113 protein-coding genes and 2 pseudogenes (1 of these 115 running past the window's edge) are annotated in these 114024 nt (G+C 61.0%); 79 read left to right on the top strand and 36 right to left on the bottom strand.

Going from position 1 to position 114024, the window contains the following annotated elements:
• The 10 genes from ACST81_RS08220 to ACST81_RS08265 form a co-directional block, all read left to right on the top strand.
• Positions 1-225: the 3' portion of an ArsR/SmtB family transcription factor gene (locus ACST81_RS08220; protein WP_438752437.1), read on the top strand. It extends 702 nt beyond the left edge of the window; the window shows 225 of its 927 coding nt (coding positions 703-927); its start codon lies off the left edge, out of view; its stop codon occupies positions 223-225.
• A gap of 114 nt (positions 226-339) precedes the next feature.
• Positions 340-1851, top strand: a complete 1512-nt coding sequence (arfA, locus tag ACST81_RS08225) for an arabinosylfuranosidase ArfA (RefSeq protein ID WP_438752438.1) — start codon at positions 340-342, stop codon at positions 1849-1851.
• A gap of 208 nt (positions 1852-2059) precedes the next feature.
• Entirely contained in the window at positions 2060-3151 is a 1092-nt protein-coding gene (locus ACST81_RS08230; protein WP_438752439.1) for an ABC transporter ATP-binding protein, read from the top strand.
• A gap of 1 nt (position 3152) precedes the next feature.
• Entirely contained in the window at positions 3153-4085 is a 933-nt protein-coding gene (locus ACST81_RS08235; RefSeq protein WP_438752440.1) for a carbohydrate ABC transporter permease, read from the top strand.
• Complete coding sequence (locus ACST81_RS08240; protein WP_438752441.1) at positions 4085-4930, top strand: carbohydrate ABC transporter permease; 846 nt, start codon at positions 4085-4087, stop codon at positions 4928-4930. The genes ACST81_RS08235 and ACST81_RS08240 overlap by 1 nt, the downstream gene beginning before the upstream one ends.
• A 95-nt stretch (positions 4931-5025) precedes the next feature.
• A complete protein-coding gene (locus ACST81_RS08245; protein ID WP_438752442.1) occupies positions 5026-6345 on the top strand; it encodes an ABC transporter substrate-binding protein in 1320 nt (439 codons plus the stop codon).
• Between the two features lie 409 nt (positions 6346-6754).
• Positions 6755-7672, top strand: a complete 918-nt coding sequence (locus tag ACST81_RS08250) for a transglutaminase-like domain-containing protein (RefSeq protein ID WP_438752443.1) — start codon at positions 6755-6757, stop codon at positions 7670-7672.
• Between the two features lie 196 nt (positions 7673-7868).
• Positions 7869-7994 carry a hypothetical protein gene (locus ACST81_RS08255; protein ID WP_438752444.1) on the top strand — a complete coding sequence of 42 codons (126 nt, stop codon included), beginning with the start codon at positions 7869-7871 and terminating at the stop codon, positions 7992-7994.
• A 504-nt stretch (positions 7995-8498) separates the two neighbouring features.
• On the top strand, positions 8499-9932 hold the full coding sequence (locus ACST81_RS08260; RefSeq protein ID WP_438752445.1) for an aldehyde dehydrogenase family protein: 1434 nt from the start codon (positions 8499-8501) through the stop codon (positions 9930-9932).
• A 175-nt stretch (positions 9933-10107) separates the two neighbouring features.
• Entirely contained in the window at positions 10108-11001 is an 894-nt protein-coding gene (locus tag ACST81_RS08265; RefSeq protein WP_438752446.1) for a DMT family transporter, read from the top strand.
• A 12-nt stretch (positions 11002-11013) separates the two neighbouring features.
• Here the strand turns inward: ACST81_RS08265 and ACST81_RS08270 are convergent, their stop codons facing one another.
• Together ACST81_RS08270 and ACST81_RS08275 are read right to left on the bottom strand one after the other, a co-directional pair.
• Positions 11014-12192: an aminotransferase gene (locus ACST81_RS08270; protein ID WP_438752447.1), complete on the bottom strand. Its 1179-nt coding sequence runs from the start codon at positions 12190-12192 to the stop codon at positions 11014-11016.
• 36 nt (positions 12193-12228) lie between these two features.
• Complete coding sequence (locus ACST81_RS08275; protein WP_438752448.1) at positions 12229-13278, bottom strand: LysR substrate-binding domain-containing protein; 1050 nt, start codon at positions 13276-13278, stop codon at positions 12229-12231.
• A gap of 254 nt (positions 13279-13532) precedes the next feature.
• On the opposite strand from ACST81_RS08275, the gene speB reads away from it, so the two are divergent.
• The 12 genes from speB to ACST81_RS08335 all read left to right on the top strand — a co-directional run bounded on the left by speB (position 13533) and on the right by ACST81_RS08335 (position 24070).
• Positions 13533-14594 carry an agmatinase gene (speB, locus tag ACST81_RS08280; RefSeq protein WP_438752449.1) on the top strand — a complete coding sequence of 354 codons (1062 nt, stop codon included), beginning with the start codon at positions 13533-13535 and terminating at the stop codon, positions 14592-14594.
• A 225-nt stretch (positions 14595-14819) separates the two neighbouring features.
• Positions 14820-15626: a transporter substrate-binding domain-containing protein gene (locus tag ACST81_RS08285; protein WP_438752450.1), complete on the top strand. Its 807-nt coding sequence runs from the start codon at positions 14820-14822 to the stop codon at positions 15624-15626.
• Positions 15627-15630: 4 nt separating this feature from the next.
• On the top strand, positions 15631-16299 hold the full coding sequence (locus ACST81_RS08290; RefSeq protein ID WP_438752451.1) for an amino acid ABC transporter permease: 669 nt from the start codon (positions 15631-15633) through the stop codon (positions 16297-16299).
• Positions 16296-16943 carry an amino acid ABC transporter permease gene (locus ACST81_RS08295; protein WP_438752452.1) on the top strand — a complete coding sequence of 216 codons (648 nt, stop codon included), beginning with the start codon at positions 16296-16298 and terminating at the stop codon, positions 16941-16943. Before ACST81_RS08290 ends, ACST81_RS08295 begins: the two co-directional genes overlap by 4 nt.
• Before the next feature lie 88 nt (positions 16944-17031).
• On the top strand, positions 17032-18120 hold the full coding sequence (locus ACST81_RS08300) for an ABC transporter substrate-binding protein (RefSeq protein WP_438752453.1): 1089 nt from the start codon (positions 17032-17034) through the stop codon (positions 18118-18120).
• Between the two features lie 173 nt (positions 18121-18293).
• Entirely contained in the window at positions 18294-19331 is a 1038-nt protein-coding gene (locus ACST81_RS08305; RefSeq protein ID WP_438752454.1) for an ABC transporter ATP-binding protein, read from the top strand.
• Positions 19328-20182 (top strand): ABC transporter permease, encoded by an 855-nt coding sequence (locus tag ACST81_RS08310; protein ID WP_438752455.1) that lies wholly within the window; start codon positions 19328-19330, stop codon positions 20180-20182. The genes ACST81_RS08305 and ACST81_RS08310 overlap by 4 nt, the downstream gene beginning before the upstream one ends.
• Positions 20179-20979, top strand: coding sequence for an ABC transporter permease (locus ACST81_RS08315; protein ID WP_438752456.1), 801 nt, complete (start codon positions 20179-20181; stop codon positions 20977-20979). The genes ACST81_RS08310 and ACST81_RS08315 overlap by 4 nt, the downstream gene beginning before the upstream one ends.
• On the top strand, positions 20976-21758 hold the full coding sequence (locus tag ACST81_RS08320; protein WP_438752457.1) for a carbon-nitrogen hydrolase family protein: 783 nt from the start codon (positions 20976-20978) through the stop codon (positions 21756-21758). The genes ACST81_RS08315 and ACST81_RS08320 overlap by 4 nt, the downstream gene beginning before the upstream one ends.
• 99 nt (positions 21759-21857) lie before the next feature.
• On the top strand, positions 21858-22358 hold the full coding sequence (locus tag ACST81_RS08325) for a DUF3833 family protein (RefSeq protein ID WP_438752458.1): 501 nt from the start codon (positions 21858-21860) through the stop codon (positions 22356-22358).
• Positions 22359-22461: 103 nt separating this feature from the next.
• Positions 22462-23415: a ring-cleaving dioxygenase gene (locus ACST81_RS08330; RefSeq protein ID WP_438752459.1), complete on the top strand. Its 954-nt coding sequence runs from the start codon at positions 22462-22464 to the stop codon at positions 23413-23415.
• A gap of 94 nt (positions 23416-23509) precedes the next feature.
• Positions 23510-24070 (top strand): NADPH-dependent FMN reductase, encoded by a 561-nt coding sequence (locus tag ACST81_RS08335; RefSeq protein WP_438752460.1) that lies wholly within the window; start codon positions 23510-23512, stop codon positions 24068-24070.
• A gap of 6 nt (positions 24071-24076) precedes the next feature.
• Here ACST81_RS08335 and ACST81_RS08340 read toward each other — a convergent pair whose 3' ends face one another.
• Positions 24077-25633: a VOC family protein gene (locus ACST81_RS08340; RefSeq protein WP_438752461.1), complete on the bottom strand. Its 1557-nt coding sequence runs from the start codon at positions 25631-25633 to the stop codon at positions 24077-24079.
• Between the two features lie 99 nt (positions 25634-25732).
• Positions 25733-26596 carry an SDR family NAD(P)-dependent oxidoreductase gene (locus ACST81_RS08345; protein WP_438752462.1) on the bottom strand — a complete coding sequence of 288 codons (864 nt, stop codon included), beginning with the start codon at positions 26594-26596 and terminating at the stop codon, positions 25733-25735.
• A gap of 167 nt (positions 26597-26763) precedes the next feature.
• Between ACST81_RS08345 and ACST81_RS08350 the strand changes: the two genes are divergently transcribed.
• Positions 26764-27519, top strand: a complete 756-nt coding sequence (locus tag ACST81_RS08350; RefSeq protein ID WP_438752463.1) for a Crp/Fnr family transcriptional regulator — start codon at positions 26764-26766, stop codon at positions 27517-27519.
• Positions 27520-27655: 136 nt separating this feature from the next.
• The gene (locus tag ACST81_RS08355) at positions 27656-28057 is read left to right on the top strand and encodes a response regulator (protein WP_438752464.1); all 402 of its coding nucleotides are present in this window, start codon (positions 27656-27658) and stop codon (positions 28055-28057) included.
• A gap of 24 nt (positions 28058-28081) precedes the next feature.
• Here ACST81_RS08355 and ACST81_RS08360 read toward each other — a convergent pair whose 3' ends face one another.
• Together ACST81_RS08360 and cysQ are read right to left on the bottom strand one after the other, a co-directional pair.
• On the bottom strand, positions 28082-29113 hold the full coding sequence (locus ACST81_RS08360) for a DUF2793 domain-containing protein (protein WP_438752465.1): 1032 nt from the start codon (positions 29111-29113) through the stop codon (positions 28082-28084).
• A gap of 131 nt (positions 29114-29244) precedes the next feature.
• Positions 29245-30021 carry a 3'(2'),5'-bisphosphate nucleotidase CysQ gene (gene cysQ / locus ACST81_RS08365; RefSeq protein ID WP_438752466.1) on the bottom strand — a complete coding sequence of 259 codons (777 nt, stop codon included), beginning with the start codon at positions 30019-30021 and terminating at the stop codon, positions 29245-29247.
• 288 nt (positions 30022-30309) lie between these two features.
• On the opposite strand from cysQ, the gene ACST81_RS08370 reads away from it, so the two are divergent.
• From ACST81_RS08370 to ACST81_RS08425, 12 genes are all read left to right on the top strand, one after another.
• A complete protein-coding gene (locus ACST81_RS08370; protein ID WP_438752467.1) occupies positions 30310-31560 on the top strand; it encodes a sarcosine oxidase subunit beta family protein in 1251 nt (416 codons plus the stop codon).
• Between the two features lie 11 nt (positions 31561-31571).
• Positions 31572-31850: a sarcosine oxidase subunit delta gene (locus tag ACST81_RS08375; RefSeq protein ID WP_438752468.1), complete on the top strand. Its 279-nt coding sequence runs from the start codon at positions 31572-31574 to the stop codon at positions 31848-31850.
• A complete protein-coding gene (locus ACST81_RS08380; protein ID WP_438752469.1) occupies positions 31847-34804 on the top strand; it encodes a sarcosine oxidase subunit alpha family protein in 2958 nt (985 codons plus the stop codon). The genes ACST81_RS08375 and ACST81_RS08380 overlap by 4 nt, the downstream gene beginning before the upstream one ends.
• A gap of 13 nt (positions 34805-34817) precedes the next feature.
• Complete coding sequence (locus ACST81_RS08385) at positions 34818-35372, top strand: sarcosine oxidase subunit gamma (protein ID WP_438752470.1); 555 nt, start codon at positions 34818-34820, stop codon at positions 35370-35372.
• A gap of 183 nt (positions 35373-35555) precedes the next feature.
• Positions 35556-37982, top strand: coding sequence for a GcvT family protein (locus ACST81_RS08390; protein ID WP_438752472.1), 2427 nt, complete (start codon positions 35556-35558; stop codon positions 37980-37982).
• A 303-nt stretch (positions 37983-38285) separates the two neighbouring features.
• Positions 38286-39188 carry a branched-chain amino acid ABC transporter permease gene (locus tag ACST81_RS08395; protein WP_438752473.1) on the top strand — a complete coding sequence of 301 codons (903 nt, stop codon included), beginning with the start codon at positions 38286-38288 and terminating at the stop codon, positions 39186-39188.
• 4 nt (positions 39189-39192) lie between these two features.
• The gene (gene livM / locus ACST81_RS08400; RefSeq protein WP_438752474.1) at positions 39193-40578 is read left to right on the top strand and encodes a high-affinity branched-chain amino acid ABC transporter permease LivM; all 1386 of its coding nucleotides are present in this window, start codon (positions 39193-39195) and stop codon (positions 40576-40578) included.
• Complete coding sequence (locus ACST81_RS08405; protein WP_438753439.1) at positions 40578-41456, top strand: ABC transporter ATP-binding protein; 879 nt, start codon at positions 40578-40580, stop codon at positions 41454-41456. Before livM ends, ACST81_RS08405 begins: the two co-directional genes overlap by 1 nt.
• The gene (locus tag ACST81_RS08410) at positions 41456-42181 is read left to right on the top strand and encodes an ABC transporter ATP-binding protein (RefSeq protein WP_438752476.1); all 726 of its coding nucleotides are present in this window, start codon (positions 41456-41458) and stop codon (positions 42179-42181) included. The genes ACST81_RS08405 and ACST81_RS08410 overlap by 1 nt, the downstream gene beginning before the upstream one ends.
• A gap of 101 nt (positions 42182-42282) precedes the next feature.
• On the top strand, positions 42283-42627 hold the full coding sequence (locus ACST81_RS08415) for a DUF6867 family protein (protein WP_438752477.1): 345 nt from the start codon (positions 42283-42285) through the stop codon (positions 42625-42627).
• Positions 42628-42742: 115 nt separating this feature from the next.
• A complete protein-coding gene (locus ACST81_RS08420; RefSeq protein ID WP_438752478.1) occupies positions 42743-43861 on the top strand; it encodes a branched-chain amino acid ABC transporter substrate-binding protein in 1119 nt (372 codons plus the stop codon).
• 238 nt (positions 43862-44099) lie between these two features.
• Positions 44100-45074 (top strand): 2-hydroxyacid dehydrogenase, encoded by a 975-nt coding sequence (locus ACST81_RS08425; RefSeq protein WP_438752479.1) that lies wholly within the window; start codon positions 44100-44102, stop codon positions 45072-45074.
• On the opposite strand, the gene ACST81_RS08430 is transcribed toward ACST81_RS08425, so the two are convergent.
• Positions 45075-45998 (bottom strand): response regulator, encoded by a 924-nt coding sequence (locus ACST81_RS08430; protein WP_438752480.1) that lies wholly within the window; start codon positions 45996-45998, stop codon positions 45075-45077.
• Positions 45991-49383, bottom strand: a complete 3393-nt coding sequence (locus ACST81_RS08435; RefSeq protein WP_438752481.1) for a hybrid sensor histidine kinase/response regulator — start codon at positions 49381-49383, stop codon at positions 45991-45993. The genes ACST81_RS08430 and ACST81_RS08435 overlap by 8 nt, the downstream gene beginning before the upstream one ends.
• 224 nt (positions 49384-49607) lie before the next feature.
• Here ACST81_RS08435 and urtA point away from each other — a divergent pair, with 224 nt between their 5' ends.
• From urtA to ACST81_RS08530, 19 genes and pseudogenes are all read left to right on the top strand, one after another.
• The gene (gene urtA, locus ACST81_RS08440) at positions 49608-50897 is read left to right on the top strand and encodes an urea ABC transporter substrate-binding protein (RefSeq protein WP_438752482.1); all 1290 of its coding nucleotides are present in this window, start codon (positions 49608-49610) and stop codon (positions 50895-50897) included.
• A gap of 316 nt (positions 50898-51213) precedes the next feature.
• Positions 51214-52818: an urea ABC transporter permease subunit UrtB gene (urtB, locus tag ACST81_RS08445; RefSeq protein WP_438752483.1), complete on the top strand. Its 1605-nt coding sequence runs from the start codon at positions 51214-51216 to the stop codon at positions 52816-52818.
• A gap of 8 nt (positions 52819-52826) precedes the next feature.
• Positions 52827-54008 carry an urea ABC transporter permease subunit UrtC gene (gene urtC, locus ACST81_RS08450; RefSeq protein ID WP_438753441.1) on the top strand — a complete coding sequence of 394 codons (1182 nt, stop codon included), beginning with the start codon at positions 52827-52829 and terminating at the stop codon, positions 54006-54008.
• 5 nt (positions 54009-54013) lie between these two features.
• Positions 54014-54766, top strand: a complete 753-nt coding sequence (urtD, locus tag ACST81_RS08455) for an urea ABC transporter ATP-binding protein UrtD (RefSeq protein WP_438752484.1) — start codon at positions 54014-54016, stop codon at positions 54764-54766.
• A 214-nt stretch (positions 54767-54980) separates the two neighbouring features.
• Positions 54981-55676, top strand: coding sequence for an urea ABC transporter ATP-binding subunit UrtE (gene urtE, locus ACST81_RS08460; protein WP_438752485.1), 696 nt, complete (start codon positions 54981-54983; stop codon positions 55674-55676).
• Between the two features lie 11 nt (positions 55677-55687).
• Entirely contained in the window at positions 55688-56518 is an 831-nt protein-coding gene (locus tag ACST81_RS08465; protein ID WP_438752486.1) for an urease accessory protein UreD, read from the top strand.
• Between the two features lie 46 nt (positions 56519-56564).
• The gene (locus ACST81_RS08470; protein ID WP_438752487.1) at positions 56565-56786 is read left to right on the top strand and encodes a hypothetical protein; all 222 of its coding nucleotides are present in this window, start codon (positions 56565-56567) and stop codon (positions 56784-56786) included.
• A 2-nt stretch (positions 56787-56788) separates the two neighbouring features.
• Positions 56789-57091 carry an urease subunit gamma gene (locus ACST81_RS08475; protein WP_438752489.1) on the top strand — a complete coding sequence of 101 codons (303 nt, stop codon included), beginning with the start codon at positions 56789-56791 and terminating at the stop codon, positions 57089-57091.
• Positions 57092-57101: 10 nt separating this feature from the next.
• Positions 57102-57356: a DUF1272 domain-containing protein gene (locus ACST81_RS08480; protein WP_438752490.1), complete on the top strand. Its 255-nt coding sequence runs from the start codon at positions 57102-57104 to the stop codon at positions 57354-57356.
• Between the two features lie 16 nt (positions 57357-57372).
• Positions 57373-57678 (top strand): urease subunit beta, encoded by a 306-nt coding sequence (locus ACST81_RS08485; RefSeq protein WP_438752491.1) that lies wholly within the window; start codon positions 57373-57375, stop codon positions 57676-57678.
• Positions 57675-58103: a lysozyme inhibitor LprI family protein gene (locus tag ACST81_RS08490; protein WP_438752492.1), complete on the top strand. Its 429-nt coding sequence runs from the start codon at positions 57675-57677 to the stop codon at positions 58101-58103. Before ACST81_RS08485 ends, ACST81_RS08490 begins: the two co-directional genes overlap by 4 nt.
• Positions 58104-58110: 7 nt before the next feature.
• Positions 58111-58776: a Urease operon accessory protein gene (locus ACST81_RS08495; protein WP_438752493.1), complete on the top strand. Its 666-nt coding sequence runs from the start codon at positions 58111-58113 to the stop codon at positions 58774-58776.
• Between the two features lie 9 nt (positions 58777-58785).
• Positions 58786-59049, top strand: a complete 264-nt coding sequence (locus tag ACST81_RS08500) for an AbrB/MazE/SpoVT family DNA-binding domain-containing protein (protein ID WP_438752494.1) — start codon at positions 58786-58788, stop codon at positions 59047-59049.
• Positions 59036-59437 (top strand): PIN domain-containing protein, encoded by a 402-nt coding sequence (locus tag ACST81_RS08505; protein ID WP_438752495.1) that lies wholly within the window; start codon positions 59036-59038, stop codon positions 59435-59437. Before ACST81_RS08500 ends, ACST81_RS08505 begins: the two co-directional genes overlap by 14 nt.
• A 9-nt stretch (positions 59438-59446) precedes the next feature.
• A complete protein-coding gene (gene ureC, locus ACST81_RS08510) occupies positions 59447-61159 on the top strand; it encodes an urease subunit alpha (protein WP_438752496.1) in 1713 nt (570 codons plus the stop codon).
• A gap of 27 nt (positions 61160-61186) precedes the next feature.
• Positions 61187-61867: a TIGR02117 family protein gene (locus tag ACST81_RS08515; protein ID WP_438752497.1), complete on the top strand. Its 681-nt coding sequence runs from the start codon at positions 61187-61189 to the stop codon at positions 61865-61867.
• 294 nt (positions 61868-62161) lie between these two features.
• A pseudogene (locus ACST81_RS08520) lies at positions 62162-62368 on the top strand (urease accessory protein UreE); the annotation flags it as partial.
• Positions 62361-63032: an urease accessory protein UreF gene (locus ACST81_RS08525; protein WP_438752498.1), complete on the top strand. Its 672-nt coding sequence runs from the start codon at positions 62361-62363 to the stop codon at positions 63030-63032. The pseudogene ACST81_RS08520 and the gene ACST81_RS08525, both read left to right, overlap by 8 nt.
• 68 nt (positions 63033-63100) lie before the next feature.
• A pseudogene (locus tag ACST81_RS08530) lies at positions 63101-63397 on the top strand (GTP-binding protein); the annotation flags it as partial.
• Positions 63398-63496: 99 nt separating this feature from the next.
• Here ACST81_RS08530 and ACST81_RS08535 read toward each other — a convergent pair.
• The 8 genes from ACST81_RS08535 to ACST81_RS08570 form a co-directional block, all read right to left on the bottom strand.
• Entirely contained in the window at positions 63497-66799 is a 3303-nt protein-coding gene (locus ACST81_RS08535) for an efflux RND transporter permease subunit (protein ID WP_438752499.1), read from the bottom strand.
• 14 nt (positions 66800-66813) lie between these two features.
• Complete coding sequence (locus ACST81_RS08540) at positions 66814-68007, bottom strand: efflux RND transporter periplasmic adaptor subunit (protein ID WP_438752501.1); 1194 nt, start codon at positions 68005-68007, stop codon at positions 66814-66816.
• Between the two features lie 354 nt (positions 68008-68361).
• Positions 68362-69354, bottom strand: coding sequence for an ABC transporter substrate-binding protein (locus ACST81_RS08545; protein ID WP_438752502.1), 993 nt, complete (start codon positions 69352-69354; stop codon positions 68362-68364).
• An 86-nt stretch (positions 69355-69440) separates the two neighbouring features.
• The gene (locus ACST81_RS08550; RefSeq protein ID WP_438752503.1) at positions 69441-70313 is read right to left on the bottom strand and encodes an ABC transporter permease; all 873 of its coding nucleotides are present in this window, start codon (positions 70311-70313) and stop codon (positions 69441-69443) included.
• Entirely contained in the window at positions 70310-71161 is an 852-nt protein-coding gene (locus ACST81_RS08555) for an ABC transporter permease (RefSeq protein WP_438753443.1), read from the bottom strand. Before ACST81_RS08555 ends, ACST81_RS08550 begins: the two co-directional genes overlap by 4 nt.
• Positions 71162-71196: 35 nt before the next feature.
• Entirely contained in the window at positions 71197-71532 is a 336-nt protein-coding gene (locus ACST81_RS08560; RefSeq protein WP_438752504.1) for a hypothetical protein, read from the bottom strand.
• Positions 71529-71912 (bottom strand): endonuclease domain-containing protein, encoded by a 384-nt coding sequence (locus ACST81_RS08565; RefSeq protein ID WP_438752505.1) that lies wholly within the window; start codon positions 71910-71912, stop codon positions 71529-71531. The genes ACST81_RS08560 and ACST81_RS08565 overlap by 4 nt, the downstream gene beginning before the upstream one ends.
• A 241-nt stretch (positions 71913-72153) precedes the next feature.
• Positions 72154-72945, bottom strand: a complete 792-nt coding sequence (locus ACST81_RS08570; RefSeq protein WP_438752506.1) for an ABC transporter ATP-binding protein — start codon at positions 72943-72945, stop codon at positions 72154-72156.
• A 118-nt stretch (positions 72946-73063) separates the two neighbouring features.
• Here ACST81_RS08570 and ACST81_RS08575 point away from each other — a divergent pair, with 118 nt between their 5' ends.
• Positions 73064-73477 carry a cupin domain-containing protein gene (locus ACST81_RS08575; protein ID WP_438752507.1) on the top strand — a complete coding sequence of 138 codons (414 nt, stop codon included), beginning with the start codon at positions 73064-73066 and terminating at the stop codon, positions 73475-73477.
• Positions 73478-73560: 83 nt separating this feature from the next.
• Here the strand turns inward: ACST81_RS08575 and ACST81_RS08580 are convergent, their stop codons facing one another.
• Genes ACST81_RS08580 through ACST81_RS08595 form a run of 4 tightly spaced genes read right to left on the bottom strand, consistent with a single transcriptional unit; the run spans position 73561 to position 77431 of the window.
• Entirely contained in the window at positions 73561-73938 is a 378-nt protein-coding gene (locus ACST81_RS08580; protein WP_438752508.1) for a hypothetical protein, read from the bottom strand.
• A gap of 2 nt (positions 73939-73940) precedes the next feature.
• Positions 73941-75395, bottom strand: a complete 1455-nt coding sequence (hydA, locus tag ACST81_RS08585; protein WP_438752509.1) for a dihydropyrimidinase — start codon at positions 75393-75395, stop codon at positions 73941-73943.
• A 4-nt stretch (positions 75396-75399) separates the two neighbouring features.
• On the bottom strand, positions 75400-76122 hold the full coding sequence (locus ACST81_RS08590; RefSeq protein WP_438753446.1) for an endonuclease domain-containing protein: 723 nt from the start codon (positions 76120-76122) through the stop codon (positions 75400-75402).
• Positions 76123-76177: 55 nt separating this feature from the next.
• Positions 76178-77431: a Zn-dependent hydrolase gene (locus ACST81_RS08595; protein ID WP_438752510.1), complete on the bottom strand. Its 1254-nt coding sequence runs from the start codon at positions 77429-77431 to the stop codon at positions 76178-76180.
• 285 nt (positions 77432-77716) lie between these two features.
• On the opposite strand from ACST81_RS08595, the gene ACST81_RS08600 reads away from it, so the two are divergent.
• Entirely contained in the window at positions 77717-78376 is a 660-nt protein-coding gene (locus ACST81_RS08600; RefSeq protein WP_438753449.1) for a TetR family transcriptional regulator C-terminal domain-containing protein, read from the top strand.
• A gap of 9 nt (positions 78377-78385) precedes the next feature.
• Here ACST81_RS08600 and ACST81_RS08605 read toward each other — a convergent pair whose 3' ends face one another.
• The 3 genes from ACST81_RS08605 to ACST81_RS08615 form a co-directional block, all read right to left on the bottom strand.
• Positions 78386-80056: an adenylate/guanylate cyclase domain-containing protein gene (locus tag ACST81_RS08605; protein WP_438752511.1), complete on the bottom strand. Its 1671-nt coding sequence runs from the start codon at positions 80054-80056 to the stop codon at positions 78386-78388.
• A gap of 816 nt (positions 80057-80872) precedes the next feature.
• The gene (gene preA, locus ACST81_RS08610; RefSeq protein WP_438752512.1) at positions 80873-82186 is read right to left on the bottom strand and encodes an NAD-dependent dihydropyrimidine dehydrogenase subunit PreA; all 1314 of its coding nucleotides are present in this window, start codon (positions 82184-82186) and stop codon (positions 80873-80875) included.
• 13 nt (positions 82187-82199) lie between these two features.
• Positions 82200-83561, bottom strand: a complete 1362-nt coding sequence (locus tag ACST81_RS08615; RefSeq protein WP_438752513.1) for an NAD(P)-dependent oxidoreductase — start codon at positions 83559-83561, stop codon at positions 82200-82202.
• A gap of 205 nt (positions 83562-83766) precedes the next feature.
• Between ACST81_RS08615 and ACST81_RS08620 the strand changes: the two genes are divergently transcribed.
• The 9 genes from ACST81_RS08620 to ACST81_RS08660 all read left to right on the top strand — a co-directional run bounded on the left by ACST81_RS08620 (position 83767) and on the right by ACST81_RS08660 (position 93784).
• The gene (locus ACST81_RS08620) at positions 83767-84720 is read left to right on the top strand and encodes a sugar-binding transcriptional regulator (protein WP_438752514.1); all 954 of its coding nucleotides are present in this window, start codon (positions 83767-83769) and stop codon (positions 84718-84720) included.
• 153 nt (positions 84721-84873) lie between these two features.
• Entirely contained in the window at positions 84874-86184 is a 1311-nt protein-coding gene (locus ACST81_RS08625; protein ID WP_438752515.1) for an ABC transporter substrate-binding protein, read from the top strand.
• 194 nt (positions 86185-86378) lie between these two features.
• A complete protein-coding gene (locus tag ACST81_RS08630) occupies positions 86379-87251 on the top strand; it encodes a carbohydrate ABC transporter permease (protein WP_438752516.1) in 873 nt (290 codons plus the stop codon).
• 22 nt (positions 87252-87273) lie between these two features.
• A complete protein-coding gene (locus ACST81_RS08635) occupies positions 87274-88098 on the top strand; it encodes a carbohydrate ABC transporter permease (RefSeq protein ID WP_438752517.1) in 825 nt (274 codons plus the stop codon).
• 54 nt (positions 88099-88152) lie between these two features.
• Complete coding sequence (locus tag ACST81_RS08640; RefSeq protein WP_438752518.1) at positions 88153-89154, top strand: ABC transporter ATP-binding protein; 1002 nt, start codon at positions 88153-88155, stop codon at positions 89152-89154.
• The gene (locus ACST81_RS08645; protein WP_438752519.1) at positions 89151-89924 is read left to right on the top strand and encodes an L-iditol 2-dehydrogenase; all 774 of its coding nucleotides are present in this window, start codon (positions 89151-89153) and stop codon (positions 89922-89924) included. The genes ACST81_RS08640 and ACST81_RS08645 overlap by 4 nt, the downstream gene beginning before the upstream one ends.
• Before the next feature lie 24 nt (positions 89925-89948).
• Entirely contained in the window at positions 89949-91433 is a 1485-nt protein-coding gene (locus ACST81_RS08650) for a mannitol dehydrogenase family protein (protein WP_438752520.1), read from the top strand.
• A gap of 81 nt (positions 91434-91514) precedes the next feature.
• Positions 91515-92207 carry an HAD family hydrolase gene (locus ACST81_RS08655; RefSeq protein ID WP_438752521.1) on the top strand — a complete coding sequence of 231 codons (693 nt, stop codon included), beginning with the start codon at positions 91515-91517 and terminating at the stop codon, positions 92205-92207.
• A complete protein-coding gene (locus ACST81_RS08660) occupies positions 92207-93784 on the top strand; it encodes an FGGY-family carbohydrate kinase (protein ID WP_438752522.1) in 1578 nt (525 codons plus the stop codon). The genes ACST81_RS08655 and ACST81_RS08660 overlap by 1 nt, the downstream gene beginning before the upstream one ends.
• A gap of 372 nt (positions 93785-94156) precedes the next feature.
• Here ACST81_RS08660 and ACST81_RS08665 read toward each other — a convergent pair whose 3' ends face one another.
• A complete protein-coding gene (locus tag ACST81_RS08665) occupies positions 94157-95167 on the bottom strand; it encodes a sensor histidine kinase (RefSeq protein ID WP_438752523.1) in 1011 nt (336 codons plus the stop codon).
• 177 nt (positions 95168-95344) lie between these two features.
• Positions 95345-96139 carry a response regulator gene (locus ACST81_RS08670; protein WP_438752524.1) on the bottom strand — a complete coding sequence of 265 codons (795 nt, stop codon included), beginning with the start codon at positions 96137-96139 and terminating at the stop codon, positions 95345-95347.
• A gap of 143 nt (positions 96140-96282) precedes the next feature.
• Between ACST81_RS08670 and ACST81_RS08675 the strand changes: the two genes are divergently transcribed.
• The 3 genes from ACST81_RS08675 to ACST81_RS08685 all read left to right on the top strand — a co-directional run bounded on the left by ACST81_RS08675 (position 96283) and on the right by ACST81_RS08685 (position 98720).
• The gene (locus ACST81_RS08675) at positions 96283-96477 is read left to right on the top strand and encodes a NepR family anti-sigma factor (protein ID WP_438752525.1); all 195 of its coding nucleotides are present in this window, start codon (positions 96283-96285) and stop codon (positions 96475-96477) included.
• Positions 96474-97040, top strand: a complete 567-nt coding sequence (locus ACST81_RS08680) for an RNA polymerase sigma factor (RefSeq protein ID WP_438752526.1) — start codon at positions 96474-96476, stop codon at positions 97038-97040. Before ACST81_RS08675 ends, ACST81_RS08680 begins: the two co-directional genes overlap by 4 nt.
• Positions 97041-97223: 183 nt before the next feature.
• On the top strand, positions 97224-98720 hold the full coding sequence (locus ACST81_RS08685; protein WP_438752527.1) for a sensor histidine kinase: 1497 nt from the start codon (positions 97224-97226) through the stop codon (positions 98718-98720).
• A gap of 13 nt (positions 98721-98733) precedes the next feature.
• Here ACST81_RS08685 and ACST81_RS08690 read toward each other — a convergent pair whose 3' ends face one another.
• The 7 genes from ACST81_RS08690 to hemP all read right to left on the bottom strand — a co-directional run bounded on the left by ACST81_RS08690 (position 98734) and on the right by hemP (position 103890).
• Complete coding sequence (locus ACST81_RS08690) at positions 98734-99165, bottom strand: phage holin family protein (protein ID WP_438752528.1); 432 nt, start codon at positions 99163-99165, stop codon at positions 98734-98736.
• A gap of 100 nt (positions 99166-99265) precedes the next feature.
• Positions 99266-99652, bottom strand: a complete 387-nt coding sequence (locus ACST81_RS08695; protein WP_438752529.1) for a hypothetical protein — start codon at positions 99650-99652, stop codon at positions 99266-99268.
• Between the two features lie 139 nt (positions 99653-99791).
• Positions 99792-100580 carry a heme ABC transporter ATP-binding protein gene (locus ACST81_RS08700; RefSeq protein WP_438752530.1) on the bottom strand — a complete coding sequence of 263 codons (789 nt, stop codon included), beginning with the start codon at positions 100578-100580 and terminating at the stop codon, positions 99792-99794.
• A gap of 3 nt (positions 100581-100583) precedes the next feature.
• Positions 100584-101708, bottom strand: coding sequence for a FecCD family ABC transporter permease (locus ACST81_RS08705; RefSeq protein ID WP_438752531.1), 1125 nt, complete (start codon positions 101706-101708; stop codon positions 100584-100586).
• The gene (locus ACST81_RS08710; protein WP_438752532.1) at positions 101695-102642 is read right to left on the bottom strand and encodes a heme/hemin ABC transporter substrate-binding protein; all 948 of its coding nucleotides are present in this window, start codon (positions 102640-102642) and stop codon (positions 101695-101697) included. Before ACST81_RS08710 ends, ACST81_RS08705 begins: the two co-directional genes overlap by 14 nt.
• A gap of 10 nt (positions 102643-102652) precedes the next feature.
• Positions 102653-103708 (bottom strand): hemin-degrading factor, encoded by a 1056-nt coding sequence (locus tag ACST81_RS08715; RefSeq protein ID WP_438752533.1) that lies wholly within the window; start codon positions 103706-103708, stop codon positions 102653-102655.
• A gap of 8 nt (positions 103709-103716) precedes the next feature.
• Positions 103717-103890, bottom strand: a complete 174-nt coding sequence (gene hemP, locus ACST81_RS08720) for a hemin uptake protein HemP (RefSeq protein ID WP_438752534.1) — start codon at positions 103888-103890, stop codon at positions 103717-103719.
• 219 nt (positions 103891-104109) lie between these two features.
• On the opposite strand from hemP, the gene ACST81_RS08725 reads away from it, so the two are divergent.
• From ACST81_RS08725 to ACST81_RS08745, 5 genes are all read left to right on the top strand, one after another.
• Positions 104110-104538, top strand: a complete 429-nt coding sequence (locus ACST81_RS08725) for a hypothetical protein (protein WP_438753451.1) — start codon at positions 104110-104112, stop codon at positions 104536-104538.
• A gap of 25 nt (positions 104539-104563) precedes the next feature.
• Positions 104564-105481, top strand: coding sequence for an energy transducer TonB (locus tag ACST81_RS08730; protein WP_438752535.1), 918 nt, complete (start codon positions 104564-104566; stop codon positions 105479-105481).
• 198 nt (positions 105482-105679) lie between these two features.
• Entirely contained in the window at positions 105680-106099 is a 420-nt protein-coding gene (locus tag ACST81_RS08735; protein WP_438752536.1) for a DUF2325 domain-containing protein, read from the top strand.
• A gap of 61 nt (positions 106100-106160) precedes the next feature.
• Positions 106161-106430: a hypothetical protein gene (locus ACST81_RS08740; protein WP_438752537.1), complete on the top strand. Its 270-nt coding sequence runs from the start codon at positions 106161-106163 to the stop codon at positions 106428-106430.
• Between the two features lie 10 nt (positions 106431-106440).
• Positions 106441-106755 carry an antibiotic biosynthesis monooxygenase family protein gene (locus ACST81_RS08745; protein WP_438752538.1) on the top strand — a complete coding sequence of 105 codons (315 nt, stop codon included), beginning with the start codon at positions 106441-106443 and terminating at the stop codon, positions 106753-106755.
• Here ACST81_RS08745 and ACST81_RS08750 read toward each other — a convergent pair.
• On the bottom strand, positions 106752-107120 hold the full coding sequence (locus ACST81_RS08750) for a DUF423 domain-containing protein (protein WP_438752539.1): 369 nt from the start codon (positions 107118-107120) through the stop codon (positions 106752-106754). The genes ACST81_RS08745 and ACST81_RS08750 overlap by 4 nt on opposite strands.
• Before the next feature lie 3 nt (positions 107121-107123).
• Positions 107124-107519, bottom strand: coding sequence for a group II truncated hemoglobin (locus ACST81_RS08755; RefSeq protein WP_438752540.1), 396 nt, complete (start codon positions 107517-107519; stop codon positions 107124-107126).
• Positions 107520-107674: 155 nt separating this feature from the next.
• Here ACST81_RS08755 and ACST81_RS08760 point away from each other — a divergent pair, with 155 nt between their 5' ends.
• The 4 genes from ACST81_RS08760 to ACST81_RS08775 all read left to right on the top strand — a co-directional run bounded on the left by ACST81_RS08760 (position 107675) and on the right by ACST81_RS08775 (position 110554).
• Complete coding sequence (locus ACST81_RS08760; protein ID WP_438752541.1) at positions 107675-108235, top strand: TetR/AcrR family transcriptional regulator; 561 nt, start codon at positions 107675-107677, stop codon at positions 108233-108235.
• A gap of 19 nt (positions 108236-108254) precedes the next feature.
• Positions 108255-108596 (top strand): DMT family transporter, encoded by a 342-nt coding sequence (locus ACST81_RS08765; protein ID WP_438752542.1) that lies wholly within the window; start codon positions 108255-108257, stop codon positions 108594-108596.
• A gap of 120 nt (positions 108597-108716) precedes the next feature.
• Positions 108717-109502 carry a ThuA domain-containing protein gene (locus ACST81_RS08770; protein WP_112407623.1) on the top strand — a complete coding sequence of 262 codons (786 nt, stop codon included), beginning with the start codon at positions 108717-108719 and terminating at the stop codon, positions 109500-109502.
• Between the two features lie 8 nt (positions 109503-109510).
• Positions 109511-110554: a Gfo/Idh/MocA family protein gene (locus tag ACST81_RS08775; RefSeq protein ID WP_438753453.1), complete on the top strand. Its 1044-nt coding sequence runs from the start codon at positions 109511-109513 to the stop codon at positions 110552-110554.
• Here the strand turns inward: ACST81_RS08775 and ACST81_RS08780 are convergent.
• Together ACST81_RS08780 and ACST81_RS08785 are read right to left on the bottom strand one after the other, a co-directional pair.
• A complete protein-coding gene (locus ACST81_RS08780; RefSeq protein ID WP_438752543.1) occupies positions 110551-111570 on the bottom strand; it encodes a substrate-binding domain-containing protein in 1020 nt (339 codons plus the stop codon). The genes ACST81_RS08775 and ACST81_RS08780 overlap by 4 nt on opposite strands.
• Before the next feature lie 40 nt (positions 111571-111610).
• Positions 111611-112654 carry an Lnb N-terminal periplasmic domain-containing protein gene (locus ACST81_RS08785; RefSeq protein ID WP_438752544.1) on the bottom strand — a complete coding sequence of 348 codons (1044 nt, stop codon included), beginning with the start codon at positions 112652-112654 and terminating at the stop codon, positions 111611-111613.
• A 293-nt stretch (positions 112655-112947) separates the two neighbouring features.
• On the opposite strand from ACST81_RS08785, the gene ACST81_RS08790 reads away from it, so the two are divergent.
• A complete protein-coding gene (locus tag ACST81_RS08790) occupies positions 112948-114003 on the top strand; it encodes a dipeptidase (RefSeq protein WP_438752545.1) in 1056 nt (351 codons plus the stop codon).
• The last annotated feature ends 21 nt before the right edge of the window (positions 114004-114024 follow it).

Below are 114024 nucleotides of genomic sequence, written 5' to 3' on the forward strand. Positions count from 1 at the left end.
TACGGAAAGCTGAAGAACTGGCGGATTGCTGCCGACGGCACCTATATCGATGGCTTGAAGATATCCGATGTCGCGCTCAGCGATCTCAAGCTGTCGGAGCACCATTCGATCCGCTTGCGCATCGCGGTGCGCGAAGATGCCAAACATCCCGGTGGAATCAATATCTTCGGTCGTGGCTTCGGCAATTACGACCAGGATATCGTCATGCGCCTTACAACGAAATAATGGATATAAACCCGAATTTCTGAATTATCATACTTGACGTTCATGCGGCGTTCCTCTTAATTATCGACAAAAGTGATTAACATCACAAAAGACGATTATTTGGGAGGGCATGCCGTGAAGGCTACCGTTATCGCGCACCGTGACTATGTGATTTCGCAGATCGATGAACGCCTTTATGGCTCCTTCATCGAGCATCTGGGCCGGGCTGTTTATACCGGCATCTATGAACCGGATCATGACACGGCCGATGAAAACGGCATGCGCAAGGATGTCATCGATCTCGTCAAGGAATTGAAGGTTCCCGTCGTTCGCTATCCCGGCGGCAATTTCGTCTCGGCCTATAACTGGGAAGACGGCATCGGCCCGAAGGAAGATCGCCCGACGCGGCTCGATCTTGCCTGGCACACATCCGACAGCAACCAGGTCGGCATTCACGAATTTTCCGATTGGTGCGACAGCGTCGGCACGGAAATGATGCTGGCCGTCAATCTCGGCTCGCGCGGTCTCGATGAAGCCCGAAACTTCCTCGAATATGTCAATCATCCCGGCGGCAGCAAATGGAGCGACATGCGCATCGCCAACGGTCGCGCCGAGCCGTTCAACACCAAGCTCTGGTGCCTCGGCAACGAGATGGATGGTCCCTGGCAGATCGGCCACAAGACGGCTGACGAATATGGTCGTCTGGCGCACGAGACCGCCAAGGCCATGCGTGCCTTCGACAACTCGCTCGAACTGATCGTCTGCGGCTCGTCGAATGCCCATATGCCGACCTATCCGGAATGGGAAGCGACCGTCCTCGAGCATACCTACAATGAGGTCGATTATATCTCGCTGCACATGTATTTCGAAAACCGGGCCGGTGACACGGCGAACTATCTCGCCCAGAATGTCGAGCTCGACAATTACATCGCCACGGTTTCCGGCGTCATCGATTACGTCAAGGCGAAGAAGCGTTCGAAGAAGCAGATCTATATCTCCTTCGACGAGTGGAACGTCTGGTACCATTCCAAGGAGCAGGACAAGGCGCTGCTCGCCGGCAATCATGGCTGGCCGCATGCCCCGGCACTTCTGGAAGACATCTACAATTTCGAGGATGTGCTGCAGGTCGGCCTGATCCTCAACACATTCATCCGTCGCTCCGACGTGGTGCGCATCGCCTGCATCGCGCAGTTGGTAAACGTCATCGCGCCGATCATGACGGCACCCAACGGTGCCGCCTGGCGCCAGACGATCTTTTATCCCTATTATTTCGCCTCGGTCTTCGGTCGTGGCACGGCGCTCAATCTGGCGGTCAACTCGCCGACCTATGATGCGCCGGTCGCGGAAAAAGTGCCTTTCATCGATGTTTCCGGTGTTCACGATGCCGAAGGCAAGACGGTCACCTTCTTCGCGGTCAATCGTCACCTGACGGACAGTATCGAGACGGAGTTCAGTCTGGCCGGTTTCGAGAAGGCCGAGATTCTCGATCACCAGGTGATGACGCACGCCGATCTGCGCGCCGTCAACACCGCCGAAAACCCCGACAATGTCGCACCGCGCAAGGGCTCGGGCGCGTCGATCAAGGGCGATGTGGTCTCGGTCACTCTACCGCCACTGTCCTATCAGGTCATCCGTGTAAAGGTCTGAAGGTTTATATATCATAATAATTGATATATATCATAAATGTTGACTTGATCTTCTTTTCGGAGATACTCGGCGCTGCGGAGATGGCGCCGAGACTGGGGAGGGATCAGGTCGAGGACTGCATAATCTGCGGAATGGCCGGGTTGGTTTGAGTGGGCGCCAGTGCCTGAACACCCATCGGGACTGTTCCATCACGGCAAGGGAGGTTGACGTGACGGCGCATATCGAGATCAAGGACGTGGTCAAGCGTTTCGGCGCGGCGACGGTCATCGACCATCTTTCACTGTCCATCGATCCCAATGAATTCATGGTCTTTCTCGGACCGTCCGGCTGTGGGAAATCGACGCTGTTGCGCATGATCGCAGGCCTGGAAAGCGTCGACGAGGGCACGATTTCCATTAACGGCCAGCGGATCGACAACCTGCCGCCGGGCCAGCGCGATATCGCCATGGTGTTCCAGTCCTATGCGCTCTATCCGCATATGTCGGTTGCCGACAACATGGCCTTCGGTCTGCGCAATATCGGCATTTCCGACGACGTCATTTCAGCCCGCGTGACGGAGGCCGGCCGCATGCTGGAGATCGGCCATCTCATGGAGCGTAAACCAGGCCAGCTTTCGGGCGGCCAGCGCCAGCGTGTCGCCATCGGCCGGGCCATCGTCAAGGAGCCGAAAGCGTTTCTGTTCGATGAGCCCCTGTCGAACCTCGATGCGGCCTTGCGCGTCCGCACCCGCGTCGAACTTGCCCAGCTTCGCCACCGCGTCAAATCCACGATGATCTTCGTCACCCATGACCAGATCGAGGCGATGACGCTCGCCGATCGCATCGTCGTCATGAACAATCGCAGGATCGAGCAGATCGGCACGCCGATGGAAATCTACTCCCGGCCGGCGACGCGCTTCGTCGCGACCTTCGTCGGTTCGCCGGCCATGAACTTTGTCGATGCCACCCTGGACACTTCAGGTGCCAACGTCACCGCCCGGTTTGCCGGTGGAGTCTCGGTCGAAACCGATATCGGCTCCAATCAACTGGATGAGGGCAAGTACACGTTCGGCATCCGCTCGGAAGATGTGCGTGTGACCCCGACGGGGCAGGGCAATGCCGAAGGCGTGGTGGATGTGATCGAGCGGCTGGGCGAGCGCACGCTGGTCTATGCGCGTCTTGGCGATGGCCAGCAGATCGTCGGCTCCGATGCCGGCAATAGCGCAGTCTCGGTCGGCGATCGCATCGGTCTTTCCTTCGATGGCCGCAAGTCGCATCTCTTCAACGAGGCCGGGCATGCCTGGCATGCGAGAGGGGTCTGAGATGGCCGAGCAACTGACGTTCCCGCAGACCGCGACGCCGGCCGCCGGCGTCAGGAGCCCCAGCGCGGATATCTACGCGCCGAAATGGCGGAATTTCATCTTCGTCGCGCCCTATCTGTTTTTCTTCACGACGTTGCTCGTCGTGCCGCTGTTCTGGGGCATCTGGCTGTCGTTCCACAAGGCCGACACCTTCTCGACCGGCAAGTTCGTGGGCTTCGGCAATTATGTCAGGCTGTTTCACGACAAGGTCTTTTTGCAATCCATCTGGAACACGTTCTATTTCGTCGCCCTGACGGTCCCGGCATTGGCGCTGATCGGCCTGTTTCTGGCGCTCTGCCTCAACCGGCGGACACGGTCGGCTGCCGTCTTGCGGACGATCTTCTTTTCGTCCTCGGTGCTGTCGGTCACCATCGTCACGCTGATCTGGCGCATCGTCTACATTCCCAATAACGGCCTGCTGTCGATCGTCTTCGGCTGGTTCGGTGCAACCGCGCCCTCGTTCATTTCCGATCCGGACCTTGCGATGATCGGCATTGCCATCGCGACGATCTGGTGGTGCATCGGCCTGCCGATGATGCTGTTCCTGTCGGCGCTGCAGCAGATCCCGCAGGATATCTACGAGGCGGCGGCGCTCGACAATGCCAACCGCTGGCAGACGCTGCGGTCGATCACCCTGCCGTCGATCAAGCGTACCTTTGTGCTGGTGATCATCATCCAGATCGTCTTGCAGTTCCAGCTCTTCGGCCAACCCTGGCTAATGACGCGTGGCGGTCCGAACAACCTCACCAAACCGATCGTGCTTTACATCTACGATACGGCGTTCCGCCGCTGGGATCTGGGACTTGGCGCCGCCGCATCGGAAATCCTCTTCATCCTGATCCTCATCGCGGCCATGGCGCAATACCTCGTGACACGCCGGAAGGGAGAACTTTGATGAGCTATAATCCCGCCATCAAGGGCCGTGCCTTCGGCGACCGCGTGCTGCTCGGACTGGTCATCCTTTTGGCGATAATCATGGTCGCGCCGGTGTTCTTCGTCGTCGCTTTGTCGCTGAAGAACAACCAGGAACTGATGGTCGATCCGAACTCGGTCTTCCGCCTGCCGTATACGCTGGTGAACTATATCAACACGGTCGGCACCTCCTCGGTGTTCCGCTGGGTTCTGAACAGCGTCATCGTGGCTGGTGGCGTGACGATCTTCACACTGATCCTGTCATCGTTGGCCGGCTATGGTTTCGCGCGGCTGAACTTTCCCGGCCGCGATGCGCTCTTCATCATCGTGCTGCTCGGCCTCGCGGTCCCGGAGCAGGCGGTGCTGGTCGCCCGCCACCAGATATTCAGCTGGATCGGGCTGCACAACAGCTATCCGGGCCTGATCCTGCCCGGCCTGTCGAGTGCCTTCGGTGTTTTCCTGATGACGCAGTATTTCCGCGCGATCCCGAAGGAACTCGACGAGGCGGCGATGCTGGACAATGCCAGCCGTTTCCGGATCTTCTGGAAGGTTCTGTTGCCGCTGACGGTACCCGCCCAGGCGACGCTTGGCATCTTCACCTTCCTCGGCGCCTGGAACGACTATTTCTGGCCGCTGATTTCGGCCACCAAGAAGGAGATGTTCACGCTGACGGTCGGCATTGCGTCCACGCAGGTCAATTTCGCCCAGTCGCAGGGCATCGGGTTCCTGATGGCGCAGGCCGTATTCGCCGGGGCGCCGATCCTGATCGTCTATCTCTTTTTCCAGAAATACATCGTCACCGCCGTCTCGGGTGCTGCGGTCCGATAACGAGAATTGCCTGATGGCGGGAGAGGCCGGGGCGATCGGAGAAGCATGAAGTCATTCCACAAGGAGTGGCGGGAAACTCAGTAGGAGGAACTGAAATGCGCTTGAAAAAACTAATGTTCGCCGCCGTGTCGGCTGGCGCCATCATGGTCGCGAACTCGTCGTTCGCGGCAACCGAACTGACGGTGCAGCGCTTTTTCGGCGCCTGCGATGCAGATTTCGGCACCAACACGGATGTGACGAAGGCCGTTGGCGAATGCGGTATCATCACGTCGCTGATCAACAAGTTCAACGCCGACAATCCGGATGTGCATGTGTCGGTGACAACGGTGGAATGGCCGGGCTATGACCAGCTGACCGCGCAGTTCGCTTCCGGTGACGCGCCCGACATCGTCACCATTCATGAATCGGTGCTGTCGGACTACCAGTCGAAGGGCCTTCTTCTGCCGCTCGACGACGTCCTGAACTCGGTCGGCATCACGCCGGACAGCTTCACGGATGCTGCCCGCGACGGCGCGACCAAGGACGGCAAGATCTATGGTCTGCCGATCGACACCTGGACCATGCTCTACCACATCAACCTGGATCTGTTTAAGCAGGCCGGCCTCGTCGGCGCAGACGGCAAGCCTGTCCTGCCGAAATCGCCGGAGGAGCTTCTCGCCCAGGCGGAACAGTTCAAGCAGAAGACCGGCAAGCCCTATTTCGTGCAGAACCTTGCGAATGAAACCGCGCTCTATACTCGCAATCTCTACACCTATCTCTTCCAGCAGGATTCCGACTTCTTCGCCGACCCGAAGCACGTGAAGCTCGACACGCCGGAAGCCAAGAAGGTCGTGGAACTGTACAAGGCGATCTTCGACAAGGACTATACGACCAAGGATCTCGACTACGGCGGCGCGATCAATGCGTTTCTCGCGGGCGAGGGCGGCGTTCAATTGAACGGCACCTGGGTCATCGGCGACTACAACGCCCAATCCGAAACGGCCGGTACCGCGCTCAACAAGGGTGGCTACGCAGTCTATCCGTATCCGCAGCTCTTCGGTGGTGCGCATGCGCAATATGCCGACGGCCACACTTGGGCCGTGTCACAGAAGGATCGCACGCCGGAAGAGGTCGCCGGCATCGGCAAGTTCCTGAAGTTCTTCGCCGACAACGATTTCGAATGGTCGCGCACCGGCCACCTGCCGGCCTACAAGGCTGTCATCACCTCGGATGCGTTCAAGGCCCTGCCGCACCGTGACACGGTTGCAGCCGTCGCCGATCTCGGCAAGCCGCTTCCCTCTGCCGTCCAGCGCCAGTTCGCGATCCAGGACATTATCGGCGAAGAGATGAGCGCCGCGATTAGTGGTCAGAAGGAAGTCGATGCGGCCCTGAAGGACGCGGAAAGCCGTGTCAACGAGCTGTTGGAGAACCTGTAAAAATCGAATGCCGGAAAAACGAGGCCTGTCGCGGAAACGCGGCAGGCCTTTTGCGTCGTCGCAACAGCAACTGTCGGAGACCGCATCCTGTCAGCGGCTGCATCGGTCACGTTGCGCGTTTCCGCAAATCGGCCTAGAATCAACCTTGTTGTCGCTGTTTCGCTGCGTTCGCCGAATGTGCGTATAGCCGTCGAACCTTCGGTCATGCGGGCTTGATCCCGTGGTGACCACGCCTCGTGTGTAAGCGTATGGCCTGCGAGAAGCGGGCCGGGATGCGGCTCCAAGCCCGTGTCCGCGTCACGGCATGCTTTCCTGTGTCAGCGACCTGTTTGCGTCTCTCAATTCCCATGCCTGAAGCCGGAACAAATATGCTGGAGACCAGTTCCGGCTTTGTCTGAGGGAGGTCGAAATGTTCATACGGTTCGGATACGAGATCGGCGTCAGTTGCGTCCAGCCAACGCCGATGATGACTTACCTTTCGGTGGATCGCGCAAGGCGCGCCGATATCCTCAGTGAGCGCGGCCCGATCGCCGATCCGGTGATCAAGATGGGCGAGATCACTGATCCCTTCGGCAATATCTGCATGCGCATGGTCGTGCCGGAAGGTGGCATGAAACTCAGCTACGACGCCGTGATACGCGACGGCGGCCGGCCCGACCCGATCAACCTCGCGGCGCGAGCGGTAGCGGTGGAAAAACTGCCGGGCGAATGCCTGCCTTATCTTTCCGCCAGCCGCTACTGCGAAACCGATCGGTTCGGCGCCTTGGCCTGGCGGACATTCGGCGATATCGAGCCGGGCTGGGCGCGTGTCCAGGCGATCTGCGATTATGTCCATGAGCGGCTGACCTTCAGCTACGGCTATACGTCGACGTTGCGCACTGCCATGGAAGCGCATGAAGAGCGGGTCGGCGTCTGCCGCGACTACGCGCATCTCGCCGTCACGTTTTGTCGCTGCATGAACATGCCGGCGCGTTACGTCAACGGCTACATGGGCGATATCGGTGTCGAGGGAAATCCGGCGCCGATGGATTTCAATGCCTGGTTCGAGGTCTATATAGGAGATCGCTGGTACACGTTCGATGCCCGCCACAACGTGCCCCGTATCGGCCGGATCGTCGTGGCGCGGGGGCGGGATGCTGCTGACATTCCGCTGATCCAGACTTTCGGCAAGCACGAATTGACGACGTTCAAGGTCTGGACCTCGAAGGAGGCCGATGGCGCTCTGACGGAGCCGCACAGCCATGGCGATGTTTCGCTGCTGACGCCGTGGTTCAGCGAGCAATGGTCGCGGCTTGTGAAGGAAAGACAGCACGAGCAGGAACATTAGGACCGAAGCCGCGTTATCAGTGCTGGCGGAATGCCGTTTGGTCGCTTTTTTCCCGGATGGCGCACAACGCAGAAAATAATATCTATAAACTTGATGGAAAATATCGGAGAACACAAAAAGAAGCTGCAGCCGAAAAGGCAGCACGACATCTGCAACAGCACTGTTGGAGGACAATATGCAAGGTTCGAAACAAGTCATGCAGAATCGCCCCGCAGCTTACGGCGCACAGCCGGGGCAGTTTTCCTGGAATATCGCGGCGCAGGCAGCCGCCTTGGCTGCGGCCTTCCTCTTCGTCTCCGCGCTCGTCTGCGGCGCGATCTGAAATCCAAGTCGGCAAGAAAAGCTGCTGGACAATCGTTTTGCCAAGCCCCTGGTTTCCCACGGATCAGGGCTTTCGTCTGTCAAAAGGCATGGCGAGCTTATAGGCATGCACCATGCGTTCGAACGGCGCGCCGTGCATTCCCCAAAGTCGGCTTCCTCGCCAATCCGACTTGCCAGAACACGTTGGCTGATCCTGGATCGATCTCGGTGACCGTGTCTTCGAGGCCATTCATATGTCAGCCCATTCATCGAGGGGTATTGCGCTTTAGGAAAAGGCGACCGAAATTCCATTCTCCGGCGAATCCTCTAGGACGGGCTGCTGATCGAGGATACCTGTCATTCCAACGCCGACGACTATTCAGCCTGGATGGAGCGCATGTTGAAAATTCCGCCCGCATCTTGCATGGCGGCCATTTTCCAAGCTTCAGCGGGCAACGCTACCGCCAATTGATCACCGATTGGCTGAATGAAAACGGAAGACGATCTGACGGGAAGGACAAGAAGCATGCTCGACAAACGTAAATTCTACATCAACGGCGAATGGGTCGCTCCGCTGGTTGCCCACGATCTCGAAGTCCTCAATCCGGCGACGGAAAAGCCGATCGCGTTGATCTCGATGGGAACGGCGACCGATATCGACCGTGCCGTCGCCGCCGCCAAGAAGGCGTTTGCGAGCTATAGCCGCACCAGCGTCGAGGAACGGCTGGCGCTACTGGAAAAATTGCTCGCCATCTACAAGCGTCGCTATGACGAGATGGCGAAGACGATCACCATGGAACTCGGGGCGCCGATCACCATGAGCACCGAGCAGCAGGCCGATGTCGGCGTCGGCCATCTCCAGGGCTTCATCGACGCGCTGAAGCGCGCGCATATGCGCGAGGTCCTGCCGAATGGCGATGTCCTGCTGCGCGAGCCGATCGGCGTCTGCGGTCTCATCACCCCTTGGAACTGGCCGATCAACCAGATCGCGCTGAAGGTCGTGCCGGCGCTCGCGACCGGCTCGACCTGCGTTCTGAAACCCTCCGAATTCACCCCTCTGAACGCACTGCTCTACGCGGAGATGGTGCATGAGGCCGGCTTCCCGGCCGGCACGTTTAATCTCGTCAACGGCGATGGCCCGAATGCGGGTGCGGCTCTTTCCAAGCACAAGGATATCGACATGATGTCCTTTACCGGCTCGACCCGCGCCGGCATCGCCGTCAGCAAGGATGCAGCCGATACGGTCAAGCGCGTGACGCTGGAACTGGGCGGCAAGTCGCCGAACATCGTGTTCGAGGATGCTGATCTCGAAGACCGCGTCACCGGCAGCGTGCTGGAATGCTTCAACAATTCCGGCCAGTCCTGCGATGCGCCGACCCGTCTTCTGGTCCAGAAAACGGTCTATGACAAGGCTGTCGAGATCGCTGAGCGTGTCGGCAGGCAAGCCAAGGTTGGCAATCCGACTGAGGAAGGCAGCCATATCGGGCCGCTGGTCAGCGATGTCCAGTTCGGCCGGGTGCAGGCGCTGATCGAAGCCGGCATAACCGAAGGCGCACGCGTGCTCGTCGGCGGCGCCGGCAAGCCGGAGGGTTTCGAGACCGGCTATTTCGTCAAGCCGACGATCTTCGCCGATGTCGACAATACGATGCGCATCGCCCGCGAGGAAGTGTTCGGCCCGGTGCTGGCCATCATGCCGTTCGAGACGGAGGAGGAGGCGATCGAGATCGCCAACGACACCAATTATGGCTTGGCTGCCTATGTCCAGACCGGTGACCCGAAGCGTGCCGAACGCGTCGCCTCACGCCTACGCGCCGGCATGGTGCATATCAACGGCGGACCGCATCGTTACGGAAGCCCGTTCGGTGGCTACAAGCAGTCCGGCAATGGTCGTGAGGGCGGCATGTTCGGGCTAGAAGATTTCCTCGAGGTCAAAACCGTGCACCGGCCCGACGCGGCCTGAGCGTTTTTGGCAAGCTGATCAACCCCGTGGTTCGATGTGACCGCGGGGTTGTTTGCTTCAGCAATTCTCATGTTCCTATCAGGATAAGTCGCTGTTTGCGGCAGCAGCTTTCTGATAGCTGCGGTGCTAACGCAGGGCATGCAGCCCGTTGCGCCAGATCGCATTGGAATTGTTCGTGTCAGAGACTGCCTCACCTTCGTCAGCAGCGTTGCCCGCAAGCCGGATACCCCTGATTGCGTTGGTCATTGGCGGAATGGCCATTAGCGGTTCGCCGATCTTCGTCCGTTTGTCGGAGGTCGGGCCGCTTGCGACCGCCTTTTGGCGCGTCGGTATCGCCTTCGTCGCGCTGTTCGTCGTGTCGCTGATCCGTAGGGATAATGGCCCGAAGCCGCAGACGCTCCGGGATGGAATGCTGCTGGCGCTTCCAGGCGTGCTGCTGGCCATCAATCTTGCCTGCTGGCACCTGTCGCTGCATATCACCTCGGTTGCCAATTCGACCCTTTTGGCAAACCTTGCTCCGGTGTTCGTGACGATTTTCGGCTGGCTGCTGTTCCGCCTGCCGATCACCCGCGCCTTTCTGGCCGGCCTCGGGCTGGCGGCGATCGGTATCGTGGTTCTGAAAGGCGGGTTTTCGGGCATCGGCGGCGGCGTGCTGCATGGGGATGGGATCGCTGTCATCGCGGCCATGCTCTATGCGGGCTATATTCTGGCGATTGGCCGGTTACGGAGCCGTTTCGATACGTTGCGCATCATGGTCTGGAGCTCAGCCTCGGGCACGCTGACAATGCTACCGCTCACGCTGATCTTTGAGCCGGTGCTCGCCCCTGCCACGACTTATGGATGGGCCATCGTCGTCGGTCTCGCGCTGATCAGCCATGCCAGCGGCCAGGTACTGATCACCTATGCGCTGGCCTATCTACCGGCGGCGTTTTCTTCGCTGACCCTGCTGCTTCAGCCGATCGGCGCCGCCGCCCTCGGCTGGATCGTGCTCGGCGAGCCTGTCAGCCTGATGCAGGCGATCGGCGGGCTGATCGTGCTTTGCGGCATCCTGGTCGCCCGCCGCGGCTGACCGGGACGCGTCTCAGATTCCCGGCAGGTTGAAGTTCGACAGGCGGTCCTCCAATTGCAGGATCGTCGGCACGTCGGCATTGGCGAAGGCGAAACGCAGATAGCCTTCCTGACCCTCTCCAAAATAATCGCCCGGCAGGCAGACGATGCCGGCGATCTTCGCCAGTTTTTCAGCGACGAATTCCGAGCGGATATCCGGATAGGGATGGCGGATATAGGCGAAATAGGCGCCGATCGCCTGCAGCTTCCAACCCTTCAGACGGCTCATGACCTGTTTCAGCGCTTCGGCGCGCCGGGTAATCTCGGCGCGGTTGCCGGCCCGCCAGTCGTCCAGCGCCGGAAGCGCCTTGGCGATCGCCGCCTGCGCGGAGCGGGGCGCGCAGATCTGCAGGTTGTCCATAATCTTGGCGACTTGCTCCACCAGCGCCGGGCCGGCGGTGATCGCGCCCAAGCGGTGGCCGGGAATGCAGAAGGACTTCGAGAAGCTGTACAGGCAGACGAGGCTGTCCTGCCATCCCTCGACGCTCAGGAGATCATGCGGTGCGCCGTTGCCCTCGGGCAGGAAATCGCGATAGGTCTCGTCGAGGATCAGCCAGGTGCCGTTGGCACGGCAGAGGTCGAAGATCCGGCGCAACAGGGCCGGTGGATAGACGGAACCGGTCGGATTGTTGGGGGTGACCAGCGCCAGCGCCCGCACGCCGGGCTTCAGCGCCGAGGCGATGGCGTCGATGTCGGGCAGGAAGCCGAGGGCGGCAGCGCAGGGCACCAGCTCGACGCTGATGCCGAGCATGGACAGCGTCGTTTCCTGGTTGAAATAGAAGGGGTTGGTCATCAGCACCGTGTCGCCCGCACCGGCGATCGCCATTACGGTCGAGATGAAGGCCTGATTGCAGCCGGAGGTGATGTGGATGTTTTCCGCTGTGACAGATGCACCGTAGACGCCGGAAACATGGGTGGCATAGGCGGCGCGCAAAACGTCCTCGCCCTCGATCGCGCCATAGCCCGTAAACGCAGGCGAGGCTGCCGCTTCGCCTAGCCACTTCAGCATGTCGGGGTGGGACGGATAACCCGGAACAGCCTGGCTGAGATCGATCCTTGGCCCTCGCGCGCCGTCATATTCCTTGCCCCAGGCGAGCACGGAAGGCACCGGCGGTGGCGACAGTCTGGCGATGAGCGGATTGAAATGCGGCATTACGGCGATCCTGTGGGTTTAAGCGAGCGTGTTTTTTCAAGACTTGGCGCGGCGCTTCGGCGTCGGTTCCGGCCGGCGGACGCGGGCAGGGGAGGAGACCGGCTGGAAACCGTCCTTGGTCGGCAGTCGCTCCGGCGCACTGATCTTGGGCGGACGGGCGCGGATGATGGTACGCGCCGAGGTCTGCAGTTCCGGCATAGGGTCGCTTTCGAGCGCTGCAAACAGCCAGTCGATGAAGACCTTGACGATCGGCGCGGCCCGGACCTCGTTGCGGCAAGAGACATAGAAGGCGTCGTTGGCGGGCACGGTCAGGTCGAAGGGGGCGATCAGTTCGCCCTTGGCGATCAGGCTGCCGGCGGTGATCGTATCGCCGAGCGCCACGCCCTGATTGTGCAGCGCCGCTTCTGTCGACAGGCGGGCATCGCTCATGAAATGCTGGCGGCCGCGCTGGATGTCGGTGCCGTCGGTTGCCGCCGCAAGCCAGGTGTTCCATTCGCGCCCGTCATCCCCATGCAGGATGACGTGATCGCGCAGGTCACGCAACGAACGCAGCGGCCGCATGTTGACGAGGGTCGGACTGACGACGGGAAACAGTTCCAGCCGGCTCCACAGCCGCGCCCAGCAATCCGGCCAGTTGCCGTCGCCATAGAGCAGGCAGATATCGACATCGTTGGAAAACAGGTTGGCCGCGTCGTTGGAGGCGATGAGCGTCAGCTGCACGTCGGGAAACTGCTCGGTGAACTGATGCAGGCGCGGGATCATCCAGAAGGACAGAAGCGCCGGCACGCAGGCGATGCGCAATTCGCCGCTGGTGGTCGGCCTTGTCATGGCGGCGGTGGCGGCCGCGATGCCCTCGAATGCATTGGTGACAGCCGGCAGCAGCAGCGCACCTTGGGAGGTCAGCTTCAGCCGCTTGCCGCCGCGCTCGAAAAGCGGTGCGTTGAAGGAAAGTTCCAGCGCCCTAATCTGGTGGCTGATCGCGCCATGGGTGACGTTCAACTCGCGGGCCGCCGCCGAGACCGAACCACGCCGAGCCGTCGCCTCGAAGGCGCGAAGCGGGTTGAGCGGCGGCAGGCGGCTGGACACGAAAGAATGCTCCGGAAGGCAAATTGAATTGTGAGTTTTTCTCACACCAAATGCTATAACAATGTCAATTGATTTTCCAGTGAATTTGTTTCCTAATATGCGCAACAAAGGCAAAAGCCTGGGGAACATGCACGGAAATTCCATCGGCACAATGACGATGCGATATCCGTTTATTGGCGATCATCTGGGCCGATTTCCGGCCTTCCGAACGTCAATTCCGCACGTCGTCCCGGGCTCGAAAGGAGGTCGTGGATATGACTTGGGATGACAAGAAGCTCAGCGAATTGAAGGCGAAATACGGCGAGGCCCATGGTGGCGAGATGTTCGACCCGACCTTCCGCAAGGTCGCCGACAAGATCTTCTCCAAGAATGGCACGCGTCTGGCGCCTTACTCGGGTGTTCCGACATTCCTGATGGCGCCGCATATGCCCGTGGATGCCAACGAGCCGGATTTCGGCAATCTGCAGGTCGCCATTGTCGGCGTGCCGATGGATCTCGGCGTCACCAACCGTCCGGGCTCGCGCTTCGGGCCGCGCGCCATGCGCACGATCGAGCGGATCGGTCCCTATAATCACGTTCTCGGTTGCGCCCCGGTGCATGACCTGCGCGTCGCCGATATCGGTGACGTACCGTTCCAGAGCCGCTACCGGCTGGAACTCAGCCATGACGACATCGAAAAGCGCATCAACCAGATCGTCGATGCCGGCGTGGTTCCTCTTTCCGTCGGCGGTGACCATTCGATCAGCCATCCGATCCTGAAGGCCGTCGGCAAGAAGCGCCCGGTCGGCATGATCCATATCGACGCCCATTGCGACACCGGCGGCGCCTACGACCTCACCAAGTTCCATCACGGCGGACCGTTCCGCAATGCCGTGCTCGACGGTGTGCTCGACCCGACCCGCACGATCCAGATCGGCATTCGCGGTTCGTCGGAATATCTCTGGGAGTTCTCCTATGAGTCCGGCATGACCGTCATCCATGCCGAGGAAGTCACCGGCCTCGGCATTCCGGCGATCATCGAGAAGGCGAAGACGATCGTCGGCGATGGCCCGACCTATCTTTCCTTCGATATCGACAGCGTCGATCCGAGCTTTGCGCCCGGCACCGGTACGCCGGAAATCGGCGGCCTCACGACCCGCGAAGTGCTGGAACTGATCCGCGGCCTGAAGGGCCTGAACCTTGTCGGCGGCGATGTCGTCGAGGTCGCCCCGCAATATGACGCGACGACCAACACGGCGCAGGTCGGTTCGCAGGTCCTGTTCGAGATCCTGAGCCTCATGGTGTTCAGCCCGTTCGTGAACGGTGAGCGGGGCTAACGTTCTTCATACTCTGGCGGCCCCTCATCCGGCCTGTCGGCCACCTTCTCCCCGCAGGCAGGGAGAAGGGATATGCCGCAAGCTCCGTTCCTTCTCTGCAATTTGGAGGAGGGGGGCGGAAAATTCGATCGTCCCCTCGCCCCGTTTACGGGGAGAGGGCTAGGGTGAGGGGCAAATCCACACTCGATTGCCGTGCCTGAACAAAAATCCACAAAGGGGAATAAAATGACCAAGCATTTGAACCTGAAATCATCTCTTGCCGCCATGCTGCTGCTCGGCGGCGCCGTTCTCGGTTTCGCCTCGGCGGCCAATGCCGATGCGCTCGACGACATCACCAAGGCGGGCGTGCTGAATGTCGGCGTCTTCGCCGACTTCCCGCCCTTCTCCTCCGCCAGCGCCGACATGAGCCTCAAGGGCTATGACATCGACGTCGCGCAGTACATTGCCGATAGCTTGAAGGTGAAGCTGGTTCCCGTGCCGATCACCGGCCAGAACCGCATTCCCTATCTCACGGAAAAGCGCGTCGATATGCTGGTCAGCGTCGGCTACAGCAAGGAGCGGGCCGAGGTCATCGATTTCGCGGCCGCCTATGCGCCCTATTATATCGCTGTGATCGGCCCGGCCGCGATGGAGGTGAAGGACAAGGAAGACCTTACCGGCAAGAGCATCGCCGTCAATCGCGGTACGCTTGAGGATACGTCGGTCACCGAAGCGGCGCCCAAGGATGCCGATATCAAGCGCTTCGACAACTATAACGCCGTCATTCAGGCTTTCATTTCCGGCCAGACCGACCTGATGGTCGTCGGCAACGATGTCGGTGCGCAGGTTCTGGCCCGCCAGGAAGCCCTGAAGCCGGAGCAGAAGTTCCAGCTGCTGACCTCGCCGTCGCATCTCGCGCTCAACAAGGGTGAGGACCGCCTGAAAGCTGCGATCAACGATGCCGTTGCCAAGATGCTGGCCGACGGCAAGCTGAATGCAAGCTCGGAAGCCTGGCTGAAGGTTCCGCTCAATCCAGAAAACCTGAAGGACTGATCCTTTGGGCTATGCGCTCGACTTCGGCTGGCTGGAGGATGCGGTCTTCCTGATCGCAAACGGCGCCGCGATGACGATGTTCCTGATCGCGGTGTCGGCTGTTGCCGGCACCGTGCTCAGCGTTCTCGGTGCGGCGGCCCGGCGCAGCCGTCATGCGGCCTTGCGCCGGCTGATCGCCGGTTACGTCGAGCTCGTGCGCAATACGCCGTTTCTGGTGCAATTGTTCTTCATCTTCTTTGGTCTGCCGAGCCTTGGCATCCGGCTCGATCCGGTCGTCGCGGCCATTTTGGCAATGACTTTGAACATGACCGCCTATACGACCGAGATCGTCGGCGCTGGTCTTGATGCCGTGCCAAAAGGACAGCGCGAGGCGGCTCTGGCGTTGGGCCTGCGACCGCGGCAGGTGTTCGTCAAGATCGTCCTGCCGCAGGCCTTGAAAGTGATCTACCCGGCGCTGACCAGCCAGATCATCATCATGATGCTGGAATCCGCCGTCGTCTCGCAGATCGCCGTGCGCGAACTGACCTATGAGGCGGACATGCTGCAGGCCCGCACCTTCCGCGCCTTCGAAACCTATTTCGTCATCACGCTGGTCTATCTCGGCATGAGCATCGGCCTGCGCCGCCTGCTGGTTGCCGGCGGCAATCGTTTTTTGCCCGGAGGCGTTTCGTGATCGAATTCACGCTTTGGGACATTATCCGCAACCTGCTTCTGGCCGCGCGCTGGACCATCCTTCTCTCCGCCGTCGCCTTTGCCGGCGGCATCGTCGTCGGACTGCTGATCCTGTTCCTGCGCATTTCCAAGCGGCGCTGGCTGAAGCGTTTCGCGGAATATTATATCGGCCTGTTTCAGGGCACGCCGCTGCTGATGCAACTGTTCCTGCTGTTCTTCGGCCTACCGCTTTTGGGCTTGCGTATCGAACCCTGGACGGCTGCCGTGCTCGGGCTTACTCTTTGCGCCAGCGCGTTTCTGGCCGAAATCTGGCGTGGCGGCGTCGAGGCGGTGCCGGTCGGGCAATGGGATGCGGGAAGCAGCCTCGGGCTCCATTACATCCGGCAGATGCGGCTGATCATCCTGCCGCAGGCCTTCGCGATGACGCGGGCGCCGACGGTGGGTTTTCTGGTGCAGCTGATCAAGAACACCGCGCTGACCTCGATTATCGGCTTTGAGGAACTGGTCAGGACGTCGAATGCGATCAACAATGCGACCTTCGAGCCCTTCAAGGTCTACGGCTTTGTTGCCCTTATCTATTTTGCCTTGTGTTTTCCGTTGACTCGATACGCCAAGATGCTGGAGCTTCGTGCCCTGAAACATTGATTGAACCACGGTTCGGACTTGCAAGCCGGACTGAAAATTGGGAACAGACCGGGAGCCAGAAGGCGTCCGGCATAAAAGGAGAACGAACATGACTGAATTTCTGAACAAGAGCGTCGGCCGCCGCGCCGTGCTGGGCGCTGGCCTTGCCGGTGTCTCGATGCTGGCCATGCCGTCGATCCTGCGCGCGCAGGACAAGTCGCTGAAGGTCGGCGTCTATGGTGGCTACTTCAAGGATTCGTTCGACAAGAACATTTTCCCCGATTTCACCAAGACAACCGGCATCGCCGTCGAAGCCGTTGCAGAGCCGACCGGCGAAGCCTGGCTGGTGCAACTCGACCAGGCCGCCAAGGCTGGCCAGGCGCCCGCCGACGTCTCGATGATGTCGCAGGTTTCGATGCTGAAGGGCCAGGCGACGGACCTCTGGGCGCCGCTCGACATGGCGAAAATCCCGAACGGCAAGAACCTGATCGAACGCTTCGTCAACAAGTATCCGGATGGCCGTGTTGCCGGCATCGGCGCCGTGTCCTGGTACATCACGCTGGTGACCAACACCGACGTCTTCAAGGAAGCACCGACCTCCTGGGAAGCGCTGTGGGATCCGGCAAATGCCGACAAGCTCGGCCTGCTCGCGCTTGTCTCCAACTCCTTCCTGCTCGAAGTGACGGCAAAAACCTATCTCGGTGGCACCAATGCGCTGGATACGGAAGAGGGCATCCAGAAGGCTTTCGACAAGCTCGCCGAAGTCAAGCCGAACGTCCGTCTCTGGTATCGCGACGAAGCCCAGTTCGAACAGGCGCTGAAGTCGGGCGAAATCCCGATGGGCCAGTATTATCACGACGTCACCGGCCTTGCCGCCGCCGACGGCAACCCTGTCCGCTCGACCTTCCCGAAGGAAGGCGGCATCCAGGATTCGGGCTGCTGGGCCCTGTCGCGTGCCTCGACCAAGATCGAGGAAGCGCATGTCTTCATCGACTATATGAGCCAGCCGTCGATCCAGGCGATCCTGTCGCGCAAGGTCGGCACCTCGCCGACGGTCAAGCGCGAACTGACCGACCTGACGGCCGAAGAATTCGCCGCCGTGTCCTCCGATATCGAGCCGATCATTCCGCGCTACGATCTCTACCAGACGAAGTCGGATTGGCTGAACCAGAAGTGGACTGAACTGATCGTCGGTTGAGGGGCAAGCCCCTCATCCGGGCCTCCCTTTTTAGAGAAGAAGGGCGGTCACCTTCTCCCCGTTTCGACGGGGAGAAGGGACAAGCGGCACGCTCCGTCATCCCCTCTCCCCGCCTGCGGGGAGAGGGTTAGGGTGAGGGGCTTTTTACCACCACGTTTGAGAAGCAAGAAACGATGTCAGGCCTCGTCCTCAACAATGTCACGAAGGAATTCGGGACTTTCACAGCGGTCAACAATGTCGAGCTGACGGTGCCGCATGGCACGTTCGTCTGCCTGCTCGGTCCTTCCGGCTGCGGCAAGACCACGCTGTTGCGAATGATCGCAGGCCTAGACCTTCCGACCGACGGCGCGATCCGGCTGGACGGAAAGGACATCACCAAGGTTCCGACGCACCAGCGGGATCTCGGCATGGTGTTCCAGTCGCTGGCGCTGTTTCCGCATTTGACGGTCGGCGAGAACATTGCCTATCCGCTACGCATTCGCGGCCGCGCGAAGGACGAGCAGAAAAAGCGTGTCGATGAGCTTCTCGCCATGATCCATCTGAGCGGCTATGCCGACCGGCCGGTCTCCAAGCTGTCGGGCGGCCAGCGGCAGCGGGTGGCGATTGCCCGCGCCCTTTCGATCTCGCCGAAACTCTTTCTGCTCGATGAGCCGCTGTCGGCGCTGGACGCCAAGCTGCGCGAGGCGATGCAGGTGGAGTTGCGCCAGCTGCAGCAGAAGCTCGGCATCACCACCATCGTCGTCACGCATGATCAGCGCGAGGCCATGACCATGGCCGATACCGTCGTCGTCATGAACAAGGGCGAGATCCGCCAGGCAGCCTCGCCGATCGAGATCTATCGCCGCCCGGCCGATACCTTCGTCGCTGACTTCATCGGTTCGACCAATCTTCTCGAAGCGGAAGCCGACAGTACCGGCCATGTCACCGTGCTCGGCCAGCCGGTGTCCGGCGTCTCGCTCGGAGCCGGTGTTTCCAAGGCGACGCTGTCGATCCGTCCGGAAGACATTCATCTGACGGCGCCCGGCGACGGCGCGCTCGCCGGCACGGTTACCTTCGTGCGCGATCTCGGCGGCACGATCGAGACCTTCGTCGATATTGCCGACCGGCAGATTGTTGCGGTTTCCACGCCGCGCGCGCGGCCCGAAGTCGCGGTCGGCCAGCCGGTCGGCGTGAAGCTTCTGCCGGATGTCTGCGTGGTGCTGGCCAAATGAGACGCGAAGCTCCACAAAAATTCGGCGACTACGGCCCGCTGTTCTTCCCGGCGATGATGCTCATCGTCTTCTTCGTCGTGCCGTTTGCAACGATGATCGCCGTCTCGTTCTTCCAGCGCCAGCAGGGCGGCTTCTACGTGCCGGCCTTCGTCTTCTCGAATTACCAGCGCTTCCTTAGCCTGTTCTTCGCCAATGTGCTCGGCTTTTCGCTGATGCTGGCGGTGACGGTGGCGATCTGCTGCGTGCTACTGGCGGTCCCCTTCACCTATCTTCTGACCCGGATGGCGAGGAAGGTCCAGATCGTCTGGCTGGTCGCACTTCTCTCGGTCCTGTCGCTGTCGGAAGTCATCATCGGCTTTGCCTGGTCGACACTGTTTTCTCGCACCGCCGGCATCACCAATCTGCTGGTCATGATGGGCGTCATGAACGAGGCAAAGGCGCTGCTGCCAAGTTTTGGCGCGGTGCTGACCGGCATGGTCTATCAGGCCTTTCCCTATACGGTTCTGGTGCTCTATCCAGCGCTCGTGCGGCTTGATCCGACGCTGACTGAGGCGGCCCGCACACTCGGCGCCTCGCCGGTCCGGGCCTTCTTCACGGTCGTCGTTCCGGCGCTGCGCAACACCATCACCGCGACGCTGATCATGGTGTTCATCTTCGCGCTCGGCTCCTACCTGCTGCCGCAGCTTCTTGGCCGGCCACAGCACTGGACGCTGTCCGTGCTGATCACCGACCAGGCGATCTACCAGTCCAACATGCCGTTCGCGGCTGCCATGGCGGTGTTCCTGGTGCTGGTGACCCTCGGTCTCGTGGCGCTGACGGTTCTGGCCGGACGCAAGGGAGAAGCCGCATGACCGGTGCGCTGAGCAAAGTCTATTTCTTCCTGATCGGCTTGTTTCTGACGCTGCCGATGATCGTCGTCGCTGGCGTGTCGGTGAACGAGAAGCAGACGCTCGCCTTTCCGCCCAAGGGTTTTTCGCTCTCCTGGTACGGCGAGATCTTCCTCAATCCGGAATGGCGCAACGCCCTGTTTGCCTCATTGACGCTGGCGATCCTGTCGGCGGCGGTTGCCGTCGCCATCGCCCTGCCGCTCGCCTGGTTCCTGTGGCGGCGGATCGCGCCCTGGGCGAACATCTTCCAGCTTCTCGGCATCGCGCCGTTCACGCTGCCGCCCGTCATCACCGCGCTCGGCCTTTTGACCTTCTGGGCAACGACCGGTTTCTACGGCCAGCCCTGGACGGCCGTTGTCAGCCACGCGATCTTCTTCGTGACCCTGCCGCTGGTAACCCTGTCGCTCGGTTTCACCGCAATCGACCGTTCGCTCGTCGAGGCCGCAGCGACCATGGGCGCCGACGACAAGACGATTTTCCGCACCGTCGTTCTGCCGCTGATCCTGCCCTATATCGTCTCGGGCTATGCTTTCGCCTTCGTCCTGTCGCTCAACGAATATATCGTCGCCTACATGACCGTCGGCTTCACGATGGAAACCCTGCCGATCAAGATCTTCAACGCCCTGCGCTACGGCTATACGCCGACCATGGCCTCCGTCACGATACTGTTCGTGGCGACCGCCGCCGTTATCTTCTCCCTTGTCGCGCGGTTCGGCGATCTGCCGAAACTGCTCGGCGCCATGTCATCGGACGACACATGATCACGCTTGCGGCCCTGCAGATGAAATCGGTCCCCGGCGACGTCGCCGCCAATCTCGCCCGCGTCGAGCAGGCGGCGAAGGATGCGGCCGGCAGGGGCGCGAGCCTGCTGATGACGCCGGAACTGGGGCTTACCGGCTACGGCGCCGGCGATGTCATCCGCGATCTGGCGGATTCGGCGGACGGAGCGCTGGTACGGCGTCTTCAGGTGATTTCAGCGCAAAGCGGCATTGCGATCATTGCCGGCTTTGCCGAACAGGCAGAAGGAACCGTCTTCAACAGCGCCGTCTATGTCGATGGCGACGCGGCTCCGGTCGTCTACCGAAAATCCAACCTCTATGGTGATTACGAACGTGACCTGTTCACGCCGGCCGCGCCGGGAACCGTGACCTTCGACCATCGCGGCGTGCGCTGCGGCATGCTGATCTGCTACGATGTCGAGTTTCCGGAAAATGTCCGGCGCCTCGCCTTGGCCGGTGTCGATGCCGTGCTGGTTCCGACGGCCCTGCCGGCCGGCTATTCCGGCACGTTCATCGCCAATCACATGATCCAGACTCGGGCCTTCGAAAACCAGGTCTTCGTCGCCTATATCAACCATTGCGGCGCGGACGAGCGTTTCACCTTCGCGGGCTCGTCGCGGATCGCGGCGCCCGATGGCAGTCTTCTGGCAAATGCTGCATCGCATGGCGAAACGCTGATGGTGGTGACGATTAAGCCGGCCGATTTCAAAGTATCAAAGGCTGAGAATACCTATCTGACAGACCTGAGCATTCCGGCCTGACCGTCATCACGATGCGGTGAAGCTATGCTTTTGCGGCTGCGGATGAAAACCATCCTGCTTCCCGAACCGTACTCTCCTGCAACACCAAGGGAGAGACCGATGAAGCGTATTCTGTTTTCACTGACCGTTCTGAGCCTCCTGTCTCCGGCGCTGCCAGCCTTTGCCGCCGATACCGTGATGGAGACGTTTTTCCGCGGAAAGACCACGGCGGTCGGGTCGTTTTCCGCCGTCAATGGTGTGAACCGCAAGTTCGATGTCGTCCTGACAGGGCGCTCGCGCGGCAATACCCTGACGCTGCGCGAGGACTTCGTCTATGCCAATGGCGAGAGGGATCGCAAGACCTGGCGTTTCGTTCGCACCGGGCCGACGACTTACAACGGAACACGCGAGGACGTGATCGGCGAGACGACCGTGCGGGTCGACGGCAATACCGTGCGGTTCAATTATCTTGTCGATCTCGATCCGGGGCCGGGCAGGAACATGGTCCATTTCTTCGACAAGCTGGTGTTTTCCGAGGATGGAAAAACTGTCGCCAACACGGCACTGGTCTGGAAGACCATTTTCCCGGTTGCCCGGGTGAGGGTCGATTTCAAGAGATAATGTGATCGTTCAATTTTGTTGAACATTCTGTCCGTATCGGACCTCTTTATTAAACACGTTCCATGGCCGATATTCGCCTCAACACACTTTTTAGGAGGCAGCCATGAGCTTGCAACTGACAGGAATCCACCACCTCACCGCCATCACCGCGAATGCGAAGGAGAACCTGCGTTTCTACACGCAGACGCTCGGCATGCGGCTGGTGAAAAAGACCGTCAATCAGGACGACACGACCGCCTATCATCTCTTTTATGCCGACGGCGAGGCGACGCCGGGCACCGACCTTACGTTTTTCGATTGGCCGGTGAACCGGGAGGCACGCGGAACGCACAGTGTTTCGCGTACCGGTCTTCGCGTCGGCAGCACGGAAAGCGTCGAATGGTGGGCGGCCCGTCTGCGGGAATTGAGCGTGACCACCGGCGATGTCATCGAGATCGATGGGCGCATGTCGCTCGATTTCGAGGATGGCGAAGGCCAGCGTTTCCGGCTGATCGATGATGGCGGACTTTCGCCGTCGCATCCGTGGGACCGCAGCCCGGTGCCAGTCGAACACCAGATCAAGGGCCTTGGCCCGATCGTCATGAGCGTGCCGGATATCACCAATACCGAACTGGTGCTGGAGCATGTGATGAACATGACGAAGCAGCGGCAGTACCCGTCGCCAGACGACAATGGCGAGGTGCATGTGTTTTCGATGGGCGAGGGCGGTCCGGCTGCCGAACTGCATGTCGCGGTCCAGCCGGGCCTGCCGGCCGCGCGGCAGGGAGCGGGCGCTGTCCATCATGTCGCATTCCGCGCTCCGGACGAGGCGGCGTTGCATGAATGGACCGAACGCCTCAACAGCTTCCGGCTGCCGTCGAGCGGCGAGGTCGAGCGCTTCTATTTCCGCTCGCTCTATTTCCGCGAGCCGAACGGCGTCCTGTTCGAGATCGCCACCGACGGTCCGGGCTTTGCTGTCGACGAGCCGATGGAAACGCTAGGCGAGGGCCTGTCGCTGCCGCCGTTCCTGGAGCATCGGCGCGCCCAGATCGAAGCACGGCTGAAGCCGCTGGTCTGATTGCCTGACAAAAAGCCGGGGTCATCCCGGCTTTTTGGACTGTACTTTTTTGCCGTGGCCAGCATGTTGGCACCAAACGCAAAAGGATCGTCCCATGACCAAACTGCTCGGTATTTCCGGAAGCCTGCGCAAGGCCTCATTCAACAAGGCCCTGCTCCATGCGGCTCTGCCGCTGGCGCCGGAAGGTGTCAGCTTCACGACGGGAACGATCGAGGGCATTCCGCTTTACAATGCCGATGTCGAGCGGGAAGGCGTGCCGGAAGCCGTACAGGTGTTGAAGGACCAGATCGCGAGCGCCGACGGCGTCATCCTGTTCACACCGGAATACAACAATTCCATGCCGGGCGTGTTCAAGAATGCGATCGACTGGGTGAGTTCGTCGATGACCGGCGCGCCGAATGTCTTTGCCGGCCGCGCCTTTGCCCTCGCCGGCGCGTCGCCCGGTCCGTTCGGAACCCTGCTCAGCCAGGATGCCTGGCTGTCGGTGTTTCGCACGCTCGGCGCCGATCTCTGGGCCGGCAAGCGACTGATGGTGCCGAAGGCCGGATCGGTGTTCGACAAGGAGGGCAACATGATCGACGAGGAAGCCAAGGCGCGGCTGAAGACCTTCGTCGAAGCTTTTGCCGCTTATGTAGCGACGGTCAAGGGTCGGTAGTCGCGGTCAGATTTCCAGCCCGGCCAGCCATGCCTTGGTTATGGTCACGTCCTGCGGGCTCAACTGGTGGCCGGCATTGATCATAGTGTTTTCCACCGTGGCATGGCCGTTGATCAGGTGTTTTTCGAGATCGGTCGCGTGGGGTGCATAGGGATCCTGCGCGCCGGTCGTCATCAAGACGCGCGTTCCAGAAAGGTCGGCCACCGGAATCGTTTCAAGGACATTCATCGGGCGTAGCAGCACAGCGGTGCGGATCAGGCCCGGATGCCGCAGCATCGTCGCGCCGAGCATGTTTGCCCCGTTGGAATAGCCGACGAATACCGTCTTTTCCAGGTTGATACCATAGCCCGTCACGGCGCCTTCGACAAACGCAACAAAGGCTTCCGCCTCGGAGATGATGTCCTTCTGGTCGAAGGTGGTGTTGGTGATCCGCCGGAAGAAGCGCGGATAGCCTTCCTCGACGCTGCGGCCGCGCAGGCTGAGCAGTTCCGCATCGGGCGCAATCTGCCTCCCAAGCGGCAAGAGACTTGTCTCGTTGCCGCCGGTTCCATGCAGCAGGATCAGCGTGCGGCCATCCGGATTTTCAGGAACGGTAAAGCGGTGCACGAAGGGCAGTTCCCGAGCCGGAACGCGCGCCTCACCGGGTAATGAGAACTGCGGCAGAACGACGAGACTGTCCTGGTTTTCGCCACCGAAATGCTCGGGAACGAACAGTTTCGTGCCGAGCGCCGCCTGATCCTCATCAATCGCCATGCCAGGCCCGTCCGTCGCCAGTTCGAACAGCGTGCCGCCAGGTTCGCGGACGTAGAGCGAATAGAAATATTTTCGGTCATGCGCCGAAATCGTGCCGGCATCCTCGGCTTCGAGTTGCGTTCGCACCGCGTCGACGGCAGCCTTGTCCGTTGCCCGGAAGGCGATATGATCGATGGTTCCGGTGCCGGGTGCAGCCGTCCAGAAACCGCCGGCATCTCGTATGTCGATAATGTCGCCGGACTGCGAGACCAGGCGGCGGATCGTGTCGGTCCTGTCGCTTTCGTCGTAGCCGAAATGCCGGTTGACGAAGGCGGCGGTTCCATCCGGCGTGGCGGTCAGGATGGTCGCGCCGCGCAGGCGCCGGATCGCATCGTGTGGCGGGATATCGCCGAAGACATAGGGTGCCGGCGCAGCGATCGTGTCGGTCCCGACCAGCTTGATGATGACGCCATCGGGATCCTTCAGCCGGATGACCGGTTCTCCGAATTCCTGCGCCGGTCCCTCTGTGGCGACGTTGTAACGCAAGGCGCGTGTCAGCCAGAAGCCGATACTGTCGGGCGCGATGACGAAGGAAACCTCGCTCGGTTGGCCATGACCGACGCGACCCGGCGCGCCGTCTTCCCAGACGAGGAACGTGACGAGCGATCCCGGCGAGCCGGTCGCGTCGCCGTAGAGCAGGTGAAGCTGCGCCGCATCCTCGAAACCCGCCGTCCGCTTGACGAGGCGCAGGCCCAGGAAGCCCGCATAGAAATCGACATTCGGCTGAACCTTGCGGGTGATCAGGGTGATGTGGTGGATGCCGCTTGTCATGAAGTGGGAACCTGTCAATCTGGTTGCGGGATGCGCGCAAAAGGGGAATGGCTCAAGCCGCCATGACTTGTCTGCCTCGGCAGTCCGATGCGGTTTGTGCTACTGCTTCGGCCGGTCCTTGGCGAGGAAGGCTTTGAAGGCATCGGCATAATCCGGATGCCAGCGCGAGAGCGGCGGGCGGTTTTCGACGATATCGCCGGCGGCCCAGAGGATGCGTTTCTCGTCCGTCGATCGCTCCACGTCATTGTCGGGGCAGAGGATATAGAAGTCGTCGTTTTCCAGGCTCTGCATCATGAAATCGACGGTTTCCTGCGGCGTCCAGGCCGCGTCCGGCTTTTCGGTGCGGCCATTGGCCGTCAGGCCGGTATAGACGAAGCCGGGGACCAGCAGATGGGCGGTGACGTTGCAATCGACCGTGTTGCGCAATTCGTGCTGAAGCGCTTCGGTGAACACTTTGACCCCGGCCTTGGCGACATTATACGCAGGATCTCCGGGCGGCGTGGTGATGCCCTGCTTGGAGCCGGTATTGATGATCAGCGCTTTCTGGCCATGGGCAATCATACGGGGCGCGAAGATACGCGAACCATTGATGACGCTCCAGAGGTTGACGTCGATCACGCGCTCCCAGGTGTCGGCGGCCCCGAGGATCGAGCTGCCGGGTTGGATGCCGGCATTGTTCATCAGCACATGCACCTTGCCGAAGCGGTCGATGGCCTCCGTTTCCAGCGCCCTGAGCGAATCAATGCTCGAGACATCCGTCGCCAAAGCGATCACACTGTCCGGCCCGTGCGGAGAGAGTGAAGCCGTCTCCCGTGCTGCCTTGTCAAGCCGCTCGCCGGGCAGGTCGGCCAGTACCACATTCATGCCGAGGCCGGCAAAGCGCCTCGCCGCGGCAAGGCCGATCCCGGAGGCCGCGCCGGTCACGACGGCTACATGATTGCTGGCAAAGGCTGCATGGTTCATCGCTGTTCCGTCTCGCTCTTTAAGGATATGATCTGCAACGGAAAACTAGCGCTCTGGCAACGATATGTCCATCGCTCCTTTGCCGCAGCCTCTTGCCTGAAAAACATCGAGCCCTAATTTTCTGTTGAAATCAAAGCCCTACCCGTCATCCCAACTTGAGGAATCGAATGGCCCTACCGAGGACCCGAAACAACAGGGTGACGCCCTGCGAGCAGTGTCCCCTCAGGGCGCTTCCACACTTTAGAGAGTTCAAGCCGGACGAACTCGAATTCGTCTCCAATTTCAAGACCGGTGAACTGGCGGTGGATGCGGGCACGACCATCCTGGTGGAAGGATCGCACAGCGCCCATCTGTTCACAGTGCTTTCCGGATGGGGCTTTCGCTACAAGACGCTGGACGACGGTCGCCGGCAGATCCTCAATTACATGATGCCTGGCGATCTGATCGGCCTCCAGGGGACACTCATGGGCGAGATGAAGCATTCCGTGGAGGCGCTTTCGCCGGTGACGCTCTGCGTTTTCGAACGCGACAAGTTGGGGACGCTCTATCGCAACTATCCCGACCTTGCCTATGATCTGACCTGGATCGCGGCGCAGGAAGAGCGCATTCTCGATGAGAACCTTCTGAGCATCGGCCGTCGGTCAGCGCTCGAGCGGGCGGCCTATCTGCTTGCTTTCCTCTATCAGCGCGCCAGGGCGACCAACCTGTTCAGGGGTCAGCGCGTCTCCATTCCGATCACCCAGCAGCATGTCGCCGATACGCTCGGGCTTTCCATCGTTCACACCAACAAGACATTGAAGAAACTCGGCGAGCGCAGGCTGATCCGCTGGGCGGATCGCGGCTGCGATATCCTTGATGACGAAGGGCTGATGAAAATCGCGGGCTGGGAAGGCTATCACGAGAAGAGCCGGCCGTTCATCTGAGACAAACGGCCTTGCGCGCCGCCGGGCTATCGCTTTCCCATGTGTCATATTTAAATGCCAAGGCTGCCCCCATGACCTATGTCTCGAATCGAGGGGCCGCGACTCATCCAATTGGTATTCATGCGGACGGGAACCAATGTCGGTGACGCTTACGGAAATTCCATTGTCGGTCAGGCGCGTTCTGGTGCTCGAGGACAATTTCATCATCGCCATGGAGGCCGAGGACATCTTGAAGTCCATCGGCGTGGAGCACGTCGAGATCGCGACCAACCTCGATCAGGCCGGATCCCTTATCGACGAGCAAGCCTTCGATTTTGTGCTTCTCGACGTCAATCTCGGTAACGGGACGAGTTTTGCCTTCGCTGATGTGTTGAAGGCGCGCGGCACTGTTTTCGGCTTCGTTACCGGGTATGGAGAAAGCTCCATTTTCCCGGTGGGGCTGCGCGATATCCCCCGGATCACCAAGCCGTTCAACGAGATATCGATGGTGGGCCTGCTTGCAACTGCCGCTGGCGAAACGCCTCGGGCCGACGCATGATTGCCGCCGTCGCTGCGTGAGAGATCACAGCATCATCACCGTCAATTCCGTCTTGTCATAACCGAAGTCGAGCGGTGTAGTACCGGTGTGCTCCAGCACCAGCCAGTCGCCGGCGGCCAGCAATGCAAGCCCAATGGCGCAATTTCCATAGGAGGCGGAGGCGGCATCGTTGTCGTTGACGCTGGCGATCGTCGTCATGCCGTTGACCTTGACCGCGACCGAAAAGGCGCCCGATGGATTGGCCTCGACGCCGAGGCAGACGAGATAGGGTGCGGTCACCGGCACGACAAGGCGATTGCCGCCGCCGGTAACCGATGCGCCGAGGCTGAAGCCGCCCTGGTTGATGCTCAGCGTCGAAAAGCCGGTCTGCGAGCTGGAGGAGGGTGTGATTACGCCGCCGCCGCGGGTGGCGCGGACCAGCGGACGCTGCGGCATGCATACCTGTCCCTGTCCGGTAATGCTGAGCGCGGAGGTCCAGGCCGAGCCATCGGGGCTGACCTTGACGGAGAAATCATCGGAGCCTGCAAGGCCCATCTCAGCCCGGCCCGACCAGCCCGACTGGAATAGCAGGCTTGCCGTATCGGCGATGGCTGATTTGTTGACCTTCACCTGGTGCCCGTTTCCGGCATGCGTGAGCAGGGTTGCAGCGGCAGAGACCGCAAGGCGGTTGGTGCTGTCGGCGGAGGTGTTGATGCCGAGCATGACAGGGGTGCCGATCGCATCATAGGCCGCCCAGCCGCTGCCGTCGTGGATTTTCATCCTGACCTCGGCGAGGAACCAGCCGCGCCAGCCCTCGCGCGGGGCGATGAAGATCCAGTCGCCGTCCTGGCGAAACGCCAGCTTGCCGGCTTTGCCTGTCCAGGCGCCCGTCGGTGATGCGGCAATCTCGTAGCAGGTGCCTTCCTGCGGGTCCGACGGCGGTGTTGCGAGCGAAGCGGTGACGGTGAGTTGCGTGACGGCGTCGAGCCGCTGCAGCGCTTCGTTGTGGGTCACATGTTTCTGCGCCTGCGAGGGCAGGATATAGGGCATTTCAAGGTTGGTTGTCGTCTCGCTCATCGGCAATTCTCCTCTGTCGTCGAGAGAAGGTTAGCCGCGCGCCGAGGACGGTGGAGGATGGGACTTGATCCTCGTTGCTCTCAAAGGGAAATTTGCCGATCGCATCCCCGTCATCGGGCAGGGAATGCGGGTCAGTTCTTGCCGCGCGAGACGAAATGCGGATTGGCGAAATCGACGTCGAAAATCTGGTTGCGCTTGCCATAGGACAAGGGGTTGCCGTCCATGGTCAGGGTTTCGCCACCGGCGGCGCGCAAAACGGCGTCACCGGCCGCCGTGTCCCATTCCATGGTTCGGCTGAGGCGCGGATAAATGTCCGCAAGCCCCTCGGCAAGAAGACAGAATTTCAGCGACGAGCCGACCGATTCGTAATCGGTGATCCCGTGCGCGGCGAGATAGGCGATGGTTTCCTGGCTGTTATGGGAGCGGCTGGCAAGGGCGACAAGCCGGTCGCCTCGGAAGCGACAGCCGATAATTGTCTCGGGGCCGATCGTGGTCTGGCCGGAGACGACGGCCTTCTTCGCCTTGTTGCGGGTGGCGGCATAGAGAATGCCCAGCGCAGGCGCATAGACGACGCCGGCAACCGGTTCCCCCCTTTCGATCAGGGCGATATTGACCGTGAAATCGTGGTTGCGGCCGACGAACTCCTTGGTGCCGTCGAGCGGATCGACCAGAAAGAAGGTCTGGCCGCTAATATCGGGAATCTGACCCGCCGCGACGGCTTCCTCGGCGACGACGGGAATGTCGGGAAAGGCGGCTGCGAGGCGGTCGAGAATGATCCTCTCGGCGCTTTCGTCGGCATCGGTGACGGGGGAGCAGTCGGCCTTGTAGCTGACATCCGGCCCGGCATGGTAGACGTCGAGGATGGCTTTCCCCGCAGCCACGGCCGCCTCCTCCAGGATATCAAGCATTTCAGTCACGAGCCCCTGTGCCATTACTGTTTGCCGGTTGCGCAATCACGCGCGGCGCTGTCCGGCGCATTGAACGTACATCCACATTCCTTACCGGTCTTTTCAAGGAGGAATCTGCAAATTTCCACGACTGTGCCGCATTTGGCACTGTATCTGCATTGCCATTCGGCTAGACGTGCCGATAGCAAGGCGCGAGGCACTCCATCCGCCTTGCCTGCGTGGTCTTTGCGCCGGTCATCGCCTGCGCAAATGTGGCGCTGCAACATCGACAGGTGAATTGGGACTGGCATGCGCTATTCGGCATTCTCGATCGTCAAACACGCGCTCACGGGCAACGTCAACTGGAAGCCCGCCTGGCGACAGCCGGAGCCGAAATCTTTCTATGACGTCATCATTGTCGGCGGCGGCGGTCATGGCCTGGCGACGGCCTATTATCTCGCCAAGGAATTTGGCCTGAAGAACATCGCCGTGCTGGAAAAAGGTTATCTCGGCTCGGGCAATGTCGGCCGCAACACGACGATCGTGCGCTCAAACTACATGCTTCCCGGCAATGAGCCTTTCTACGAGTTTTCGATGAAACTCTGGGAAGGCATGGAGCAGGACCTGAACTACAATGCGATGCTGTCCCAGCGCGGCATCATCAATCTCTATCACAATGACGGCCAGCGCGACGCCTATATCCGCCGCGGCAATGCCATGTGGATGGAGGGCGTTCCGGCCGAGATGCTGGATCGCGCGGCGCTGAAGAAGATGCTGCCCTTCCTCAATTTCGACCATGCCCGTTTCCCGATCCTGGGTGGGCTCCTGCAGAAGCGCGGCGGCACCGCGCGCCATGACGCCGTCGCCTGGGGCTATGCCCGCGCCGCTGACCGTCTCGGCGTCGATCTCATCCAGAATTGCGAAGTCACCGGCATCCGCCGCGAGAACGGTGTCGTCACCGGCGTCGAAACGTCACGCGGCTTCATCGGTTGCGGCAAGCTGGGTCTCGCCGCAGCGGGCAATACGTCACGCGTCGGGCAGATGGCCGATCTGAAACTGCCGATCGAGAGCCATGTTCTGCAGGCCTTTGCCACCGAAGGGCTGAAGCCGGCCATCGACCACGTCATCACCTATGGCGCCGGGCATTTCTACATTTCCCAGTCGGACAAGGGTGGGCTGGTCTTCGGCGCGGAGATCGACGGCTACAATTCATACGCCCAGCGCGGCAATCTGGCGACGGTCGAACATGTGATGGAAGAGGGAGTGACGATGATTCCCGGCCTGTCGCGGGTGCGCGTCCTGCGGTCCTGGGGCGGCGTCATGGACATGAGCATGGACGGCTCACCGATCATCAGCCACACGCCGATCGACAATCTCTACCTGAACTGCGGCTGGTGCTACGGCGGCTTCAAGGCGACGCCGGCCTCCGGCTGGTGTTTCGCCCATCTGATCGCCAAGAACGAGACTCATCCCGTCGCCCGCTTCCTGCGGCTGGATCGCTTCGAGCGCGGCTATCCCATCGACGAACATGGCGCTGGCCCCCAGCCCAACCTGCATTGAGACCTTAAAGAATGGCGAGCCTCATCTCCTGCCCGCATTGTGGCACCCGTCCGAAGGAAGAGTTTTCCATCCGTGGCGACGCGTCGGTCCTGCGTCCCGATCCGGAAGCGTCCGACGAGGCCTGGAACGATTATGTGCATATCCGCGCCAATCCGCGCGGGCGCTATCGTGAGCACTGGCAGCATGTGGCCGGCTGTCGCCGATGGCTGGTCGTCGAGCGCGATACCATGACCCATGAGGTCTATTCCGTGACCGACGGCGCGGCCGCAGCGCGGGAGGCGGCGCGATGACCGCTTATCGTCTTTCCTCCGGCGGCCTGGTCGATCGCACCAACCGTCTCGATTTCAAGTTCGATGGCCGGACCCTGTCGGGCCTCTCAGGTGATACTTTGGCCTCGGCGCTGCTGGCCAATGACCAGCTTCTCGTCGGCCGCAGTTTCAAGTATCACCGCCCGCGCGGCATCGTCACGGCCGGTCCCTCGGAGCCGAACGCGCTGGTGACGATCGGCCAGGGCGCGCGCTCGGACCCCAACACCAAGGCGACGGTTGCCGAACTTTATGCCGGGCTCGATGCCCGCAGCCAGAACCGCTGGCCATCGCTGAAACATGATGTCGGCGCGCTCAACAATCTCCTGTCGCCGTTTCTGTCGGCCGGCTTCTACTACAAGACCTTCATGTGGCCGGCAGCCTTTTGGGAAAAGGTCTATGAACCGATCATCCGCCGGGCCGCCGGTCTTGGCCGCGCCGTGCTGGAGCGCGATCCGGAGACCTACGAGAAGTGCTGGGCGCATTGCGACCTGCTGGTGGTCGGAGCTGGCCCAACGGGCCTGATGGCCGCACGCACCGCCGGCCGCGCCGGGATGCGCGTCATTCTTGCCGATGAAGATTTCCGGCCGGGCGGTTCGTTGCTCTCCGGAACCATCGAGATCGACGGCATGTCGGCACCGGCCTTCGCCGAGGCGCTGCTCGCCGAGCTTCGCTCCCTGCCGAACGTCACGATCATGGCGCGCACCACCGTCTTCGGCTGGTACGACGACAATGTCTTCGGCGCGGTCGAGCGGGTGCAGAAACATGTGGCCCAGCCGCAGGCCAAGCTGCCGGTGGAGCGGCTCTGGCGTATCGTTGCCAAGCGGGCCCTTTTGGCGACTGGCGCCGAGGAGCGGCCTCTGGTGTTTGGCGGCAATGACCGTCCCGGCGTGATGATGGCGAGCGCCGTGCGCACCTATGCCAACCGCTTCAGCGTTGCCTCCGGCAAGTCCGTGGCGATTTTCACCAATGGCAGCGCAGGTTACCGCGCTGCCGCCGATCTCGCCGCCCATGGCATCGAGATTGCCGCCATCATCGACAGCCGACCGGATGCCTCCGACGTGGCCCCGACGGGCGCTCGCGTGATCCGTTCGGGCTCTGTCGTCGATACACACGGCAAGCATCGTGTGTCGGGTATCGTCGTTGAGCGGTCCGGCTTCGAGGAAACGATCGCCTGTGATGCGGTGGCCATGTCCGGTGGCTGGAACCCGGTCATTCATCTTGCCTGCCAGCGCGGCGCAAAGGCCGTCTGGTCGCCAGAGTTGAACAGTTTCCGCGCTCCCGATGTCGGCAACGGTCTCATCTTGGCCGGTGCGGCCGCGGGAACTTATTCGCTGGCGGGATGCCTGGGCGATGGCGCGCGCAAGGCCGCTGCGATCGTTGCCGATCTCGGATTTTCGGCGGTGGCAGAAACCGTGCCGTCCGTGGGCGGCGAGATCGATCCGTCGTTTACCGCACTCTGGTATGCGCCCGGCGCGAAGGCGAAGGCCTTCGTCGATTTCCAGAACGACGTGCATGTGAAGGATTTGGGTCTGGCGCTGCGGGAAGGGTTTGGCCATGTCGAGCATGCCAAGCGCTACACGACCAACGGCATGGCGACCGACCAGGGCAAGTTGTCGGGCATCAACGCGACCGGGCTGCTCGCCGCCATGCAGGGCGTCAGCCCCGCCGATGTCGGTACGACGACCTTCCGGCCCTTCTATACGCCGGTCGCCTTTGGCGCGCTCGCCGGCACGTCGCGCGACGAACATGCGGCACCGGTGCGCAAGTCGCCGCTCTACAATTGGGCCGAGAAGAACGGCGCTGTCTTTGTCGATTCCGGCCTCTGGTATCGCCCCGCCTGGTTTGCCCGCGACGGGGAAAAGACCTGGCGCCAGAGCACCGACCGGGAGGTCCTGAACGTTCGCCAGAATGTCGGCATCTGCGATGTCTCGACGCTGGGCAAGATCGAGATCTATGGGCGGGATGCGGCCGAATTTCTCAATCGGCTTTATTGCAACGCCTTCCTGAAACTGCCGGTCGGCAAGGCACGCTACGGGCTGATGCTGCGCGAGGACGGCATGGTCTATGACGATGGCACGACCAGCCGGCTGTCATCCGAGCACTTCTTCATGACGACGACGACGGCATTGGCCGGCGGCGTCATGTCCCACATGGAATATTGCGCGCAGGTTCTCTGGCCGGACCTCAAGGTCCGCTTCTGCTCATCCACCGACCAGTGGGCGCAGATGGCGATTGCCGGACCGAAGGCCCGCCATGTCGTTCAGGCGCTTGTCGAGGACGATATCTCCGATGCGGCATTCCCGTTCCTGGCGGCGCAAGTCGTGACGTTGAGAGGCGGCCTCAAAGGACGTCTGTTCCGAATTTCGTTTTCCGGTGAACTGGCCTACGAACTCGCCGTCCCTGCCTCCTTCGGCGAGGCCGTCGCCGACGCGGTGATGGACGAGGGCAGGGCACACGGCATCTGCGCCTATGGCCTGGAAGCGCTCAACGTGCTGCGCCTCGAAAAGGGCCATGTCACCCATGCCGAATTCGATGGCCGCGTCACACCCGACGATGCCGGTTTCGGTCGCATGGTCTCCGCGCAAAAACCGGATTTCATCGGCAAGCGGCTGTCGACGCGCTACGGCCTGACGGCGGCGGATCGCATGCAGATGGTCGGATTGAAGCCGGTGGAGACAGACAAGCATATTCGCGCCGGCGCGCATCTGCTGCGCGAGGGCGCCAAGCCATCGACGTTGAACGACCAAGGCTATGTCAGTTCCGCCGGCTTTTCGCCGACGCTCGGCCACGACATCGCGCTCGCCTTCCTCAAATCCGGGCGCGAGCGGTATGGCGAACGCATCGTCGTGTGGGACAGGCTCGGGGGCACGGAATCGGTGGCGGAAGTCTGCCATCCGGTCTTTGTCGATCCCGGCAATGCGAAGTTGAATTCTTGAGACGGATGCGGACATGAGCAAGACTTACATTTCCCGGCATCCTCTCGAAAACTGCATCCCCGCCGACCCCGGCATTCGCGCTGTCGATCATCTGGAGGTCCCGGGAAGCGTGGCGATCTCGACGGTCATGGCGGCGGATGGCGGAGATGCCTTCGTGGCCGCCGCGCTTGCCGCCGGCGGCGACCTGTCCGTGCGTTTCACCGCTCCGGGCGAATGGCTGGCTCTGTCGCTGACCGACACGCCGGAGGTGCTGCAGCGCAATCTGTCGCTGCTTCTGGCCGACGCCGCCTACATCTTCGACCAGAGCGATGGCCGTGTCCTCTTGCGCTTGTCCGGTCCGAACGTTCGGCGCATCCTCGCCAAGGGGGTCGGCACGGATTTGCACCCCGGCGTCTTTGAAGTCGGTACCTCGTCCAATGTTCTCTATGGCCATATCAGCGTCAATCTGGCGCGTGTGGGCGAGAACGAGTTCGAAATGATCGTCATGCGCAGTTTCGCAGAGTCGCTGTTCGACGACCTCAAGCTGATGGGCCGCGAATTCGATCTTTCGGTTGGATTTGTAGCCTGACGATAAAAGCGTCATCGCGTGACGCTTTTACGGCGCTGGTGAAGCAGCGAATGGCGGAAATGGGCAAGGCCTGTTCGCAGCAATGGCTTTCTCCGCGACACCTTTCCCACTACGGTTTCGAAAGCTAGATTTGCCCAATCGAACGGGCCGCTTTTTCCTGGCGCCCGAAACCGGAGAATTTTCATGAAAAGCCATGCCAGAGTCGTCGTAATCGGCGGCGGCGTCGTCGGGTGTTCGATCCTCTACCACCTGACGAAATTCGGCTGGACCGACGTCGTTCTCCTGGAGCGATCGGAGCTGACCTCGGGGTCGACCTGGCATGCCGCAGGCGGCATGCACACGATCAACGGCGACCCGAACGTCGCCAAGCTGCAGAAATATACGGTCGAACTCTACAAGGAAATCCAGGACTATTCCGGCCAGGATATCGGCCTGCACATGACATCGGGCATGATGCTGGCGGCGACCAAGGAGCGGTTCGACTGGATGAAGTCGATCCTCGCCAAGGGCCGCTACATGGGTCTCGACGCGCATCTGTTGACGCCAAAGGAGGCGCATGAACTGATGCCGCTGCTCGACCCCTCGCAGTTCGTCGGCGCCGTGTTCGATCCGGTCGAAGGCCATCTCGATCCCTATGGCACGACGCATGCCTATGCCAAGTCGGCCAAGAAGAACGGCGCCGATATCTACCTGCACACCAAGGTGGAAGATCTCGTGCAGCTGGAAAATGGCTCTTGGCGTGTCATCACCAACAAGGGCGAGATCATAGCCGAGCATGTCGTCAACGCCGCCGGTCTCTGGGCGCGTGAAGTCGGCCGCATGACCGGGCTGGAACTGCCGGTGCTCGCCATGGAACACATGTATCTCATCACCGAGGACATGCCTGAGGTCATCGAATTCAACCAGACGCGTGGCAAGGAACTGATGCACTGCGTCGATTTCGACGGCGAGATCTACCTGCGCCAGGAGCGCAACGGCATGCTGATGGGCACTTACGAAAAGGCCTGCCGCCCCTGGTCGCCGATCACCACGTCCTGGGATTTCGGCCATGAACTGCTGGCCGAGGATATCGAGCGCATCACGCCGGAACTGGAAGTCGGATTCCGCCATTTCCCCGCCTTCAACAAGGCCGGCATCAAGAAAATCATCAACGGCCCCTTCACCTTCTCGCCGGACGGCAATCCGCTGGTCGGCCCGGTCCGTGGCCTCACAAACTACTGGTCGGCCTGCGCCGTCATGGCCGGGTTCAGCCAGGGCGGCGGCGTCGGTCTCGCGCTTGCTAACTGGATCATCTACGGCGATCCGGGCTTCGATGTCTTCGCGATGGATGTCGCGCGCTACGGCGACTTCGCTACGCTCGGCTTCACCAACGCCAAGGTCCGCGAAAACTATTCCCGCCGCTTCTCGATCCGCTATCCGAACGAGGAACTGCCGGGTGCCCGTCCGTTCCTGACGACACCGATCTACGACAAGCTGAAGGATGCCGGCGCCATTTTCGGCGCATCCAACGGACTCGAATCACCGCTCTGGTTCGCGCCGAAGGGCGAGGAGGACACGTTCTCCTGGCGCCGTTCGAACGATTTCGATGTCGTCGGCGCGGAAGCCAGGGCCGTGCGCGACAGCGTCGGTCTGATGGAAACCTCCGGCTTTGCCAAATATGCCATCACAGGCAAGGGTGCCGAGGCCTGGCTCGACCGCATGTTGACCTGCCGCATTCCGGAAGCCGGGCGGATGTCGCTGGCGCCGATGCTCAAGGAGGACGGCAAGCTGATCGGCGATTTCACGCTGGCCAAGCTCGGCGAGGGGGATTTCCTCCTGATCGGTTCCGGCATTGCCGAGGATTATCACATGCGCTGGTTCGAGAGCCACCTGCCCAAGGATGGCTCGGTCAGCATCAAGGCGCTGAACCTGCAACTGGTTGGCCTGTCGATCGCGGGGCCGAATTCCCGTGCACTGATCTCCAAGCTGACCCATCTCGATATGTCGGATGAGGCTTTCGGCTTCATGGATATCCGCAGGATGGATCTCGGCATGGCGCCGGCGATCGTCGGCCGTGTCAGCTATACGGGAGACCTCGGCTACGAGATCTGGATGAAGCCGGAATACCAGCGTTACCTCTACGACCTCATCATGGAAGCGGGCGCCGAGTTCAACATCAAGCTGTTCGGCCTGCGGGCGCTGAATGCGCTGCGTGTCGAAAAGTCCTTCGGCAGCTGGTCGCGCGAATATCGTCCGCTTTACGGTCCGTTCGAAGCCGGTCTTGGCCGATTCGTTGCCTTGAAGAAGGACGCCGATTTCATCGGCAAGGAAGCGGCTGCCAGGGAAAAAGCCGAGGGCGGAAGCCTGCGTCTGCGCACCTTCATCATCGACGCCAGGGATGCCGACGTGATCGGCGACGAGCCGATCTATCTCAATGGCGAAGTTCGCGGTTGGGTCACCTCTGGCGGCTATGCCCATGCTTCGGGCGTTTCGGTTGCCGTCGGCTACGTTCCAAAGGAGATTGCCGACGAAGCGGACGGCTGGCAGGTCGAATTGCTCGGTGAAATGCTCACCGCGCGGCTTCAGACGCAGCCGCTTTTCGATGCCAACGGCTCGCGCATGCGGTCTTGAATGACAATCTACAGTTTGGTGGAAAATCGAAGCCGGGCGCAATGTTCCCGGCTTTTTTGTTTTCCTTAAATCGGTTTATCAAGCAAAAAACTGCTCAAAAGCATGGCTTTTCCTGATGATTATTTGGCTTTTGCACCGATCCGTGCACCATTTTAATCCAAAACCGAAAGAAATTGTCGATGCCGCACTTTTGGGCTTCCTTTTTCTTTCTAAAGCGGTATGGAATCCGCATTGGCAAATGATGCTCTAAAAGGGCACAAAAACAAGAGATATGACCGCATGGATCATATCCGGGGGATATAGATGGAGTATTTTGTCCAGCAGCTCGTCAACGGGCTGACGCTTGGCTCAATTTACGGTTTGATAGCCATTGGCTATACCATGGTTTACGGCATCATCGGCATGGTGAACTTCGCCCACGGCGATATCTTCATGCTGGGCGGTTTTGCCGCATTGATCGTCTATCTGCTGCTGGTTTCGCTGGTTGGCGGTGTGCCGATTGCCTTGGCTTTGCTTATCATGATCGTCGTCGCAATGCTGATGACCGGGTTGTGGAACTGGGTTATCGAAAAGATGGCTTACCGGCCGTTGCGCGGCTCGTTCCGGCTGGCGCCGCTGATCACCGCGATCGGCATGTCGATCGCTCTGTCCAACTTCATTCAGGTGACGCAGGGTCCGCGCAACAAGCCGATCCCGTCCATGGTGTCCTCGGTATATGACGTCTTCGGCATCTCGATTTCGCTGAAGCAGATCATCATCGTTGTCGTGACGGCATCTCTGCTGACGATCTTCTGGTATATCGTCAATCACACGCCGCTCGGCCGGGCACAGCGTGCCACCGAGCAGGACCGCAAGATGGCGGCTCTTCTCGGCATCGACGTCGACAAGACGATCTCGATCACCTTCATCATGGGCGCCGCGCTCGCAGCCGTCGCCGGTACCATGTACCTGATGTATTACGGTGTCATCGTCTTCACCGACGGCTTCACTCCGGGCGTCAAGGCCTTCACTGCCGCGGTTCTGGGTGGCATCGGCTCGCTGCCGGGTGCTGTTCTCGGTGGCCTGATGATTGGCCTCATCGAGTCGCTCTGGTCGGCCTACTTCACCATCGACTACAAGGATGTCGCGACATTCTCGATCCTCGCCATCGTGCTGATTTTCAAGCCGTCCGGTATTCTGGGTCGGCCTGAAGTCGAGAAGGTATAATTTCATGGCAAACATTTCGAACACCAATGAGAGCGCCAGCGGCAATCTGATGGCGCGGGCTCTGCGCGAGGCCTTTTATGCCGGCCTCGTGGCCCTCGGTCTCTTCGTTCTTTTCGTCGGTCTCAAGACCGACCAGAACATCCTGAACGAGTTGATCCTCGTTCAGCGCTGGGGCCTGCTGGCGACTTTCGTCGTCATCGCCATGGTCGGACGCTTCCTGTCGGTCGCCTTCATTCGTCCTTATCTGGCCGAGCGGAAAGCCGCGAAGTCGGCGGCTCCTGTACAGGAAGCCGGCTTCGTTAGCCGCAATTTCAGCATGATCGCGATTATCGCACTGGTCGTCTATCCGCCGATCATGGTCTATTTCTTCGGCTTCCAGGGCTCGCTGAAATGGGTCGATAACTTCGGCATCCAGATCCTCATCTATGTGATGCTAGCCTGGGGCCTGAATATCGTTGTCGGCCTCGCCGGTCTGCTCGATCTCGGCTATGTCGCCTTCTACGCGGTCGGCGCCTATTCCTACGCGCTCCTCTCTGCCCATTTTGGACTGTCGTTCTGGCTGCTCCTGCCGATGGCCGGCATCTTCGCGGCGCTCTGGGGCATCATCCTCGGCTTCCCCGTGCTGCGTCTGAAGGGTGACTATCTCGCGATCGTGACGCTCGCCTTCGGGGAAATCATCCGCCTCGTCCTGATCAACTGGACCGCCGTCACCAAGGGTACGTTCGGAATTTCCGGCATCGCCAAGGCGTCGGTCTTCGGTATCTGGTCGTTCGATGTCAGTGCGACGAACAACTTCGCCAAGGTCTTCGGCCTGCCGATGTCGTCGGCCTATTACAAGATATTCCTGTTCTATCTCATCCTGGCGCTTTGCCTCCTGACCGCCTTCGTGACCATCCGGCTTCGGCGCATGCCGATCGGCCGTGCCTGGGAAGCGCTGCGTGAAGACGAGATCGCCTGCCGGTCTCTCGGGATCAACACCGTCACCACCAAGCTGACGGCGTTTGCCACGGGTGCGATGTTCGGCGGTTTCGCGGGCTCCTTTTTCGCGGTTCGCCAGGGCTTCGTCTCGCCAGAATCCTTCGTGTTCCTAGAATCGGCCATCATCCTTGCCATCGTCGTCCTGGGCGGCATGGGCTCGCTGATCGGGATCGCGGTCGCCGCGACGCTCATGATCGGCGGCACGGAAATGCTGCGCGAGATGGAATTCCTCAAGCACATCTTCGGCCCCGAATTCACCCCCGAACTCTACCGCATGCTGATCTTCGGTCTGGCCATGGTTATCGTCATGGTGTGGAAGCCCCGCGGCTTTGTCGGCTTGCGCGAACCCACGGCATTCCTGCGCGAACGCAAGACTGTCTCCGGCAGTTTCACCAAGGAAGGTCACGGTTGATCATGGCCGGAACGAACACGATGACGAAAGATCCCATCCTCAAAGTCGACCATCTGTCGATGCGCTTCGGCGGCCTCATGGCCATCAACGACCTGTCGTTCGAAGCCTATCGCGGCGACATCACCGCTCTCATCGGCCCGAACGGCGCCGGTAAGACCACGGTCTTCAACTGCATCACCGGCTTCTACAAGCCGACGATGGGCATGATCACGATGCGGCAAAAGGCGGGCAAGGAATTCCTCCTCGAACGCATGTCGGATTTCGAGGTCAACCGCGATGCCAAGGTGGCCCGGACCTTCCAGAACATCCGGCTGTTTTCCGGCCTGACGGTTCTGGAAAACCTGCTGGTCGCGCAGCACAACAAGTTGATGCTGGCCTCGGGCTACACGATCCTCGGTCTGCTCGGGTTCCCCGCCTACAAGAAGGCCGCGGCGCAGTCGATCGAGCAGGCGAAATACTGGCTTGAGAAGGCCAATCTGATCGACCGCGCCGACGATCCGGCAGGCGATCTTCCCTATGGCGCGCAGCGTCGTCTGGAAATCGCCCGTGCCATGTGCACGGGGCCGGAATTTCTCTGCCTCGACGAACCGGCGGCCGGACTCAACCCGCGCGAATCGCTGGCGCTCAACACATTGCTGCGCAGCATTCGCCAGGATACCGGCACGTCGATCCTGCTGATCGAGCACGATATGTCCGTGGTCATGGAGATTTCCGACCATGTCGTCGTGCTTGAATACGGCCAGAAGATTTCGGACGGCAATCCGGACCATGTGAAGAACGATCCGAAGGTTATTGCGGCCTATCTCGGTGTTGAAGATGATGAGGTCGAAGAGGTGATCGAACAGATCGAGCACATCACGCCGGGAGGACCGCTTTGATGAGCGACAATCTCCTGCATGTAAAATCCGTAGAAACCTATTACGGTAATATTCGCGCTCTGGCGGGTGTCGATGTCGAGGTCAAGAAGGGCGAAATCGTCTGCATGATCGGCGCCAACGGGGCCGGCAAGTCGACGCTGATGATGACCATCTGCGGCAGCCCGCAGGCCCGCACCGGTTCGGTGGTCTTCGACGGCCAGGACATTACCCGCATGCCAACGCACGAAATCGCCCGGCTGCGTATCGCACAATCGCCGGAAGGCCGACGCATCTTCCCGCGCATGACCGTGTTCGAAAATCTTCAGATGGGGGCAAGCCTCGACAATCTGAAGTATTTCAACGAGGACGTCGAAAAGATCTTCACGCTGTTTCCGCGCCTCAAGGAACGCCAGGCACAGCGCGGCGGAACGCTCTCGGGCGGCGAGCAGCAGATGCTGTCGATCGGCCGTGCGCTGATGGCCCGCCCGAAGCTTTTGCTCCTGGACGAGCCATCGCTCGGCCTCGCGCCACTGATCGTCAAGGGCATCTTTGCGGCAATCAAGAAGCTCAACGAGACTGAAGGGCTGACGGTCTTCCTCGTCGAGCAGAACGCCTTTGCTGCCTTGAAGCTGTCGCACCGTGGCTATGTCATGGTCAACGGCAGGGTAACGATGAGCGGCTCGGGCAAGGAACTGCTCGCCAATCCGGAAGTTCGTGCCGCCTATCTCGAAGGTGGCCATCATTGATCCCGCGCTGTCGCCGGGCTGCCGGCGATGGGCAGAGTTTGGGAATTGAGGCGCAGGGCAGGGACGTTTTCTCGCCGCCGGTGCTTTGAAGGGAGCAAGGAATGCAGGGCATTCTCTACGAAGAACCGACCATCTGGCAGTTTCTGCTGGTGACCGTGATCATGGGCGGCTGGACCGCCTGGCGAACGGGAAAGAGCTGCGCCGACAACTGGAGCAGCTACGCGACGCTGGTGGTCTACACGCTGCTCCTGGGGGTCGCTATCCGCTTCATCCATCATGCACTTTTTGAAGGCTCGATGCTGACGGCCCAGTACTATGTCGTGGACACGGTCATTCTTTTGTTGTTTGCTACGGCCGGTTATCGCTTCTACCGGACGAAGCAGATGACGGAAAAATACTACTGGCTTTATGAGAAGGCGTCGCCCTTCTCCTGGAAAGCCAAATGACAGAGGGAACCGCGCCAGCCGCTCGCGCTGACGCGGATATAAGAAAACCGGGGCGATTATGGCGGGTATCGTGACCGGTTTAAAAACACCCGCTCAATTTTTTGGGAGTAACAAGATGAAGAAATCACTTTTGTCTGCTGTCGCGCTGACTGCAATGGTCGCCTTCAGCGGCAATGCCTGGGCCGATATCCTGATCGGCGTCGGTGGCCCGATCACCGGTCCGAACGCCGCATTCGGCGCGCAGCTGCAGAAGGGTGCCGAGCAGGCGGCTGCCGACATCAATGCAGCCGGCGGCATTAACGGCGAGCAGATCAAGGTCGTGCTCGGCGATGACGTGTCCGATCCGAAGCAGGGCGTTTCGGTCGCCAACAAGTTTGTTGCCGATGGCGTCAAGTTCGTTGTCGGTCACTTCAACTCGGGCGTTTCCATCCCGGCTTCGGAAGTCTACGCCGAAAACGGCGTCCTGCAGATTTCCCCGGCTTCGACCAACCCGACCTACACCGAACGCGGTCTGTGGAACACCTTCCGCACCTGCGGTCGTGACGATCAGCAGGGTGCCGTTGCCGGCGCGTTTATCGCTGCAAACTTCAAGGACGCCAAGATTGCCGTTCTTCACGACAAGACCCCGTATGGTCAGGGCCTTGCCGATGAAACCCGGAAGGCAGCAAACGGTGCTGGTATCACGGAAGCCGTCTATGAAGGCGTGAATGTCGGCGACAAGGACTTCTCGGCTCTCATCGCAAAGATGAAGGAAGCTGGCGTATCGGTCGTCTACTGGGGTGGTCTGCACACCGAATTCGGCCTCATCGAGCGCCAGTCCGCCGACCAGGGTCTGAAGGCGACCTTCATCTCGGGTGACGGCATCGTCTCGAACGAACTGGCTTCGATTGCCGGCGACGCAGTCGATGGCACGCTGATGACGTTTGCTCCGGATCCGCGCAAGAACGAAGCTGCAAAGGAACTCGTCGAGAAGTTCCGCGCTGCCGGTTTCGAGCCGGAAGCCTACACGCTCTACGCTTATGCTGCCGTTCAGGTCATCGCTGAAGGCGCCAAGGCTGCCGGCGGCAACGATCCGCAGGCTGTTGCCGAAGCCATCAAGGCCAAGGGTCCGTTCAAGACTGCCATCGGCGAACTCGGCTTCGACGAAAAGGGCGACATCACCCGTCCGGACTACGTCATGTACACCTGGAAGAAGGGTGACGACGGCAAGTACACCTACGTCGAGAACGAATAATCGTTTTCAGAAATCCGATTGGTCTCAGGATCGCGAAAGGCCCGGTTTTGCCGGGCCTTTTTGCGTTTCCACCATGCCGGTGCAAGGCGTTCTGCCGAACGACGACCTGTCCGTCCTGAAGAGTGGACCGGACGCCGGTACCTTCTCCGAGCCGTACAGCACTTTCATAAAAACGACCGCTGATTGGCGGCCATTCCTGTGTTACGTGTCAATTCCGGAATCGATTCAGGAGTAACCGATGGCTGAGACGCAACGCATCCTCGTGACCCGCCGCTGGCCCGGCGCCGTCGAGCAGGCTCTTTCGGAGCGGTTCGATACGGTTTTCAACGGGCCGGACGATCCGATGGATGCGGCGGCCCTTGCCGATGCCCTGCGCAATTTCGATGCCGTCCTGCCGACCGTCTCCGATCGTCTGCCGGCCGCGCTGTTCGAGGGCGGTGGCCTGCGCGCGAAAATCCTTGGAAATTTCGGCGTTGGCTACAATCATATCGACGTCGCGGCCGCCAAAGCGAGTGGCATCGTCGTTACCAATACGCCGGGCGTGCTGACCGACTGCACCGCCGATATCGCCATGTCGCTGCTTCTTTCCATCTCACGGCGGACAGGCGAGGGCGAGCGGCAGGTCCGAGCCGGCGAATGGACCGGTTGGCGTCCGACGCATATGATCGGCACCAAGGTCACGGGCAAGACGTTGGGGATCATCGGTTTCGGCCGCATCGGCAAGGCGATGGCAAAACGCTGCCACTTCGGCTTCGACATGGATGTCGTCTTCTACAATCGCTCGAAGGTCGATCCGGCCGAAGCCGCGCGGTATGGCGCGCGCCAACTCGCCACAGTCGACGAGGTTCTGGCGATCGCCGATTTCGTCTCGCTGCATTGCCCGGGCGGCGGTGAGAACCGACATCTGATCGATGCCCGTCGGCTCAAGATCATGAAACCCGGCGTCTACCTGATCAACACCGCGCGCGGCGACGTCGTCGATGAGACGGCGCTGATCGAAGCTTTGGAAGCCGGCACCATTCGGGGCGCCGGTCTCGACGTCTTCGAGGCAGAACCCGTCGTTCCCGAACGCCTGCGCGCGCTCGACAATGTTGTGCTCCTGCCGCATCTCGGTAGCGCGACGGAAGAGACGCGGACGGCCATGGGCATGAAGGTGGTGGACAATATCACCGCCTTCTTCGAAGGCCGCGAACCGCCGGACAGGGTCGCCTGATCACTCCTGATGCAGCACTTTGGCCGCCTTGACGGCGGCTGACGCCCGGTTTTCGACACCGAGCTTGACGTAGATCTGCTCCAGGTGCTTGTTGACCGTGCGGGCGCTCAATCCCAGGATCTCGCCGATATCACGATTGGATTTGCCCTTGGCAATCCACAGCAGCACTTGCGCCTCGCGCACCGTCAGCGAAAAATTCTGCCGCAGGATTTCATCGTCGGTTGTCTGGCTGACGCCGGTCAGGCGAAACAGGAATTCATCGCCGCCGATCGCGCCGAGATAGGCAAGCTGTAGCACGGGCACGCCGTTCTGGTGGATCATCAGTGGGCTATCCTTGGCCGCACCGTGCTTTTCGCGCTCCTGCAGCCATTGGCGGATAGGAACGATCAGTATATCCAGTCCGTCGTCGCGTCCGGTGGCCGCATTGGCCAGTCGGGTTGCCTGCGGCGTCGACCAGTGAATATTACCGGTGCCGCGCACCGCAAGGAGATGCCGTCCGGCTGCATCCAGCGCCACGCGGGCACTTTGGGCGGAACGCGCATTGGCCAAGTGAACGCGGATACGGGCGCGCAGCTCGTCGATATTGATGGGCTTCGAGAGATAATCGACGCCGCCGGATTCCAGTGCGTGGACGATGTGCTCCGTTTCGGTCAGCCCGGTCATGAAGATCACCGGCACCTGGGCCACCGCCGGGTTCGTCTTCAGTGCCCGGCAGGTATCGAAACCGTCCATGCCCGGCATGACCGCGTCCATGAGAATGACGTCGGGTGTGATGCGATCGACCACCTTGATCGCCGCATTGCCGGAGGTGGCGATCAGCACGGAAAAGCCGGACTGCTCGAGCGCGTCGGTCAGGAACCCCAGCGTCTCGGGACTGTCATCCACGATGAGCACGATGTCGCGTGGATGCACGATTTCATTCACCAGCCGGTCTCCCCTGTTTGTTGATGTTGTGCAGGAAGTCGGCATAACCGGCAAGGTCGAAAGCCTGCACATAGGCGCGGACGGCATCGGTGAACGGCTGATTTTCCTCTATGCGGGCGAGGTCCGCGAGCTTGGCCTCGATGCCTCTGATATAACCGATCTCGCCGAGGCGGATCAGTTCCTCGACATGGGTGACGCCCGGGGTCTTTACCGTGCCATTGGCCTTTCGTTTGGCCGGCAGCGGCAACCTATCATTATAGGTCCATTCCAGTGCTAGGTGGATGGCGAGTTTGTCCTGTAACTGGCGGATATCGAAGGGCTTGGCGAGTGTGTCGTTATGACCGGTCTGCGCGTCGGCTGCTGTTCCGTCGCCGATATTGGCCGACAGCATGATGATCGGCGCCGTCTGCGCGTAGTCGTCGCGCAGCCGCGTCACCAGCTGCCATCCGCTCATGCCCGGCATGGAAATGTCGATCAGAAACAGATCGGGCTGGATACCCTCGATCAGCGTCAGGCATTCCGGACCGCCGGCGGCCGTCAGGACGACGAAATCGAGCGGCATCAACACTTCGCGCATCAGGTCGCGGTGGTCCTCGTTGTCGTCAACCACGACGATGGTGCGCCGGGGGCCCGCATAGCCGACGATCTTGCGGATCGAGGGCAGGGCGGCGGTCGGCCGGTCGATCGCCGAGAGCATCAGGCGGACCTTGAAGGTTGAGCCCGCACCGCGCTCGCTCTCGACGACGATGTCGCCGCCAAGTGTCTGGGTGAGCAGGCGGGTGATCGTCAAGCCCAGGCCAAGACCGGGCATCGGCCGAATGTGTTCTGCCTCGCCGCGCTGGAAGGGTTCGAAAATGCGCGGGAGATCGGTCTGTGAAATGCCACGTCCCGTGTCGGATACCGTGAACGTCGCCACCTGGCTGCGATAGGCGACATCGAAGCGGATAGTACCGGCATCGGTGAACTTGATGGCGTTGGACAGGAGATTGACGAGGATCTGCCGTAGCCGCTTCTCGTCGGTGCGGACATATTGCGGTAGGGCACTGGCCCGCTCGTGCCCGAATACCAACCCCTTCGCCTGCGCCTGCGGGCGGAACATGTCGGCGATCTGGTCGAGAAAATCCTGGATATTGATTTCGTTGGAATAAACCTGCAACCGCCCCGCCTCGATCTTGGATATGTCCAGCAGTCCATCGATCAGCCCGGAGAGGTGATCGGCGCTGCGCTTGATCACCTTGATGGCGGACTGTCGCGGAGCCGGGATTGTCTCGTCGCGCTCCAGGATCTGCGCGTAGCCGAGCACCGCGTTGAGCGGTGTGCGCAATTCGTGGCTGAGGCCAACGACATAGCGGCTCTTGGCGCGGTTGGCCGCTTCCGCCGTTTCCTTGGCATACTGCAGTGCCGCGTCGGTTTTCTTGTGGGCGGCGATTTCCTTCAGCAGCAGCGTGTTTTGCCGAGAGGATTCTTCCTCGGCCACCAGCCGGCTGTCATGGGCCAGCACATAGAACCAGCAGACGATACCGGTGACGACGGCAAAGACGAAGAAGACGATCCCGATCGTGCGGTTGATCACCGCAGCGGTTTCCGGCGACGCCGTGCCGGTCTGATGGGCGATCATCGCCAGGATCACGGCAATGCCGGCGACCGAGAGCACGACGGCGATGCCGTAGCGCCCAAGCCGGGTCGACAGCGTTTCCGTCACCTTTTGCGGCAGCAGCGCCTTGGCGACGGCGGCGGTCTGGGCGTTGAAGCTCGCATGCGGCTTGCACATGTCGTGGCAGCGGCTGTCGAGCGAGCAGCAGAGCGAACAGATCGGCGCGGAATAGGCGGGGCACCAGGCCATGTCTTCCGGCTCGAACGGATGTTCGCAGATCGAGCATGTGACGGTCGGCTTGAGCTTCCAGCTCTGGCGTGGCTTGCGGGCAAGATAATATTTGCCCTTCGTTGCCCAGGCGATCAACGGCGAGACGACGAGCGCGGTGATCAGCGCGATATAGGGTGCCAGGGACGCTGCAATGGCGCCCATGGCGCCGAAATGGGCGGTGAGCGCGATCAGCGCCGACACAGTCATCGCGCCGACACCAACCGGGTTGATGTCGTAGAGATGGGCGCGCTTGAATTCGATATTGGGCGGCGCCAGACCGAGCGGCTTGTTGATGAAGAGATCGGCCGAGATCGTGCACAGCCAGGCCATGGCGATGATCGAGAAGATGCCGAGCGTTTCCTCCAGCAGCTTGTAGATGCCGAGTTCCATCAGAAGCAGCGCGATCGCCACATTGAACATCAGCCAGACGACACGGCCGGGATGACTGTGGGTCAGGCGGGAGAAGAAATTCGACCAGGCGAGCGAGCCTGCATAGGCGTTCATCACGTTGATCTTTAACTGCGACACGACCACGAAGGCCGCCATCAGCAGAAGCGCCGCATTGTGCCAGGGGATCATGTAGCCGAAGGCGGTCAGGTACATGTGGGCGGGATCGGCGGCATCCTCGACCGGCACGCCGCCGCTAAGGCAGAGCACGACGAGGAACGAGCCCGCGAGCAGTTTCGGTGCGCCGACGATGACCCAGCCGGAGCCGGCCAGGAACACCGCAATCCGGTGATGCAGCTTGCGTTGGCCTTCGGGCGGCAGAAAGCGCAGGAAGTCCACCTGTTCGCCGATCTGCGCCATCAGGGCGAGGATGACGGCGGAAGCCGCGCCGAACTCGATCAGCGAAAAGGGCGCAAGCGTGCCCGGCTCGCCCGCCGGCTTTGCAGCCCCGGCAAAGGCAAGCCAGAGGTCGAACGTGCCCCAGTCGGCGAATGCGATGAAAATGAAGGGCAGAATGTTGAGGATGATCCAGAAGGGCTGGGTCATCAACTGGAACTTGCTGATCAGCCGCACGCCATGCGTCACCAGCGGGACGACCATGATGGCGCTGATGATGTAGCCGATCCAGACGGGAATGCCGAGCGCCAGCTCCAGCGCCGCCGACATGATCGAGGCCTCGATGGCAAACAGCATGAAGGTGAACGAGGCGTAGATCAGCGAGGTGATCGTCGAGCCGATATAGCCGAAGCCGGCACCGCGGGTGAGCAGATCGATATCCACCCCGTGGCGGATGGCATAGCGGCTGATCGGCAGGCCGACGCCGAGCATGACGAGGCTGGCTGCGAGAATGGCGATGATGGCATTGGTCGTGCCGTAGGACAGCGTGATCGCCCCGCCGATCGCTTCCAGCGCCAGAAAGGAAATGGCACCGATGGCCGTCTGCGAAATGCGTTGCGAGGAAAATTGCCGGGCGCTCTTGGCGGTAAAGCGCAGCGCATAGTCTTCCAGCGTCTGGTTGGCGACCCAGCGATTATACTCGCGCCGGACCGGAATGATGCGCTGGCGTGCTGTCATCGGATGCGTGGATTTCCCTTGATGCTCTACCCGCGGCTTCGTTGAAGGCCGCCTTGGTGTCGTAGCATAGATGTGGACCGGCATTAAGTGTGCTGCGCTGCACACTTCGCCACCCCGCCTACGTCAATTGACGTATACATGTTTCGTGAAGCCCGGCGGATAGTTCCTTTACGAACGGTAAATGTCTCCCAAGAGCCGTCGTCAAAGAACGAGAGGGGTTCACAATGAAATTCAAATCTCACGTCATGGGCGCGTTCCTCGCCGGTGCGCTTGCCACGAACGCGTTTTCCAGCGTCTACGCCGCCGAAGACACGATCAAGGTCGGTATCCTGCATTCGCTGTCCGGCACCATGGCCATCTCCGAGACCACGCTCAAGGACGCCATGCTGATGCTCATCGAGGATCAGAACAAGAAGGGCGGCCTCTTGGGCAAGAAGCTCGAAGCTGTTGTCGTCGACCCGGCCTCCGACTGGCCGCTGTTTGCCGAAAAGGCCCGCGAGCTGATCTCCGTCAACAAGGTTTCGGCCGTGTTCGGTTGCTGGACCTCGTCGTCGCGCAAGTCCGTCCTGCCGGTCTTCGAAGAACTCAATTCGCTGCTGTTCTACCCGGTCCAGTACGAGGGTGAGGAATCCTCGCGCAACATCTTCTACACCGGTGCCGCGCCGAACCAGCAGGCCATTCCGGCCGTCGACTACCTGATGAACACGGAAGGCGTCGAGCGTTTCGTTTTGGAAGGCACCGACTATGTCTATCCGCGCACGACCAACAAGATCCTCGAAGCCTACCTGATCGCCAAGGGCATTCCGAAGGAAGACATCCTGATCAACTACACGCCGTTCGGTTTCTCCGACTGGCAGACGGAAGTGGCCAAGATCAAGGAATTCGGTTCAGCCGGCAAGAAGACCGCCGTCGTCTCGACCATCAATGGCGATGCCAACGTGCCGTTCTACAAGGAACTCGGCAACAAGGGCATCAAGGCAACCGACATTCCGGTCATCGCCTTCTCGGTCGGCGAAGAAGAACTGGCCGGTCTCGACACCAAGCCGCTCGTCGGCCACCTCGCTGCCTGGAACTACTTCCAGTCGGTCGAAGCGCCTGCCAATGCCGAATTCATCAAGGAATGGCACGCCTTCACCAAGAACGACAAGCGCGTGACCAACGACCCGATGGAAGCTGCCTATATCGGCTTCAAGGCTTGGGTTTCGGCCGTTGAAGCAGCCGGCACGACCGATACGGACGCCGTTCTCGACACGATCATCGGCACCACCGTTCCAAACCTTTCGGGCGGCTATGCCACCGTCATGCCGAACCACCACATCACCAAGCCGGTGCTGATCGGTGAAATCCAGGAAGACGGCCAGTTCGAAATCGTCCAGCAGACCCCGGCCGTCGTCGGTGACGAATGGTCCGACTACCTGCCGGACTCGAAGGACCTGATCTCCGACTGGCGCAAGCCTATGTCCTGCGGCAACTTCAACGTTGCAACCGGCAAGTGCGGCGGCAAAGGTTCCTGATACAGAGCCTCTGATTTCATCAAGGCCAGCATAATCCGAAGCGGTGTCCGCACCGCTTCGACAAATGATCCAGTGACCTTTTGATTTTCATGCCGATACCCTCCGTCGAGGTCTCCCACCTCGGCGGAGGACTTGTCTCCCTTCGCCGTCTATCTGGCATGGTTCCTGCATCGTGCGGAGGGAGGGATGCGGTTCCCGAGACCGTTTTCCCCGATTTGATCGTCGGGCGAGCGAATTGCGGAAATCTTAAGCAGCGGCGCCAGCATCGACATTGCCCGGAATGCACGGCGTCAAGCCAACGGAACAAGAAGAGCTCATGTATCGCGCCATCCAGACTTTCCTTGTCGCTCTCTGCCTGCTCGTCAGTTGCCTCGCAACTGGCCTGCGCGCACAGGAGGACATCCGTCCGCTGGTCGACGCGCTCGGCGCCGGCGGATTCCCGCAGAAGATAGAAGCTGTTGGAAAGCTCGCAGCTTCCGGTGACGCCAAGGTCGCTGAAATCCTGCAGAACCTCAGCGACGGAAAGCTCTATGCCCCGAAAACCGGGGGTGCTGTCTGCCTCGAAGGCCCAGATAGCAGCTATCTCGACGTCCTGACCGGCGCTCCGGTCGCGGACGCTCCCGGCAATCTTGCCAAAATCCGTCTGAACAATGGCTTGCGTGGCGCCATCGGAGCCGCGCTCAGCCAGTTGACCCTTCTGAGCCCAGACCGCGCGGACCGCTTGGCCGCATCGCAGGACCTGCTCAAGGATGCCAACCCGGACAATCTCGACCTTCTGAACTCGGCACTTGCGAAGGAGCAGGACGCCGAAATCAAGGCGACGATGGAAGCCGCCCGCGCCGTCATCCTCCTGAAGACCGATGCCAGCGCCGAAGACAAGAAGGCGGCGATCGACACCATTGCGGCGCGCGGCAATCGCGATGCGCTGGCGATCCTGACGGCGGCGATGGACAACGCGCCGGACGACCTGAAGCCTGCCATCCAGACGAACATCGATTCCATCAACCGCAGCCTCGCGGTGTGGGACGTCTTCCAGAACATCTGGTACGGCCTGTCGCTCGGCTCCGTGCTGTTGCTCGCGGCCATCGGTCTCGCCATCACCTTCGGCGTCATGGGCATCATCAACATGGCGCATGGCGAAATGGTCATGCTGGGTGCCTACACGACCTATGTCGTGCAACAGACGATCAATACCGTCGCACCGGGCATGAGCGATTATTCGCTGGTCTTCGCCGTTCCCGCCGCCTTCGTCTTCACCGGCCTGGTCGGCATCGCCATCGAACGCAGCGTCATCCGCTGGCTCTATGGCCGGCCGCTCGAAACCCTTCTGGCGACCTGGGGCATTTCGCTGATCCTGCAGCAGGCGATCCGGACGATCTTCGGCCCCACCAACCGGCAGGTCGACAATCCAAGCTGGATGTCCGGCGTGTTCGAAATCGGCGGCCTCTCCAGCACCTGGAACCGTCTCTGGATCATCCTGTTCTCTCTCAGCGTGTTCGTTGCATTACTGCTGCTTCTCAAGCGCTCCAAGTTTGGCCTGCAGATGCGCGCCGTCACGCAGAACCGCCGGATGGCATCGTCGATGGGCATTCGTACGCCCTGGGTCGATGCGCTGACCTTCGGTCTTGGCTCGGGCATCGCCGGTATGGCGGGCGTGGCGCTTAGCCAGATCGATAACGTCTCGCCCAATCTCGGCCAGAGCTACATCATCGACAGCTTCATGGTCGTGGTCTTCGGCGGGGTCGGCAATCTCTGGGGCACGCTTGTCGGTGCCTTCTCGCTCGGCATCGCCAACAAGTTCCTTGAGCCCTATGCCGGTGCGGTGCTGGGCAAGATCATCATCCTCATTCTCATCATTCTCTTCATCCAGCGGCGGCCACGCGGCCTGTTCGCGCTCAAGGGAAGGGCGATCGAACAATGATTGCGCAAATGCTGTTCTCGCGACATGAAAAGAAGACGGTCTGGGCTATCGGCCTGATCCTTCTGGTAGCTGCCCTCGTGCCGCTCACCAACCTCCTCATCCCCGATGGCAATTTCCTGCACGTCCCGGATCATCTCGTGCCGTTGCTTGGAAAATACCTGTGCTACGCGCTTCTGGCCTTGGCGCTGGATCTCGTCTGGGGCTATTGCGGCATTCTCTCGCTCGGCCACGGGGCCTTCTTCGCGCTCGGCGGTTACGCCATGGGCATGTACCTGATGCGCCAGATCGGCGATCGCGGCGTCTATGCCAATCCGCTGCTGCCGGATTTCATGGTCTTCCTGAACTGGAGCGAACTGCCCTTGTACTGGACCGGCTTCAACCATTTTGCCTTCGCGGCGCTGATGGTCTTCCTGGTCCCCGGCATTCTGGCTTTCGTGTTCGGCTGGTTCGCCTTCCGCTCCCGCGTCACCGGCGTTTATCTGTCGATCATCACCCAGGCGATGACCTATGCGCTGCTTCTCGCCTTCTTCCGCAACGAGATGGGCTTCGGCGGCAACAATGGCCTGACCGACTTCAAGGAAATCCTCGGCTACAATGTTCAAGCGGGCAGCACACGCGCAACGCTGTTTGCAGCCACGGCGATCGCTCTTGCCCTTGCGCTGCTTCTGAGCTCCGCCATCGTCCGTTCGAAATACGGCAAGGTGCTCGTCGGCGTGCGTGATGCGGAAAGCCGCACCCGCTTCCTGGGTTATCGCGTCGAAAACATGAAACTGTTCATCTTCACCGTCTCGGCGATGATGGCGGGCGTTGCGGGTGCGCTCTACGTGCCGCAGGTCGGCATCATCAACCCCGGTGAGTTTGCCCCGGCCAACTCGATCGAAGTGGTCATCTGGACCGCTGTCGGCGGGCGCGGCACGCTGATCGGGCCGATCATCGGTGCTGTCCTCGTCAACTTCGGCAAGAGCATCTTCACTGCCGCTTTCCCTGAGTTCTGGCTGTTTGCACTCGGTGCGCTGTTCGTCGCGACCACCCTCTTTCTGCCGAAGGGCGTGGTCGGCACGGTGCAGCAATATCTCGCCCGGCGCCAGGAGCAGAAGAAGGCCGATGCGATCGAGAAGGCCTATCAGGAAAAGGCGTCAGCCAAGCCGGATGCAGCGCTTGCAACACTTGAACCCCAGGCTGCGGAGTAAGATCGATGGATGAAAAACCCTCCAAGAGCCTGCTGTATCTCGACGGCGTCTCCGTGTCCTTCGATGGTTTCAAGGCACTGAACTCGCTGTCATTCGTGGTCGATCCCGGTGAATTGCGGGCGATCATCGGCCCGAACGGCGCCGGCAAGACGACGATGATGGACATCATCACCGGCAAGACAAGACCCGATACCGGCCAGGTCTTCTTCAACGGCGATATCGATCTCACCAAGCGGGACGAAGCCGAAATCGCCCAGCTCGGCATCGGCCGCAAGTTCCAGAAGCCGACGGTGTTCGAAAGCCACACGGTCTGGGACAATATCGAACTTGCACTGAACCGGAACCGTGGCGTGTTCTCGACATTGTTTTACCGCCTGACGCCCGCCGACAAGGCCCGCATCGAGGAAATCCTCGAAACCGTCCGCATGACAGCGCGCAAGGACGATCTCGCCGCCAACCTGTCCCATGGGCAGAAGCAGTGGCTGGAGATCGGCATGCTCTTGGCGCAGGAGCCCAAGCTGCTTCTGGTGGACGAGCCGGTCGCCGGCATGACCGATGCCGAAACCGCCGAAACCGCCATCCTGCTCAAGGAAATCGCCAGGACCCGCTCCGTCGTCGTGGTCGAGCACGACATGGGCTTCATCCGCGATCTCGGCGTCAAGGTGACGTGCCTGGCCGAAGGTTCGGTGCTTGCTGAGGGTTCGATTGATTTCGTCAGCAACGATCCGAAGGTGATCGAGAATTATCTGGGACGGTGAGGGCGATGCATTTCCATGTTTCGATGTTTCAATTTCAGAGTTCGTGGGAGGAAACACCCCTCCCGCTCGCGCTGCTCGCCGCCCTCCCCACAGGTGGGAGGGCTGACCCGCGTCAACCGTCCGTGCCCCTTTCGTCTCTGCAGAGTGTCGGGGGTGAGCCCCTCCCCCTTGTGGGGAGGGGTTGGGGAGGGGATATTTCCGAAAGAGGTGCCTCATGCTGACGGTCGATAACATCAATCTGCACTACGGCGCCGCCCAGGCGCTGCGGGGCGTCTCCATCACCGCGCCGATGGGCAAGATTACCTGCGTGCTTGGCCGCAACGGTGTCGGCAAGACCAGCCTGCTCCGGGCGATCACCGGACAGCATGGGCCGAGCGCCGGGACCATCACCTTCAATGATACGGTGCTGAACGGTATGGCGCCCTATCACCGCGCCAAACATGGCATCGGCTTCGTGCCGCAGGGACGCGAGATTTTCCCGCTGCTGACGGTCAAGGAAAATCTCGAATCCGGCTATGCGCCGGTGCCGCGTAGGGACCGCTTCATTCCCGACGACATTTTCAGCCTGTTCCCCATTCTCCAGACCATGCTGGGGCGGCGCGGCGGCGACTTGTCCGGCGGTCAGCAACAGCAACTCGCGATCGGACGGGCGCTGGTGACGCGACCGAAAATTCTGGTTTTGGACGAGCCGACCGAGGGCATCCAGCCATCGATCATCAAGGATATCGGCCGGGCGATCCAGTATCTGCGCGATTCCACCGGGATGGCAATTCTGCTTGTGGAACAGTATCTTGACTTCTGCCGCGAGCTTGCCGACCATGTCTACATCATGGATCGGGGCGAAATCGTGCATCAGGGGCCGGCGGAAACGCTGGACACGCCGGAAGCACGTCGCCACCTGACGGTTTGACGGCGAAGTGTATGGCAGAGGCAGCGGCAATCCTCCCACAACGGGCCTGGGGCAAGGGACGTCTGGTGGCAAAGCCATTCGGCGGGCGAACCCGGCTTGCCGAATTCTACCAGGAAGGCTGTGCCAAGATCCGCCTGCCGGATACATTCGATGCGACGATGGAAGCGGTGCTGATCAACAGTTCCGGCGGTCTGACCGGTGGTGACCATATGGAATGGTCGTTCTCGGCGGGCGAGGGCACTCACCTGACGCTGACGACACAGGCCTGCGAGAAGATTTACAAGGCGAGCGCCGGAACGGCTGCCGTCTCCGCCCGGATCTCTGTCGAGGCGGGTGCGACCGTGCACTGGCTGCCGCAGGAAACGATCCTGTTCGACCATGCCTCGCTGTCGCGACGGCTGGATGTCGATATTGCGGAGGGCGGCGAGTTCCTGGCGGTCGAGGCGATCCTGCTTGGCCGCAAGGCGATGGGCGAGGCGATGCGGACGGGGCTGTTCCGGGATTGCTGGCGCATCCACAGAAACGGCATTCTCCTGCATGCGGAGAATCTGAGGATCGACGGTGACATTGCCGGGTTGACGGGGCAAGTCGCGGTGCTCGGCGGGCAGGTGGCCTTTGCCACGGTGTTCTACACCGGCAATGATTGCGAACAGCAGTTGACGGCCCTGCGTGGCCTGACAGATGGCCATGTCGCCGGTGTCAGTCATTATCAGGCGGCAGGGCAGGACAAGCTGGTTGCGCGCCTCGTGGCCACCGATGGTTTTTCCTTGAGAAAAATCCTGCTCCCGATCATTTCGCACTTGCGCAAGGGCGCCTCTGTGCCGAAAGTCTGGAACCTTTAGGTCGGAGCCGTGTCGCTCGAAATACTGAAACAAGGAGGGGTGGGGCGTGCTGAATATCATCGATTACATAGCGACCTGGGATCTCAATGGTGGACCGGGTGGCGTGCCGCCATTCGGGAGAATTGATCTCCAACTCAGCGGCCATCCCGGCGTAGTCAGGACTCCGATATTGGATGCGGCGACCTTCACCGCAATCATGACGATGCTCTCCAGCGGGTCTCCCCTGAAATACGATGTCAGCAACGCGCAAATCATCGCAGGACCATAAGCATGAACCTCTCCCCCCGGGAAAAAGACAAACTGTTGATCTCCATGGCGGCCATGGTGGCCCGCCGCCGGCTGGAACGCGGCGTCAAGCTCAACTATCCCGAGGCGATCGCGCTGATCAGCGATTTCGTCGTCGAGGGTGCGCGCGACGGTCGCTCCGTTCCAGACCTGATGGAGGCGGGCGCCCATGTCATCACCCGTGCGCAGGTGATGGAGGGCATTGCGGAAATGATCCACGATATCCAGGTCGAGGCGACGTTTCCGGATGGCACCAAGCTCGTCACCGTCCATGAGCCCATTCGCTGAGGAGCGTGCCATGCTGCAACTGAGACCCAATTGCGAATGCTGCGACAAGGATCTGCCGCCCGGCAGCCGTGAGGCGATGATCTGCAGCTTCGAATGCACCTTCTGCACCACATGCGTGTCCGAGGTGCTGGACGGCCAGTGCCCCAATTGCGCCGGTGAACTGGTGCGCCGCCCGGTTCGCCCGGCCGCCAAATTGCGAAAGTTCCCGGCTTCCACCGAGCGTGTCCTGCAGCCGGATGGTTGCTCCCCGACAAAAGCGGCCTGATGAGGAGGACACGATCATGATCCCCGGTGAAATCATTGCCGCCGATGGCGAGATAGAGCTGAATGCCGGTCTGGAAACCGTATCGCTCGACGTCTCCAACACCGGCGACCGGCCGGTGCAGGTCGGCAGCCACTATCACTTTGCCGAAACCAATGCCGGCCTGTCCTTCGATCGCGCGCTGGCCCATGGCAAGCGGCTGGATATTCCAGCCGGCACCGCCGTGCGCTTCGAGCCCGGCCAGACGCGGAGCGTCACCCTGGTTCCCTTCGGCGGCAAGCGCGAGGTCTATGGTTTCCGCCAGAAGGTCATGGGCAAGCTATGATCCGGGCGCTGATTATCGCCGATCTGGTCCTCGGCGGCCTTGCGTTGGCGCCTGCGGCCTTCGCGCAGGAAGAAGAGATCGACTGCGGCAATGCCATGACGCAAGCCGAGATGAATATCTGCGCCAACAGGGACTATGAGGCAGCCGACAAGGAACTGAACGCCGTCTACAGGACGACCATGGCCAGAATGCGCAAGACCGATGCCGAGCTCGGCGAGATCGAGCCGAATTATGTCGGAGCGGTCGATGCCTTGAAGAAGGCGCAGCGCGCCTGGATCGACTATCGCGATGGCCAGTGCGTGCTTGCCGGCTTCGAGGCGCGCGGCGGCTCGATGGAGCCCATGCTGGTCTCGGGATGTCTGGCGGATCTGACGAGAAAGCGGACGGCGGAATTGAAGGACCTGACGGAAGGCCTTGGAAACTGAGGATTGCATGACGGCAAGCCGGACCATCATGATCGTCGGGAACGGGCAGGTCGATCCGGGCGTTGCCCCGGTCGTCGATGCGGCCGATCTGGTGATCCGCTTCAACGATTGCCGTTCCTGCGGCGCCGGTGGGCAGAAGACCGATATCGTCGCCGTCTGCAATACCGGGCGTCCGGCGATGGCGATGCTGGGCGGTGGCGGCTGGAAGACGAATGCGGCCGTGCGGCAGGCGCGCGAGATCTGGTGCGTCCGGTCGTCGGAAGCTTTTACGGCATTGCGGCCGAAGCTGGCCGTCAGCCACCCGGATCTCGACGATCTCTGCGACGACTATACGGACGGGTTTCGCACCTTCACCAGGGCGACCGGCCGGGCGTTCCATGTGATCCCGCCCGCCACGCATGCCGCCGTCGATGCCGATCTCGCCCGCTTTGGGGCAGGAGACTACGTGGTGCCGAGCAGCGGCTTGGTCGCAATCGCGGAAGTGCTTGCCCATTGGCGGCGGCCGAGCGACCGGGTCGTTCTCGCCGGTTTCGGCCATGCCGGTTGGGAGTGGCATCCGTTCGCGGCCGAGCGGCGCTATGTCGATGACTTGATTTCAAAGGGGCGGCTCGCGCGCCTCGATCCCTCCATTGATTATTCTCAAAATATTCCTTACATTTTTCGGGAAAAGTAAGGATGGAAAATGATGGAATCTGCGAAAATAACTTCGAAAAACCAGATCACGCTTCCGGCTCGTGTTCGCAAAACGCTTGGCATAGGGGTGGGCGACAAAGTGGATTTCGTTGCGACAGCCAACGGCACCTTCGAACTTCGCTCACGCAAGGAAACACTGGCGGACTTGCGGGGCGTGATCAAACCCGATCAGCGGATATCGAGCAGGGATATCGAGCGCTGGATAAAGGAAGCGCGCTCGGCCGGGGGAGAAGTCACGGATGATCGGAGTTGATACCAATGTCCTGCTGCGCTGGCTGATCGATACGGAGATTGTGGATGACGCACCAGATCAAACACGCCTTGTCGAAGACTTGATCCTCAAGGGCGAAGAACAGTTTTTCGTCAATCATATCGTAATCGCGGAAACGATATGGGTGCTGCGAAATAAAGTGGGTCAGAAGAAGAAGGCGATACGGGACGTCGTCGAGCGGATTTTACATTCGGCCAATGTGGTCGTCCTGGATTCCGATACCGTCAGCGGTGCCCTGAATATATTTTTAAATTATCCCGGTGACTTCTCGGACCACCTTATCGGAGAGGTCAACCGGCAGAACGGATGCCGAACGACATTGACCTTCGACAAAGCAGCATCGAAATCGCCCAATTTTTCTGAACTTTAGAGGTAGACCATGTCCTACAAGATGTCGCGTGCGGCCTATGCCAACATGTTCGGCCCCACCACCGGCGATAAGGTGCGGCTGGCCGATACCGAACTGTTCATCGAGGTCGAGAAGGACTTCACCACCTATGGCGACGAGGTGAAGTTCGGCGGCGGCAAGGTCATTCGCGACGGCATGGGCCAGAGCCAGGTGACCCGCGCCGCCGGTGCCGTCGATACGGTCATCACCAACGCGCTGATCGTCGATCATTGGGGCATCGTCAAGGCGGACATCGGCCTGAAGGACGGCCGCATCGTCGCGATCGGCAAGGCCGGCAATCCGGATACGCAGCCGGGCGTCGATATCATCGTCGGTCCAGGCACGGAGGCGATCGCTGCCGAAGGCAAGATCGTCACCGCCGGAGGCATGGACAGCCATATCCACTTCATCTGCCCGCAGCAGATCGAGGAAGCGCTGATGAGCGGGCTCACCACCATGCTTGGCGGCGGCACCGGTCCTGCCCACGGCACGCTCGCCACCACCTGCACGCCCGGACCCTGGCACATCGCCCGGATGATCGAGGCGGCCGATGCCTTCCCGATGAACCTTGCCTTTGCCGGCAAGGGCAATGCCTCACTGCCGGGCGCGCTCGTCGAAATGGTCATGGGCGGCGCCACCTCGCTCAAGCTGCACGAGGACTGGGGCACGACGCCGGCCGCGATCGATTGCTGCCTGTCTGTTGCCGACGAATACGACGTGCAGGTGATGATCCACACCGACACGCTGAATGAAAGCGGCTTCGTCGAGGATTCGATCGGCGCGCTGAAGGGCCGGACCATCCATGCGTTCCATACGGAGGGTGCCGGCGGCGGGCATGCGCCCGATATTATCAAGATCTGCGGCCAGTCGAACGTCATTCCGTCATCGACCAACCCGACCCGGCCTTACACGATCAATACGCTGGCCGAACATCTCGACATGCTGATGGTCTGCCATCACCTGTCGCCGTCGATCCCGGAAGACATCGCCTTTGCCGAAAGCCGGATCCGCAAGGAAACCATCGCGGCGGAAGACATTCTCCACGATATCGGCGCCTTTTCGATCATTTCCTCCGACAGCCAGGCCATGGGTCGCGTCGGCGAAGTGGCGATCCGCACATGGCAGACGGCCGACAAGATGAAACGCCAGCGCGGTCGGCTGGCGCAGGAGACCGGCGAAAACGACAATGTCCGCGTCAAGCGCTACATCGCCAAGTACACGATCAACCCGGCGATCGCCCATGGCCTCAGCCACCAGATCGGTTCGGTCGAAATCGGCAAGCGCGCCGACCTCGTCATGTGGAACCCTGCCTTCTTCGGCGTGAAGCCCGACATGGTCATTCTCGGCGGCACCATCGCAGCCGCCCCGATGGGCGACCCTAATGCCTCGATCCCGACGCCGCAGCCGGTGCATTACCGGCCGATGTTCGGCGCTTTCGGCAAGTCGCGCACCAATTCCTCCGTCACCTTCGTCAGTCAGGCCTCGCTCGATGCCGGGATCAAGGGCCGCCTCGGCGTCGCCAAGGAACTGGTCGCGGTGAAAAACACCCGTGGTGGCATCGGCAAGCATTCGATGATCCACAACAGCCTGACGCCGCATATCGAGGTCGATCCGGAAACCTACGAAGTCCGCGCCGATGGCGAGCTGCTCACCTGCGAACCGGCAACCGTCTTGCCGATGGCGCAGCGCTATTTCATGTTCTAGGTCTTTGATGGCGAAGGAAGCCTGTTGATGTCCTGGAGACGGCCCGTTCGCTGGCTGCTGACACTCCTGGCGGTGACGATACTTCTCGCCGTCGCCGGCACATTCGTGCCTCGCCCACTCTGGCCGGTCGCCAAGGCGGATGACGTGGCCGGACTCAGACACCGGATTCTCGTCTTCTCCAACCCCATCCACACGGACATCGCCATCGCGCTCGATACCGAGACCCGCAGCCGGTTTTCGTTTCTGGAAGATAACGGCATGCCGCTTGGCCATCCGAATGCGCGCTGGATCGTGTTCGGCTGGGGTGGACGCGCCTTCTATATCGAGACGCCGACCTGGGCGGACTTGAAGCTGATGCCGGTGTTCAAGGGGCTGACGATGGATCGCTCGGTCATGCATGTCGATGTTGCCGGGGAAATTGTCGAACCTTCGGACACGGTTACTGCCTTCGAGATCGGTGACGCGGAATACGAAAAGCTGCTTGCCTATATCGAGGCAAGCTTCACGCCGAAGGACGGGATGATCGCGGCCATCCCCGATACGGCCTATGGGCCGAACGACCGCTTCTTCGAGGCCAATGGCTGGTTCAGCGCCGTGGTCGGCTGCAACACCTGGACGGCGAAAGGCTTGCGCGAGGCGGGTCTGCGCACCGGCTGGTGGAACCCACTTCCTCGTTCGCTGACGACGTCGCTGGCGCTTTACAATTGACGTTTCCGGGCGGAGGTCGCGATTGGTTGTGGACGTGCCGATGGCGTGAGACAAAGCCCCGTGCCTGCGTGGTTTGATCTGGCGCCGGGGTTTTTTATTGTTACAGTACGGAGGAGAAACCCTCGGAGGTTCAATGATTTACGCTGTGGCGGGCGCCCGAGCGCACGCCGAAAGCATAAGGCCGCCTGAATGCCGTATCGCTCGACACAGGTCCTGTCGCCGGGACCAGCCGACAAGACAATCCTGCACATGATCGCGCTTGCGCATGACCAGCGGCATCTGCGCCGCAAGCTGCTGCATCTCGGCAATCGCCATCTCGCGGCCGAAATCCACCAGGATCGCATCGTCATCCAGCGCGATGCGGTGATCCGGGTGATGCTTGAAGGACTGGGTGCGACCATTGCTGAGGTCATCGAACCCTTCCAGCCAATGCCCGGCGCTTATCACGGGTCGGGCAGGCCCTCCCACGGGCACGGCGGCCATCGTCACGCCCATGACTGAACGGGCGGATACGCAGGGCTTGCTCAGGTTGGTGACATGGCTGTCGCCAGCCTTTCCGATCGGCGCTTTCTCCTATTCCGGCGGGCTTGAGCAGGCCGTGCACGATGGCCTGGTGACGGATGCGGCCGGGCTCTCGGATTGGCTGCAGGCACTCGTCGGTCATGGCTCAAGTTGGAACGATGCGGTGCTGCTGGCAGAGAGCTATCGGGCCTATGAAGACGCAGTGAGGCTGGAGCAGGTGAGAGAACTCGCCGAGGCGCTGGCCGGGTCGCGCGAGCGTCACCAGGAAACGACGCTGCAGGGAGGCGCGTTCCTGACCGCCGCCGCCCATTGGCCGCATCCGGTGCTTGAAATGCTGACCGGCGCGGTCGCTTATCCCGTCGCCGTCGGCGCGGTTGCCGGGGCGCATCGGACCGGACTGGAGCCGGCTTTGGCCGCCTATGTGCATGCAACGGCCTCGAACCTCGTTTCTGTCGCCATCCGTTGCGGCGTGATGGGGCAGACGCAGGGCGTCGCCGTGCTGGTCGGGTTGGAACCGGTCATCGCCGAAACCGCGGCGAGAGCTGCTGAAAGTACGCTTGACGATCTTGGCTCTGCGACGATCACCTCGGATATTGCGGCGCTGCGTCACGAGACATTGCATTCACGGCTCTTTCGCTCCTGAGGATATGAGCCCGATTTTGAGAAAGGACTGTCGCCAGGAAATCTGGCAACGGCCCCCCCCGCGTCGGGATCGGCGGCCCCGTCGGCTCGGGCAAGACGGCGCTCACCGAAAACTCTGCAAGGCCATGCGCGAAAACTATTCCGTCGCGTCGTTACAAACGACATCTATACGAAGGAGGATGCCGAGCGCTGGTGCGCATGCTGGCGCTGCCGTCGGACCGGATCGTCGGCGTCGAGACCGGCGGATGCCCGTACACGGGCCGATATCACCATCTATGTGATCTCGGTCTGCCAAGGCGAGGAAATCCCGCGCAGGGCGGGCCGGCGATCACGCGCTCCGACCTTCTCGTCATTAACAAGAAGGATCGTCGAGTTCCTGACCGTCGAAGGCGGTTTCTGAGTTTATCCGTTTCAACGAAAAGCCCGGCGGATCGCTCCGCCGGGCCTTTCATGTCTTGCGAAGGATCACTCGGCGGCGAGCGCCGGGTGATTGATGACATTGCCGCTGCGCTTGGGGCCTTCCAGCTTGTCGAGGCGCTCCTGCAACTCGCCGATCGTCTTGCCCTGGTCGGTGACGATCTCGGTCAAAGCTTCGTTCTCCAGCACTTCCAGTTCCTCGTCCTTCCTGCCGACGATGCGGCCGAAAGCCCAGCCGAGCAGGCGCGACAGGTCGTCCATGATCAGGAAGAACGACGGCACGACGAGGAGAGAAAGCACGGTGGAGACAATGATGCCGCCGATCACCGCGATCGCCATCGGCGCGCGGAACGAGCCGCCTTCGCCGACACCGAGCGCGGACGGGATCATGCCCGCCGACATGGCGATCGAGGTCATGATGATCGGCTGGGCGCGCTTGCGTCCGGCCTCGACCATGGCCTGCACCCGCTCCATGCCGTGGCGCTTCATCTCGACGGCGAAGTCGACCAGCAGGATCGCGTTCTTGGTCACGATACCCATCAGCATCAGCACCCCGATCATGACCGGCATCGAGAATGCATTGCGCGTCAGGATCAACGCCACCGCGACGCCGCCAATGGCGAGCGGCAGCGAGAACAGGATGGTGAAGGGCTGGATCACATCCTTGAAGAGCAGGATGAGAACCACCAGAACCATCAGCAGGCCGAGCAACATGGCATTGCCGAAGCTCTGCATCATCTCGCCCTGGATCTTGGCATCACCGCTTTCGGCAAGGCGAACGGTCGGCGGCAGCTTCGTTTCCTCAACGATTCGCTTGAATTCCGCCGTAGACGTGTCGAGTGCCGTGCCCTGGGGCACGTCCGAACCGATCGAAGCGACGCGGTTGCGGGCGTTGCGCAGGATCGAACTCGGGCCTTCCGAGTAAGTGATATCCGTGACGCTATCGAGCGGCACCGTGCCACCCGAGGCCGTCTTGACCTTGAGCGCACCGATGGCCCGAAGGTCGCGGCGAACGTCGAGCGAGGTCTGGACCCGGATCGGGATCAGCCGGTTGTCGAGCGAGATCTTGGTCAGCGCGGCATCGACATCACCGGTCGTTGCCACACGGATGGTTTGCGAAATCTGCTGCGGCGTGATGCCGAGGCGGGCGATTTCGTCCTTGCGCGGCCGTATCTGCAGTTCCGGCCGGGGCAGGGCGCCTTCCGAGCTGACATTGGACAGGATTGACGACGCACGCAGCTTGCCTTCCAGCAGGGCGACGGCCGAGTTGAGGTCCTCTTCGTTGGACGACAGGAAGTTGAAGGTCAACTCACGCTCGCCACGATCGTTCAGCTTGGTGATGCGCACGTCCGGGATACCCCGCAACTGAGCGAAAATATCCTTCTCGACATCCCATTGCGGACGGGTACGCCCATCCATCTTCATCTTCGGCACATATTCGCCGACGATTGGAAGGCCGCCGAGACCCTTGTTGACCAAGGTCTTCACAAGGGAATGATCGATCGTCCCAAGAATGATGCGAACGGTTGCCCGGCGCAGTTCGAGGTCGCCCTTGGGCGACGCACCGCCGAGAATGAAGACGCTTTCGACACCATCGACATCGCGCACAGCGTTGTAGATTTTTTCGGTCGTTTCATCCGTTTCCGCAAGCGTCGCGTTCGGAGGCAGTTCCACGGAGAGAACGACGCGCGAGCTGTCATCCGGCGGCATGAAGCTTCCGGGCACCTGCGACATCAGGAACAGCGAGCCAGCCAGGAACGCGAAAGCAGCCAGCATGGTCGCGTAGCGCATATACCAGCGCCGGGTCGTGGTGGTGACCAGCCAGGTATAGCCCTTCATCAGGCGGCCATCATTGTCATGATGATCGTCGACTCCATCTTCCGGCTTCATCAGGTAGGCCGCCATCATCGGGGTGATGAGACGCGCGACCATCAGCGAGAAGAAGACCGAGAAAGCGACCGTCAGACCGAACTGGATGAAGTATTGGCCGGCAATGCCCGGCATGAACGAGACCGGCACAAAGACCGCAATGATCGTGAAGCTGGTGGCGATGACCGCAAGCCCGATTTCATCGGCGGCATCGAGCGAGGCCCTGTAGGGCGTCTTGCCCATCTTGATGTGCCGGGCGATGTTCTCGATCTCGACGATCGCGTCATCGACCAGGATACCGGTCGCCAGCGTCAGTGCCAGGAAGCTGACCAGATTGAGCGAGAAGCCCATCAGGTCCATGATCCAGAAAGTCGGAATCGCGGAGAGCGGAAGGGCGACGGCGGCAATGAACGTGGCACGCCAGTTACGCAGGAAGAGCAGAACCACGAAGACGGCGAGGATCGAGCCTTCCATCAGCGTATGGAGTGCTGCTTCGTAGTTGCCATAGGTGAAGTAGACGGCGTCGTCGACCATCGCGATATTGACGTGCGGATGGGCGGCGCGAACCTTTTCAAGGCTTGCCGCGACGGTTTCGGCGACCGAAACTTCGGAAGCGCCCTTCGAGCGGAAAACGGCGAAGGTAACCGAGGCATCGCCATTGAAGCGCGAGAAGGACTTCTGCTCCTCATAGGTATCGGTGACGGTGCCGAGATCCGACAGCTTCACGAATCGGCCGTTCGGCAGGGCGATGGTGGTATTGGCAAGTTGCGCCACGTTGCGGGCATCGCCCAGTGTGCGGATCGTCTGCTCGTTGCCGCCGATCTGGCCGCGACCGGAGCCGAGATCGACATTGGTGCTGCGCAACTGGTTGTTGACGTCGGGCGCGGTGATGCCGAAGGAATCGAGCTTGCTCGGGTCCAGTTCCACCTTGATTTCCCGGTCAGAGCCGCCGTAACGGTCGATGCGGCCGACACCGATCTGGCCCTGCAATGCGCGCTTGATCGTGTCGTCGACGAACCAGGACAGTTCTTCGAGCGTCATGTCGGGTGAGGTGACCGAGAAGGTCTGGATTGCCTGGCCTTCGACGTCGATCTTGGTGACGACGGGTTCCTCGACATCGGCCGGCAAGTCGCTGCGGATGCGGTCGATCGCATCCTTGGTGTCCTGAACGGCTTCTTCCGTCGGCTTTTCGATGCGGAAAATGACCGAGGTCACCGACTGGCCGTCGGTGACCGTCGACTGGATTTCGTCGACGCCGGCGATGGAGGCCACCGCGTCCTCGACCTCCTTCGTCACCTGCATTTCCAGTTCGGATGGCGAAGCGCCGTTCTGCGTCACCGTGATCGCGACCACCGGAACGTCGATGTTCGGAAACTTTGTGATCGGCAAGGCGTAGAAGGATTGAATCCCCAGAAACAGCAGAAGCGCGAAACCGAGAATCGGTGCGATGGGGTTTCGGATGGCCCAGGCGGAAAAATTCATCGCTATGACCTCGATCAGTTCGATACGGTTTCGGCGGAGGCAGGCACAGGCTTGATGCGATCGCCGTCACGGACGAAGGCGCCGGCTTTCTTGATCACCTTGTCGCCCTCTTTCAGCCCGGCCCGGATTTCGATGAATCCGTTGTCCTGAATGCCGGTTTCAATCTTCGCGACATGCGCGACATCACCATCGACCTTGCGGGCGACCATGCCGTCCTTGGTGCTGGTGACGGCGGATAGCGGCAGGACGAGCGCATCCTTTTCGGTGACGATGATCTGCGCGCGCGCATACATGCCGACGCGCGCTTTTTCCGGCGCCAGCAGGCTGATATTGACGCTGCCGAGGCGGGTCTGGCTATCGACGACGGGAGAGATCAAGCGAATCTTGCCCTCGATCTGCGTCTTGCCATCGGCAAGGGTGACTTCCGCCCTCTGGCCGATCGCAAGGCGCGGCAAATCGGTTTCGATGATTTCAGCCTTCACCTCCACCGCACCGTCGCGAATGATCGTGAACAGCGGTTCGCCGGAGCCGTTGGCGATCGCGCCGACCTTGGCGGTTCGCGCCGACACGACGCCGGTCACCGGCGTCTTCACGTCTGTGCGGGCAAGCCTCAGATCGACATCGGAAATTTGCGCCTCGACGACCTTGATATCGGCCTTGGCAACCGAGACCAGTTGCTCGCCGGAGCGGACGCGGGCAAGTGCGGCGGTTGCCGCAGCCCGTTCCTGATCGCGCTGCGCCGTCGACATCGAGCCGGCTTCTGCCAGCTTCTTCGAGCGCTCGGCGACGCGGACGGCCTCTTCGGCATTGGCCTGCGCCTCGGCAAGCTGCGCCTCATACTGGGCAAGGGATGCATTGGCCTTGGCAAGGCTTGCGGCATACTGGCTCTTCTGCAACTCCAGCATGTCGGGGTTCAAGGTTGCCAAGGTGGTGTCCGCCTCGACGCGATCGCCGACATCGGCGTTCAGTGTACGGATCGACAATCCATCGACGAGGGGGGAAACATAGGTTTCCTCGACCGCCTTCACGGCGCCGGTGGCCAGAACCCGATCGACGATCGCCTGGGTCTTGACCTCAGACACGACGATTGAAGGGAGAGCCTGTTCCGTCTTTGCCGGCGCAGGATCTTCCGCAAACGCGGTGCTCGACAGGAAAGCCAGCATCAGGGCAGCGGAAACACCAAACGCATAAGTCGTCATACGGGCCATCGGCTCACTTTCCTCGAATTCCGGATAAATCAGTTTGCTGACGAGTACGCTTTCCCCGGAAGGATTTGTCTCGGTCAGCCCTCGGAGGAGAAAGAAATGTCGCCAATACGCTCCCAGGCGAAACGCTTCCCCACACCTCCTCAAATGCCTCGGGCCTTATTTAGTTAGACAAGTTTGGCGTTGCAAGGCAGTCTGAAAAAAGAATGGTGCCTCATTATTTTATTTGTTGAATGCCATCAACACAACTTTTGTTTTGTGTCGATTTGTTGCGGGCAACTGGTTTTATAGTGTTGCAAATGAGAAACGCGCGGGGCTGGCCCGCGCGTTTCAATGTTAAAAGTAATACCAATCGTTCTACTTGAGAGCCGCGTCGGTGATCTCATGCGTAAAGGCACCGGTCGGTTCCTTGGTGATGACAGGATCCGAGCCGCCCTTCAGCAGGGACTCGACAGTCCGCTTGTAGTCTGCTTCGTCGAGCGCGCCGTTGGAGCCGGCGGTCAGCTTGGCCACTTCGCTCATCATGAACTTCTGGTGTGCCTCCGTCTGCGCGCCGGTGCTATCGTTTTCAAGAACGATACCGGCCGCTTCATCCGGGTTTGTTTCGGCATATTTCCAGCCCTTCATCGAAGCGCGGACGAACTTGACCATCTTGTCCTTGAAGGCCTGGTCCTTGAGCTTGTCTTCCAGAACATAAAGGCCGTCTTCGAGCGTCGCTACACCCTGGTCCTCATACTTGAAGGTGACCAGATCCTCCGGCTTGATGCCGGCATCGAGCACCTGGCCGTATTCGTTGTAGGTCATGGTCGAGATACAGGCGGCCTGCTTCTGGATCAGCGGGTCGACGTTGAAACCCTGCTTGAGGACGGTGACGCCATCCGGTCCACCTTCGGTCTTCAGGCCAAGCTGGCTCATCCAGGAGAGGAACGGATATTCGTTGCCGAAAAACCAGACGCCGAGCGTCTTGCCCTTGAAGTCGTCTGGCGTGGCGACGCCGGATTCCTTCAGGCAGGTCAGCATCATGCCGGAGGACTTGAAGGGCTGGGCGATGTTGACGAGGGCGACGCCCTTTTCGCGGGTTGCAAGCGCTGATGGCATCCAGTCGACGACCACGTCGGCGCCGCCGCCGGCGATCACCTGCGGCGGAGCGATGTCCGGGCCGCCCGGCTTGATCTCGACATCAAGGCCTTCTTCTTCATAGAAGCCCTTGTCCTTGGCGACGTAATAACCGGCGAACTGGGCCTGGGTGACCCATTTCAGCTGCAGCACGACCTTTTCGGCGGCCACGGCCTGGAATGCGGAGAGCGAAAAGGCGCTTGCCAGCAGCAATGATGCAAATCTCAACTTCATGTCAGTTCCCTCTTTTTTGTTATGCCGGCCCAATTGCGAACCGGCGGTCGTTCGTCGCGCGCCTGCCCAACGCGGGCAGACGATAGTCAAGCCGCCCGTGCGCTGCGCATGGACGGATGCCAGAACGTGACGGCGCGCTCGATGAGCGCCACCACCCCGTAGAAGGCGGAGCCAGCCACCGCCGCAACGGCGATCTCGGCCCAAACCATGTCGACATTCATGCGCCCCACTTCGGTGGAAATCCGGAAGCCCATGCCGACGATCGGGGTCCCGAAGAATTCGGCCACGATAGCGCCGATCAGCGCCAGCGTGGAGTTGATCTTGAGCGCATTGAATATGAAAGGCCATGCCGCCGGAAGCCGTAATTTGACGAGCGTCTGGAACCATGTCGCCGCATAGGTGCGCATCAGGTCCTTTTCCATCGAACTGGTGGCGGCAAGGCCGGAGACGGTGTTCACCAGCATGGGGAAGAAGGTCATGATGACAACGACGGCGACCTTCGACTGCCAGTCGAAACCGAACCACATGACCATGATCGGCGCGACGCCGATGACCGGCAAGGCGGAGACGAAATTGCCGAGCGGCAGCAGGCCTTTCTGCAGAAAGGGAGAGCGATCGATGGCGATGGCGACGATAAAGCCGAGACCGCAGCCAAGCGCATAACCGGTGATGACCGCCTTGAGGAACGTCTGCTGGAAATCGGCCCAGAGGGTCGGTACGGAACTGACAAGCCGCACCCCGATCGCCGACGGGGGCGGCAGAAGGACGAAAGGCACGTTGAGCCCGCGTACCAGTCCCTCCCAGAGGACGAGAATACTGATGCCGAACAGCAGTGGAACGGCAAGCCGAATCGCGCGGTTGGCCAGCGGGTTGTTGAATTTCTGGCGGACGAGCCATTCGTTGGTGGCCCAGGCCGCAAGCCAGAAGGCGATGGCGCCGAGAACGAGATTGGTCTTCATGGTTTCATCCCCATGCGCTTGAGGACGGCGGTATGGGCAATGCCGACAATGATGACCAACATGGCCGCCATGGCGGCAGCCATGAACAAAGCCGACCAGATCTGCACCGTCTGGCCGTAGTAGGAGCCGGCAAGCAGGCGCGCGCCGAGACCTGCCACGGCACCGGTCGGCAATTCACCGACGATGGCCCCGACCAGCGAGATGGCGATGGCGACTTTCAGCGAGGTGAAGAGGTAGGGCATGGACGAAGGCCAGCGCAGCTTCCAGAAGGTTTGCGACGCACTGGCATAATAGGTGTGCATCAGGTCGAGCTGGATCGTTTCCGGGCTGCGAAGCCCCTTCACCATGCCGACGACGATCGGGAAGAAGCTGAGATAGGTGGAGATCAGCGCCTTCGGTAGCAGGCCGGATATGCCGACTGCGTTGAGCACCACGATGATCATCGGGGCGATGGCGAGGATCGGTATCGTCTGGCTGGCGATGACCCAGGGCATCAGCGACCGATCCATGGCGCGATTGTGGACGATGCCGATGGCGAGCAGAATGCCGAGAACGGTGCCGATGCCGAAGCCGAGCAGGGTCGCCGACAGCGTGATCCAGGCATGATAGACGAGGCTACGCTTGGAAGTGATGGGCTTGTTGAACATCGTGTCCCAGATTTCCGCGATCACCTGATGCGGCGCGGGCAGGACCGGCCGCTCCTGAACCATCGTCTTCGGCACGATTTCGGAAAAGGTGATCGTCGTTCCGGCGCGGGCGGCCGTATCGCGTTCGAACGGCGTGTTGAGGAAAACGGCAGCGATATACCAGATGACCACCAGCGCGGCGACGATCACCGCGACCGGCATGATCCTGTCCTGGAAGAAACCCGCTTTCTCCATGGTCAGACCCTCCCGCTCGATGGCAGCATCATCAGGCCCATGGCCACGATGCCAAGGGCAACGCCGGCCATCTGCATCAGCGTCAACCTCTCGCCGAAGACGAGGAAAGCGATGACGTTGACCAGCACCAACTGGACGACGGCGGATGCCGAGATCGCCAGCCCCAGCCCGCCCTCACGCATCAACCGCACCATCATCAGGTTTCCGACGCAATAGAGGAACAGGGAGAAGACCAGCAGCAGGATATTGTTGGTCGAGACATAGTATCGCGACGCCGTTGCCGCGCTGAGAAAGATCGCCATGGAGGCCGCGAGCCAGAGGATGAAGGTGAGGTTCATGGATGCGGCTCGATCTCCAGGAAGGGCATGACGGCTTGCTCTATGGTCAGAAAGACATGATCGGGACCGTCCATGACCTGAGCATTGTCGAAACGCAGAATGGTAAAACCTTGGCTTTGAAGAAATCGGTCTCTCTGGGCGTCATGCCTTTTTCCGTGCAGTGTCTCATGGCTATCGCCATCGACCTCGACGACCACGCGTGCGGACAGCCAGGCGAAATCCGCAATATAGGGACCGATCGGTGTTTCGCGGCGGAAACGGGCGCCTCGCGGACGCAAGTCTCGCAGCATGCTCCACATTGCGGCTTCCGCCTTGGTCAATTCGCGACGGAGTTCCTTGGCCCTTGTGCGGGTCTTCTGTTCGATATTGGAATGGGGCATGAAAGCTCCATGAGGGACTGTGCGGATGTTTTCCCCTCCCCAACCCCTCCCCACAAGGGGGAGGGGCTTAACCCGCGGCATTGCCCGGTGACAAACCGACAGGAACTCAGCGTACTGAGCCACCTGTGTTCTAAGCATTTTCCTCTTCCGAAAACGGCTCGATCCGTTTGCGAAGGGCGCGGCATCGTAGCCCCTCCCCCTTGTGGGGAGGGGTTGGGGAGGGGTCTTTTCTAAAAGAGTACTACTCATCATAGCTATGCCCCGCTCTCAATCCCTCGCGCACCCGGCTGGCAATCTCCAGGAATTCCGGTGTTTCGCGGATATCGAGCGGACGCTCGCGGGGCAGGGTGGATTCGATGATGTCGGTGACGCGGCCGGGGCGGGGGCTCATGACGACGATCTTGGTGGAGAGATAGACCGCTTCGGGGATCGAATGGGTGACGAAGCAGATCGTCTTGTTGGTGCGTTCCCAGAGCTTGAGCAACTGTTCGTTCAGATGGTCGCGGACGATTTCGTCCAGTGCGCCGAAGGGCTCGTCCATCAACAACAGGTCGGCATCGAAGGCCAGCGCGCGGGCGATCGAGGCGCGCTGCTGCATGCCGCCGGAAAGCTGCCAGGGGAATTTCTTGCCGAAACCGGTCAGGTTGACGAGATCGAGAGTCCGGTCGATCCGCTCCTTCTGCTCGGCTACGCTATAGCCCATGATTTCGAGCGGCAAGGCGATGTTCTTCTCGATCGTGCGCCAGGGGTAAAGGGCGGCGGCCTGGAAGACATAACCGTATGAGCGATTCTGCCGTGCCTCGTGCGGCGTGACGCCGTTGACGGTAATCGAGCCGGCCGTTGCCTGTTCGAGATCGGCGATGACGCGCAGGAAGGTCGTCTTGCCGCAGCCCGATGGCCCGATGAAGGAAACGAAATCGCCCTTGCGCACATCCAGATTGACGCCCGTCAGCGCATTGACGGGACCGTCATTGGTCTGGAAAGTGAGGCCGAGATCACGCGCCGAAACGACGGATGCAGGTGTTGTTGTCATAAGGTCTTGTATGCTCCGCCCTGAATGCCTGGTTGACGTCTTTTTGTCTGGTGTTGCCTATAGTCGTACGTCAAATTTTCCGATCGGGATATTGAACCATGAACCCGGAGATGTGGATATGTTGCAATCATCGAAACCGACCTGCCGGATCGTCCGTCCCGGCCAGACCTATGACGGCAAGCAGGGGTTCAGCTATTTCGAAGGCATTTCCGCTGAGGCCGTCGGCGCGTCTGCGATCTGCATGCATCTCCTGACCATTCCGCCCGGCGGCCGCGCCAAGGCCCACAAGCACGAGACCCATGAGACGGCGATCTACATGCTGTCTGGCGAGGCGCACACCTGGTACGGCGACCAGTTGGAAAACCATGTCATCGTGAAGGCCGGCGAAATGTTCTACATCCCGGCCGGCGTGCCGCATCTTCCTGCCAACCTGTCGGACCAGCCGGCCTCGGCCGTGATCGCCCGCACCGATCCGAACGAACAGGAAAGCGTCGTCCTGATGCCGGAACTGGAAGCGCTGGTTCCGCGATAAGGCTTGCTGTACGCAGGCGGCCTTTCGAGGCCGCCCGTTGCCCGCCGGCAACCGACAGAGCCGTGCTGGAGGAAGACGCTGGTTCATTTGCATTTTTTCAACGGCCCCCAACGCATCCCGTCCTCGAACACGATCACATAGTCGTTGCCGGCACGCTGGATTTCGAGCTTCGTGTCCATCTCGCCGCCATCGCCTTCCTCCGCGCAGGTGACCGCCGAGGCAAAGGAATCGCCCTTCTTCGTCACCGGCCTCTTGAAGCCGCAATAGGTGGCCGCCGACGTAACACCTTCATCTGTCAGCAGAAAGAAGTCCTCCGATCCCATCGCCTCATTGCTGTTGGCATAGGCGCAGCCATCCTTGTTGCCATAGGCGCCGTCGAGGAATTTTTCCTGTGCGTGAACGAGCCCGGTCATGGCCAGGCTCGCCACGAGAAGCACGGGAAGGCGAGGGACAAGCGGCATGCTCACACCCCGCTTGCCGGAATGCCGGTGCGCTGGACCTTGCGCGGCGCGGTGATGTCCTTCCAGGTCGAGAGCGCCTTGTTGACGGCAGCGAAGGGCTCGCGCTTGATGAACTTGCCCTGGCCCTCGCGGGTCTTGATCGTCCCCTCCTCGATGGCGACGACGCCGGCGGTCAGCGTGTAGCGCGGCAGGCCGGTCACCTGCTTGCCTTCAAAGACGTTGTAATCGATGGCCGACTGCTGCGAGGAGGCCGAGATCGTCTTGGAACGCTTCGGATCCCAGACGACGAGGTCGGCATCGGCCCCGACGAGGATCGCGCCCTTCTTCGGATACATATTGAGGATCTTGGCGATATTGGTCGAGGTGACGGCCACGAATTCGTTCATGGTGATGCGGCCGGTGGCGACGCCGTGCGTCCAGAGCATCGGCATGCGATCCTCCAGCCCGCCGGTGCCGTTCGGGATTTTGGTGAAGTCGCCAACGCCAAAACGCTTCTGCGCGGTCGTGAAGGCGCAGTGATCGGTCGCAACCACCTGCAGCGAGCCGGCCGCGAGCCCGGCCCAGAGTGAGTCCTGATGCTGCTTGTTGCGGAAGGGCGGCGACATGACGCGGCGGGCGGCATGATCCCAGTCGGGATTGGCATATTCGCTCTCGTCCAGCGTCAGGTGCTGGATCAGCGGCTCGCCATAGACCCGCATGCCGTTCTGTCGGGCGCGGCGGATCGCTTCATGCGACTGTTCGCAGGATGTGTGTACCACGTAAAGCGGGCTGCCTGCCATGTCGGCGATGATGATGGCGCGGTTGGTGGCTTCGCCTTCGACAGCGGCGGGGCGGGAATAGGCGTGGGCTTCCGGGCCGTTATTGCCGTCTGCCAGCAGTTTCGCCTGCATCTGCGCGACGATATCGCCGTTTTCGGCATGCACCATCGGCAGCGCGCCAAGCTCGGCGCAGCGCTGGAACGAATGGAACATCTCGTCGTCATCCACCATCAGCGCGCCCTTGTAGGCCATGAAGTGCTTGAACGAGTTGATGCCCTTATCCTGTACGATCGTCTGCATCTCGTTGAACACCTGCTCGCCCCACCAGGTGATGGCCATGTGGAAGGAGAAGTCGCAGGTCGCCCGCGACGTCTTGTTGTCCCACATGGTCAAGGCTTCGAGCAGCGACTGGCCGGGGGCGGGCAGAGCGAAATCGACGACCATGGTCGTGCCGCCCGACAGCGCCGCCCGGGTTCCGCTTTCGAAATCGTCGGACGAATAGGTGCCCATGAACGGCATTTCGAGATGGGTATGCGGATCGATGCCGCCGGGCATGACATAGCACCCGGTCGCATCCAGCGTCTCGTCGCCGGAAAGGTTCGGCCCGATCTCGACGATCTTGCCCCCATCCACCTTGACATCCGCCTTGTAGGTCAGGTCGGCGGTGACGATGGTTCCGTTCTTGATGACTGTGCTCATGTTTTCAGAACTCCCTGTCGCTGCGCGGTGCATGCGCCAGCTGGTTATCCAATGATTGATGTTGGTGGCTACCGTTGCGATCTGGCTGCCGGATCGCAGGAAAATAACGGAGACTTTCATCCCGTTGGAAAATTTGCCCTTCCAGCGCGGCAAGGATCGTGTCCAGAACGGCGCGGCGTTCCTGAAGAACTTCGTGATTCCAGAAGCGCAGGACGCTGTAGCCTTGCTCGTTCAGCCACTGTGTCCGGAGAATATCTGATTGAGAGTCCGCATGCTGGCTGCCATCCAGTTCGATAATCAGCATTTTCTCACGACAGAGGAAATCGGCGATGTAGGGGCCAAGCGGAATTTGACGGGTGAATTTGTAGCCGTTGAGAAGGCGGTTCCTGAGGTCCCCCCAGAGCCGGTATTCGGCTTCTTGTTCATTGTGTCTGAGATTGCGGGCTTGCTGGGTCTTTCCGGGACGGCGCTTGGTAAAGGGGTTCGCGTCTTGAATTGTGGCTTCGCCCCCCTCATCCGGCCCTTCGGGCCACCTTCTCCCCGGCGGGGAGAAGAGGGAGTCCGCTGCACATCCGCGTTCAACATTATCCACTTGTGACGATGCCAGTTTTTTGTTGACGGACGAAGCCGCTGACGTCCTCTTCTCCCCAGCGGGGAGAAGGTGGCCCGCTGGGCCGGATGAGGGGGGCGAAGCCACGTGTTTTGGGAGACCCGCGTCACTCCGCATAGCTCGGTCCTCGCGGTCGAGAATGCGTTTCACTTCGTCGAAATGATTCATGGGCTTACTCCACGATCCCCGCCGTCTCGACCACCGCATGGAACAGCACGTCGCAACCCGCCGAGGCCCATTCCCTGGAAATGTCCTCGGCCTCGTTGTGGCTGAGGCCGCCGACGCAGGGGCACATGACCATGGTGGCTGGCGCCACCTTGGCGGCCCAGCAGGCGTCGTGGCCGGCGCCGGAAATGAGGTTCATATGGCTGTAGCCGAGTTTTTCGGCGGCGGTGCGCACGGCCGTCACCAGCGTCGGATCGAAGGTCACCGGCGCGAAATGGCCGATGGCCTCGATCGAACAGCCGACACCGAGCGCTCCCGTGATCTTCGGTGCCTCGGCCTCGATCCTGGCGCGCATCCGGTCGAGCTTCTCCTTGTCGGGCGAGCGGATATCGATGGTGAAGACCACCTTGCCCGGCAGGACGTTGCGGGAGTTGGGCGAGAAGAACACCTGGCCGACGCCGCCGACGGCGCCCGGCTGTTCGGCCATGGCGACATCCTGCACCATTTCGATGATCCGTGACATGGCAAGCCCGGCATTGACGCGCAGGTTCATCGGCGTCGAGCCGGTATGGGCTTCTCGGCCTGTCAGCGTGAATTCCAGCCACCAGAGGCCCTGACAGTGGGTGACCACGCCGATCTGCTTTTCCTCCGCCTCAAGGATCGGGCCTTGCTCGATATGATATTCGAAATAGGCGTGCATCTTGCGGGCGCCGACCTCTTCCTCGCCGAGCCAGCCGATGCGCGTCAACTCGTCGCCATAGGTCTTGCCCTCGGGATCCTTGCGGCCATAGGCGTAATCGAGCGTATGCACGCCGGCAAAGACGCCGGATGCCAGCATGGCCGGCGCAAAACGGGCGCCTTCCTCGTTTGCCCAGTTGGTGACGACGATCGGATGTTTCGTCCGGATGCCGAGGTCGTTCATGGTGCGCACGACTTCGAGGGCCGCGAGCACGCCGAGCACGCCGTCATACTTGCCGCCGGTCGGCTGGGTGTCGAGGTGCGAGCCGACATAGACGGGCAGCGCATCGGGATCGGTGCCGGGGCGGGTGGCGAACATCGTGCCCATCTTGTCGACGGCCATGGTCATGCCGGCATCGTCGCACCATTTCTGAAAGAGATGGCGACCTTCGCCGTCCTCGTCGGTCAGTGTCTGGCGATTGTTGCCGCCGGCAATGCCGGGGCCGATTTTCGCCATGTCCATGAGCATATCCCACAGACGGTCGGCATTGACGCGCATGTTCTCGCCCGGTGCAGCTGCCATGGCGGTTCTCCTCATGTTTTCAGGATGCGCGGTCAGGCACATCCCGTTGTTCCCTTGGTCAAATCGGGGCGATCTGGTTTTTTCGATTGCCCTGCGATCAGCCGTTGCGTTTGACGATGAACTGACTGATAATTTGACCGGTTGGTAAAACATTACAACTTCCGTTGCGGCACTCAAGACGAAAAACAGAAAAAACGTCCGTGCCGTCGGAATTTTTAGAACAGGTATTTTCCGGACGTTTCAGGCCGCGTGCAGACGGTGATGGGTTATAAGACAGGGGGCAAGATGGTACTTCCGAGGGCAGCCAGGACACAGAGGCGCACCCGTATCCAGGAGGAGAAGGAAGAACTGATTCTGGAGGCGGCGCTCGATGTGTTTGCCACCCATGGTTTTCGCGGCAGCACCATCGACCAGATCGCCGAGGTGGCGGGCATGTCGAAACCGAACCTGCTCTATTACTTCCGCACCAAGGACGCCATGCACCGGGCGCTGATCGACCGGGTGCTCTACAACTGGCTCGATCCCTTGCGCGAATTCGACGCCGAGGGAAACCCGGTGTCCGAAATCCGCAGCTATATCCGTCGCAAGCTCGAAATGGCCCGCGATTTTCCCCGCGAAAGTCGGCTTTTCGCCAACGAGATCCTGCAGGGTGCGCCGCATATCGAGGATGAGCTCAAGGGGCCGCTGAAGGAACTGGTCGACGAGAAGGCGGAGGTGATCCGCTCCTGGGCGAAGGCCGGCAAGATCGCCAAATGTGATCCCTATCACCTGATCTTCGCCATCTGGTCGACGACGCAGCATTACGCCGATTTCGATGTCCAGGTCCGGGGCGTGCTCGGCGACGAGCGGTCCGGCGAGGGCCGTTTCGAGGATGCCGCCCGGTTTCTCGAGCAATTGTTCGTGCACGGCCTCGAAATCAGGGAAGGCAGCATCGACGCAGCCTGACAACGCCCGTCAGGCCGGCGTGCCCGACGCCTGCTTCGCCGCGTCGATCATCGCCTCGATCTCTACCGCCCGCTGCACGATCAGCGTTTCCAGCGTGCCGGCACGGCCGCGAATGGAGATGTTGTAGCTTTCGCGGTCATTGACGGTCAGACCGGCATAGCGGACGACATCGGCGGAGACCGCCAGTTGCGCATCGTATTCCTTGGCGAAGCCTTCGAGCCGGCTCGCGGCATTGATCGTGTCGCCGACGGCGGTGAGTGACGAAGCCCTTCCATAGCCGATCTGACCGATGATCGCCGGCCCGGCATGCATGCCCATGGCGATGCGCAGCGGCCGTTCGAGTTCGCTGGTGAAATTCCGGTTCAGCACCTCGACACCCTTGGCGATGCGGGCGGTTGCCGTCAGGGCCTGTTCGCAGGCTTCCTCGATGCTGTTGTTTAAACCGAAGATCGCCAGCGCCCCGTCACCGATGAACTTGTCGATCACGCCGCCAGTGCTTTCGACGGCTTCGCCGATCGTCTCGAAATAGCGATTGAGGAGGAAGACGGTGTCGAAGGGAAGTTGCTGCTGGGCAAGCAGGGTGAAGTCCCTGAGGTCACAGAACAGCACGGCGATGCGGCGTTCGCGGCCGGCGGCTTCCTGCTCGGTCGGCTGGATCTTCACGCCGACATTGTCGGCGCCGAGGATCGGCGAGATCGACAGGCTGTGGCTGGGGCGCAGCTGGCAGGCAAGGCGGACATTGTCTGGAGCGCGGATGCGGATCAGTGTCGCCCGCTCGGCTTCGGTCGCCGGTGGTTGTCGTTCGAGCCCTTCCATCACCCGCACGCGGCAGGTGGAGCAACGCCCGCGTCCGCCGCAGATCGACAGGTGCGGAATACCGGCGGCGCGGCTGGCTTCTAGCACGCTGAAACCCTTGGCAACGGAAATCGCCCGGTCGGGATAGGTGATCCTGACCTTGCCGCCGGCGGGAATGGCGCGGGCAATCAACGTTCCGCTGATGGCGGCGACAAGGGTGGTCATGATCGAGAGCCGGATCTGGCCGAGGATTTCGGGCGGCGTGCGGGCCGGCATGAACCATGTCTCGGACGGCAGTCCGACATCCAAGGAGCGGGCGCCGACGGCAAAGCCGAGCAGCGCCAGGAGTGGCACGAGAACGGCGAAGGAATAGAAGAACAGGAAGTAGCGCGGATACCAGTCGCGTCCCCGCATCCAGAACCAAGCGCCGAGACAGCCATGCGACCAGGCGAGAATGAGAGCCAGCGATTGCAGGCTTGCGTTGACCGGGTTGGACCAGAGGCGCGGCAGCACCTGATAATAGCCGTCGCCATATCCGGTCAGCATCCATTCGATCCGCGTATTCGTCACATGGGTCACGAGCAGGAACGGGAATGACAGCCCAAAAATGATCTTGAGCGCTTCGCGCATCGGCATGCGCAATGTCTGGCGGCGATAGAGGCTTTCGAGTGCCAGGATGAAATGCACGGCGAGCGAGCCATAGAGCAGCACCGTGCCGATCCAGCTGCGCCATAGCAGGTTGAACCACCAGCGCATTTCTTCCATAGCATCGACCGAAACGAGGCCGAGCGCGTGGTTGGAAAAATGGGTGAGCAGGAACAATCCCAAGCAGGCGCCTGTCAGCAGATGCAGTCTTTTGCGTGATCGTGATGAGGCAAATTTCAAACGGACATCCGGCGTTGGCGGCGCGCAACCGCATGGTGTTACGGTCTCTTATTGACGAGTTCGTGATAAGGGGCAACGCACGTTTTGTGGACGCTTCGTCGCGATTTCGTGTTCGATCCTCCGCTTGACCGCAGCGACAGGACGCTCTGCGGACACTCCCTTTCCGCCACGCCGTTTGTTCACGCGCGAAAAGTCCGCCGTGGTTTGTCAAGGAGCAATCGGCCGGGGCGCTCGCAAGAACCTCGTTTGGGTAGTGGGAAAGTGGCTCTCGCCAGCGCCCCGTTCGGCGGTTTTTGCCCACGCACTTTTTCCACTACGGCCCGCTCATGTGCATGTCGTTATCCAGAAACCGCTATACACGTTCTGGCGACATGCAGTGGACCCTCTGTGCATCGCACGCCCGCAGCAGCAACAGCCTGCGGAGGGGAAATTTCGCCTGGACCCCGGCTATGGGGACGTCCGTCCTTTCCCCAAACCCGGCGCCGGCCCCGCCTCGCTGCCACGGCTGGCAGTGTATCCGTGGCGGGACGGTGTTATCGTAGACTGGATTCTCAAGGCGGGGATTTTGTCGTGTGGTTGAGATCCCCTCACCAGCAGAATCTAACACTGAGCCTTGGATAAGATGTTGATTTTCCGTCGTTTTATACGGAGATTGAGGCGGGGATGCCGTGACCTCACTCGCTAAATCATCCTCGTCTTGGCAAGGAGTGGGGTCCGGGTGCGGAGATTGCTCCTTGCGTCCATGCCTACCCCTCTCTTGCAATTTCTCCCCCGCCAAGGGGGAGATAAATCTGCCGCACTCCTCAACCAATCCAACTACTCCGCGGCCTGCCGAGCCATCGGGTTGTTCGGGTGGGTGGTCCAGTTGGCGTAGTTCGGATCGACCACCTTGCCGGTGCGCTCGTCGAGCGTGCCGGGGTCAAGGCCGACCATGGTGATGCAGTCCTGGACCGGGCAGACGTTGACGCAGAGATTGCAGCCGACGCATTCGTCTTCCATGACCTCGAAATGCCGGATGCCATCGACATATTGCGTGATCGCCTGGTGCGAGGTGTCCTCGCAGGCGATGTGGCAGCGGCCGCACTTGATGCAGGCATCCTGGTCGATGCGGGCCTTGGCGATGTAGTTGAGATTGAGATACTGCCAGTCCGAAACGTTCGGGACGGCGCGGCCGGTGATGTCGTCGAGCGTGCTGTGGCCCTTTGTATCCATCCAGGTCGACAGGCCGGTGATCATTTCCTGGACGATCTTGAAGCCGTAGGTCATGGCGGCGGTGCAGACCTGCACGTTGCCGGCGCCCAGAACCAGGAATTCGGCGGCGTCGCGCCAGGTTGTGATGCCGCCGATGCCGGAAATCGGCAGGCCGTAGGTTTCCGGATCGCGGGCGATCTCGGCGACCATGTTGAGCGCGATCGGCTTGACCGCCGGGCCGCAATAGCCGCCATGGCTGCCCTTGCCGTCGATCGACGGTTCCGGCGAGAATGTGTCGAGATTGACCGAGGTGATCGAATTGATCGTGTTGATCAGCGAGACCGCATCGGTGCCTCCGTTTTTCGCGGCGCGGGCCGGCTTGCGGATGTCGGTGATGTTCGGCGTCAGCTTGGTGATGACGGGCATGCGGGTGTATTGCTTGCACCAGCGCACGACCATTTCGATATATTCCGGCACCTGTCCGACCGCGGCACCCATGCCGCGTTCCGACATGCCGTGCGGACAGCCGAAATTGAGCTCGATGCCATCGGCGCCGGTCTCTTCCACCAGCGGCAGGATCGACTTCCAGGCGTTTTCCTCGCAAGGCACCATGATCGAGGCAATCAGTGCACGATCCGGCCAATTCATCTTCACCTGCTTCATCTCGCGCAGGTTGGTGTAGAGGTCGCGGTCGGTGATCAGCTCGATATTGTTCAAGCCCAGAAGCCGGCGGTCGGCGCCCCAGATGGCGCCGTAGCGCGGACCGTTGACGTTGACGACGGGCGGGCCTTCCTCGCCCAGCGTCTTCCAGACGACGCCGCCCCAGCCAGCCTTGAAGGCGCGCTCGACATTGTAGGCCTTGTCGGTGGGCGGTGCTGAGGCCAGCCAGAAGGGATTCGGGGATTTGATGCCGACGAAATTGTTGCGCAGATCAGCCATGGCTATTCTCCCTTCAAGCGACGGCAACGGCCGGCTGCGATGCAGCTGACAGTGCGAGGTTGATCGATTCAGCCGCATCGCGACCCATGGCGACGGCCGAAACCGTCAGGTCTTCGCCGCCGAGAACACAGTCGCCACCGGCCCAGACGCGATCGAGCGACGTGCGGCCTTCCTCGTCGATGACGATGCGGCCGGATTGCAGGGCGATGGTGCCGAGACCATCGGCCTCGAAGGTCTGGCCGATTGCTTTCAGGATATGATCGGCGGTGATGACGCCGGTTTCGCCGGTCGTGACCAGCCGACCGTCTGATATCGTCGTATAGTCAAGCTCGATGCCGGCGACCTTGCCGTCGCGGGCGATGATGCGCCTGGGCTGCAGCCAGTGACGGATCGTGACGCCCTTGGCGGCGGCGAGATCTTGCTCGAACTCGGAGGCATTCATGTTCTCCTTGCCGCGACGGTAACAGATCGTCACCTCCTCGGCGCCGAGCAGCTTGGCCTGGACAGCCGCGTCGACGGCGGTCATGCCGCCGCCGAGAACGACGACGCGGCGGCCGACGGGAATGTCGTCCTTCGTTTCGGATTGGCGGAGCGCGGCGATGAAATCGACGGCGTCCTCGACGCCTTCGGCGGTTTCGCCTTCCGCCCGCAGCGCATTGACGCCGGCAAGGCCGAGGCCGAGGAAAACGGCGTCATGGCGCGACAGGAGATCCGACAGCGAGAAATCGCGTCCGAGCATCTGGCCGTTGCGGATATCGATGCCGCCGATCGACAGGACGTAGTCGACTTCCTTCTGGGCGAAATCGTCGACAGATTTGTAGGTGGCGATGCCATATTCGTTGAGGCCGCCCGCCTTTTTCCGGGCGTCGTAGATCACGACATCATGGCCCTTGACGGCCAAGCGGTGGGCGCAGGCGAGACCGGCCGGGCCGGCGCCGACGATGGCGACCGATTTGCCCGACGATTCGGCGCGGGTATAGAACTGCCGGTTTTCGCGCATGGCGATATCGGTCGCGTAACGCTGCAGGCGGCCGATCTCGACGGGCCGGTGCTCGGCCGTGTTGCGCACACAAGCCTCTTCGCACAGCGTTTCGGTGGGACAGACGCGGGCGCACATGCCGCCGAGAATATTCTGGTCGAAGATCGTGTTGGCCGATCCGACCGGGTTTCCTGTCGATATCTGCCGGATGAACAGCGGGATATCGATGGAGGTGGGACAGGCCGTCATGCAGGGCGCGTCATAGCAGAAGTAGCAGCGGTCGGATGCGACCAGCGCCTCGTGCTCGTCCAACGGCGGATGCAGATCGGAAAAATTCGTCTCGTATTCAACGGGCGACAGGCGGCCGCTCCGTAGTCCAGTTTCAGTCGTTCCCATTTTTCGCTCCCAAATGTCATGCCTCAGGATGATGAAACGGTACCATGGAATATTTTTTTATCAAACGGTAAAATTTTAAAAGCAAAAACGGCGCAACAGCCGTGCGGCAAGGGGTTCCGTGTCTTTCGATGAGGATGGCAGCGGTCTGTGTTTGACAGGAGCCAGGAAAAAGTGTCAGCACCTTTTCCAGGGAGAATGCAGGACCATGGTGCGTAAACCGGAAGCGAACAACAGGCTTGACGACGCCGCGCGTGCGGGCTGGCTCTACTATGTCGCCGGGCGCACGCAGGACGAGATCGCGTCGACCATGGGCATTTCCCGGCAATCGGCGCAGCGGCTGGTTTCGCTGGCCATGGCCGAGCGCCTGATCAAGGTTCGGCTCGATCATCCGATTGCCGCCTGCCTGGAACTCGGTCTGCTTCTCAAGGAAAAATACGCTCTCAAACTGGTGGACATCGTGCCAAGCGATCCCGGTTCGTCATCGACCACCGTCGGCATCGCGGAGGCGGGGGCGGCCGAGATCGAGCGCTGGCTGAAGTCCGCGGATCCGATCGTGCTCGCCATCGGCACGGGGCGAACGCTGAAGGCCGCGATCGACCAACTGCCGGCAATGGAATGTCCGCAGCATCGCATCGTGTCGCTCACCGGCAATATCGGTCTCGACGGTTCGGCCGCCTATTACAACGTCATCTTCTCGATGGCCGATGCGGTCAAGGCGCGGCATTTTCCGATGCCTTTGCCGGTTCTCGTCTCTTCAGCGGAGGAGCGGGAGGTGCTGCACAATCAGGTTCTGGTCAGGTCGGCCCTGAAACTCGGAGCCGAAGCCAATGTCGCCTTCGTCGGCGTCGGCGAACTCGGCCAGGACGCGCCGCTCTGCGAGGATGGGTTTCTCGGACGGGACGAGATGGCGCGCCTGATGGATGAAGGTGCCGTCGGCGAAATCTGCGGCTGGATGTTCGACAGGGATGGGGCGCTGCTCTCCGGCAGCATCAACGAACGCGTCGCCAGCGTGCCCTTGCCGTCGCGTGATTCGGCTGTTGTCATCGGTATCGCCAAGGGCAAGCGCAAGCATGCGGCGCTGAGCGCTGCACTCAAGGGACATGTGATCAACGGATTGATCACGGACGAAGCGACAGCTGAGTTTCTGCTCGCGCAGTGAGCGAATACCCATAAATAATCAAAAGTGATTTCAAGCGCTTAAGGATTCGTTTCTGCAGTGCAGCAACGAATGGCGATTGACATTTTTCGCGTTTCTGTGAGTAATTGCCCACGAGCAAGGCAAATGCTCATAACTCTTCTGGGAGGAAGATATATGAACTTGAAAACTTTTTTGCTGGGCACCTGCTCGGCAGTCGTCATCGCGGGTTTTGCACAGGCTGAAACCCTCACCATTGCCACGGTGAACAATGGCGACATGGTCCGCATGCAGACGCTGACGGACGACTTCACCAAGGCGAATCCTGACATCCAGCTCGAATGGGTCACCCTCGAAGAGAACGTGCTGCGCGAACGCGTCACCACGGACATCGCAACCAAGGGCGGCCAGTACGACGTTCTGACGATCGGCACGTACGAAGTTCCGATCTGGGCAAAGCAGGGTTGGCTCCTTCCGCTCGACAATCTCGGTGCCGACTATGACGTCGACGACCTGCTGCCGGCCATCCGCTCGGGCCTGACCGCTGACAACAAGCTTTATGCCGCACCGTTCTACGGCGAAAGCTCGATGGTCATGTACCGCAAGGACCTGATGGAAAAGGCCGGGCTGACCATGCCTGATGCCCCGACCTGGGAGTTCATCAACGAAGCAGCCCGCAAGATGACGGACCGTAGCGCCGACATCAACGGCATCTGCCTTCGCGGCAAGGCCGGCTGGGGCGAGAACATGGCGTTCCTGACCGCCACGTCCAATGCTTTCGGCGCCCGCTGGTTCGATGAAAACTGGAAGCCCCAGTTCGATCAGCCGGAGTGGAAGGCCACGCTCGACATGTATGTCAAGCTAATGAACGATGCCGGCCCGCAGGGCGCTTCGTCGAACGGCTTCAACGAAAACCTGGCACTGTTCCAGCAGGGCAAGTGCGGCATGTGGATCGACGCGACGGTCGCAGCTTCGTTCGTGACCAACCCGAAGGATTCGACCGTAGCCGACAAGGTCGGTTTCGCTCTGGCGCCTGACACCGGTCTTGGCAAGCGCGGCAACTGGTTGTGGGCCTGGAACCTTGCCATCCCGGCAGGCACGCAGAAGGCGGAAGCTGCCGAGAAGTTCGTTTCCTGGGCAACCAGCAAGCACTATCTCGATATCGTCGCGGCCAAGGAAGGCTGGGCCAACGTACCTCCGGGCACGCGCACCTCGCTCTATGAAAATGCCGAGTATCAGAAGGCGGCTCCGTTCGCCAAGATGACGCTCGACAGCATCAACGCCGCCGACCCGAAGAATCCTTCGGTCAAGCCGGTTCCGTATGTCGGCGTCCAGTTCGTCGCCATCCCGGAATTCCAGGGTCTCGGCACGACGGTCGGCCAGCTGTTCTCGGCAGCGCTTGCCGGTCAGATGTCGGTTGACGATGCACTCGCACAGGCACAGACGGCCGCCACCCGCGAAATGACGCGCGGCGGTTACATCAAGTAAGGTTCCTTCCCAAGGACGGGCGACCCGGACCTCAACCCGGGTCGCCAATTTTAGCCTGACGTCGGCCGATGCCAGCTTTCCGAATAGCAGCGGTTGACGTCAGGTCTTTTCAAAAGAAAGAATGAGAAGGCTGGCGTGCTGCCCTCCCGGCGTGGCGGGCAATGAGACCGGCTGCCAAAGGGAGGGATGTTGTCATGGCGACAGCGAATACACGGGGCCTGGCGCGTTTGATGATGGCGCCTTCGGTTGGATTGTTGCTGGTGTGGATGATCGTTCCGCTGGCGATGACATTGTGGTTCTCGTTCCAGAACTACAACCTTCTCAATCCGGGCAATGTCAGCTTTGCCGGGCTGTTCAATTACCAATATTTCTATTCGGATCCCGCCTTCTTCCAGTCGATCTGGAACACGCTGATGATCGTCGTCGGGGTCCTGTTCATCACCGTGGTCGGTGGCGTCGCGATTGCGCTGATGCTCGACCAGCCGATGTGGGGGCAGGGGCTTGTGCGCATCCTGGTGATCTCTCCCTTCTTCGTCATGCCGCCGGTGGCCGCACTGGTGTGGAAGAACATGATCATGCACCCGCAATACGGGGTGTTCGCCGATATCGCCCGCTTTTTCGGTGTCCAGCCGGTCGATTGGTTCGGCCAGTATCCGCTGTTTTCGATTATCGTCATCGTCGCCTGGCAATGGCTTCCGTTCGCCACGCTCATTCTCTTGACCGCGCTGCAGTCGCTCGACGGCGAGCAGAAGGAGGCGGCGGAGATGGACGGCGCCGGCTTCGTCAACCGCTTCATCTACCTGACGGTGCCGCATCTCGCCCGCTCGATCACGGTCGTCATCCTGATCCAGACAATCTTTCTCCTGGGCGTCTATGCCGAAATCCTCGTCACCACCAATGGCGGCCCGGGTTACGCCTCGACCAACCTGCCGTTCCTGATCTACCGCACGGCGCTTCTCGGCTATGACGTCGGCGGTGCATCGGCCGGCGGCATCATCGCCGTCATCCTCGCCAATATCGTCGCCTTCTTCCTGATGCGCGCCGTCGGCAAGAACCTCGACAAGTAAGAGCCAAGGAGAGGACACGACCATGGCCAGAGCCGTTTCGACCCGCAGAACAGTCGTCTTCACCGTCGCCGCCTGGATTGTCGCGCTGGTGATCTTCTTCCCGATCCTCTACACGATCATCACCTCGTTCAAGTCGGAGACGGAAGCCATCCAGGGCTTCAACCTCATCCCGTCGGGCACCATCGAGAGTTATGGCGCGGTGCAGGCGCAGAGCAACTACTTCAAGTTCTTCCTGAACTCGGTGGTGCTGTCGGTCGGCTCGACCATCCTGGCGCTGCTGATCGCGGTGCCGTCGGCCTGGTCGATGGCGTTCGCGCCGACGAACAGGACCAAGGACATCCTGATGTGGATGTTGTCGACCAAGATGATGCCGGCGGTGGCGGTCCTGGTGCCCTTCTACCTGATGTTCCGCGACTTCGGCCTGCTCGACACCCGCATCGGCCTCACCCTCATGCTGACGATGATCAACCTGCCGATCGTCATCTGGATGCTCTACACCTACTTCCGGGAAATCCCCGGCGAAATCCTCGAGGCGGCCCGCATGGATGGGGCGTCGCTGTGGGGCGAGATCGTCTATGTGCTGACGCCGATGGCGGTTCCGGGCATCGCCTCGACCATGCTCCTGAACATCATCCTCGCCTGGAACGAAGCCTTCTGGACGATCCGGCTGACGACGACGAACGCAGCCCCGCTCACCGCCTTCATCGCCTCCTTCTCCTCACCGCAGGGGCTTTTCTGGGCAAAGCTCTCGGCGGCCTCGACGCTGGCGATCGCGCCGATCCTGATCATGGGCTGGTTCTCCCAGAAACAACTGGTGCGCGGCCTGACCTTTGGCGCCGTGAAGTAACAGACACAACGACGACGACAGACGCGTCATGAAAAGAGACTTTGGGAGGCACGCATGGGCAATATCCAACTGAAAAAAGTCAACAAGAGCTTTGGCACGACGCAGGTCATTCCGGGCATCGACCTGACGATCAACGAGGGAGAGTTCGTCGTCTTCGTCGGCCCCTCGGGTTGCGGCAAGTCGACGCTTCTCAGGCTGATCGCCGGGCTCGAGGACACGACATCCGGCACGATCGAGATCGACGGCCGCGACGTCACAGGTGCGGCTCCGGCCAAGCGTGGCCTCGCCATGGTGTTCCAGTCCTATGCGCTCTATCCGCACATGACCGTGCGCAACAACATCGCCTTCCCCTTGAAGATGGCCAAGCTCGACCAGGGCGCGATCGACAAGAAGGTGACGGAAGCCGCGCGCGTCTTGAACCTCACGAACTATCTCGACCGGCGTCCGGGGCAATTGTCGGGCGGCCAGCGCCAGCGCGTCGCCATCGGCCGGGCCATCGTGCGCGAACCGTCGGCCTTCCTGTTCGACGAACCGCTCTCCAACCTCGATGCGGCGCTGCGCGGCACGATGCGACTGGAGATCTCCGAGCTTCATCACCAACTGAAGACGACGATGATCTACGTCACCCATGACCAGGTCGAGGCCATGACCATGGCCGACAAGATCGTCGTGCTCAATGCCGGCAATATCGAGCAGGTCGGCTCGCCGCTCGATCTCTACCACCGGCCCGACAATATCTTCGTCGCCGGCTTCATCGGCTCGCCGCGCATGAACTTCGCCACAGGCGAGTTCGCAAAGCCCTACAACGCCCACACGATCGGCATCCGCCCGGAACACCTGAAGCTGTCGACCACGTCCGGCACCTGGAAGGGCGTCGTCGGTGTCGCCGAACATCTCGGCTCGGACACCTTCCTGCACATCCACGTCGACGGCATCGGCCTGGTCACCGCTCGCGTCGGCGGCGACTTCGCCGTCAGCCACGGTGACCACGTCTTCCTCACGCCCGAAGACGGTCGCGTCCACAGGTTCGATCAAAACGGCAAGGCACTGAGATGACACGACTTGCGGGCAAGAGCGCGCTGATCACCGGATCGGCGCGCGGCATCGGACGAGCCTTCGCGGAAGCCTATATCCGCGAAGGGGCGACCGTCGCCATTGCCGACATCAATCTCGAACGGGCAAAGACCACGGCGTCCGAACTCGGCTCTTCGGCCTATGCCGTCGAAATGGACGTGACGAAGCAGGCTTCCATCGATGCCGCGATCGCGGCCGTGGTCGAAAAGGCCGGCAGCCTGGATATCCTCGTTAACAACGCAGCCCTGTTCGATCTGGCGCCGATCGTCGAAATCACAAGGGAAAGCTTCGACAGACTTTTCACGATCAATGTCTCTGGCACGCTCTTCACCCTGCAGTCCGCTGCACGGCAGATGATCGCCCAGGGACGCGGCGGCAAGATCATCAACATGGCAAGCCAGGCGGGGCGCCGTGGCGAGGCTCTCGTCGCCGTCTATTGCGCCACCAAGGCGGCGGTCATCAGTCTGACCCAATCGGCCGGACTGGACCTGATCAAGCATGGCATCAACGTCAATGCGATCGCGCCCGGCGTCGTCGATGGCGAACACTGGGACGGCGTCGATGCGCTGTTTGCAAAATACGAGAACCGCCCGCGCGGCGAAAAGAAGAGGCTGGTCGGCGCGAAAGTGCCGTTCGGCCGCATGGGCACAGCCGAGGACCTGACCGGCATGGCGGTCTTCCTCGCCTCGTCCGAAAGCAACTATGTCGTTTCGCAGACCTACAATGTCGACGGCGGCAACTGGATGAGCTGATCATGCTCGTCGAAAGGAATGAACATGACGACCAAACTTTCGCTCGCCAATCTTTCCGCCATCAAGGCGACAGCCGCGATCCCGGCCTATGACCGCTCGGCGCTGTCGGCCGGCATCGTCCACTTCGGCGTTGGCAACTTCCATCGCGCTCATCAGGCGATCTATCTCGACGACCTGTTCAACACCGGCAAGGATCTGGACTGGGCGATCGTCGGGGCAGGGGTTCTGCCGTCCGACGAGGCGATGCGGGCGAAGCTTGAAGAGCAGGATTTCCTGACGACGGTGGTCGAGCAGGACAACAACAAGAGTGCCGCGCGCGTCACCGCGCCGATGATCGATTATCTGCGTCCCGGCAATGCGGCGGCGACGGTCGCGCGACTTGCCGATCCGGCTATCCGCATCGTTTCGCTGACGATCACCGAAGGCGGCTATTTCATCAATCCGGCCTCCGGCGTCTTCGATCCGGCACATCCGGCCATCGTTGCCGACAGCCAGAACCCGAACGATCCGAAAACCGTCTTCGGCCTGATCATCGCCGGCCTCAAGGCGCGCAAGGACAAGGGCCTCGTGCCCTTCACCGTGATGTCCTGCGACAACATCCCCGGCAATGGGGAAGTCACCCATGCGGCCGTTTCCGGTCTCGCGCGTCTGTCCGATCCGGCGCTTGCCGACTGGATCGAGGAGAATGTCGCCTTCCCGAACGGCATGGTCGACCGCATTACCCCGGCGACGGGGTCGCGCGAAGTCGGCATCGCCGCCGACGACTATGGCATCGACGATAATTGGCCGGTCTTCTGCGAAGAGTTCAAGCAGTGGGTTCTGGAAGATCATTTTCCGGCCGGCCGGCCGGCACTCGAGACCGTCGGCGTCCAGTTCGTTCCGGATGTCGCGCCTTACGAGCACATGAAGATCCGTATTCTCAATGGCGGCCATGCGGCGATCGCTTATCCGGCAGCGTTGCTCGATATCCATTTCGTTCATGAGGCGATGGAAGACAAGACGGTCTGCGCCTTCCTCGACAAGCTGGAGCGCGACGAGATCATTCCGGTCATTCCGCCCGTCCCCAACACTGATCTCATCGCCTATTTCAAGAAGGTGGAATCGCGGCTGTTCAACCCGAAGATCGGCGACACCATTCCGCGGCTGGCCCAGGACGGCTCGAACCGCCAGCCGAAATTCATCCTGCCGACGACAGCTGACCGCTTAAGTCGCGGCGAGGACGTTATCGGCCTGTCGCTGGTATCGGCGCTCTGGTGCCGCTACCTCGCGGGGACGACCGACAGCGGCAAGACAATCACTTTCAACGATGCGAGTGCCGATCGTCTGCACGCGGCAGCGGTGAAAGCCAAGGATGATCCACAGGCGTTCCTTGCGCTTTCCGACATCTTCGGTGATGTTGCGCAATCCTCACTGTTCCAGAAGCGGTTCGCACACGCGCTGAAGACACTCTGGGACAAGGGCACGCGGGCGACGCTCGAGCTCTATCTCGCCGGAAAACTTGGAGAATGACGTCATGACGCCCAGCCCCTTGCGCACTGTCGCGGTCGCAGCAGGCGGCCGCCCTGCGACGCAAGAGACGGTCTGATCGTCATGACCGTGCATCCGCCCAAGCTGGTGATCTTCGACTGTGACGGTGTGCTGGTCGATAGCGAGCCATTATCGCTCGACGTGCTCGTCCGGGTTCTGCGCAATGCCGGCGTCGACATGGATGCCGAGGAGGCAACGGAGCGGTTTCTCGGCAAGAGCCTGAAGACCATGTCGGATATCCTGCACGAGGACTATGGTCTTGCGGTCGACGATCAGTTTCTTGAGGAAATGCGCCTGGATCTCTACCAGCGCTTTCGCCAGGAATTGCAGCCGGTCGCCGGCATTGCCTCGGCGCTTGACGAGTTGGACATCGCGCGCTGCGTCGCGTCCTCCAGCCAGTTGGAACGGATTCGGCTGTCGCTGACCATCACCGGCCTGATCGGCAAGCTGGAACCTCACCTTTTCAGTGCTTCCATGGTGGCGAATGGAAAGCCGGCGCCGGACCTTTTTCTACATGCGGCGGCCCAGATGCACACCCCGCCGGAAAACTGCATCGTGGTGGAGGACAGCCCCGCCGGCATCGAGGCGGCGCAGGCCGCCGGCATGCGGGTTTTTGCCTTTGCCGGCGCGTCCCATGCCAGGTCCGAGCGCCATCTGGCCACTTTGCGACAATTGGAACCTGACGTCCTGTTTGACGACATGCGGGAATTGATCCATTTTGTCCGGAAAGAACAAAGGGACGGGAACGCTAGTTAATGCGCGATCTGATCGTTGCCGTCGATGTCGGAACCGGCAGCGCCCGTGCGGGCATTTTCGACAGCCATGGCAGGCAGTTGGCCCGGGCTGATTATCCGATCCTGATGAACAGGCCAGAGGAAAATCACGCCGAGCACGATTCAGAAAATATCTGGGCGGCCGTCTGCATCGCCGTGAAGACGGCGCGCGCCAAGGCCGGCGTCCCGGCCGAGGCGATCGCCGCGATCGGCTTCGACGCGACCTGCTCTCTTGTGGTTCGCGACAGGGACGGCGCGCCGCTCTCCGTCAACCGCAAGGGCGACCCGCGCTGGGATACGATCGTCTGGCTGGATCACCGCGCGCTGAAACAGGCGGATTTCTGCACCGCGACCGGTCATCCGGTGCTCGATCATTCCGGCCGGGTGATGTCGCCGGAAATGGAAATGCCGAAGCTGATGTGGCTGAAGCAGAACCTGCCGCAGCAATGGGAAAAGGCCGGTTATTTCTTCGATCTCGCCGATTTCATGTCCTGGCGGGCGACGGGCAACGAGGCGCGCTCGCGCTGCACGCTGACCTCGAAATGGAACTATCTGTCTCACGAGAACGGCTGGCAGGCATCGTTCCTTCAACGGATCGGGCTTGAGGACCTGCGCGAGCGCGGTGGCTTGCCGGAAATGACACTGCCGGTCGGACAATCGACCGGGCATCTGACAGCGATGGCGGCGGCCGAACTTGGTCTGCACGAAGACTGCCAGGTGGCGACGGGCCTGATCGACGCCTATGCCGGCGCGATCGGTGTCTTGGGCGGCTTTGCCGGGGAGCCTGCACGATTGGAACGGCAGTTGGCGCTCATCGCCGGCACATCCAGCTGCATCGTTGCCTTCTCCAGGGACATGAAGCCCGGTTTCGGCATGTGGGGGCCTTATTTCGAGGCTGCTTTTGTCGAGAGCTGGCTGATCGAGGGCGGGCAATCGGCGACCGGTGCGCTGCTCGACCATGTGGTGCGCAGCCATAGCGCCGGTGGTGAGCCGGACGCGGAAATCCATGCGCGTATCGTGCTGCGAATCCAGGAGCTGCGGGCCGCCCATGGGCTTGAGTTTGCGTCACGCCTGCATGTCCTGCCGGATTTCCACGGCAACCGCTCGCCGCTCGCCGATCCGCATGCGCTTGGGGTCATCAGTGGCCTGACGCTCGACAGTTCGTTCGATGCCCTCTGCCGGCTCTACTGGCGCACCTGCGTCGCCATCGCACTCGGCATCCGCCACATCCTCGAAATGATGAAGAAAGCGGGCTACGACCTCGACACCCTGCACATTACCGGGGGGCATGTGCGCAATCCGCTTCTGATGGAGCTTTATTCAGACGTCACCGGTTGCACCGTGGTGGTGCCGGAAACCAATGACGCGGTCTTGCTGGGCACGGCCATGGTCGCGTCCGTCGCTGGCGGTCTCTATCCGGATTTGCGGGGGGCGGGAACGGCCATGTCGCCCGGCGGCAGCGAGCGCCATCCCAATCCCGATATGCGCGAGACCTATGACCGGGACTACCGCAAATTTCTGAGCCTTTACAGGCACCGGGCCGAGATTGAAGCGCTTTGAGGAAGCCTGACTTCCGGCGCCGAAAAAAATTATAAAAAAAGAAAAACAGTCGGAACCTTTTTCCGTTTCCTCCGTTTCTTGGATGTCCGGACACTGGTTCGCATCGCCCCCAATGCGAACGCCCCAACACTGATCCGGTATTCCAGCTCACACGCCCCCTCGGTGAGTTGTCGATATCAGCCAGTGCCTCCCCCAGGCACTGGCTGTCTTTTTTTCCCGTGGTGAGATGGTGAGAGCGCGGATCGGCCAAGGCGCATTTACAGCGCCGCGCGTCAAATATGACGCGCAAAGGTCGCTGTAACACTTTTAATATGCTGCATAATTTTATCCTTAAATCGATTCCGATTTAAGGAATTATGCAGTAGCCTTGGGCTATTTTGCGGAGATGATTTCGTATTCCCGCGACGGAATGGTGAGGCGATATTCGACGCGGTCCGACGTCGTCAGGTACAGCGCCTTGCCGCCGATGGCGATCGGCACGACCCGTTCCAGCACGGTGCGCGCGAATGTGTGTTCGTCGGTTTCGCTCGGTGCCGACGTCGGTGGCAGATGCTCGATCCAGGCGAGTTCGATTGCCTTATCGCCGTCGTAGACAGTCTCGACGCAATCGATGGAAAGCGAGTTCACACCGGCGGCAATGGCGCCGTGTGAGGCGGAGTTGACGATCAGTTCATGCAGGGCGAGGCCGATATGCAGGGTCGCGTTGGGTGACAGATGAGCGTTGATGCCAGAGACGGAAATCTGGTTTTCCGATTCCGGCCAGTAGGCGCTCAGCTGTCGCTCGGTCAGCGAGAAGAGATAGGCGCCGCGCCAGCTGGAATCGGTGACGAGGTCCTGCGAATAGGCAAGCGACTGGATTCGCCCGCGAAACTTGGAGAGGAAGGTGTCGAGCGACAGGGCCTGGCGCGCGGTCTGGGTGGCAATGCCCTGGATGATGGCGAGCAGGTTCTTTGAGCGATGGCTGAGTTCGCGCAGCAGGGTCTTGAGAATACGCTCGCGGTGACGGGTTTCGGAAATATCGGTCATGACCATGAGAATGCCGGTCATGCCAGTGTCCTCGATGCGTTCGATATCGATCCGAAAGGTAAGGACGCCGGAACTAGCGGGAACGTCGATCTCGGTGGAAGCGCCGGTTCTGCTGCCTTTAACCTCATTTTTCAGGAGGTCTAGTCGAGCGCTTTCGTCTGCGCCCAACACCTCTTGAAAGGCTTCGGGCGCAGCCAAGCGTTGCAAAGCGTCCGGTAGATTGCCGGACAGGGAAACAGTCAGGTCGTCCGATCGATAGAGATACCCTGAGCCGGATTTCTCCAAGGCCAGTTCCATCATGATCATGCGCGCAGCAGCATTGGTCCCGGAACTAGCTGGAATGCCTGCATTGCCCACGCGATACGCCTTTCATTCTGCCGGTGGATTGTGTCCAGGCTTCCTAGTCGACGAAACGAGAACAATGCGATCGGAGCAACTCGAACGGACCCGGTTCGAGTAAAGAAAACCGCGCCGGGGCATTCGTGCGCCCCGGCTGATGGTGCTTATACGTTACCCGTGTCCCGGTGAATCAGATCAGGCTGCCGCCTTGGTGGATTCATTGAAGAACAGGGCCTGGCTGATCAGCGCCTTGACCATGTCCGGATTGAACGGCTTCGTTACGAGGAAGGTCGGCTCCGGCCGTTCACCGGTCAGCAGGCGCTCCGGGAATGCGGTGATGAAGATGACCGGGATGGCGGTGTTCTTCAGGATGTCGTTGACCGCGTCGATGCCCGAACTGCCATCGGCGAGCTGGATATCCGCGAGCACCATGCTCGGCTGTGTCGATTTGAACAAAGCCACGGCTTCATCGCGCGTGCGGGCGATGCCGGTAACGTTGTGGCCGAGGCTTTCGACCATCTGCTCAATATCGATGGCGATCAGCGGCTCGTCCTCGATGATCATGATGTCGGTTGCGACTTGGCGCGAAATCTCTTCCGACGCGCGTTCCAGCAACTGGTTCATGCCGGTTTCGGTGGTATCCAGGACCTCGGCAGCCTCGCTGGTGCGAAATCCTTCGACAGACACGAGAAGGAAGGCCTGACGGGCAAGCGGCGAGACGGATGCGAGGTTGATCGAGGCCCGTTTTTCCCATGCGAACGGCGAGACCGGCTCGGGAATAAGCACGGATGAGGAGCCGAACAATTTTGTGTACAATTGAAACAGGGCAACCCTGTCATTGCTGGCTTCCGGAAAAATGGTGACGTCTGCGATCAAAGCTTCCAGAACGGCCGCGACATACGCGTCGCCCGATGTCTGCGATCCGGTCAATGCGCGCGAGTAGCGACGCAGATAGGGCAGAAACGGAGCGATCCGGGTGGAAAGTGACATATATATTACTCCCTCAATCTGGCCCGGGTTATGGCCATGACAGCGGTGAAACGCAGACGCAAAAAAAAGGTTCCTCGCGATGGAACAATTTTTTCGGCGGCGCATTATCCGACCAGACGAACATCTGAAGGTATTTTGTGTTTATGAGCTACAAAATCGGGGCTGGGCAAGGGGCTGAAAAATCAGACCGGGCCAATCATCCAAACGCGCAGATCGCCACGAAGCTTCGCGCGCTTTACCTCTCCGTGCAGGAAGAGGCCATTCCGGATCGTTTTCTCGATCTTCTCGAAAAACTTGATGCTGTCGAACGCCAATCCGTCGCGGATGTTGCAGAATGAGCGGTGCAAAGACGTCTGAGGAGCCGAGCTTCAAACGCGAAATGCTCGCGGCGCTACCGAGCCTGCGTGCGTTCGCCATGTCGCTGATCGGCCGTCATGATCGCGCCGATGATCTCGTTCAGGATACCATCATGAAGGCATGGGCCAAGCAGGACCATTTCGAGATGGGCACCAACATGAAGGCCTGGCTGTTCACGATCCTGCGCAACGAGCTTTATAGCCAGATGCGCAAGCGTGGCCGGGAAGTTCAAGACAGCGACGGTTATTTCACCGAGTCGCTGGCCCAGCATCCGGCGCAATATGGATCCCTCGATCTTCAGGATTTCAAGCGTGCACTCGACACCCTGCCGCCGGACCAGCGTGAAGCCATCATTCTCGTCGGTGCGTCGGGTTTTTCCTACGAGGAAGCGGCGGAAATCTGCGGTTGCGCGCTCGGTACGATCAAGAGCCGCGTCAACCGCGCGCGCCAGAGGCTTCAGGATATCCTGCAGGTCAGCGGCGAGAACGAATATGGCCCGGACGCGACGTCGGCACCGATGACGTCCAGGGCATTCATATCCTGATATCTCTTCCGATGCCCGCCATAGCGCGTATTGCTGGGGCGGGCGTTATCGTCACAGCCGATCGTGTAGCGATACCGTGATTGCGTCCGGGATGACAATCGTGCCAAAGACTGTAGCAGGTACTTTGCCGGAACGATCCTGCGGCATGGAATCGATGGCGCCCGGGGCTGGGTGTGGACATTCATGACAGAAGACAATCTTGAGCAGCAGGCACAGGTAGAAGCCGCTTTGGCTTCGGCCGGGCGGCTCGGCGTTCTGCATTCGATTGTTCCGGATATGGCGGAGCAGGATACCGACTTTGTGGAATTCGCCGCGATCGCCGCGGGGCTCTTCGATGTGCCAATTGCCCTCGTCACGCTGATGGATGCGCGGGATCAATGGTTCAAGGCTGCTATCGGAACGGACGAAAAACGCGCTCCGTCCCGTGATTCCTTCTGCGCCCATACGATTGCCGACGGCGAAGCCCTTGTGGTTGCCGATGTCCAGGCCGATTCCCGATTTTCAGGTCATCCGCGCGCAACGGGTGCTCCGTTCCTGCGATTTTACGCCGGCGTTCCGCTGCTGGTCGATGAGCAACCGATCGGTACGCTCTGTGTTTTCGATGTCAAGCCGCGTCAGCCGACGCCGGATCTGGTGGCGCAATTGCAGCGTCTCGCGCGCCTGGCATCCTTGCTCTTCAAATTGAAGCACGAGGCGCGTCAGCGAGCGTTGAAGGAGGCTGCTCTTACCCGGGAAGAGCAGCGTCACGCCATGGCGCTTGACGCGGCGAATGTGGGAAGCTGGCTGTGGGATGTGCGGTCCGGCAATGTTTCCTGCAACCGGTCGATGGCACGCATGTTCGGCATGCCGGAGAGCCGGACCGTCCAGGCCAAGGATATCTTTGCCGCCATTCATCAGGAGGACCGCGTCGCGACGCTGTCCAAACTGCGGGCGGCCATGGCCGCGGATGAGGAATATGACGGCACGTTCCGGGTGGGGGCGACGGGGCGCTGGTTGCTCGGGCGCGGTCGTGTCCACGAGCGCGATGCATCCGGCAAGCCGACCGTTTTTCTCGGTATCAATATCGATGTGACCGAGGAGCACAGCTCGACCCAGCGCACGCGGCTCCTGCTGCGGGAACTCAATCACCGGGTGAAGAACACGCTGGCGATGCTGCAATCGCTCGCCCGCCAAACCCTGCGCCAGACCAGCGATCCGCAGCAATTCATGACCGCCTTTGCCGGCCGCCTGCAGGCGATCTCGGAGGCGCACGGCCTGCTTTCCGATCACGAATGGGGGGCGATCCGCTTGTCGGCGCTGCTTGCCAAGCAATTGGCGCCGCATGTTCGGGACTATGACAAGCAGATCGAGATCCACAAGGACGAGATTCTCCTAGGCCCCGACCAGGCTGTCGGCCTTGGTCTCGTCCTGCACGAGCTGGCGACAAATGCCGCGAAGTATGGTTCGCTCTCGGTCCCGCGCGGAAAAGTCGTGTTGACGGCGCGGGGCGTCGACGAGGACGGGCGGCGTGTCCTGGATATGACTTGGACCGAAGTCGGCGGCCCGCCCGTCGAAGAACCGGCGCGCCGTGGGTTCGGCTCGATCCTGATCGAGCGCAGCCTCGACAAGGTGATGGGTAGTTCGGTGAAAGTCGAATATCTGCCAGCCGGCCTGACGGCCATCGTGCGCCTGCCGCTCTGACCGGCGCCTGCGGTCAGGATCGATCCTTGTCCGCCGGCTTGCGCATCAAACCCAAGGCCGTACCGACCCCGAGAGCGAGGCCTGCCGCCAACAGCGGTTGACGACGGAAAAGCGTGAGCGCGGTAGCGAGGGCAAGAGACGTCTGTGCCTGCGACCTGCGGCGCCTGTCTTCCAATATGCGTTTATCCCGAGCGTTCAACGCATAGATGACGATGATGAGGATCAGCCCGATCGCAAGGGATATACCAGCCAGAATCAGTGTCGCGATCAAGGGTGTGTAAATAGTGCTGAGGTAGATCGCGCCGGCCACCAGCATAAAAATGTAGGCGGTAAGGAAAAACAGCGAAGCGACAAGCCACATCGCCCCGTTGCGCTTGTAGCGCGACACCTTGAGGCTGACATCCGTCACCACAAGACTCGAAAGCATGGCGACCAAAGGACCCATTTTATTCTCCAGCAGATGAAACGAAGGCTAATCGACAACGGCATTGCCCTGGCAGCCATTCCATCGAAGCGGCGCTGTAGCGCCGCCTCGTCGGTACTGCCTAGCGACGGATGAGGGTTGCAACCAGCAGGCCGAGGGCAGCGGCGGCGCCGAGTGTCGCGACAGGATGTTGGCGCACCGTGTGGCGAACCTGCTTCTCCGTGCTGGCATACCGGTCACGCAATTCGGCAAACAACTGCTCGCTATTGGCTATCAGGTCATGCAGGCCGGCTTCGGCGGTGTCGCGAACATCATGGGCGCGGGAGCGGACATCCCTCGATGCGTCCGAAGCTCTTGCCCGAGCATCCCTTGCGGTGTCGGCGCCAACCTGCGACAGAAGCTTTGCCAATGAAGCGATCTCGTCGCGGATTTCATTGATCTGGTCTTCGAGCGGGGTCTCAAGAACACGCTTTCTTGCGCTGGAACCTGAGAAGAGACCGTTGGCCATGGGAAAGCTCCTTGATGCGGAGGGCAGCAGTTTCAACTGGGCCCGGTGTGCGCAGTGCCGACAGGCAATTCATCACCCATCGACGGTTCGCCACATCAACGCACCGAGGCTGATTTTGTTCCCCGACCGGCGAACAGTTCTAGCTTATGGCGGTATGCGGCAGGACGAAGGGCACGCTGCCTGTTGGTGTCGCATTCACCCGCATGGCGCAGCCGAAGACGGTTTCCATGACGTCATCCGTCATCACCTCGTTGGGATGACCGGCTGCGGCGACGCGGCCCGCCTTTATCATTACCATCCTGTCGGCGAACATGGCCGTGAGATTGAGGTCATGCATGATGGCGATGACGCCGCCGCCGCGTGCGCAGAAATCCCGTGCCAATCGCATGATCGTCAACTGATGACGGATGTCGAGGCTGGAGACCGGCTCGTCGAGAAGCAGGAACGATGGCTCTCCATGCTGCATCGGATCCCATATCTGACACAGCGCGCGGGCCAACTGCACCCGCTGCTGCTCGCCGCCGGAAAGCTCCTGGTAGAAACGCCCGGCAAAGCCCGAAAGATCGACGGCTTCGAGCGCGGCCTTTGCGATACGGTCGGTTTCCCCAGCATCGGACCTGGCGCCGACGGACAGTCCCATGCGGACGATTTCGCGGACGGTGAAGGGGAAGGAGATCACCGTCGATTGCGGCAGGACGGCACGCTTCAATGCCAGCTCCCAAGGCTTCAACGTCGAGATGTCATGGCCGTTGATACTGACGGTGCCGCCACAGGGCAGTTCACCGGCGATCGCCTTGAGGCTCGTCGTCTTGCCGGAGCCATTCGGCCCGACGATCGCGGTCAGTTGTCCGGCCGGAGCCTCGATATCGACGCCGTGCAGGACCGGTTTTCCCGATAGTTTTACGGTGAGATTGTGTGCCTTGATCATGGTCTAAAGCCCCATATGGGAGCGCCCGCGCAGCAGGATCCACAGGAAGAACGGGGCGCCGACGAAAGCGGTGATGATACCGATCGGCAGCTCGGCCGGCGGTACGATGGTACGCGCGATCATGTCGGCGAAGATCAGCAACGTGCCGCCGAGCAGCGCCGAGGCGGGCAGCAGGTAGCGGTGATCCGGGCCGATGATGAGCCGCAGGACATGCGGCACGACAATGCCGACGAAGCCGATGCCGCCGCTGACCGCGACCGATGCGCCGGTCAGAGCGGCGACGCTGACGATGGCGACGTTCTTCAGCCGTTGCACCGGAACGCCCATGTGGAAGGCGGTGGCCTCGCCGAGCGTCAGCGCGTTCAGGCCGCGCGCCAGGAACGGCACGACGGCGAGAGCGGCGATGATGATCGGTCCTGCCGACAGGATTTTCGTCCAGTTGGCGCCGGCAAGGGAGCCGAGCCCCCAGAAGGTCAGGTCGCGCAATTGCTTGTCGTCGGCGATGAAGATGAGGACGCCGGTGACGGCGTTGGCGAGGGCGGCGAGAGCAATGCCGGCGAGCAGCATGGTCGCAACCGAGGTCTGGCCACTGCGTGTCGCGATCCGGTAGAGCAGCAAGGTTGTGACGAGACAGCCAAGGAATGCGGCGACCGGCAGCGCATAAAAACCGAAGACGGCAAAAAGTGTCCCGAACAGGGAGCTGCCGAGGACGATCGTCAGCACGGCGCCAAGGCTGGCGCCGGATGAAATGCCGACAAGCGCCGGATCGGCCAGCGGATTGCGGAACAAGCCTTGCATGATGGCGCCGGAGACGGCGAGCGACGCGCCGACGAGCAGGCCCATGACGGCGCGGGGCAGGCGGATGTCGAGGATGATGATGCGGTCGCGCACGCTGAGCGCCTGTTCGGCACCCTCCACGCCTAGCAGCCATCGAAGGACATTACCGACCGATGCATTGGCCGCTCCCGTCATGATCGAAGCTGCGAACATGGCGATGGTGATACCGCCAAGCACGACAATCAGGATACGGGCCAAGCGCGAGCGGTCGCCCGTCCGCCATTCGGACATCACACGGGCGGCAATCGAACGAGGCTGGTCGTCATGCACTGCCATTTCACTGCGAGGCATTCGTTTTTCCGTAGATGGCCGCGTTCAGCTCGCGCACCATGCTTGCCGTGCGCGGGCCGAAGCCGAGCAGATACAGGCCGTCCATGCGGATAACCGCCTTGCTCTTGGCGGCGGGTGTGAGCGACAGTGCCGGATGGGCCAGGAGTTCGTCGTCGCTTGCGGCATGGCCGCCGCTGCGGGTCATCATCAGCACGACATCCGGCTTGGCCTCGATGATGGCCTCGTCGGTGAGCGGCTTGTAGCCGGGGAAGGTATCGGTGGCGTTGACGGCGCCGGACAGCGCGATGATGCCGTCGGCGGCGGTATGGGCGCCGGCGGCCATGATCTTGCCGCCCTGGGCGCTGAGGATGAACATCACGCGCTTGCGCTCGTTTTCCGGGCGCTTGGCGGCATCGGAGACGGCAGCGTCGAGATCGGCTTTCACTGTGTCGGACAGGGCTGCTGCCTTTTCCGGAACGCCGAGGAATTCACCAATGGTGCGGATTTTGTCTAGGATCCCGTCACGGTCGTATTTTTCCGAGACGGTCTGGAAGGGGATGTTGGCGTCCTTCAGAATATTCAGCGTTTCCGGCGGGCCGCTGCCTTCGACGGCGATGATAGCGGTCGGATTGGTGGCGATCACGCCTTCCGGCGACAATTGCCGCATATAGCCGACGTCAGGCAGCTTGGTGGCTGCTTCCGGATAGACGCTGGTGGAATCGCGGCCGACAAGCCGGCTTTCCTCGCCCAGCGAGTAGATGATTTCGGTCACGGCGCCGCCCACCGAAACGAGGCGCGACGTATCGGCTTTCTGCATGTCCTGCGCCACGGCGGCACGCACGAAGGACGGACCGTCCGGAAGTGCGTTCGGCAGGATGAACGGAGCGGATACGGCAAACAGCGCCAGAGCCAGTTCCCAGGAACGGAGCCGGCGGAAATCATGGGAGGTTTTCATATCGGTTCCTTCAGGCTGCCGCAGTGATATCCAGCCGGGCGAGATTTTCCATGATCGCGCGCCAGTCGTCGCGCTCGGCATAACCTTCCTTGCGCTTGCCAAAGAACTGGATGACCATTTCGCCCTTGGCGTCGAGCGCCTCGAGCGATGTTACATGCCCATCGGCGGTCGGCTTGCGAACGGCCCAGATTTCGGCGAGGTGGTCGGTGCGCAGGTGCAGGTGGAAGGTCGGATCCATGACGTTCAGCCAGGGACCCATGGTCTGAATGTTGGCGACCGGACCGGAATGGATCTGGATGACGCCATGATTGCCGACGAAGCACATGATCGGCAGATCGACCTTGGTCGATTCCCTCATCATGTCTTCGACCGCGCTCGGCTGAAGTTTCCAGGCGAAATCCTCGCCGATGGACTCCAGCGCCTGGCGGCGGCCGAGCTTCAGCTTGCGCAGCAGGCCATGGAACTGATGCGTATCCGTCATCCTGCTCCATTCGTCGCGCAGGACGGCGACATCGACCGTGGCGCTTTCGCTGTCGGCGATGTTCTCCACCGCAGCAACGGCTGAAAACTCCTCCGACTGGTCCTCCAGCCGGAAACCCTCGACGATGCGGTTATAGGCTTCCAGATTGGAGGCCGCGCGCAGATGTATCTTGTGGACGGCGGTGCCCTGCTTATCGAAGAACTGCAGGCTGCGGCGAACGTCATTCCCATCCGTCTTGGTCACGGCGAAGCCATGTGCCCAGGTACTCGGAAAGATGCGCAGGTCGATGTTCTCGCCGAGCACGATCGAGGCATGTTTTCCGGGCGTGATGTTTTCGAAGACACCGATCTTTTCGTGCACGGCGCTCTCGTTGCGGGTCAGCGCCATGACCTCGCCGAGTTCGGCGGCGCGCTCGAGGAAGCGGTTGGCATCACCATCGATGCGGATGGCGGTCAGTCCGCATTCGGCGGCAACGAGGGCGGCTTCCGAAATGCCCATCTGTGCTGCGATATCGCGCTCGCGCATCTTCGGGTTCGCCGCGCGATAGGCGCGGATTTCGGCTGGGATCGGGAACGTCTGGGTCATGTGTTGGCCTATTTGTTCAGAATAAGTTTGCCCTGGCGGGTAATTTTCATTCGGTAGATGGCGCCGTCGTGCGAGATCAGGATCTCGTTGTCGCCACGGAAAAGCTCGCGACTTTCGACAATGCGTTGCGTCTGGTTGGCCGGCGCGGGGGCTGGTCCGGCATCTTGTTCATTCGGTGTCACAGGCGTCTGGTCCTGATCAGGCGGCCGAAAACAGGGGACAGATCCCCCTTTGCGGCCGGGTCATTGCGATTAGTATCTTGACTTCATTACTCATCTTTTATTATGGACGCAATACAGGAATTTTAGAGTCAAGTTAATTGGCATTGATGTGGTTGCGACGATGCTTTGGCCAAGTCCCAAGGTTCGGGATCGGCGATCTTCAGGAATGGATGGACAATGATGAAATTCAATCGACTGCTGCCCTTGGCGCTGATCGCCATCCTTTCGTCCGGCGCAGGCGCCGTGGCGCAGGATTCGAGCGGCAATCTCACGGTCGAGATCAATGAACTCGCGCCATCCGACAAGGGCTGCAAGCTGACCTTCGTTGCCGGCAACGGCCTTGCGCAGGGGTTGACCAAGGTCTCGTTCGAATTCGTGCTGTTCGATGAAAAGGGATTGGTCGAGCGGATGGCCGTGCTCGACTTTCGCGATCTGCCGGCCGGCAAGACCAAGGTCCGCCAATTCGATCTTCCCGGCACGAAATGCGAATCCGTCAAGAGCCTGCTGATCAACGATGCACCGGTCTGCAACGGTGAAGGCGTCGCCAAGGATGCCTGCATGAAGGTCCTGAAGACCGGATCGAAGTCGTCAGTCGAATTGAAGGGCTGATGCGGCTTTCGCATCGGTATCTGGAATGAACAATACGATCAAATGGACCGGGGCCATCGTCCTTTCGCTGTTGGCGCATGCGGGAACGGCAAAACTGTTCGAGCCAAGTGAGAAGCCGCCCGAACTGGCCACTGTCGCAGGCGGCGAGGAAATGGAAGTCGCGGTCCTCGGCAATGCGTTCGAGGAAACGATCCTGTCGGGAGATCCGGAGCAGGAGATCGAGCCGGACGAAGTCGAGCCCACCGAGGTGGAGCCGGAGCCTGTTGAGGTGGCCGAAGTTCCGCCGGTGCAGTCGGAAATAACATCGGAGACGCCGACGGACATCCTTCCGACGGAAGCCGATGTCGTTCTGCCGGCCGAGGACATGCCGCCGGTGACCGCCGAGCAGCCGGAGATCACCGCCACGGTGGCTCCGGCTGAAACCGTTATTCCTGAGGAAAAGCCGGAACCTGAAGAGATCAAGCCGGAACCGGAAACGAAGCCGGAGCCGAAGAAGGAAAAGCCTGAAAAGGAAAAGCCGCAGAAGAAGCCCGTCAAGAAGAAGGCGGGCGACAAGGGCCAGCAGGTGGAATCGGCCAAGAAGGGACAGGCCGACGGTGTGGAGAATGCCGCATCGAGTTCGAACGCGTCCAAGAAAGGCAAGGTTGCGCAGGCCTTGGGTAATGGCGCGGAGACGCGGTATTCCGGACGAGTGCGCGCCAAGGTTAATCGCAACTTCCGCTACCCGAAATCGGCTTCGCGTGGCACGAAAGGCAGCGTCACTGTTGCTTTCACCGTGACGAGCAGTGGGGGCTTGGCCGGCGTAAGAATGGTAAGAGGGTCCGGTGTTGCGGTCCTTGATGACGCGGCGCTGAATGCCGTGCGGAAAGCGGCTCCGTTCCCCGCAATCCCCGAGGGCGGACGCAGTCCCTGGCCATTCACCATCCAGCTTGTCTACAGATAAGATCGTTTCGACAGACGTCTGCCGAAACCCGCCTGTGTGAGCATGAGGCGGGTGAATATGGCCTAATGGCCTGCCGAATTAGTCGCCAAAAAACATGACTAAAACATTCATCTTTATACTTTACTCTTTTTCTCAAGTTAAATAGGGTGCCGTCACGATCAGCAAACCGGACGATTCCGGCAACGAGCGGAGACTGACATGGGCGACAGACGGAACCAGCTGAAGCCGAAGCAGAAACAGGCGCGCGACAGCGATGCGCGCGGTGCATCCTCTTCGTCCGATGCGAAAACCAACAAGCTGGAAGGCCGCAGTTTCCTCTATGTCGGCGGGCGCGATTGTCAGGTGGCGCATCTGCGCCAGATCGCCAGTTCCCATGGCGCGGAGCTTATCCATCACGATGGTGGTTTACGCGAGGCGGTATCGCGCATCGACAATATCCTGCCTTCCGTCGACTGCGTCTTCTGCCCGATCGACTGTATCAGTCATGATGCGTGTTTGCGTGTGAAAACCGGTTGCAAGAAGTGGGGCAAGGCCTTCGTGCCGTTGCGCAACGGCAGCAAGTCGAGCCTTGAGCGCGCTTTTCTCGACTTGAAAGGGAACCACAGCAACGCCAGCTGATTGCCCCCACATGGATCAATTTTCGGACGCCGTTTGCGTGTCCAGTTTTGGAGATTAAACGATGAGCAATGAGCGTCCAGATCAGTTCATGATGATCGGACTGCATAAGCTGGCTTCGCAGTTCGGCGACGGCCTGGTTCCGGAACTCTACGAGCTTCTGTCGAACCGGGCGCGGATGGCTGAGGAAAACCCGAATGTCACCGAGTTTCCGGCCTGGCAATCGCGTCCGCCGGTACGTTTGCCATTGGGGCTTGCGCCGGAGTCGCGCGATAATATCCTGTCATTCCCAGCCGGCGCTGCCGTAGAAGTGCCGAACAAGAACCGGGCTTGAGGATATCTGCATGTATTTCGCCATGAACAGGTTCAGGATCGCGATCGGTCACGAAGCAGCCTTCGAGGATGTCTGGAAAAACCGTGATGCCAGCCTCTCCGAGGTTCCCGGATTCAAGGGGTTCCGCCTGCTGCGTGGCGAGACGATTGCCGATGAAGGCTATACTTTGTTCGTTTCCAGTTCGATCTGGGACAGCCGCGATGCCTTTTCCGCATGGACCAAGTCGGAGAATTTTCGCGCCGCTCACAGAAGTGCGGCGGAGAACCGGGCGATGTATCTCGGGCCTCCGAAGTTCGAGGGATTTTCGGTGGTTGAAGGCGCTTAAGCCTCTTTGGATTTGAAGAAGCAGCCAACTGCTACCGCGAGCCAGCCGCTCATCATCAGGATGCCGCCCGTCGGTGCCGACATCGGGAACAGGCCGTGGGCGAGAAAGTGCCGGGCCGTCAAATCTACCGCAAACAGTGCCGTGCCTGCTGACAGGAGTAGGGCCGCAGCTGGCGCCGTGCGCAATATCGGCCAGGCCGCATAGAGCGCGATCAGGGCAGGGGCATGTGCCAGGCACATGGCCGAAGCGCCTCCCAGCAGGCGCGGGTCGGCGCCATGCGAGGCGGCGGCCGCGCTGACCACGCCCGCAACCCCCATCAGCCCGGCAATGAAGAGGATCGCCGATCGTAACTGGCCGTTCCGCATGATCTATTCGTCCCTGTTCCGCATGTGATGGGCCAGCCGCATCACCGGCTCGAGGATGATGGCGCGCAATTGCGGGTGGGCGATCGTCTCGTCCAGCGCGCGGGTGAAGCACAGAAGCCATTCGTCGCGCTCTTCCGCTCCGATTGATGCGCCGAAATGGCGGCTTCTCAGCTGCGGATGGCCGCGCTTGCCGGTATAAAGCGGCGGGCCGCCGAGCCAGCCGGTCAGGTATTCGTAGAATTTCTCTTCGCTGCCGGAAAGGTCCGCCGGATGCAGCGCGCGGCAGCGGGCGGCTTCCGGCAGTGTGTCCATCAGTTCGTAGAACCGATGCGTCAAGGCGCGCACGGTGTCGTCGCCACCAATGGCGTTGTAAAGGGTTTCGGTCTGCGCGTCCGTCATCAAAGTTTCCCAGATTTCCGTTTCTTTTACCGTGACGTGCCGCGCCGTTCCAATGGTTTTCACGGCTACCAGCCAAGTTGCGGCGATTGAGCGCGCCGATCGATGAAACTGCGAAATCTCTTGACAAACCGGCCAGACGGTATCTTTGTGGCGGCATGTCCATCGCGCATCACAGAAAAAAGCAGCCCGAGCTTGTCCGACAGCAATTGCTGGAGGTCGCCGCGCGCCTGTCGCTGGAGCAGGGTGCCGCCGGCGTGACGCTCGATGCCGTGTCGCAGGCCGCCGGTGTCAGCAAGGGCGGCCTGCTGCATCATTTCCCGAACAAGATGGCGCTGCTCGATGGATTGTTCGATGACTTGACCGGCAAGCTCGACCGGATGATCGCCGAGGAAATGCGCAACGATCCGGTCGCGCATGGCCGCTTCACCCGCGCCTATCTGTCCTGCGTCTTCCAGATGCAGGACGAGGCCGATGTGCAGGGCTGGCAGGTCCTGACAATCGCACTTCTGTCGGAGCCGCAATTGCGCGCACGCTGGAAATTGTGGGTGGCGGATCGGGCGGACGAGTTCATGGGGACCGATTCCTCGGCCGGCTGCCTGCTGGCGCGGTTTGCCGCCGATGGTCTGTGGCTGGCGGATATCCTCAAGAGCCATGACGTCGACCAGCCGACACGCCAGGCAATGCGCAGCCATCTCATCGCCCTTTCCCTGCAATAACGGATCCCTGGAGCCCAAGATGAACCCCGCAATGCTGTACGGCATGCTCGTGATCGCCATCGTCTTCGAGGTGCTGGGAACGTCTGCCATGCAGGCTGCCCAGCATTTCACCAAGCTGGTACCGACGCTCATCATGGTCGTCTGCTATGCCATCGCCTTTTATTTCCTGTCCTATACGCTGCGAGCCATTCCCGTGGGCATCGCCTATGCGGTCTGGAGCGGTCTTGGCATCGTGCTGATCTCGCTGGTCGGCACTTTCGGCTTTGGCCAGAAGCTGGATTTCGCCGCCGTGCTCGGGCTTGGATTGATCATTGCCGGGGTTGTCGTGCTGAACGTCTTCTCTAAGTCCAGCTTTCACTAAACAATTCGGGGTGACGGATTTCCGCTTGCAAAAGCAGGCAGCGGATTCTATCGCTTCAAATTGAAAGCGGTTTCAAATCCACCGAATCCCAAGCCGGTGGAAAGAGGAGAAGGGTTGACCATGACCATCAAAGCGGTTGTCTGGGGCGAGAATATTCACGAGCAGACCAACGAGATCGTCCGGAGTATTTACCCGAACGGCATGCACAACACGATTGCTGCGGCCCTGAACACGGATCCGTCGATCGAAGCAACGACGGCGACGCTGCAGGAGCCCGAGCATGGCCTGAGCGTCGAGCGTCTGGCCAAGACGGATGTGCTTCTGTGGTGGGGGCACAAGGATCACGGCGCGGTGTCCGACGAGATCGTCGAGCGCGTCGCCAAACGGGTCTGGGAAGGCATGGGCCTGATCGTGCTGCATTCCGGCCATTTCTCCAAGCCGTTCAAGCGGCTGATGGGCACGCCCTGCGCGCTGAAATGGCGCGAAGCGGGCGAGCGTGAGCGGTTGTGGGTCATCAACCCGCGCCATCCGATCGCCGAAGGGCTCGATGAGAATTTCGTGCTTGAAAACGAGGAAATGTACGGCGAGCAGTTCTCCGTTCCGGAGCCGCTGGAAACCGTGTTCATTTCCTGGTTCGCTGGCGGTGAAGTGTTCCGCTCGGGCCTGACCTGGCGTCGCGGCGCTGGCAATATCTTCTATTTCCGTCCCGGCCACGAGACCTATCCGACCTATCACGACGCCAATGTCCACAAGGTTCTGCGCAATTCGGTGAAGTGGGCCTACAACCCGCAGGGCACCTATACGCCGATCCATGACGCGCCGAACGTTCCGGTCGAAAAGGCACTGGAGCCGATCGTCGAGCGCGGCCCACGGCTGCACCAGGCCGGCGAGGAAGGATACAAGTGATGCAGACCATTCGTCTCCTGATCCTGGGCACCGGCGGCATGGCCAATACCCATGCCATGAACTTCGCCACGATAAGCGGCGTCGAACTGGTGGCCGCCGTCGATGTCGACCAGGTTCGCGTGCAGTCCTTTGCCGCGCGCCACAAGATCGAACAGACCTTCACCTCGCTGGATGAGGCAATTGCGTGGGGCGCGTTCGACGCGGTCGCCAATGTGACGCCGGACAAGATCCACTATCCGACGACGCTGAAGCTGCTTGCGGCCGGTAAGCATGTGCTCTGCGAAAAGCCGTTGGCCGAAGACTATGCCAAGGCCGACGAGATGGCGACGGCGGCGGAGAAATCCGGCCTGGTGACCATGGTCAACCTGACCTATCGCAACGTCGCCGAAGTCCAGAAGGCGCGAAAAATGGTTCTGGCCGGCGAAATCGGCAGGGTCCGCCATATCGAGGCGTCCTATCTGCAGAGCTGGCTGGTTTCCAAGGCCTGGGGCGACTGGTCGACGGAATCGCAGTGGCTCTGGCGGCTATCGACCAAACACGGGTCGAACGGCGTGCTCGGCGATGTCGGCATTCATATCCTCGATTTCGCCGGTTATGGTGCAGCGACCGATGTCGATCACATCTTTGCCCGCTTGAAGACCTTCGACAAGGCGCCGGGCAACAAGATCGGCGAATATGATCTCGACGCGAATGACAGCTTCACCATGACGGCGGAATTTGCCAACGGCGCCATGGGTGTCGTTCATGCCAGCCGCTGGGCTGTCGGTCACCTCAACGAATTGCGCCTGCGCATGCATGGCGACAAGGGCGCAATCGAGGTCATCCATACGCCGGACGGATCGACGCTACGGGCGTGCCTGGGCGAAGATATCGAGAAGGGTATCTGGAAGGATATCGACGCCGGCACGGTGCTGACCAACTACCAGCGCTTCATCGATGCGGTGCGCGCCGACAAGACGGCGGAACCGGGCTTCCGGCATGCGGCAGACCTGCAGAAGGTTCTCGACCTGGCGATGCTGACCGAAAAAGAACGCCGCGAACTGGCGGTCTAGGCCTTCTTCACCGCAGCCGTCGAGTTGCGGATGACGAGTTCCACCGGCCAGACCTCGCGCAGCGTCCCGGCCGGTGTTCCCTGCAGAAGTTCCAGCACCATTTCCCCGATCCGCGCGCCCGCCGCGCGGATCGATGATCGCGTGGTCGACAGCGTCGGGACGAGATGGTCCGGGCTGATATAGGGGAAGACGTCGTCATGGGCGATCAGCGAGATATCCTCGCCGACCTTCATGCCGGCAATGCGGATCGCCCGCATGGCGCCTAGCGCCGACATCATCGAGCCCGCGACGACAGCCGTCGGTTTGTCTTCGAGCTTCAGAAAACCCTGCATCAGGCGAAAACCCATTTCGTCGGTGAACTCACCGTGCCCGGCCAGCGCCGGGTCGATCGCGACGCCGCGTTCTGTAAGGGCCGTCTGGTAGCCCTCCTGCCGATGTTCGGCAAAGATGCGGCCGCGATAGCCGTTGAGAAAGGCGATGCGGCGGTGGCCAAGGTCGAGCAGGTGGCTGGTCGCCTGGCGCACGGCACCGTAATTGTCGATGTCCAGCCAGCCGAAATTGCCGTCGGTATTGGTTCGTCCATGGACGATGAAGGGCAGACGGAGCGAATTCAGGAGCGCGATGCGCGGGTCGTCGAGAAAGGGCGAGTGCAGGATGACGGCATCGACGCGCTTGCTGGCGGCGAGCCGCCGATAGGTCGCAAGCTCGGCCTCCTGCGAATCGACGGTGGAAACGAGGATATCGATCTCTTCCTGCTGCAGCCGACCGCCGAGCCCGCCCATGAACTCGCTCGTATGCGGGCCGAACTCGCCGCCGCCCTTCAGCACAATGCCGATTGCGCCGACCCGCCCGGTGGCAAGGCCGAGCGCGCTGGTGTTCGGCCGGTATCCGTATTCGAGCGCGGCCTTGAGCACCCGCTCGCGCGTTGCCTGTTTCACCTCCGGATAACCGCTCAAGGCACGGCTGACCGTCGTCTGTGACAGTTCGAGCCGGTTTGCGAACTCCTTGAGGTTCATGCGGGGTTTCCTGTTGTCTGCCGCGTCAGTTTAAGCTGCTTTACGAGCGGATCAAAGGGGCAATGCCGGGCACGCCCGCACGGATTCGGCTGGAGAAGCCGGGCGCCGTATTGACAGCCTGCGCCCGGCCGCTGATGGTGCCGCCATTCCGCAATTCATCGAGCGTGAAGCCCGGCATCAAGCCGTTGAGGTCGGCGATAGAGGCCGGCAGGGTAGCCGAGAACCAAAGGCGGTAATCGAGCGGCGCGTCGGTTACGATCCGGCTGACGAGTTCGGTCGTGATGTCGGTGTAGTCGGTGGTCAGCGTGTTGTAGAAACGCGGCGTCTCGGTGACGCTGTTAGCTTGCTCGATATAGGTCATGAACAGAGACCGCATCGCAGGCTTCGGCATGTTGATGCGATAGAGGCGAACGGTCTGCCCCCGGATATTGGTGCGCAGGCGGATGCTGTCGCGCTCGTCGGCCGCGATGACGATGGCTTCGTATTGCTTGAAGAGCGTGCCGATCTCCGAGACGCTTTCGTTTTTCTCCCAGCGGATTTCATTCGAGAAGGTGACGTAGGTTCCATCATCGAAGCCGAACGATATCAGCGGGTGGGCAATGGCAGGGATGGCTTCGTTCGGCAGGATCAGGTCGACCGAGGTCAGCTTTTCGAGATCATAGGTGCGGTTTTCCCAGCGGGGCGTGTAGTCGGTCGCGGTGCGCCAGTCGAAATTCCGTACATTGGCGAGTGTCACCTCCGGGCCGTTGACGACGGCGGCCGTTGTCCGGGCTACTTCTTCGGCCCAATCACGGCTGCTGCTTGCCGGAATGTTGTCCCACCAGAAGAGCAGAGCGGCAAGCATGGCCGGATAGATCAGCACGATGAGCCGCGACCGGCGGCGGATGTAGACGATCAGGGCAACCAGCGACAGGACCGCCCACAGCGCCGCCGCGGTTGCGCGCAGCCAGACGACAGCGGGAAATTGATAGAAGAGGGCAAGCCCACCCCAGATGCCGAAGCCGAGAATGACCAGCATGGAAAGCACGCGCAGCAGGCTTCCAAGAAGATGGACGCGCTCGCGTGGTGGCTGGTCGGTCGTCATGGATGGTATCCTCGCGTCGTTTGCGCCCTGCTTTGGCAGATTTCGCCCTGGGCTGACACCCGCTTTTTCAGCGAAAGGTGAATTTCGACTGTCACGCTCGCGTGCATCCGGCGCAGCGATCACGCTTTGCGCGAGCCGGCAAGTCGTTGTTCCCTAGCCACTTTTCGGGACAAGGAATTTCGCGGCGACTGCATTGTTATTCGTCATACGATTGACTAGCATCGCATTCTTGACCATTCGGACAAAATTGGGCGCGCACCCCAAAGCACATCAGGCAAAGCAGGGTTTTGAATATGCAGGCGGTTTTCGACGGGCACAACGATGTGTTGCTTAGGCTCTGGAGCAATGCCAGGAACGGTGCCGATCCCGTCCGCGAGTTTACCGAAGGAACGACGGAAGGGCATATCGACGGCCCTCGCGCCAAAAAGGGCGGTCTCGCCGGTGGCCTGTCAGCAATCTATATCCCCTCCGATCATCTGGTGCTGAAGACTCCTGATGAGAACGGTCATTATGCCACGCCGCTGTCGGAGCCGCTGGAACGTCAGCCGTCCCTCGATATCGCGCTGGAATTTGCCGCGATCGCTTTGAAGCTCGATCGCGCCGGCGCCTGGAAACTGTGCCGCTCCACCGCCGATATCCGCGCCGCCATGGCGCAGGGAATCTTCGCCGCCGTCCTGCATATGGAGGGCTGCGAGGCGATCGGCGCGGATCTCGCCGCACTTGAAACCTTCTATGCCGCCGGTCTGCGGTCGCTCGGCCCGGTCTGGAGCCGCAACAATATGTTCGGCCACGGCGTGCCTTTTGCCTTCCCGATGGGCCCGGATACCGGTCCGGGGCTGACCGATGCCGGTTTCGACCTTGTCAGGCAGTGCAATCGGCTCGGCATTCTCATCGATCTCGCCCATATCACCGAGAAGGGCTTCTGGGACGTGGCGAAAACGACCGACCAGCCGCTGATCGCCAGCCATTCCAATGCGCATTCGCTGACCACGGTCGCGCGTAACTTGACCGACCGGCAGCTGGACGCGATCCGTGACACGAAGGGGCTGGCCGGCCTCAACTATGCGACCACCATGCTGCGGCCCGACGGGCTGGAAAATGCGAAGACGCCGCTCTCCGACATGGTGCGGCATGTCGATTACATGATCGAGCGCATGGGCATCGATTGCGTGGCGCTCGGATCGGATTTCGACGGCGCGACCATTCCGGAAGAGATCAGCGATGCGGCCGGCAACCAGAACCTGATTGCCGCCCTGCGGGCTGCCGGATATGGTGACACCGAACTCACTAAAATATGCCGGGAGAACTGGCTGCGCGTTTTGGCTCAAGCCTGGCACGAACCAGCTTGAGTTGGAAGAAAAGCCCATAAC

The organism is Pararhizobium sp. O133 (assembly GCF_051669845.1).
In the GTDB taxonomy this organism is placed as follows: Bacteria; Pseudomonadota; Alphaproteobacteria; order Rhizobiales; family Rhizobiaceae; genus Pararhizobium.

Bases quoted from the DNA above. Each gene is read 5' to 3' on its own strand.
- livM (WP_438752474.1), top strand. From the start codon at position 39,193: ATGGCAAACATTTCGAACACCAATGAGAGCGCCAGCGGCAATCTGATG.
- ACST81_RS08765 (WP_438752542.1), top strand. From the start codon at position 108,255: ATGAACCCCGCAATGCTGTACGGCATGCTCGTGATCGCCATCGTCTTC.
- ACST81_RS08660 (WP_438752522.1), top strand. From the start codon at position 92,207: ATGCGCGATCTGATCGTTGCCGTCGATGTCGGAACCGGCAGCGCCCGT.
- ACST81_RS08385 (WP_438752470.1), top strand. From the start codon at position 34,818: ATGAGCAAGACTTACATTTCCCGGCATCCTCTCGAAAACTGCATCCCC.
- ACST81_RS08645 (WP_438752519.1), top strand. From the start codon at position 89,151: ATGACACGACTTGCGGGCAAGAGCGCGCTGATCACCGGATCGGCGCGC.
- ACST81_RS08725 (WP_438753451.1), top strand. From the start codon at position 104,110: ATGAAATTCAATCGACTGCTGCCCTTGGCGCTGATCGCCATCCTTTCG.
- ACST81_RS08540 (WP_438752501.1), bottom strand. From the start codon at position 68,007: ATGGCCCGTATGACGACTTATGCGTTTGGTGTTTCCGCTGCCCTGATG.
- ACST81_RS08730 (WP_438752535.1), top strand. From the start codon at position 104,564: ATGAACAATACGATCAAATGGACCGGGGCCATCGTCCTTTCGCTGTTG.
- ACST81_RS08260 (WP_438752445.1), top strand. From the start codon at position 8,499: ATGCTCGACAAACGTAAATTCTACATCAACGGCGAATGGGTCGCTCCG.
- ACST81_RS08395 (WP_438752473.1), top strand. From the start codon at position 38,286: ATGGAGTATTTTGTCCAGCAGCTCGTCAACGGGCTGACGCTTGGCTCA.
- ACST81_RS08325 (WP_438752458.1), top strand. From the start codon at position 21,858: ATGAAGCGTATTCTGTTTTCACTGACCGTTCTGAGCCTCCTGTCTCCG.
- ACST81_RS08285 (WP_438752450.1), top strand. From the start codon at position 14,820: ATGACCAAGCATTTGAACCTGAAATCATCTCTTGCCGCCATGCTGCTG.
- ACST81_RS08330 (WP_438752459.1), top strand. From the start codon at position 22,462: ATGAGCTTGCAACTGACAGGAATCCACCACCTCACCGCCATCACCGCG.
- hydA (WP_438752509.1), bottom strand. From the start codon at position 75,395: ATGAGCACAGTCATCAAGAACGGAACCATCGTCACCGCCGACCTGACC.
- ACST81_RS08340 (WP_438752461.1), bottom strand. From the start codon at position 25,633: ATGACAAGCGGCATCCACCACATCACCCTGATCACCCGCAAGGTTCAG.
- ACST81_RS08310 (WP_438752455.1), top strand. From the start codon at position 19,328: ATGAGACGCGAAGCTCCACAAAAATTCGGCGACTACGGCCCGCTGTTC.
- urtE (WP_438752485.1), top strand. From the start codon at position 54,981: ATGCTGACGGTCGATAACATCAATCTGCACTACGGCGCCGCCCAGGCG.
- ACST81_RS08735 (WP_438752536.1), top strand. From the start codon at position 105,680: ATGGGCGACAGACGGAACCAGCTGAAGCCGAAGCAGAAACAGGCGCGC.
- ACST81_RS08350 (WP_438752463.1), top strand. From the start codon at position 26,764: ATGGCCCTACCGAGGACCCGAAACAACAGGGTGACGCCCTGCGAGCAG.
- urtB (WP_438752483.1), top strand. From the start codon at position 51,214: ATGTATCGCGCCATCCAGACTTTCCTTGTCGCTCTCTGCCTGCTCGTC.
- ACST81_RS08560 (WP_438752504.1), bottom strand. From the start codon at position 71,532: ATGAACCTCACCTTCATCCTCTGGCTCGCGGCCTCCATGGCGATCTTT.
- ACST81_RS08375 (WP_438752468.1), top strand. From the start codon at position 31,572: ATGGCGAGCCTCATCTCCTGCCCGCATTGTGGCACCCGTCCGAAGGAA.
- ACST81_RS08410 (WP_438752476.1), top strand. From the start codon at position 41,456: ATGAGCGACAATCTCCTGCATGTAAAATCCGTAGAAACCTATTACGGT.
- ACST81_RS08760 (WP_438752541.1), top strand. From the start codon at position 107,675: ATGTCCATCGCGCATCACAGAAAAAAGCAGCCCGAGCTTGTCCGACAG.
- ACST81_RS08575 (WP_438752507.1), top strand. From the start codon at position 73,064: ATGTTGCAATCATCGAAACCGACCTGCCGGATCGTCCGTCCCGGCCAG.
- ACST81_RS08525 (WP_438752498.1), top strand. From the start codon at position 62,361: ATGACTGAACGGGCGGATACGCAGGGCTTGCTCAGGTTGGTGACATGG.
- ACST81_RS08790 (WP_438752545.1), top strand. From the start codon at position 112,948: ATGCAGGCGGTTTTCGACGGGCACAACGATGTGTTGCTTAGGCTCTGG.
- ACST81_RS08240 (WP_438752441.1), top strand. From the start codon at position 4,085: ATGAGCTATAATCCCGCCATCAAGGGCCGTGCCTTCGGCGACCGCGTG.
- ACST81_RS08620 (WP_438752514.1), top strand. From the start codon at position 83,767: ATGGTGCGTAAACCGGAAGCGAACAACAGGCTTGACGACGCCGCGCGT.
- ACST81_RS08615 (WP_438752513.1), bottom strand. From the start codon at position 83,561: ATGGGAACGACTGAAACTGGACTACGGAGCGGCCGCCTGTCGCCCGTT.
- ACST81_RS08420 (WP_438752478.1), top strand. From the start codon at position 42,743: ATGAAGAAATCACTTTTGTCTGCTGTCGCGCTGACTGCAATGGTCGCC.
- urtA (WP_438752482.1), top strand. From the start codon at position 49,608: ATGAAATTCAAATCTCACGTCATGGGCGCGTTCCTCGCCGGTGCGCTT.
- ACST81_RS08535 (WP_438752499.1), bottom strand. From the start codon at position 66,799: ATGAATTTTTCCGCCTGGGCCATCCGAAACCCCATCGCACCGATTCTC.
- ACST81_RS08690 (WP_438752528.1), bottom strand. From the start codon at position 99,165: ATGGGTCCTTTGGTCGCCATGCTTTCGAGTCTTGTGGTGACGGATGTC.
- ACST81_RS08245 (WP_438752442.1), top strand. From the start codon at position 5,026: ATGCGCTTGAAAAAACTAATGTTCGCCGCCGTGTCGGCTGGCGCCATC.
- ACST81_RS08675 (WP_438752525.1), top strand. From the start codon at position 96,283: ATGAGCTACAAAATCGGGGCTGGGCAAGGGGCTGAAAAATCAGACCGG.
- ACST81_RS08360 (WP_438752465.1), bottom strand. From the start codon at position 29,113: ATGAGCGAGACGACAACCAACCTTGAAATGCCCTATATCCTGCCCTCG.
- cysQ (WP_438752466.1), bottom strand. From the start codon at position 30,021: ATGCTTGATATCCTGGAGGAGGCGGCCGTGGCTGCGGGGAAAGCCATC.
- ACST81_RS08680 (WP_438752526.1), top strand. From the start codon at position 96,474: ATGAGCGGTGCAAAGACGTCTGAGGAGCCGAGCTTCAAACGCGAAATG.
- ACST81_RS08785 (WP_438752544.1), bottom strand. From the start codon at position 112,654: ATGACGACCGACCAGCCACCACGCGAGCGCGTCCATCTTCTTGGAAGC.
- ACST81_RS08750 (WP_438752539.1), bottom strand. From the start codon at position 107,120: ATGCGGAACGGCCAGTTACGATCGGCGATCCTCTTCATTGCCGGGCTG.
- ACST81_RS08480 (WP_438752490.1), top strand. From the start codon at position 57,102: ATGCTGCAACTGAGACCCAATTGCGAATGCTGCGACAAGGATCTGCCG.
- ACST81_RS08630 (WP_438752516.1), top strand. From the start codon at position 86,379: ATGGCGACAGCGAATACACGGGGCCTGGCGCGTTTGATGATGGCGCCT.
- ACST81_RS08390 (WP_438752472.1), top strand. From the start codon at position 35,556: ATGAAAAGCCATGCCAGAGTCGTCGTAATCGGCGGCGGCGTCGTCGGG.
- preA (WP_438752512.1), bottom strand. From the start codon at position 82,186: ATGGCTGATCTGCGCAACAATTTCGTCGGCATCAAATCCCCGAATCCC.
- urtD (WP_438752484.1), top strand. From the start codon at position 54,014: ATGGATGAAAAACCCTCCAAGAGCCTGCTGTATCTCGACGGCGTCTCC.
- ureC (WP_438752496.1), top strand. From the start codon at position 59,447: ATGTCCTACAAGATGTCGCGTGCGGCCTATGCCAACATGTTCGGCCCC.
- ACST81_RS08465 (WP_438752486.1), top strand. From the start codon at position 55,688: ATGGCAGAGGCAGCGGCAATCCTCCCACAACGGGCCTGGGGCAAGGGA.
- speB (WP_438752449.1), top strand. From the start codon at position 13,533: ATGACTTGGGATGACAAGAAGCTCAGCGAATTGAAGGCGAAATACGGC.
- ACST81_RS08475 (WP_438752489.1), top strand. From the start codon at position 56,789: ATGAACCTCTCCCCCCGGGAAAAAGACAAACTGTTGATCTCCATGGCG.
- ACST81_RS08745 (WP_438752538.1), top strand. From the start codon at position 106,441: ATGTATTTCGCCATGAACAGGTTCAGGATCGCGATCGGTCACGAAGCA.
- ACST81_RS08315 (WP_438752456.1), top strand. From the start codon at position 20,179: ATGACCGGTGCGCTGAGCAAAGTCTATTTCTTCCTGATCGGCTTGTTT.
- ACST81_RS08670 (WP_438752524.1), bottom strand. From the start codon at position 96,139: ATGTCACTTTCCACCCGGATCGCTCCGTTTCTGCCCTATCTGCGTCGC.
- ACST81_RS08580 (WP_438752508.1), bottom strand. From the start codon at position 73,938: ATGCCGCTTGTCCCTCGCCTTCCCGTGCTTCTCGTGGCGAGCCTGGCC.
- ACST81_RS08650 (WP_438752520.1), top strand. From the start codon at position 89,949: ATGACGACCAAACTTTCGCTCGCCAATCTTTCCGCCATCAAGGCGACA.
- ACST81_RS08370 (WP_438752467.1), top strand. From the start codon at position 30,310: ATGCGCTATTCGGCATTCTCGATCGTCAAACACGCGCTCACGGGCAAC.
- ACST81_RS08590 (WP_438753446.1), bottom strand. From the start codon at position 76,122: ATGCGGAGTGACGCGGGTCTCCCAAAACACGTGGCTTCGCCCCCCTCA.
- ACST81_RS08435 (WP_438752481.1), bottom strand. From the start codon at position 49,383: ATGACAGCACGCCAGCGCATCATTCCGGTCCGGCGCGAGTATAATCGC.
- ACST81_RS08570 (WP_438752506.1), bottom strand. From the start codon at position 72,945: ATGACAACAACACCTGCATCCGTCGTTTCGGCGCGTGATCTCGGCCTC.
- ACST81_RS08740 (WP_438752537.1), top strand. From the start codon at position 106,161: ATGAGCAATGAGCGTCCAGATCAGTTCATGATGATCGGACTGCATAAG.
- ACST81_RS08505 (WP_438752495.1), top strand. From the start codon at position 59,036: ATGATCGGAGTTGATACCAATGTCCTGCTGCGCTGGCTGATCGATACG.
- ACST81_RS08715 (WP_438752533.1), bottom strand. From the start codon at position 103,708: ATGACCCAGACGTTCCCGATCCCAGCCGAAATCCGCGCCTATCGCGCG.
- ACST81_RS08695 (WP_438752529.1), bottom strand. From the start codon at position 99,652: ATGGCCAACGGTCTCTTCTCAGGTTCCAGCGCAAGAAAGCGTGTTCTT.
- ACST81_RS08250 (WP_438752443.1), top strand. From the start codon at position 6,755: ATGTTCATACGGTTCGGATACGAGATCGGCGTCAGTTGCGTCCAGCCA.
- ACST81_RS08550 (WP_438752503.1), bottom strand. From the start codon at position 70,313: ATGAAGACCAATCTCGTTCTCGGCGCCATCGCCTTCTGGCTTGCGGCC.
- ACST81_RS08320 (WP_438752457.1), top strand. From the start codon at position 20,976: ATGATCACGCTTGCGGCCCTGCAGATGAAATCGGTCCCCGGCGACGTC.
- ACST81_RS08425 (WP_438752479.1), top strand. From the start codon at position 44,100: ATGGCTGAGACGCAACGCATCCTCGTGACCCGCCGCTGGCCCGGCGCC.
- ACST81_RS08635 (WP_438752517.1), top strand. From the start codon at position 87,274: ATGGCCAGAGCCGTTTCGACCCGCAGAACAGTCGTCTTCACCGTCGCC.
- ACST81_RS08555 (WP_438753443.1), bottom strand. From the start codon at position 71,161: ATGCCGGTCGCGGTGATCGTCGCCGCGCTGGTGGTCATCTGGTATATC.
- ACST81_RS08685 (WP_438752527.1), top strand. From the start codon at position 97,224: ATGACAGAAGACAATCTTGAGCAGCAGGCACAGGTAGAAGCCGCTTTG.
- ACST81_RS08595 (WP_438752510.1), bottom strand. From the start codon at position 77,431: ATGGCAGCTGCACCGGGCGAGAACATGCGCGTCAATGCCGACCGTCTG.
- ACST81_RS08415 (WP_438752477.1), top strand. From the start codon at position 42,283: ATGCAGGGCATTCTCTACGAAGAACCGACCATCTGGCAGTTTCTGCTG.
- ACST81_RS08380 (WP_438752469.1), top strand. From the start codon at position 31,847: ATGACCGCTTATCGTCTTTCCTCCGGCGGCCTGGTCGATCGCACCAAC.
- ACST81_RS08235 (WP_438752440.1), top strand. From the start codon at position 3,153: ATGGCCGAGCAACTGACGTTCCCGCAGACCGCGACGCCGGCCGCCGGC.
- ACST81_RS08335 (WP_438752460.1), top strand. From the start codon at position 23,510: ATGACCAAACTGCTCGGTATTTCCGGAAGCCTGCGCAAGGCCTCATTC.
- ACST81_RS08600 (WP_438753449.1), top strand. From the start codon at position 77,717: ATGGTACTTCCGAGGGCAGCCAGGACACAGAGGCGCACCCGTATCCAG.
- ACST81_RS08640 (WP_438752518.1), top strand. From the start codon at position 88,153: ATGGGCAATATCCAACTGAAAAAAGTCAACAAGAGCTTTGGCACGACG.
- ACST81_RS08345 (WP_438752462.1), bottom strand. From the start codon at position 26,596: ATGAACCATGCAGCCTTTGCCAGCAATCATGTAGCCGTCGTGACCGGC.
- ACST81_RS08255 (WP_438752444.1), top strand. From the start codon at position 7,869: ATGCAGAATCGCCCCGCAGCTTACGGCGCACAGCCGGGGCAGTTTTCC.
- ACST81_RS08490 (WP_438752492.1), top strand. From the start codon at position 57,675: ATGATCCGGGCGCTGATTATCGCCGATCTGGTCCTCGGCGGCCTTGCG.
- ACST81_RS08705 (WP_438752531.1), bottom strand. From the start codon at position 101,708: ATGCCTCGCAGTGAAATGGCAGTGCATGACGACCAGCCTCGTTCGATT.
- ACST81_RS08710 (WP_438752532.1), bottom strand. From the start codon at position 102,642: ATGAAAACCTCCCATGATTTCCGCCGGCTCCGTTCCTGGGAACTGGCT.
- ACST81_RS08495 (WP_438752493.1), top strand. From the start codon at position 58,111: ATGACGGCAAGCCGGACCATCATGATCGTCGGGAACGGGCAGGTCGAT.
- ACST81_RS08300 (WP_438752453.1), top strand. From the start codon at position 17,032: ATGACTGAATTTCTGAACAAGAGCGTCGGCCGCCGCGCCGTGCTGGGC.
- ACST81_RS08270 (WP_438752447.1), bottom strand. From the start codon at position 12,192: ATGCCGCATTTCAATCCGCTCATCGCCAGACTGTCGCCACCGCCGGTG.
- ACST81_RS08355 (WP_438752464.1), top strand. From the start codon at position 27,656: ATGTCGGTGACGCTTACGGAAATTCCATTGTCGGTCAGGCGCGTTCTG.
- ACST81_RS08305 (WP_438752454.1), top strand. From the start codon at position 18,294: ATGTCAGGCCTCGTCCTCAACAATGTCACGAAGGAATTCGGGACTTTC.
- ACST81_RS08565 (WP_438752505.1), bottom strand. From the start codon at position 71,912: ATGCCCCATTCCAATATCGAACAGAAGACCCGCACAAGGGCCAAGGAA.
- ACST81_RS08770 (WP_112407623.1), top strand. From the start codon at position 108,717: ATGACCATCAAAGCGGTTGTCTGGGGCGAGAATATTCACGAGCAGACC.
- ACST81_RS08500 (WP_438752494.1), top strand. From the start codon at position 58,786: ATGATGGAATCTGCGAAAATAACTTCGAAAAACCAGATCACGCTTCCG.
- ACST81_RS08755 (WP_438752540.1), bottom strand. From the start codon at position 107,519: ATGACGGACGCGCAGACCGAAACCCTTTACAACGCCATTGGTGGCGAC.
- ACST81_RS08780 (WP_438752543.1), bottom strand. From the start codon at position 111,570: ATGAACCTCAAGGAGTTCGCAAACCGGCTCGAACTGTCACAGACGACG.
- ACST81_RS08625 (WP_438752515.1), top strand. From the start codon at position 84,874: ATGAACTTGAAAACTTTTTTGCTGGGCACCTGCTCGGCAGTCGTCATC.
- urtC (WP_438753441.1), top strand. From the start codon at position 52,827: ATGCTGTTCTCGCGACATGAAAAGAAGACGGTCTGGGCTATCGGCCTG.
- ACST81_RS08545 (WP_438752502.1), bottom strand. From the start codon at position 69,354: ATGAAGTTGAGATTTGCATCATTGCTGCTGGCAAGCGCCTTTTCGCTC.
- ACST81_RS08515 (WP_438752497.1), top strand. From the start codon at position 61,187: ATGTCCTGGAGACGGCCCGTTCGCTGGCTGCTGACACTCCTGGCGGTG.
- ACST81_RS08655 (WP_438752521.1), top strand. From the start codon at position 91,515: ATGACCGTGCATCCGCCCAAGCTGGTGATCTTCGACTGTGACGGTGTG.
- ACST81_RS08700 (WP_438752530.1), bottom strand. From the start codon at position 100,580: ATGATCAAGGCACACAATCTCACCGTAAAACTATCGGGAAAACCGGTC.
- ACST81_RS08485 (WP_438752491.1), top strand. From the start codon at position 57,373: ATGATCCCCGGTGAAATCATTGCCGCCGATGGCGAGATAGAGCTGAAT.